Source organism: Gilliamella sp. Pra-s52 (assembly GCF_009795805.1).
Taxonomy (GTDB): Bacteria; Pseudomonadota; Gammaproteobacteria; order Enterobacterales; family Orbaceae; genus Gilliamella.
Map to the genome: position 1 here is coordinate 1 of NZ_WTEY01000004.1, position 115,343 is coordinate 115,343.

General features: G+C 35.0%; 105 protein-coding genes, 2 tRNA genes, 2 pseudogenes and 1 CRISPR repeat array (1 of these 110 running past the window's edge). Of the genes and pseudogenes, 45 read left to right on the forward strand and 64 right to left on the reverse strand.

Annotated elements, in window-relative coordinates; all coding sequences use genetic code 11:
• Positions 1–540: 540 nt before the first annotated feature.
• Both GQ594_RS04585 and GQ594_RS04590 read left to right on the forward strand, forming a co-directional pair.
• Positions 541–1,026: a hypothetical protein gene (locus tag GQ594_RS04585; RefSeq protein WP_160411481.1), complete on the forward strand. Its 486-nt coding sequence runs from the start codon at positions 541–543 to the stop codon at positions 1,024–1,026.
• A gap of 364 nt (positions 1,027–1,390) precedes the next feature.
• On the forward strand, positions 1,391–1,582 hold the full coding sequence (locus GQ594_RS04590) for a thermostable hemolysin delta-VPH (RefSeq protein ID WP_160399752.1): 192 nt from the start codon (positions 1,391–1,393) through the stop codon (positions 1,580–1,582).
• Between the two features lie 38 nt (positions 1,583–1,620).
• On the opposite strand, the pseudogene GQ594_RS04595 reads toward GQ594_RS04590, so the two are convergent.
• The 3 genes and pseudogenes from GQ594_RS04595 to GQ594_RS04605 all read right to left on the reverse strand — a co-directional run bounded on the left by GQ594_RS04595 (position 1,621) and on the right by GQ594_RS04605 (position 5,477).
• Positions 1,621–2,774, reverse strand: a pseudogene (locus tag GQ594_RS04595) (sugar diacid recognition domain-containing protein).
• 236 nt (positions 2,775–3,010) lie between these two features.
• A complete protein-coding gene (locus GQ594_RS04600; RefSeq protein ID WP_160411482.1) occupies positions 3,011–4,156 on the reverse strand; it encodes a glycerate kinase family protein in 1,146 nt (381 codons plus the stop codon).
• A gap of 16 nt (positions 4,157–4,172) precedes the next feature.
• Positions 4,173–5,477 carry a GntP family permease gene (locus tag GQ594_RS04605; RefSeq protein ID WP_160399755.1) on the reverse strand — a complete coding sequence of 435 codons (1,305 nt, stop codon included), beginning with the start codon at positions 5,475–5,477 and terminating at the stop codon, positions 4,173–4,175.
• A 313-nt stretch (positions 5,478–5,790) separates the two neighbouring features.
• Here GQ594_RS04605 and trhP point away from each other — a divergent pair, with 313 nt between their 5' ends.
• Positions 5,791–7,134 carry a prephenate-dependent tRNA uridine(34) hydroxylase TrhP gene (gene trhP, locus GQ594_RS04610; RefSeq protein WP_160411483.1) on the forward strand — a complete coding sequence of 448 codons (1,344 nt, stop codon included), beginning with the start codon at positions 5,791–5,793 and terminating at the stop codon, positions 7,132–7,134.
• Positions 7,135–7,192: 58 nt separating this feature from the next.
• Here the strand turns inward: trhP and proA are convergent, their stop codons facing one another.
• From proA to gpt, 6 genes are all read right to left on the reverse strand, one after another.
• The gene (gene proA, locus GQ594_RS04615) at positions 7,193–8,446 is read right to left on the reverse strand and encodes a glutamate-5-semialdehyde dehydrogenase (protein ID WP_160411484.1); all 1,254 of its coding nucleotides are present in this window, start codon (positions 8,444–8,446) and stop codon (positions 7,193–7,195) included.
• A 304-nt stretch (positions 8,447–8,750) separates the two neighbouring features.
• Complete coding sequence (locus tag GQ594_RS04620; protein WP_160411485.1) at positions 8,751–9,170, reverse strand: hypothetical protein; 420 nt, start codon at positions 9,168–9,170, stop codon at positions 8,751–8,753.
• A gap of 36 nt (positions 9,171–9,206) precedes the next feature.
• Positions 9,207–9,503 carry a hypothetical protein gene (locus GQ594_RS04625; RefSeq protein ID WP_160399759.1) on the reverse strand — a complete coding sequence of 99 codons (297 nt, stop codon included), beginning with the start codon at positions 9,501–9,503 and terminating at the stop codon, positions 9,207–9,209.
• 12 nt (positions 9,504–9,515) lie between these two features.
• Positions 9,516–10,628, reverse strand: coding sequence for a glutamate 5-kinase (gene proB, locus GQ594_RS04630; protein ID WP_160411486.1), 1,113 nt, complete (start codon positions 10,626–10,628; stop codon positions 9,516–9,518).
• A 25-nt stretch (positions 10,629–10,653) separates the two neighbouring features.
• Positions 10,654–11,910, reverse strand: coding sequence for an alpha/beta hydrolase (locus GQ594_RS04635; RefSeq protein WP_160411487.1), 1,257 nt, complete (start codon positions 11,908–11,910; stop codon positions 10,654–10,656).
• A gap of 23 nt (positions 11,911–11,933) precedes the next feature.
• Entirely contained in the window at positions 11,934–12,467 is a 534-nt protein-coding gene (gene gpt / locus GQ594_RS04640; protein ID WP_160399762.1) for a xanthine phosphoribosyltransferase, read from the reverse strand.
• A gap of 148 nt (positions 12,468–12,615) precedes the next feature.
• Here gpt and GQ594_RS04645 point away from each other — a divergent pair, with 148 nt between their 5' ends.
• The 6 genes and pseudogenes from GQ594_RS04645 to serC all read left to right on the forward strand — a co-directional run bounded on the left by GQ594_RS04645 (position 12,616) and on the right by serC (position 20,366).
• Positions 12,616–14,079, forward strand: a complete 1,464-nt coding sequence (locus GQ594_RS04645) for an aminoacyl-histidine dipeptidase (RefSeq protein ID WP_160411488.1) — start codon at positions 12,616–12,618, stop codon at positions 14,077–14,079.
• Positions 14,080–14,316: 237 nt separating this feature from the next.
• Positions 14,317–15,327 carry an N-acetyl-gamma-glutamyl-phosphate reductase gene (gene argC / locus GQ594_RS04650; protein WP_160411489.1) on the forward strand — a complete coding sequence of 337 codons (1,011 nt, stop codon included), beginning with the start codon at positions 14,317–14,319 and terminating at the stop codon, positions 15,325–15,327.
• 76 nt (positions 15,328–15,403) lie between these two features.
• Positions 15,404–16,183: an acetylglutamate kinase gene (argB, locus tag GQ594_RS04655; RefSeq protein ID WP_160399765.1), complete on the forward strand. Its 780-nt coding sequence runs from the start codon at positions 15,404–15,406 to the stop codon at positions 16,181–16,183.
• 104 nt (positions 16,184–16,287) lie between these two features.
• Positions 16,288–17,505: pseudogene (locus GQ594_RS04660) on the forward strand (argininosuccinate synthase); the annotation flags it as partial.
• 243 nt (positions 17,506–17,748) lie between these two features.
• Entirely contained in the window at positions 17,749–19,122 is a 1,374-nt protein-coding gene (gene argH / locus GQ594_RS04665) for an argininosuccinate lyase (protein WP_160411490.1), read from the forward strand.
• Positions 19,123–19,280: 158 nt separating this feature from the next.
• Positions 19,281–20,366: a 3-phosphoserine/phosphohydroxythreonine transaminase gene (serC, locus tag GQ594_RS04670; protein ID WP_160411491.1), complete on the forward strand. Its 1,086-nt coding sequence runs from the start codon at positions 19,281–19,283 to the stop codon at positions 20,364–20,366.
• A 68-nt stretch (positions 20,367–20,434) separates the two neighbouring features.
• On the opposite strand, the gene GQ594_RS04675 is transcribed toward serC, so the two are convergent.
• Positions 20,435–20,797: a DUF4156 domain-containing protein gene (locus GQ594_RS04675; RefSeq protein ID WP_160411492.1), complete on the reverse strand. Its 363-nt coding sequence runs from the start codon at positions 20,795–20,797 to the stop codon at positions 20,435–20,437.
• Between the two features lie 211 nt (positions 20,798–21,008).
• Here GQ594_RS04675 and GQ594_RS04680 point away from each other — a divergent pair.
• Positions 21,009–21,085 (forward strand) — tRNA-Ile (locus tag GQ594_RS04680).
• A gap of 228 nt (positions 21,086–21,313) precedes the next feature.
• Positions 21,314–21,838, forward strand: a complete 525-nt coding sequence (locus GQ594_RS04685) for a hypothetical protein (RefSeq protein WP_160411493.1) — start codon at positions 21,314–21,316, stop codon at positions 21,836–21,838.
• 144 nt (positions 21,839–21,982) lie between these two features.
• On the opposite strand, the gene GQ594_RS04690 is transcribed toward GQ594_RS04685, so the two are convergent.
• Positions 21,983–22,450 carry an STY0301 family protein gene (locus tag GQ594_RS04690; protein WP_160411494.1) on the reverse strand — a complete coding sequence of 156 codons (468 nt, stop codon included), beginning with the start codon at positions 22,448–22,450 and terminating at the stop codon, positions 21,983–21,985.
• Between the two features lie 445 nt (positions 22,451–22,895).
• Between GQ594_RS04690 and GQ594_RS04695 the strand changes: the two genes are divergently transcribed.
• The 3 genes from GQ594_RS04695 to GQ594_RS04705 all read left to right on the forward strand — a co-directional run bounded on the left by GQ594_RS04695 (position 22,896) and on the right by GQ594_RS04705 (position 25,219).
• Positions 22,896–23,102 (forward strand): hypothetical protein, encoded by a 207-nt coding sequence (locus tag GQ594_RS04695; RefSeq protein ID WP_160399842.1) that lies wholly within the window; start codon positions 22,896–22,898, stop codon positions 23,100–23,102.
• A gap of 442 nt (positions 23,103–23,544) precedes the next feature.
• A complete protein-coding gene (locus GQ594_RS04700) occupies positions 23,545–24,849 on the forward strand; it encodes a DEAD/DEAH box helicase (protein ID WP_160411495.1) in 1,305 nt (434 codons plus the stop codon).
• Positions 24,850–24,880: 31 nt separating this feature from the next.
• Positions 24,881–25,219 (forward strand): 50S ribosome-binding protein YggL, encoded by a 339-nt coding sequence (locus GQ594_RS04705; RefSeq protein WP_160399953.1) that lies wholly within the window; start codon positions 24,881–24,883, stop codon positions 25,217–25,219.
• 155 nt (positions 25,220–25,374) lie between these two features.
• Here GQ594_RS04705 and GQ594_RS04710 read toward each other — a convergent pair whose 3' ends face one another.
• Positions 25,375–26,967, reverse strand: coding sequence for an ABC-F family ATPase (locus GQ594_RS04710; RefSeq protein WP_160411496.1), 1,593 nt, complete (start codon positions 26,965–26,967; stop codon positions 25,375–25,377).
• Between the two features lie 272 nt (positions 26,968–27,239).
• Here GQ594_RS04710 and GQ594_RS04715 point away from each other — a divergent pair, with 272 nt between their 5' ends.
• The gene (locus tag GQ594_RS04715) at positions 27,240–28,097 is read left to right on the forward strand and encodes a carboxylate/amino acid/amine transporter (RefSeq protein WP_160399852.1); all 858 of its coding nucleotides are present in this window, start codon (positions 27,240–27,242) and stop codon (positions 28,095–28,097) included.
• A gap of 10 nt (positions 28,098–28,107) precedes the next feature.
• On the opposite strand, the gene GQ594_RS04720 is transcribed toward GQ594_RS04715, so the two are convergent.
• Both GQ594_RS04720 and yaaA read right to left on the reverse strand, forming a co-directional pair.
• Positions 28,108–29,061 (reverse strand): AEC family transporter, encoded by a 954-nt coding sequence (locus GQ594_RS04720; protein ID WP_160411497.1) that lies wholly within the window; start codon positions 29,059–29,061, stop codon positions 28,108–28,110.
• 17 nt (positions 29,062–29,078) lie between these two features.
• Positions 29,079–29,852 carry a peroxide stress protein YaaA gene (gene yaaA, locus GQ594_RS04725; protein ID WP_160399854.1) on the reverse strand — a complete coding sequence of 258 codons (774 nt, stop codon included), beginning with the start codon at positions 29,850–29,852 and terminating at the stop codon, positions 29,079–29,081.
• 73 nt (positions 29,853–29,925) lie between these two features.
• Between yaaA and GQ594_RS04730 the strand changes: the two genes are divergently transcribed.
• Together GQ594_RS04730 and rnz are read left to right on the forward strand one after the other, a co-directional pair.
• On the forward strand, positions 29,926–30,153 hold the full coding sequence (locus GQ594_RS04730) for a YccJ family protein (protein ID WP_160411498.1): 228 nt from the start codon (positions 29,926–29,928) through the stop codon (positions 30,151–30,153).
• A 6-nt stretch (positions 30,154–30,159) separates the two neighbouring features.
• Positions 30,160–31,077: a ribonuclease Z gene (gene rnz, locus GQ594_RS04735; protein ID WP_160411499.1), complete on the forward strand. Its 918-nt coding sequence runs from the start codon at positions 30,160–30,162 to the stop codon at positions 31,075–31,077.
• A 55-nt stretch (positions 31,078–31,132) separates the two neighbouring features.
• Here the strand turns inward: rnz and argE are convergent, their stop codons facing one another.
• On the reverse strand, positions 31,133–32,296 hold the full coding sequence (argE, locus tag GQ594_RS04740; RefSeq protein WP_160411500.1) for an acetylornithine deacetylase: 1,164 nt from the start codon (positions 32,294–32,296) through the stop codon (positions 31,133–31,135).
• 263 nt (positions 32,297–32,559) lie between these two features.
• Between argE and GQ594_RS04745 the strand changes: the two genes are divergently transcribed.
• From GQ594_RS04745 to GQ594_RS04810, 14 genes are all read left to right on the forward strand, one after another.
• Positions 32,560–33,081, forward strand: a complete 522-nt coding sequence (locus GQ594_RS04745; RefSeq protein WP_091124885.1) for a DUF2867 domain-containing protein — start codon at positions 32,560–32,562, stop codon at positions 33,079–33,081.
• Positions 33,082–33,348: 267 nt separating this feature from the next.
• Positions 33,349–34,422 carry an HlyD family secretion protein gene (locus GQ594_RS04750; RefSeq protein ID WP_160411501.1) on the forward strand — a complete coding sequence of 358 codons (1,074 nt, stop codon included), beginning with the start codon at positions 33,349–33,351 and terminating at the stop codon, positions 34,420–34,422.
• 13 nt (positions 34,423–34,435) lie between these two features.
• Positions 34,436–37,234, forward strand: coding sequence for a ribosome-associated ATPase/putative transporter RbbA (gene rbbA / locus GQ594_RS04755; RefSeq protein ID WP_160411502.1), 2,799 nt, complete (start codon positions 34,436–34,438; stop codon positions 37,232–37,234).
• Between the two features lie 5 nt (positions 37,235–37,239).
• Positions 37,240–38,370: an ABC transporter permease gene (locus tag GQ594_RS04760; RefSeq protein WP_160411503.1), complete on the forward strand. Its 1,131-nt coding sequence runs from the start codon at positions 37,240–37,242 to the stop codon at positions 38,368–38,370.
• Between the two features lie 773 nt (positions 38,371–39,143).
• Complete coding sequence (locus GQ594_RS04765; protein WP_160399861.1) at positions 39,144–40,127, forward strand: AEC family transporter; 984 nt, start codon at positions 39,144–39,146, stop codon at positions 40,125–40,127.
• Positions 40,128–40,987: 860 nt separating this feature from the next.
• Positions 40,988–41,647 (forward strand): isoprenoid biosynthesis glyoxalase ElbB, encoded by a 660-nt coding sequence (elbB, locus tag GQ594_RS04770; RefSeq protein WP_160411504.1) that lies wholly within the window; start codon positions 40,988–40,990, stop codon positions 41,645–41,647.
• A gap of 683 nt (positions 41,648–42,330) precedes the next feature.
• Entirely contained in the window at positions 42,331–44,049 is a 1,719-nt protein-coding gene (gene ilvI / locus GQ594_RS04775; RefSeq protein WP_160401443.1) for an acetolactate synthase 3 large subunit, read from the forward strand.
• The gene (ilvN, locus tag GQ594_RS04780) at positions 44,049–44,543 is read left to right on the forward strand and encodes an acetolactate synthase small subunit (RefSeq protein WP_160401444.1); all 495 of its coding nucleotides are present in this window, start codon (positions 44,049–44,051) and stop codon (positions 44,541–44,543) included. The genes ilvI and ilvN overlap by 1 nt, the downstream gene beginning before the upstream one ends.
• 158 nt (positions 44,544–44,701) lie before the next feature.
• Positions 44,702–46,873: an IgaA/UmoB family intracellular growth attenuator gene (locus GQ594_RS04785; protein ID WP_160411505.1), complete on the forward strand. Its 2,172-nt coding sequence runs from the start codon at positions 44,702–44,704 to the stop codon at positions 46,871–46,873.
• 118 nt (positions 46,874–46,991) lie between these two features.
• Positions 46,992–49,571 carry an IgaA/UmoB family intracellular growth attenuator gene (locus GQ594_RS04790; RefSeq protein ID WP_160411506.1) on the forward strand — a complete coding sequence of 860 codons (2,580 nt, stop codon included), beginning with the start codon at positions 46,992–46,994 and terminating at the stop codon, positions 49,569–49,571.
• Positions 49,572–50,326: 755 nt separating this feature from the next.
• Positions 50,327–51,964, forward strand: coding sequence for a glutamine hydrolyzing CTP synthase (pyrG, locus tag GQ594_RS04795; protein WP_160399944.1), 1,638 nt, complete (start codon positions 50,327–50,329; stop codon positions 51,962–51,964).
• A gap of 47 nt (positions 51,965–52,011) precedes the next feature.
• Positions 52,012–53,313: a phosphopyruvate hydratase gene (eno, locus tag GQ594_RS04800; RefSeq protein ID WP_160399943.1), complete on the forward strand. Its 1,302-nt coding sequence runs from the start codon at positions 52,012–52,014 to the stop codon at positions 53,311–53,313.
• Between the two features lie 242 nt (positions 53,314–53,555).
• Positions 53,556–54,482, forward strand: a complete 927-nt coding sequence (locus GQ594_RS04805; protein WP_160399942.1) for a VirK/YbjX family protein — start codon at positions 53,556–53,558, stop codon at positions 54,480–54,482.
• A gap of 79 nt (positions 54,483–54,561) precedes the next feature.
• On the forward strand, positions 54,562–55,470 hold the full coding sequence (locus GQ594_RS04810) for a lysine exporter LysO family protein (protein WP_160399941.1): 909 nt from the start codon (positions 54,562–54,564) through the stop codon (positions 55,468–55,470).
• Positions 55,471–55,620: 150 nt separating this feature from the next.
• Here GQ594_RS04810 and GQ594_RS04815 read toward each other — a convergent pair whose 3' ends face one another.
• The 8 genes from GQ594_RS04815 to GQ594_RS04850 all read right to left on the reverse strand — a co-directional run bounded on the left by GQ594_RS04815 (position 55,621) and on the right by GQ594_RS04850 (position 66,660).
• Positions 55,621–56,157, reverse strand: a complete 537-nt coding sequence (locus tag GQ594_RS04815; protein ID WP_160399940.1) for a methylated-DNA--[protein]-cysteine S-methyltransferase — start codon at positions 56,155–56,157, stop codon at positions 55,621–55,623.
• 140 nt (positions 56,158–56,297) lie between these two features.
• Positions 56,298–57,065: a histidine phosphatase family protein gene (locus tag GQ594_RS04820; protein WP_160411507.1), complete on the reverse strand. Its 768-nt coding sequence runs from the start codon at positions 57,063–57,065 to the stop codon at positions 56,298–56,300.
• Between the two features lie 13 nt (positions 57,066–57,078).
• Complete coding sequence (locus tag GQ594_RS04825; RefSeq protein WP_160411508.1) at positions 57,079–58,410, reverse strand: OprD family outer membrane porin; 1,332 nt, start codon at positions 58,408–58,410, stop codon at positions 57,079–57,081.
• 209 nt (positions 58,411–58,619) lie between these two features.
• A complete protein-coding gene (locus GQ594_RS04830) occupies positions 58,620–60,011 on the reverse strand; it encodes a glycoside hydrolase family 1 protein (protein ID WP_160411509.1) in 1,392 nt (463 codons plus the stop codon).
• A gap of 3 nt (positions 60,012–60,014) precedes the next feature.
• Entirely contained in the window at positions 60,015–61,895 is a 1,881-nt protein-coding gene (locus tag GQ594_RS04835; RefSeq protein ID WP_160411510.1) for a beta-glucoside-specific PTS transporter subunit IIABC, read from the reverse strand.
• A gap of 193 nt (positions 61,896–62,088) precedes the next feature.
• Positions 62,089–62,931 (reverse strand): BglG family transcription antiterminator LicT, encoded by an 843-nt coding sequence (gene licT / locus GQ594_RS04840; protein WP_160411511.1) that lies wholly within the window; start codon positions 62,929–62,931, stop codon positions 62,089–62,091.
• A 186-nt stretch (positions 62,932–63,117) separates the two neighbouring features.
• On the reverse strand, positions 63,118–64,992 hold the full coding sequence (gene htpG / locus GQ594_RS04845) for a molecular chaperone HtpG (RefSeq protein ID WP_160411512.1): 1,875 nt from the start codon (positions 64,990–64,992) through the stop codon (positions 63,118–63,120).
• A 306-nt stretch (positions 64,993–65,298) separates the two neighbouring features.
• Positions 65,299–66,660, reverse strand: coding sequence for a sodium-dependent transporter (locus GQ594_RS04850; RefSeq protein WP_202112459.1), 1,362 nt, complete (start codon positions 66,658–66,660; stop codon positions 65,299–65,301).
• A 222-nt stretch (positions 66,661–66,882) separates the two neighbouring features.
• Here GQ594_RS04850 and ubiG point away from each other — a divergent pair, with 222 nt between their 5' ends.
• The 3 genes from ubiG (at position 66,883) to guaB (ending at position 70,698) form a co-directional block, all read left to right on the forward strand.
• Entirely contained in the window at positions 66,883–67,587 is a 705-nt protein-coding gene (gene ubiG / locus GQ594_RS04855) for a bifunctional 2-polyprenyl-6-hydroxyphenol methylase/3-demethylubiquinol 3-O-methyltransferase UbiG (protein ID WP_160411513.1), read from the forward strand.
• Positions 67,588–67,660: 73 nt separating this feature from the next.
• Complete coding sequence (gntT, locus tag GQ594_RS04860) at positions 67,661–69,025, forward strand: gluconate transporter (protein ID WP_337189478.1); 1,365 nt, start codon at positions 67,661–67,663, stop codon at positions 69,023–69,025.
• Positions 69,026–69,231: 206 nt separating this feature from the next.
• Positions 69,232–70,698, forward strand: a complete 1,467-nt coding sequence (guaB, locus tag GQ594_RS04865; protein ID WP_160399931.1) for an IMP dehydrogenase — start codon at positions 69,232–69,234, stop codon at positions 70,696–70,698.
• 191 nt (positions 70,699–70,889) lie between these two features.
• Here guaB and mmuM read toward each other — a convergent pair whose 3' ends face one another.
• The 6 genes from mmuM to mfd all read right to left on the reverse strand — a co-directional run bounded on the left by mmuM (position 70,890) and on the right by mfd (position 81,535).
• Positions 70,890–71,828, reverse strand: a complete 939-nt coding sequence (gene mmuM, locus GQ594_RS04870) for a homocysteine S-methyltransferase (protein WP_370516473.1) — start codon at positions 71,826–71,828, stop codon at positions 70,890–70,892.
• A complete protein-coding gene (mmuP, locus tag GQ594_RS04875; protein ID WP_160411515.1) occupies positions 71,821–73,224 on the reverse strand; it encodes an S-methylmethionine permease in 1,404 nt (467 codons plus the stop codon). The genes mmuM and mmuP overlap by 8 nt, the downstream gene beginning before the upstream one ends.
• 22 nt (positions 73,225–73,246) lie before the next feature.
• The gene (locus tag GQ594_RS04880; protein WP_160411516.1) at positions 73,247–74,800 is read right to left on the reverse strand and encodes a DUF945 family protein; all 1,554 of its coding nucleotides are present in this window, start codon (positions 74,798–74,800) and stop codon (positions 73,247–73,249) included.
• Between the two features lie 198 nt (positions 74,801–74,998).
• Entirely contained in the window at positions 74,999–76,486 is a 1,488-nt protein-coding gene (locus GQ594_RS04885) for a DUF945 family protein (protein WP_160411517.1), read from the reverse strand.
• Between the two features lie 268 nt (positions 76,487–76,754).
• A complete protein-coding gene (locus GQ594_RS04890; protein ID WP_160411518.1) occupies positions 76,755–78,047 on the reverse strand; it encodes a DUF945 family protein in 1,293 nt (430 codons plus the stop codon).
• Between the two features lie 29 nt (positions 78,048–78,076).
• A complete protein-coding gene (gene mfd, locus GQ594_RS04895) occupies positions 78,077–81,535 on the reverse strand; it encodes a transcription-repair coupling factor (RefSeq protein ID WP_160411519.1) in 3,459 nt (1,152 codons plus the stop codon).
• Positions 81,536–81,693: 158 nt separating this feature from the next.
• On the opposite strand from mfd, the gene lolC reads away from it, so the two are divergent.
• Genes lolC through lolE form a run of 3 tightly spaced genes read left to right on the forward strand, consistent with a single transcriptional unit; the run spans position 81,694 to position 84,842 of the window.
• The gene (gene lolC, locus GQ594_RS04900; protein ID WP_160399959.1) at positions 81,694–82,896 is read left to right on the forward strand and encodes a lipoprotein-releasing ABC transporter permease subunit LolC; all 1,203 of its coding nucleotides are present in this window, start codon (positions 81,694–81,696) and stop codon (positions 82,894–82,896) included.
• Positions 82,889–83,602, forward strand: a complete 714-nt coding sequence (lolD, locus tag GQ594_RS04905; protein ID WP_160411520.1) for a lipoprotein-releasing ABC transporter ATP-binding protein LolD — start codon at positions 82,889–82,891, stop codon at positions 83,600–83,602. Before lolC ends, lolD begins: the two co-directional genes overlap by 8 nt.
• A 1-nt stretch (position 83,603) precedes the next feature.
• Complete coding sequence (gene lolE / locus GQ594_RS04910; protein ID WP_160411521.1) at positions 83,604–84,842, forward strand: lipoprotein-releasing ABC transporter permease subunit LolE; 1,239 nt, start codon at positions 83,604–83,606, stop codon at positions 84,840–84,842.
• A gap of 55 nt (positions 84,843–84,897) precedes the next feature.
• Here lolE and GQ594_RS04915 read toward each other — a convergent pair whose 3' ends face one another.
• The 4 genes from GQ594_RS04915 to GQ594_RS04930 form a co-directional block, all read right to left on the reverse strand.
• On the reverse strand, positions 84,898–85,629 hold the full coding sequence (locus GQ594_RS04915) for a rhomboid family intramembrane serine protease (RefSeq protein ID WP_160399923.1): 732 nt from the start codon (positions 85,627–85,629) through the stop codon (positions 84,898–84,900).
• 44 nt (positions 85,630–85,673) lie between these two features.
• Entirely contained in the window at positions 85,674–86,168 is a 495-nt protein-coding gene (locus GQ594_RS04920) for a GNAT family N-acetyltransferase (RefSeq protein ID WP_160399922.1), read from the reverse strand.
• A 461-nt stretch (positions 86,169–86,629) separates the two neighbouring features.
• Positions 86,630–87,077: a CRISPR direct-repeat array (repeat unit 28 nt; unit sequence CTTTAACGCCGTATAGGCGGTTTAGAAA).
• Positions 87,078–87,599: 522 nt separating this feature from the next.
• Positions 87,600–87,833, reverse strand: a complete 234-nt coding sequence (locus GQ594_RS12435; protein WP_442903523.1) for an EexN family lipoprotein — start codon at positions 87,831–87,833, stop codon at positions 87,600–87,602.
• A gap of 123 nt (positions 87,834–87,956) precedes the next feature.
• Positions 87,957–88,538: an IMPACT family protein gene (locus tag GQ594_RS04930; RefSeq protein ID WP_160399920.1), complete on the reverse strand. Its 582-nt coding sequence runs from the start codon at positions 88,536–88,538 to the stop codon at positions 87,957–87,959.
• A gap of 60 nt (positions 88,539–88,598) precedes the next feature.
• Between GQ594_RS04930 and nfi the strand changes: the two genes are divergently transcribed.
• Both nfi and GQ594_RS04940 read left to right on the forward strand, forming a co-directional pair.
• On the forward strand, positions 88,599–89,264 hold the full coding sequence (nfi, locus tag GQ594_RS04935) for a deoxyribonuclease V (RefSeq protein ID WP_370519418.1): 666 nt from the start codon (positions 88,599–88,601) through the stop codon (positions 89,262–89,264).
• Positions 89,254–90,000, forward strand: coding sequence for a tRNA1(Val) (adenine(37)-N6)-methyltransferase (locus GQ594_RS04940; RefSeq protein ID WP_160411523.1), 747 nt, complete (start codon positions 89,254–89,256; stop codon positions 89,998–90,000). The genes nfi and GQ594_RS04940 overlap by 11 nt, the downstream gene beginning before the upstream one ends.
• 24 nt (positions 90,001–90,024) lie before the next feature.
• Here GQ594_RS04940 and GQ594_RS04945 read toward each other — a convergent pair whose 3' ends face one another.
• From GQ594_RS04945 to lolB, 6 genes are all read right to left on the reverse strand, one after another.
• The gene (locus GQ594_RS04945; protein ID WP_160411524.1) at positions 90,025–91,434 is read right to left on the reverse strand and encodes a basic amino acid/polyamine antiporter; all 1,410 of its coding nucleotides are present in this window, start codon (positions 91,432–91,434) and stop codon (positions 90,025–90,027) included.
• A gap of 50 nt (positions 91,435–91,484) precedes the next feature.
• Positions 91,485–92,255, reverse strand: a complete 771-nt coding sequence (gene ddaH, locus GQ594_RS04950; RefSeq protein WP_160411525.1) for a dimethylargininase — start codon at positions 92,253–92,255, stop codon at positions 91,485–91,487.
• Positions 92,256–92,517: 262 nt separating this feature from the next.
• Positions 92,518–93,069 (reverse strand): adenine phosphoribosyltransferase, encoded by a 552-nt coding sequence (gene apt / locus GQ594_RS04955; RefSeq protein WP_160399915.1) that lies wholly within the window; start codon positions 93,067–93,069, stop codon positions 92,518–92,520.
• Between the two features lie 322 nt (positions 93,070–93,391).
• Positions 93,392–94,453, reverse strand: a complete 1,062-nt coding sequence (locus GQ594_RS04960; protein ID WP_160411526.1) for a bifunctional transcriptional activator/DNA repair enzyme AdaA — start codon at positions 94,451–94,453, stop codon at positions 93,392–93,394.
• Between the two features lie 176 nt (positions 94,454–94,629).
• A complete protein-coding gene (gene ispE / locus GQ594_RS04965; protein ID WP_160399913.1) occupies positions 94,630–95,472 on the reverse strand; it encodes a 4-(cytidine 5'-diphospho)-2-C-methyl-D-erythritol kinase in 843 nt (280 codons plus the stop codon).
• Between the two features lie 12 nt (positions 95,473–95,484).
• Entirely contained in the window at positions 95,485–96,105 is a 621-nt protein-coding gene (lolB, locus tag GQ594_RS04970) for a lipoprotein insertase outer membrane protein LolB (protein WP_160411527.1), read from the reverse strand.
• A gap of 183 nt (positions 96,106–96,288) precedes the next feature.
• Between lolB and hemA the strand changes: the two genes are divergently transcribed.
• The 6 genes from hemA (at position 96,289) to GQ594_RS05000 (ending at position 99,459) form a co-directional block, all read left to right on the forward strand.
• Positions 96,289–97,560, forward strand: coding sequence for a glutamyl-tRNA reductase (gene hemA, locus GQ594_RS04975; protein ID WP_160411528.1), 1,272 nt, complete (start codon positions 96,289–96,291; stop codon positions 97,558–97,560).
• 36 nt (positions 97,561–97,596) lie between these two features.
• A complete protein-coding gene (locus tag GQ594_RS04980) occupies positions 97,597–97,848 on the forward strand; it encodes a DUF1289 domain-containing protein (RefSeq protein WP_160399910.1) in 252 nt (83 codons plus the stop codon).
• Between the two features lie 120 nt (positions 97,849–97,968).
• Positions 97,969–98,211, forward strand: coding sequence for a zinc ribbon domain-containing protein (locus tag GQ594_RS04985; RefSeq protein WP_160411529.1), 243 nt, complete (start codon positions 97,969–97,971; stop codon positions 98,209–98,211).
• Between the two features lie 100 nt (positions 98,212–98,311).
• Positions 98,312–98,398, forward strand: a tRNA-Leu gene (locus tag GQ594_RS04990).
• 407 nt (positions 98,399–98,805) lie between these two features.
• The gene (locus tag GQ594_RS04995) at positions 98,806–99,003 is read left to right on the forward strand and encodes a hypothetical protein (protein WP_160411530.1); all 198 of its coding nucleotides are present in this window, start codon (positions 98,806–98,808) and stop codon (positions 99,001–99,003) included.
• A 285-nt stretch (positions 99,004–99,288) separates the two neighbouring features.
• Positions 99,289–99,459 carry a hypothetical protein gene (locus GQ594_RS05000; RefSeq protein WP_160411531.1) on the forward strand — a complete coding sequence of 57 codons (171 nt, stop codon included), beginning with the start codon at positions 99,289–99,291 and terminating at the stop codon, positions 99,457–99,459.
• Positions 99,460–99,484: 25 nt separating this feature from the next.
• On the opposite strand, the gene GQ594_RS12440 is transcribed toward GQ594_RS05000, so the two are convergent.
• The 25 genes from GQ594_RS12440 to GQ594_RS05120 all read right to left on the reverse strand — a co-directional run.
• Complete coding sequence (locus GQ594_RS12440) at positions 99,485–99,697, reverse strand: ogr/Delta-like zinc finger family protein (protein WP_160411532.1); 213 nt, start codon at positions 99,695–99,697, stop codon at positions 99,485–99,487.
• A gap of 76 nt (positions 99,698–99,773) precedes the next feature.
• Complete coding sequence (locus tag GQ594_RS05010; protein ID WP_160411533.1) at positions 99,774–100,850, reverse strand: phage late control D family protein; 1,077 nt, start codon at positions 100,848–100,850, stop codon at positions 99,774–99,776.
• On the reverse strand, positions 100,847–101,260 hold the full coding sequence (locus GQ594_RS05015; protein WP_202112462.1) for a phage tail protein: 414 nt from the start codon (positions 101,258–101,260) through the stop codon (positions 100,847–100,849). The genes GQ594_RS05010 and GQ594_RS05015 overlap by 4 nt, the downstream gene beginning before the upstream one ends.
• Positions 101,261–101,264: 4 nt before the next feature.
• Positions 101,265–104,186, reverse strand: a complete 2,922-nt coding sequence (locus GQ594_RS05020) for a phage tail tape measure protein (protein WP_160411535.1) — start codon at positions 104,184–104,186, stop codon at positions 101,265–101,267.
• Positions 104,179–104,343: a GpE family phage tail protein gene (locus tag GQ594_RS05025; RefSeq protein WP_442903524.1), complete on the reverse strand. Its 165-nt coding sequence runs from the start codon at positions 104,341–104,343 to the stop codon at positions 104,179–104,181. Before GQ594_RS05025 ends, GQ594_RS05020 begins: the two co-directional genes overlap by 8 nt.
• Positions 104,307–104,606, reverse strand: coding sequence for a phage tail assembly protein (locus GQ594_RS05030; RefSeq protein ID WP_160411536.1), 300 nt, complete (start codon positions 104,604–104,606; stop codon positions 104,307–104,309). Before GQ594_RS05030 ends, GQ594_RS05025 begins: the two co-directional genes overlap by 37 nt.
• A 68-nt stretch (positions 104,607–104,674) precedes the next feature.
• Positions 104,675–105,187: a phage major tail tube protein gene (locus GQ594_RS05035; protein WP_160411537.1), complete on the reverse strand. Its 513-nt coding sequence runs from the start codon at positions 105,185–105,187 to the stop codon at positions 104,675–104,677.
• Between the two features lie 15 nt (positions 105,188–105,202).
• Complete coding sequence (locus GQ594_RS05040; protein WP_160411538.1) at positions 105,203–106,378, reverse strand: phage tail sheath protein; 1,176 nt, start codon at positions 106,376–106,378, stop codon at positions 105,203–105,205.
• A gap of 157 nt (positions 106,379–106,535) precedes the next feature.
• A complete protein-coding gene (locus GQ594_RS05045; RefSeq protein WP_160411539.1) occupies positions 106,536–106,718 on the reverse strand; it encodes a hypothetical protein in 183 nt (60 codons plus the stop codon).
• Position 106,719: 1 nt separating this feature from the next.
• Entirely contained in the window at positions 106,720–107,733 is a 1,014-nt protein-coding gene (locus GQ594_RS05050) for a phage tail protein (RefSeq protein WP_160411540.1), read from the reverse strand.
• Positions 107,730–108,335 (reverse strand): phage tail protein I, encoded by a 606-nt coding sequence (locus GQ594_RS05055; protein WP_160411541.1) that lies wholly within the window; start codon positions 108,333–108,335, stop codon positions 107,730–107,732. Before GQ594_RS05055 ends, GQ594_RS05050 begins: the two co-directional genes overlap by 4 nt.
• Positions 108,325–109,236, reverse strand: a complete 912-nt coding sequence (locus tag GQ594_RS05060) for a baseplate J/gp47 family protein (protein WP_160411542.1) — start codon at positions 109,234–109,236, stop codon at positions 108,325–108,327. The genes GQ594_RS05055 and GQ594_RS05060 overlap by 11 nt, the downstream gene beginning before the upstream one ends.
• Entirely contained in the window at positions 109,224–109,577 is a 354-nt protein-coding gene (locus GQ594_RS05065; protein ID WP_160411543.1) for a GPW/gp25 family protein, read from the reverse strand. The genes GQ594_RS05060 and GQ594_RS05065 overlap by 13 nt, the downstream gene beginning before the upstream one ends.
• Positions 109,574–110,215, reverse strand: coding sequence for a phage baseplate assembly protein V (locus GQ594_RS05070; protein ID WP_160411544.1), 642 nt, complete (start codon positions 110,213–110,215; stop codon positions 109,574–109,576). Before GQ594_RS05070 ends, GQ594_RS05065 begins: the two co-directional genes overlap by 4 nt.
• Before the next feature lie 60 nt (positions 110,216–110,275).
• Positions 110,276–110,737: a phage virion morphogenesis protein gene (locus GQ594_RS05075; protein WP_160411545.1), complete on the reverse strand. Its 462-nt coding sequence runs from the start codon at positions 110,735–110,737 to the stop codon at positions 110,276–110,278.
• Positions 110,722–111,168, reverse strand: a complete 447-nt coding sequence (locus GQ594_RS05080) for a phage tail protein (RefSeq protein ID WP_160411546.1) — start codon at positions 111,166–111,168, stop codon at positions 110,722–110,724. The genes GQ594_RS05075 and GQ594_RS05080 overlap by 16 nt, the downstream gene beginning before the upstream one ends.
• The gene (gene lysC, locus GQ594_RS12180) at positions 111,155–111,376 is read right to left on the reverse strand and encodes an Rz1-like lysis system protein LysC (protein ID WP_237398479.1); all 222 of its coding nucleotides are present in this window, start codon (positions 111,374–111,376) and stop codon (positions 111,155–111,157) included. Before lysC ends, GQ594_RS05080 begins: the two co-directional genes overlap by 14 nt.
• The gene (locus tag GQ594_RS05085) at positions 111,276–111,722 is read right to left on the reverse strand and encodes a hypothetical protein (protein ID WP_160411547.1); all 447 of its coding nucleotides are present in this window, start codon (positions 111,720–111,722) and stop codon (positions 111,276–111,278) included. The genes lysC and GQ594_RS05085 overlap by 101 nt, the downstream gene beginning before the upstream one ends.
• Positions 111,700–112,287, reverse strand: coding sequence for an N-acetylmuramidase family protein (locus tag GQ594_RS05090; protein WP_160411548.1), 588 nt, complete (start codon positions 112,285–112,287; stop codon positions 111,700–111,702). The genes GQ594_RS05085 and GQ594_RS05090 overlap by 23 nt, the downstream gene beginning before the upstream one ends.
• The gene (locus GQ594_RS05095; RefSeq protein ID WP_160411549.1) at positions 112,287–112,577 is read right to left on the reverse strand and encodes a phage holin family protein; all 291 of its coding nucleotides are present in this window, start codon (positions 112,575–112,577) and stop codon (positions 112,287–112,289) included. Before GQ594_RS05095 ends, GQ594_RS05090 begins: the two co-directional genes overlap by 1 nt.
• Positions 112,574–112,951 carry a putative holin gene (locus GQ594_RS05100; protein WP_160411550.1) on the reverse strand — a complete coding sequence of 126 codons (378 nt, stop codon included), beginning with the start codon at positions 112,949–112,951 and terminating at the stop codon, positions 112,574–112,576. The genes GQ594_RS05095 and GQ594_RS05100 overlap by 4 nt, the downstream gene beginning before the upstream one ends.
• A gap of 4 nt (positions 112,952–112,955) precedes the next feature.
• Complete coding sequence (locus GQ594_RS05105) at positions 112,956–113,159, reverse strand: tail protein X (protein ID WP_065608901.1); 204 nt, start codon at positions 113,157–113,159, stop codon at positions 112,956–112,958.
• Complete coding sequence (locus GQ594_RS05110; protein ID WP_160411551.1) at positions 113,159–113,629, reverse strand: head completion/stabilization protein; 471 nt, start codon at positions 113,627–113,629, stop codon at positions 113,159–113,161. The genes GQ594_RS05105 and GQ594_RS05110 overlap by 1 nt, the downstream gene beginning before the upstream one ends.
• Positions 113,630–113,722: 93 nt before the next feature.
• Entirely contained in the window at positions 113,723–114,370 is a 648-nt protein-coding gene (gpM, locus tag GQ594_RS05115; RefSeq protein ID WP_160411552.1) for a phage terminase small subunit, read from the reverse strand.
• An 11-nt stretch (positions 114,371–114,381) separates the two neighbouring features.
• Positions 114,382–115,343, reverse strand: partial view of a phage major capsid protein, P2 family gene (locus GQ594_RS05120; RefSeq protein WP_160411553.1) — the 3' portion only. It continues 49 nt past the right edge of the window; 962 of the gene's 1,011 nt are visible here — the last part of the coding sequence; its start codon lies off the right edge, out of view — the gene reads right to left on this strand; the stop codon is at positions 114,382–114,384.

Consider the following 115,343-nt stretch of genomic DNA (forward strand, 5'->3'; position numbering starts at 1 on the left):
GCTCGTCGTCGCTGTTGATAATGTAGCACTCGCCCGTAATTTCATTTTCGTAATCGGCGGGCGTTTGACGTATGTAAATTGGTAGTGTGTAGTTTATTGTTATCATGATAAGTTATGTGTGAATTTTTGAGATATTTTATGATGATTTATTTTTGATGTGAATTTATGGAGTGAAACTTAAATAAATATTAATGACGGTATTTTTGACGGTAGGTGCAAATGGGCATTGTTATAATTAATTGAATTTAAAAGAATTGATATTAATTTCAATAATTGAGTGGGAAATAAAAACCCCTATGACGAGATAGCTTATTAACTGTAGGAATTGCTTGTATGTTTACAGCAATTTAAAACAAAATTGTAATGAATATATAAAAACAAAAGTAGCACAATATTATAAAGTGTAAACCACTCGGTGCTTTCCTACAGCTTATTTTTTACGTCACATAAAAAATTTTTACAGTCATATCAAAAACAACGGTTAATATTTTTCAATTTCTTTTTGCAATTACTAAAAAATTTAATTGAAAAGGGTAGAAAATGAAAAAAATATTATTTTTATTATTCTTTTTAATGTTGTCGCATTTTTTGCAAATGCAACAATTGAAAAAAATTTATGGAAACTGGGTTTCTGGACTCAATTTAGAGGCTAAAAATGATGAATCCAAGTATTTTATGCTAACAGCAGATCTTAAAGATTTGACATCTCGCGAAAGAGCTATTTTGGCAGTTAATTGTAAAAATAATAATTTAATGCTTAACATTCTTAATGTATCATTTATTTCATCAAAAGAATGGTCGCTCATGTTAGGTGTTGATCAACAAGAACTTATTGAGCAAAAAATAAAGTTAGAAAATATATCCTTATCTAAGAGTTTTAATAAAAATTTTTTTGAAAATCTGGAAGATAAACAATGGTTATCAGTTACTGCTTCGAGTGATTCAAAAACAATTAATATGATATTTGGTTTAGAAGGTTTTAAAGAAGCTTTTGAACCAATATTACAACATTGCACAAGTAATTAGCTAAATTATAGAATTCATCTTAAATTTTGTATGTTTACCTGTTTTTTATTTTTTGGTAATTAGATTACCAAAGCAACTATATACAAAGAATAATATGGACAATTTCTAGTTGCTCATTCAACAGCATAGAATTGCAAAAATAAGAATTTAATTTGGTATTGATTTAATTACTTTATAAATTAAAAATTTTTATCTAACACAAATGGTTATTGAATTAAACTAACTGCCCTAGCATTACAAAGACATATATCTAAATATTTATAAGGGTTTATTATATTAATAACATTTATCTATTTATTTTTATTTAGCGGAAACATTTTTAGTGTATTCATAAGAGCAAAAAGAGCTTTGGAATCATAAATCTATGGGGTATTTTAATTATCATGCGAAAGCAAAGAAGTTAATCAAAGATGGGGAGCTTGTTAAATATGAATTTGTTGATAATTGGAATGGTATTAAACCGGCTTTAGTTTTATATTTTAAAAATACTAACCCTATGCCAATTAGAGAGTATCGATGGGATGAATATTTACCATTGTTGAATAATAGCGATTAATTTTATGCAAAAAAATAGTTTAGGATTTTTTTAAATAATTATTTGTCTAGTTGAAGTGCAATATATAGTAGTACTCGATCATCAAATTTAGATAGATTTAGTCCAGTTAATTTAGAAATACTATTTAGACGATATTCTAATGTATTACGATGAATAAATAATGTGCTAGCTGTTTTGCTATTTTGTAGATTTTGATTAAACCAAGTTGTGAGTGTTTTTTGTAATATTCCACTATGGTCAAAAGATTTTAATTTTTTAATGGCGATAGCAATTCTTCTGCCTGCCAGTCATGGTTTAAACTATCTAAAAGAACAGGTAGAATTAATTCTTGATAGTAAAAATGACGACAATTTGGCATTCTTTTTTTTCCAACCAACATTGCTATTTTAGCAGTTTGATAAGAGCGGGCAATCATATCAATACCGTGATGGAAGTAGTTTCCTAAAGAAATTTTAACTAAAACTTGGCAAGACGTTTTAATATAATTGACCAACTTTTCTAAGTTACTTTTGTGTTCAGCAATGTCCCAGCGATTAAACTTATTTAATGCAGGAATCAGCATAACAATTTCGGTTAAAGACTTTATAGCAACTAGTTTACTTTTTGTGATATTTTGTAGTTCATTTTGAATATGTTGCAATTCACTCATTGCTGTTTGAATACCTAATTGTCCACTATCTATTTCGATTATAACAGCTACATGAGGTAGAGAAATATTGATATTGAGTTTTCTACTCCATTCGGATAGATCCGAAACTTTATTATCCGATTGGATAATGGATAAAATAAACTCTTCTTTTAAACGGTTATCTTGAGATAATTGTTTTAATAAATGCTCCTGTTCCATCATCATTTCTGCTGACATGCAAACTAATTTTGCAAACTGAATGATTTTTTTAGGTTCTCCTGTAACACCAATTACTCCTACGATTTCATCATTTAATTTAAGCGGAAAATTGACTCCTGGTTTTACTCCTTTTAATTTTTTTGCTGTTGGATTATCAATTGTTACAACTCTTTTTTGTGAAATGGCTAGCATGGCTCCTTCATGTAATTCCCCAATTCTTTCTATATCTCCACTACCAATAATTTTGCCACTATTATTCATTACATTAATATTACAATCAATAATCTTCATTGTGCGATCAACAATATATTGGGCAAGTTTAGGGGTGATACTTATAGATTTCATTGATGTAGATTCCTAATTTTATTGTTAATGAAACGATTGTTTTTAATACAATGACTGTGATTTTAACTTGTTATAACTAATTATTTATATCGTTTTTATAATTAAATTTTTATTAATCAAAATTATTAACTGATTATAGTGAACTAAATTTAGTTGATATTATTATTTTAAATAAAAAGAGGAATAGTATTGTCAGTATGCTATTCCTCTTTTGCTATTAATTTATTTTTAGGATGTTAGATTTGAGTTATTTTAATTAAACGAGCTATGTTTTCGCTAGTTCGTTCTATATTTTTAAAACCGTTATTTAGTAATTCTTCTATTGTGGAAGCACTAGGAATGATACCAAAAATAGTATCTATTCCTTCAGGATATAGCTCTTCAATATTTTTTCCAATTGTGCCAGCTAAAGCAATTACAGGAACTTGCTGTGCTTTAGCTGCTTGAGCTACGCCAAAAGGTGTTTTGCCAAATTTAGTTTGGAAATCAATTCCTCCTTCACCGGTAAAACAAAAATCAGCACCTTTTAATTTGCTTTCTAAATCACTATATCGAATAACAATATTAATTCCTTTTTCCATTTTACTGTTAGTAAATGCCATTAATCCGGCGCCCAATCCACCAGCAGCTCCTGCGCCAGGAATGGTTGAAACATCTTTTCCTAATTGTGATTTTATAACAGATGCATAATGCTGTAGATTTTTATCTAATTGCTTAACCATTTCAGGTGTTGCCCCTTTTTGTGGACCAAAAACGCTTGATGCTCCTTTTTCTCCACATAATGGGTTTGTGACATCACTAGCAACAATAAACTCTACATTATCAAGTAGTGAGTTAACTTCCGATACATCGATTTTTGCTAATTTATCTAAGCCCCCACCACCTTTGCCTAATAATTGATCATTTTTATCATAAAATTTGACGCCCAAAGCTTGTGCCATTCCTGCACCACCATCATTGGTGGCGCTACCGCCAATACCTAAAATGATTTTTTTTACCCCATGTTTTATACAAGCTAAAATTAATTCGCCAGTTCCATAAGTGGTAGTTATTAATGGGTTACGGCTTTCTTTGGGTACAAGTTGAATTCCACTTGCTGACGCCATTTCAATCACTGCAGTGGTTTTATCTCCTAAAATACCAAAATGGGCAATCACTTTATTACCTAGAGGTCCAGTTACTTCACAAGTATGTAATGTCCCATTTGTGGCATCAACTAATGATTGTGTAGTGCCTTCGCCGCCATCGGCCATTGGTACATGAACAAATTTAGCATCAGAAAATACTTTTTTTATACCTGATTCCATTGCTTCACAAACTTCTTTGGCTGTTAGACTTTCTTTGAAAGAATCGGGTGCAAGTACAAATGTTTTTTGTTTCATAAAGTTATTCCTGATATTAAATAATGAAGCCATATAATAAAGTTGCAATAATTGTCATTGTTCCACCAACAAGCGCTTCGTATGGGATTAATTTCATACGCTGTTTAATTGACATATTCATGCTGTTACCAGTGACATGGAAGTAATTTCCTTGAGGTAATGAATCAATAACTGTAGCACCTGTATGCATCATGACAGCAGCACTAATTGCCGGTATACCCATATTAGTAATTGTCGAGCCGAAAGTTCCTGTTGCTAAAATGACTCCGGTTGAAGTTGAAGCAGTAGCTGCAGCCATTAGGACGCCTGAAATTGGTGATAAGTAATAACCGGAAATCCCCATTGATTGGATTATATGAATAACTTGGCCAGCAAGATTCGATGCACCAATTAAACCTGCAATTGCCCCTGCGCCGATTAAAATAAGAACAGTAGGTGTCATCTTATCTATTCCTGATTTTGTGTACATTGCTATTTTACGATGTTGACCCATAGCAAACATTCCAATCATTCCTGCTATTGGTAGTACATACAATGCGTCAATTTTTAAATTAGCTAAAAAATCAATATGACAAATATTACCAATTGGGCTAATCATTAGCAGAATTATTGCTGTAACTGGAGCAACAATAGCTTTGATTAAAGATGGCGTATTGCTTTTATTTTCTGGTTCATCTTTTTTTAAAGCAAGCACTTCTTGCTCAACGATTTTGTCTCCTTTATTCTTGATTAATGAGGCAATAACAACAGTTGCAGTTAACCCAAATATAGCTGGAATAAAACCACCTATCATGACATCACTTAAACTTAAGTTAAAACCATTTGCTGCAGCGATGGTATTAGGGTTAGGTGATATAATATTTCCTGCCTTACCACCACCAGATAAAGCTAGCAATAGTGCCAATCGTGATATGCCCATTTTATTCCCAACAGATAAAGCAATTGGTGCAACGATTAGTACCGCTACAGGAATAAATACACCAGACGCAGTAATGATTCCTGTTGCAAGAGCTAAAGCTAATAGCGCTTTCTTTTCCCCTAACTTTTTGACCACTGCTTGAGCTATAGTTTCGGCGGCTCCTGATTCCATCATAACGCCAGCTAAAATACCTGCAGCCAATACTCGAATGACTGTGCCCATAATACTTTGTGTTCCACTAACTAAAATAGATACAGTTTGAATTAAATTAGCACCACCAATAAATGCTCCAATTATTGCGCCAAAAAATAACGAATAAACAGGATTTATTCCTCGCAATATTAAAAATATTGCAAGAAATAATCCTATTAGAGCACCATACCAAGAAATTATTTCATTCATTAGATTTTCTCTTATTTCTATACAGTTAATTTATAAGATTGACTAATTTTATTATTGTACTAAGCATTATGCTATGTAGTTTTGCATAAAAATTTTATTTTAAAATTAGAAAAAATTAGGCATAGTTACAAAATGGTGTGAATTTAGTCACACTATTTGCTAAAAAATGTTCATAATGATTATGAATAGTTAATTATTTAGCTAAGTTATTTAATTAATTTGCCAACTGACAAGCTAAAGCGTAAAATCCCCATCCTATTTTGCTTAACCTATTACTAATAAGTAATACTGACTTGAAATCAGAGGCATTTTAATGACAACTTTATATACAAAACCAGAGTTACTTTCTCCTGCTGGTTCTCTTAAAAATATGCGTTACGCTTTCGCTTATGGAGCGGATGCGGTTTATGCTGGTCAACCTCGTTATAGTTTACGTGTACGGAATAACGAATTTAATCATGAAAATTTAGCTATTGGTATCAATGAAGCTCATGCTCAAGGCAAAAAGTTTTATGTGGTAGTTAATATTGCTCCTCATAACTCTAAACTAAAAACTTTTATTCGGGATTTAGAGCCTATTGTAAATATGAAGCCAGACGCCTTTATCATGTCTGATCCAGGCTTAATTATGTTAGTTCGTGAACATTTTCCTGAAATGGAAATTCATTTATCGGTGCAATCCAATGCGGTTAACTGGGCAACGGTAAAGTTTTGGCATCAAATGGGATTAACTCGTGTTGTGTTATCCCGTGAATTATCACTTGATGAAATTGCTGAAATCCGTGAAAAAGTCCCTGAAATGGAATTAGAAGTGTTTATTCATGGTGCACTTTGTATGGCTTATTCTGGGCGTTGTTTGTTGTCCGGTTATATTAACAAGCGTGATTCAAATCAAGGTACTTGTACTAATGCTTGCCGTTGGGAGTACAAAGTTACTGAAGGTAAAGAAGACGAAGTAGGGCAAATCGTTCATAAATGCGAACCAATCCCCGTACAACAGGTTGAACCAACTTTAGGCATTGGTCAAACCACGAATAAAGTGTTTATGCTTGAAGAATCGGGTAGGCCTGGTGAATACATGCAAGCTTTTGAAGATGAACATGGTACGTATATCATGAATTCAAAAGATTTAAGGGCGGTTGAACTTGTGAATGATTTAACCAAAATTGGAGTACATTCTCTTAAAATTGAAGGACGTACTAAGTCATTTTATTATTGTGCAAGAACTGCACAAGTGTATCGTCAAGCCATTGATGCAGCGAGTGAAGGTAAGCCTTTTGATCCTCGGTTATTAGCAGAACTGGATTCGCTTGCGCATCGTGGTTATACCGAAGGTTTTTTACGTCGCCATAAACATGAAGATATGCAAAATTATGTACATAGCCATTCTGTGTCTGAGCGGCAACAGTTTGTCGGTGAATTTAGTGGTCAACGTTTAAATGGTCTTGCTGAGATTATTGTTAAAAACAAGTTTTCAGTCGGTGATAGCGTTGAAATGATGACACCAAAAGGCAATAAGACCTTTATTATTGAGCGTATGGAAAATAAAAAGGGACAGCCAGTACCTTCAGGGCTTGGCGATGGTCATATTGTTTATATTCCAATTCCTGAAGAAATCGATTTAAATTTTGCATTATTAATGCGTAATTTTGATTAGTTTTATTCGGTTTAAAAACTGTTCAGCTAGTCTGAACAGTATATTCACTTTGATTTTGTTATTGGCGAATTAAATCATCACCATAACCAATCCATTTATAGGTTGTTAGTGCTTCAAGTCCCATCGGTCCGCGGGCATGTAGTTTTTGTGTACTAACTGCAACTTCTGCTCCTAAACCAAATTGTCCACCATCAGTAAAACGTGTTGATGCATTAACATAAACTGCAGCCGCATCAACTTGATTTACAAACTGTTCAGCATTAAGTAAGCTACGCGTTAGAATTGATTCTGAATGGCCTGTACCATATTCACGGATATGCTCTATAGCCAGTTCAAGCGAATTAACAATAATTACATTCAAATCTTTTGATAACCATTCTTGCTGTAATTCTTCATTTTTAACGGGAACGACAGTTGCAGTTTCTGTTTTTAATATGTCATAACAGCTTGGGTCGGCATGTAATATAACGTTATTATCTGCCATAGCTTGGCTGAGTTTAGGTAAAAATTGCTTTGCAATATTTCGATGAATTAGTAGCGTTTCAAGTGTATTACACGTGCTTGGGCGCTGAGTTTTGGCATTAACAATAATTGGTAGTGCTTTATCAAACTCAATCGTTTCATCTACAAAAATATGACAGACACCAATACCACCTGTAATAACGGGAATTGTTGAATGTTCACGGCATAACTTATGTAAAGATGCACCTCCACGGGGGATAATCATATCAATATACTTATCGAGTTTAAGTAATTCATGAATATATTTACGATCAGGATTATTTATACATTGGATAGCTGTTTGAGGTAATCCGACTTGTTTTAATGCTTTTTGGATCACAGAAATTATGGCAACATTGGTATTGATTGTTTCTTTTCCTCCGCGAAGTATTGCTGCGTTGCCTGTTTTTAAACAAAGGGCAGCAATATCAATCGTGACATTTGGGCGAGCTTCATAAATCACACCAATAACGCCTAAGGGTACTCTACAACGTTGTAACTTTAATCCGTTATCTAAAATTGAACCATCAATCATTTGTCCAATGGGATCTGCTAAGGAAACTACTTTGCGGATATCATTGGCTATAAATGATAATCGCTCAGGTGTTAAAAGTAGACGATCTAAAATGGCTTCGTCTAAACATTGTTCTTTCGCTGCTTGGATGTCCTTTTCATTTGCAATGAGTATATTTGCGCTATGCTGTTCTAATAAATCAGCCATAACCATCAACGTGTTATTTTTCATTGCGGTTGGACATTGTGCTAGTTGATATGAAGCAAGTTTAGCAGTTTTTCCCATTTGCTGTAACATTGTTATTGTCTCTAAAGTTTATTTTTAATAATTCTACTTGTTTAAGCATTATTTTTATAAAATAATTTCTTATATAACGTTAATATTTTGTTGAAATTTAACAATAAATTTTTATTTCATTATTTACTCAGTATTCTCTTACGTTCTATTTATCTTTAATGATGATAGATATCAAAAGTATACTTTTGCTGAAAAGAAGTAAAATCTAAGTAGGATATAATAATGTTTTCTATTTAAGTATTGCAGCTGTATAAATAGAAATAAGGGCAAAGAACTGTGCTTCTTTGCTCTTGTAAACATCAATTTATGACTCTTTATCTTTTAAAACTGTATGTAAAGTATTTAAAAGTTCTGCTTTTGTAGCATTATCTAAAACATTTAAATATATTTTTAAGGTAGATTCCTGTTTACTTATTTTATTACAATATTCTATAAATATTTTTTTAGGTTCATATCTAACTGATTTAACTTCATCAAAAAGTACGCTTATATTACTTCTTATTGGTGCAGGTTTAAGTGTAATAAAATCTTCACCAATAGTAATATATACCATAAAATATTGCCAAATGGATATGACTAGTACTAATAGTAATAATATAATGTTATACCATAATTCTGGAGCTATGACCAACATTGCCATGATAACAATAATACAAACGACAATACGAAGCATTGATAAATATCGTGCATAAAATTGTTTAGTAGTTTGTTTTTTTGATTCCACTTTTTTATCCTAATTAATGTAATATTTTTTTATGTTCTAGAAATTGCGTCTTTCATCTAAAGATTTGGCATTTTCTTGACTTACAACTTTTTTTCCACCAAAAACACCAATTAACCCTAGAGGTATAAAAAATATACTTCCTATAATGATTAATATACCTCCAATTTTTTTATTGTTTGTTGCAACAATTAACCCTAATGTAGCAATCAAAGCAAAAATAATTGCAAATGGTAAAACTATTTGTGATGCCTCATCACGGTTTAATGAAGAGTTAAGATAAAATATTAATACTGCAAACCAATTCGCAATTATACCACCAATAGCTAATCCCATGATTTTCTTTCCTTATTGTTTAATTATCATATCGTCACGGTGAACAGCAACATGACCATATTCATAGCCAATAATTTGACTAATTTCTTGAGAATGATGCCCAGCAATTTGCCTTAAAGCATCACTGTTATAACGACTGACACCACGCGCAATGCGTTTGCCAGATTTATCGCAAATATCAATAACTTCACCACGAGAAAAGTTCTGTTCTACGTTGATAATACCTTTAGGTAATAGTGAACTCCCATTATTTAATATTGCATTAACCGCACCATCATCTAATTGTACTATTCCAGCTTTTGGTGCACCAAAAAGCCAGTGTTTTCGATGTTCTAGTGGGGTTTTTTGAGGTATAAATCGTGTACCGACAGATTGATTATTAACAATATCAATAATAACGTTGGCTTTGCCTCCTGCGGCAATTATAACTTCAATACCAGCACTACCAGCGACCTCGGCCGCTTGTATTTTTGTGCTCATACCACCAGTACCAAGTCCAGAAACACTATCACCAGCGATGCTTCGTAAATTATCATCAATATGATCAATTTCATGAATCAATTTGGCACTTTTATCTGATCTTGGATCGGTTGTATAAAGACCTTCAATGTCTGTTAATAAAATTAGTTTATCAGCTTCGGCTAAAATAGCAGCTAGCGCTGATAAGTTATCGTTATCACCAACTTTAATTTCTGCGGTTGCAACAGCATCATTTTCATTAATAATAGGAATAATATGATTATCTAACATTGCTTTTAAAACGTCTTGCGCATTTAAAAATCGTTCACGATCTTCCAAATCGGCACGAGTAAGTAACATTTGACCGATATAGATCTTATAGATAGAAAATAGCTGTTCCCAAAGTTGTATTAATTTACTTTGTCCAACAGAGGCAAGTAATTGTTTGGATGCAACGGTGTTGGGTAGGGGAGGAAAGTTAAGATATTCGCGACCAGCAGCAATTGCGCCAGATGTAACAATAATAATTTTATGTCCATCTTGATGTAAAAATGCACATTGTTGAATAAGTTCAATTATTTTTGCTTTATCTAATTGCTTAGATCCACCAGTAAGCACACTAGTACCTAATTTAACAACAATTGTCTGTTGTTTTTTATTAGTCATAATATTACTCTTTTTTAATCGTGAATTATAGAACTGACTCCATCCATTTTACTGATTGTGCTAATGCCTGATGCAGGCTTTTTTGTAATTGCTTTTTAGATACAGTTATTACTTTGTTTTGTTTAGTTGAATGAATCAATTTTGCCTCGCAAAGGTTACTTAGTTTATCATCTTCAAAAATGATATTCATAACAGGAACTTGGCAAGCATGATTTAAAAGTCCTTGATTTTTTAGCGAAAAGTAGTTCAACTCAGCTGCTAATTGTTGATTGGATATTGACGGTAATCCTAAACGACTAGCAAGCATATCTTTGTAACTATTCGGTAGGTTTTTTTGTAGCGTTTTATCAACAAAGATCTGATGGATTAGTGGAGTAAAATTAAACAATCCTTTTATTTTGTTTGGCATCAAATAAGCTAAACGTGTTGCAATATGCGAACCAAACCGAAACCCTGCAACAATGATACGATTATTATCAATCCAAGGTATAGATGGAAGCTGTTCTATTATGGCTTGATGAATTTGGCTACTATTTTGAGATAAAGCAAAGTTACGGCTATAACCTACAGTTGGCAGATCAACCGTTAGCATAGCAAATCCATAAGGTGCTAAAAATTCACTAAAATAACGGTAATAATCAATTTGTAAATTACCTAATGCATTACAAATTAGTACAACAGGGCAAGTTCCTTCTGTTTTTGGTAAATGTAATATTGCTTTGACATTACGATTATCAACTTTAAATTCAAGTTCTTTAGTCAAAAATGGTGAAAAGTTAAGTGCTTTTGTATAACTTTGGTAAGCACAAGTTTGGGCATACATTGCAAGTTCGTCATTTTTAAAATGTGGATAGCTAGCAATACTTGATAATTCACTGGCAATAAGATAATAATTGAGTAAATTATTTTTATCTTCGTTGGTAAGATTTGTTTTATCAAACGATTCAGCTTTAGTTTGCCATATTGCTGCTTGATTTAAAAATTCATAAACCCAGTTACCTGATTGGTAACCAACGACTGTATCTAACCATTTATCATTGGTGTGATGCTTAGTTGAAGCGGCAATTTTTGATAAAACCGCTTCAGTCTCTAATTTTGGTAACCCCCGCCAATGCCACAAAACAGCATTAATAATTCGATACCATCTTGAGTCAATTTCACCATCTAAGGCACTAATGCTACTACCATCGCCACTATCGATACGCTTAATAAGCGTTGATGTCTCGGGGTAATCAAATTGTGGCTTAAATATTTGTGCTGTTAGATTTTCGGTAGCTACCATAACAAATTTAATGCTCTTCTTGATTATTTATGATCACAAATCGGTTTAACAAACATGACACCAGTATCCCAAGGCTGTTCGATCCAAGTATCTTGTGCAATATCAATCACATAATCATCAACAAGAGGCTTACCAGCAGGTTTTGCAAAAATAGTGACAAAATGAGCTTTTGGGTACATTTCGCGGATGGTATGAGCTGTGTTACCCGTATCGACTAAATCGTCAACTACGATAAAGCCTTCACCATCTCCATTGGCTTGTTTTAATATTAGTTTTTCACGCTGGTGGTCATGGTCATAGCTTGAAATACAAACTGTATCGACATAGCGAATACTTAATTCTCGCGCTAAAATAGCAGCAGGAACAAGTCCACCACGACTAACGGCAATAATGCCTTTCCATTGTGTTGCAGGTAATAAACGCTCTGAAAGCTGACGACCGTAGGATTGTAACATTTCCCAGGTGACGTTGAATTTTTTCTTTTCAGCAATAAGTTCTGCTTTTTGTTGTTTTTTGGCTTTAATTTCTTCTTCTGTTAATGTTTGTTCTATTGACATGAGTAACCTGCAATTTTAATCGGATATACGAATATAATAAATTAATATTAATGGACTAAAAATAGATGTAAAATTGCACCTTATTATAGAGTGATTAGATAAAAAAAACCACTCAAATTTATTACTTACTTAATATTGGGGTTATATTATGCTTTCTACACTAAAACCGAGATCTGTTTGGCAAATTTTTAATGATATTTGTAATATTCCGCATCCGTCTCATCATGAACAAATGATAACTAAATATATTGTCGATTTTGCCAATACACATCATATTGATTGTAAGCTTGATAAAGTGGGTAATATTTTATTAACTAAAGCAGCTACCAAAGGTATGGAAGAATGCCCATCCATTGCTTTACAAGCACACATGGATATGGTGCCACAAAAAAATGAGGGTACAATTCACGATTTTTTAACCGACCCAATTCAAGCTTATATTGATGGCGAATGGGTAAGAGCCAAAGGTACTACATTAGGTGCAGATAACGGTGTTGGACTAGCATCTGCACTTGCTGTTTTAATTGATCCAACAGTTGAACATGGACCAATTGAAGTATTAGTAACAGTATCAGAAGAAACCGGTATGCACGGTGCTTTTGGTTTACAACCTAATTGGTTAAAAAGCCAATATTTAATTAATACCGATTCTGAAGATGAAGGTGAAATATTTACAGGGTGTGCTGGTGGCGTTGACTTTACTACTACCTTTGCTGTTACTTATGCTGTAATGCCAGAAAAGCATGATTGCTATATGAATCTTTCACTTAAAGGGTTAAAAGGTGGGCATTCAGGCTGTGATATTCATCTTGGTCGAGGTAATGCAATTAAATTGATGGCTCGCTTTTTAGCTCAATATGTACCAGATATTTCATTTAGATTGGCTGATATAAAAGGCGGATCATTACGTAATGCGATTCCAAGAGAAGCCTTTGCTGAAATCACACTAAATAAACAAGATTTACCTAAATTAGAAGCAATTGTTCAACAATATCAAACTATTTTGCACAATGAGTTAGGTCATGTAGAGCCGACTATTGAAATCACATTATCAGAAGTTCAGTCCAATAAAGTAAAACGCGTATTAACTACTGAGCATCAAAATAAAATCATCAATTGGTTAAATACAGCACCTAATGGTGTGGTTAGAATGAGCAACCAATTAGACGGTGTGGTTGAAACATCACTTAATTTAGGTATTGTCAATATTGAAGATAATCAACTAATTGTTCATTTTTTAATTCGTTCTCAAGTTGATAGTGCAAAAGATGCTGTTGTATCGACATTGATATCGCTTAGCCAATTGGCAAATGCTAATTATGAAATTAGTGGAGGATATTCTGGTTGGGAGCCTAATTTAGATTCACAATTGTTACAACTTGCAAAAAATAAATATCACGAAATATTTTCTCAGCAAGCGAAAATAATGGTGATTCATGCAGGGCTTGAATGCGGTTTATTTAAGCAGAGTTATCCAAATATGGATATGATTTCAATTGGACCAACAATTGTTTCACCACATTCTCCAGACGAAAAAGTCAATATTCAAAGTGTTTATCGATATTGGGAATTATTAATAGCGATCTTAAAATCGGCCAGCTGCCTAAAATAATTTTCTAGTATCTGCTGATTTTTTCGGCAGAAAATTAACATTTTGAGTTATCTTATTAAAAATCATTCAAGACTATGATGTTTTATCTTTGAACATCATAGTCAGATAACAAAAAAACACCTGCAAGATGAAATTAAATTCAAAAAAAGTGAATAAAAATTCATTTTGTACTTGTAATAGCTTTATAAATAACCTACTATATGAACATTATTGCATAAAAAATAAATAAGGGTTGGTATGTTAAAGGCTATTATTGTTGGTGCGAGTGGTTATGCTGGTGCGAAATTAGCTTATTATTTACACAAACATCCACATATTGAACTTATTGCATTAACTGTATCAGAGAACAGTCAAGATGCTGGTAAACTGATTTCTGATTACGATTTACATCCCCAATTAAAAGGTATTGTTGATTTACCTCTTATTGCTACAGCAGATTATTCCTCTTATATTAATAATGTTGACGTTGTTTTTTTAGCAACTGAACATGCTGTCAGCCACAATATTGCACCTTATTTTTTAGATCATGGCTGCGTTGTTTTTGATTTATCAGGTGCATTTAGGGTCAATTCGGCTACTTTTTATTCTGAGTATTATGGCTTCACACATCAACAGCAAAAATGGTTAGACAAAGCTGTTTATGGTTTAGCTGAATGGAATAGCGAACAGATCAAAGGTGCACAACTCATTGCGGTACCAGGATGTTATCCTACGGCTTCTCAATTACCGCTTAAACCATTAATTGAAGAGGGGCTATTAGATAATTCGCAATGGCCAGTTATTAATGCTGTAAGTGGTGTGAGTGGTGCAGGGCGAAAACCTTCGCATAATAATATATTTTGTGAAGTAAGCTTACACGCTTATGGATTATTTACGCATCGTCACCAACCTGAAATTGCAACACATTTAGGTCAAGAGGTAATTTTTACACCCCATTTAGGCAGTTTTAAACAAGGTATTCATGCCACAATAACTTGCCGAGTAAAAGAGGGGGTAACATCACAAGACATTCTAACTGCTTTAAATAAATACTATCAGAATAAACCGCTAATTAGAGTTTACCAGAAAGATTGGCCTGCACTAAAGTCTGTAATTGGTTTGCCTTATTGTGATATTGGTTTTGTATTAAAAGATCGTCATTTAATATTAATTTCTGTTGAAGATAACTTATTAAAAGGTGCTGCAGCGCAAGCGGTGCAGTGCATGAATATTCGATTTGGTTTTGATGAAACAGCATCATTATTATAAAAAAGGGTTAAATTATTTTAATTTTACCCAAAATTTTGAACGTATTAACAATAAGTTAAATTAATAGGGAACTAAAATGAAACCATTAGTTATAAAACTTGGTGGCGTATTACTTGATAACAAAGATGCCTTAAGTAAATTATTTGTTGTCATTAGTGAATATAAAAAGAATTTTCAACGTTCATTAATCATTGTTCATGGCGGTGGTACGGTCGTTGATTCTTTGATGGATAGACTCTCCTTACCTGTAGTTCGTCGAAATGGGTTACGTGTAACACCCGCTGACCAAATTGATGTTATTGTCGGTAGTCTTGCAGGTAGTGCCAATACCACATTATTGTCAGAATCAAAAAAACAAAAAATAGCTAGTGTTGGGCTCTGTTTAGCTGACGGTAATAGTGTGGAAGTTAAACAAATTTCAGAAGATTTAGGTTATGTTGGTGAAGCTAAAGCTGGCGATCCTACGTTAATAAACTTACTTACTAATGCTGGTTACTTACCTATTATCAGCTCCATTGGTATTACTGAAGAAGGTAAGATGATGAATGTCAATGCCGATCACGCTGCTGTTGCTCTTGCTAAAACTTTAAATGCCGATTTAATATTACTTTCTGATGTGGTTGGCGTACTTGATGAAAATAAACAACGTATTGAAGCACTAACACAATCGCAAGCTGATCAACTAATTGCCAAAGGTGTTATTACTGAGGGGATGATAGTGAAAGTCAATGCTGCTTTTGAGGCAGCTAAAGCCTTAGGACGAGCTATTGATATTGCTAGTTGGAAAGAATCTGACAAATTGATTGAACTATTTAACGGACAATCAGGTATAACAGGCACAAGAATCATTGCTTAAATATTGAGCTGCTAGTATATTAATTTGGCTACCTCTATTTGAATATTAAAAGTAAACATCTTTAACTCATTTATTTACGTAAGTTAATTTAGAAAGGGTATAACATGAAAAAAAGTGGAACAAAAAAAGTTGTGTTGGCTTATTCGGGCGGTTTAGATACATCAGCAATTATTCCTTGGTTAAAAGAGAACTATGGTGGATGTGAAGTTTATGCATTTGTTGCCAATGTAGGTCAAGACCCCAAAGAATTAAAAGATGTCGAAAAGAAAGCTAAAGCATCAGGTGCTGTTGCTTGTAAAGTGGTTGATTTACGAGAAGAATTTGTTAAAGACTATGTATATCCGGTATTAAAAACTGGGGCACTATATGAAGGTACTTACTATCTTGGAACCTCCATGGCTCGTCCAATTATTGCAAAAGCACAAGTTGAATATGCATTAGAAGTCGGTGCAGACACACTTTGCCACGGCGCAACAGGTAAAGGTAATGACCAAGTACGCTTTGAAACCACTTATACTGCACTAGCCCCACAACTTAAAGTTATCGCACCTTGGCGTGAGTGGGATCTACGTTCACGCGAAGCGTTAATTGATTATTTAAAAGCCCGTAAAATTCCAACTACCGCAACCGTTGAAAAAATTTACAGCCGTGATGAAAACGCATGGCACATTTCAACCGAAGGTGGTGTTCTTGAAAGCACATGGAACCAAGCTAATGCTGATTGTTGGGCTTGGACTGTTTCGCCAGAAGATGCGCCAAATAAACCAGAACTTGTTACTATTGGGATTGAAAAAGGCGAAGTTGTTTCAGTCAATGGTAAAAAACTATCACCTTATAACTGCGTTGCAACATTAAATAAAATTGGTGCTAAGCATGGTGTTGGTCGAGTCGATATTATTGAAAACCGCTTAGTTGGTATCAAATCACGAGGGTGTTATGAAACCCCTGGTGGTACCATAATGATGACAGCATTACGAGGCTTAGAACAATTAATATTAGATCGTGACAGTTTTAAATGGCGCGAACAATTAGGTTTAGAAATGGCTTATGTTGTTTATGATGGTCGTTGGTTTGCACCATATCGTCGTTCTATTCAAGCTGCAGCCGAAGTCTTGGCGCAAGATATGACCGGCGAAGTTGTGGTCAAACTTTATAAAGGCAATGCAACGGCAGTACAAAAGAAATCGCCAAATAGCTTATATAACGAAGAATTTGCTACATTTGGTGAAGATGAAGTTTATGATCACAGCCATGCAGGTGGGTTTATTCGTCTATTCTCATTGTCATCACGCATACGTGCCTTAAACGAAGAAAAGAAAAAGCAACCAGCCCAAAAGGCTAAAACAGCTAAAAGTCCAAAAACAGCGACTAAAAAAGCAGTCACAAAAACGAAAAAATAAGCGCTAGTATCAAAAAATCAAACTACTATAATAAATATATACAGGTTAAACCCTGTATATATTATTTTTATTGTTGATAAAATCAAATTTTATTATAAATATAAACATATAAAAACGATAAATTAAAATCGTATAACTAATCATTAAAATAATATTGAGGTAATTATGGCATTATGGGGTGGACGTTTTAGCCAAGCGGCAGATCAAAGGTTTAAACATTTTAATGACTCATTACGCTTTGACTATCGTCTTGCTGAGCAAGATATTATTGGTTCGATTGCTTGGTCAAAAGCATTGGTGACCGTTGACGTTATATCTTATGATGAGCAAAAAAAACTAGAAAAAGCCTTAAATGAATTACTACTTTCAGTTCAACAAGCTCCTAAACAGATTTTACAAAGTGATGCTGAAGACATACACAGCTGGGTTGAACAAAGACTGATCGAAAAAATTGGTGATTTAGGTAAAAAATTACACACAGGACGAAGTCGTAACGACCAATCGACAACTGACCTAAAACTATGGTGTAAAACGCAAGTTTCTCATTTAATTAATGCAATTAATCAGTTGCGACAATCACTAGTTACAACAGCAGAACAACATCAAAATGCGATTATGCCTGGTTATACCCACTTACAACGAGCCCAGCCAATAACGTTTTCCCACTGGTGTTTAGCCTATTTTGAAATGCTTAGTCGTGATGTTAGTCGCTTAGAAGATACATTAAAACGTCTTGATGTTAGTCCTTTAGGTTCAGGTGCATTAGCAGGAACAGCCTATCCAATGGATCGTGACCAACTAGCGCATTGGTTAGGGTTTACCCAAGCAACTAATAACAGTTTAGATTCTGTGTCTGATCGTGATCACATTCTTGAACTATTAAATGATGCTTCAATAGGTATGATACATCTATCTCGTTTTGCTGAAGATCTTATTATTTTCAATAGTGGCGAAGCCAATTTTGTTGAACTATCCGATCGTGTGACTTCGGGATCTTCACTTATGCCACAAAAAAAGAATCCCGATGCATTAGAATTGATCCGTGGCAAAGTAGGGCGAGTTGTCGGTGCGCTAACAGGAGCATTAGTGACTTTCAAAGGATTACCTCTGGCTTACAATAAAGATCTACAAGAAGATAAAGAACACCTATTTGATGCGCTTGATACTTGGCTAGAATGTTTGGATATGGCTACACTAGTGTTAGAAGATATTAAAATTAATTACACAAATTGCGAAGAAGCGGCCAAACAAGGCTATTCTAATGCGACCGAACTGGCTGATTATCTCGTTGCTAAAGGCATACCATTTCGAGAAGCTCACCATATTGTTGGTGAAGCGGTGGTAGAGGCTATTGCAAAACAAAAAGCACTTGAAGAACTCTCACTTGAAGAATTACAGAAATTTAGCTTAGTGATTGAAAGTGACGTTTACCCAGTATTATCATTAGAATCCTGCCTAGCTAAACGTTGTGCTAAAGGTGGTGTATCGCCACAACAAGTAAAATCAGCAATTGAAGTTGCAAAACAACAATTATCATAATCAACTAAACTCCTCAATAACGTTATGCCAGCATCTGCTGGCGTTTTTATACTAACGTATTCACTTCTATGCGATTTTGTTATAAAAAATCTGATTGTATATCTGTGCAGACAGTGCAAGAATAGAACTCTTTTTTGAATGGATTAAAGTGAATTGCAATGAATAAAAGTTATAATTTTAGTGCAGGTCCTGCAAAATTACCTACAGATGTATTAAAACAAGTTCAAGCTGAATTATTAAATTGGCATAATACTGGCGCATCGGTCATGGAATTAAGCCATAGAGGTAAAGATTTTGATGCATGTGCTATTGAAGCAAGCAATGATCTGCGTCAAATCTTAAACATCCCTAATAATTACAAAATCCTTTATTGTCAGGGAGGGGCCAGAGCACAGTTTGCCGCCGTACCACTAAACATTTTAGGGAATAAAACCAGTGCAGACTACATTAACAGCGGTTACTGGAGCCAATGTGCCGCCAAAGAAGCTAGCAAATATTGCAAAATTAATGAACAAAATGTTATTGTTAAACAAGATGGATTAACCGCTATCAAACCCATGTCAGAATGGCAATTAAATAATGACGCTGCTTATGTACACTATTGTCCAAACGAAACAATCGACGGCGTTCAAATCTTCGAAGAACCTAATTTTGACAACAAAACTGTTGTTGCTGACTTATCTTCGTGCATATTATCACAACCTATTGATATAAGCAGATATGGCATCATTTATGCTGGTGCACAAAAAAATATCGGCCCATCAGGTATCACTATAGTTATTGTGCGTGAAGACCTAATTGGCTATGCACAAAAAATCCTACCATCAATATTAGACTACAAAATCTTATTAGACAACGACTCCATGTTTAACACACCGCCTACATTTGCATGGTACATGTCTGGTTTAGTTTTTAAATGGATTAAAAACCTTGGTGGACTAAAAGCAATGCAACAACGAAACCAGGCCAAGGCGCAATTACTTTATCAATTTATCGATCAATCCGGTTTTTATAGAAATACGGTTTCTAAAGCTAATCGATCAATAATGAACGTCACCTTTTTATCACCAAATGAACAATTGGATAAAAAATTTGTAAGCGAAGCAACCCAAGCTAACATTATAGGTATAAAAGGTCACCGAATTGCTGGAGGAATGCGTGCATCTATTTATAATGCCATGGATCAAGATGGTGTAAATTATTTAATTGATTTTATGCGACAATTTGAAAAACAAAATGGTTAATTTAAGATTTTACTAAGAAGTATCAATAACCAAAAGGGAGGAAAAACCTCCTGCTTTTTAGTGACAAATTATTTACAACTATAAACCTCACCAACCATAACTGCATCTGTTGGTGCAATATCTGAAATGTACTGCATAGACGTATCTTGTGCATTGTAAATCACATTTCCTCCCATCTCAGCGGCCTTATTCATCAGTTCTGTCGCGGCATCACGAATAAGCTCGCTATGCGTTTTTACTCCTGAAAAGAAACTACTACGACGCCCCTCAGCCTTACCTAATAATTGACAAGAAGCGGCAGGCTTTGTATCGATGAATTTAACCTGATGACTACCAGCAGAGGTAAGTTGATGATTAGAGTTACTACAAGCACTTAAAAGCAGCGTTGCTGATATTGCAACGCCGATAACTAGTGATTTTTTGATAAACATAATTTCCTCATCCAATATAACAACGAATAATAACTTAAATTATTGTATCAGTTTAGTTAAACAAAAAATATCAGTAATTAAATTAGCATAAAACTTAATAAAATACAGATTAATAAATAACCAAATCAACTTGTTTTATTAATTAATTGTAGCAAATTCGATTTAACTCTATTATAATCGCAACCCTACTAACTCAGTAGCACATCCAAATGGCCCCTTAGCTCAGTTGGTCAGAGCAGTCGACTCATAATCGATTGGTCACTGGTTCAAGTCCAGTAGGGGCCACCATTCTAGAGCAATATAATCAATAAATTAACACCAAAATTTATTTATAAACTAGTAACATAAATCAAAACAACAACGAAATACATATTAAATAATGATTGAAACTAAATAACTTATGATGCATTATTTTCAGCTTAATTAATTGAGTTTAAAATTGATATAATTATTAACAATATTCTGGCTTAGGCAAATACAGATTTATTTAATTAGAAATTGGTGTAGGGAGTGTTTGTGAAAATTAAAGAGTACTTAAAAGATAGAAAATTAGTTAAAGAATTATTAATTAGCTATGGAATATTTTTGTTATTTTACATATTTTACATGCGTGCTGATGATTGTGAACAAGCAGGTAGTGCAGGTTTTGTGATGATAGTTGCAATGATTTGTTACTTGTTTTTTTTGATTACCATGTTTATTAAATCTGTCAAAATGATCTTATTTGGTCCTAAAGATAATAAATCAACTTCATTTAAATCGTTAATTATTAAATTTTTATTATTTGTATTTGCCATTATATCGATTATAGGGCTGTACATGTTTTTAGTTTTCATCAATTATTTGACTATGGAAGATTTAGATAATGCCGCCTATTTATTTATTGATACAGATTATTTTCTAGTTGATTTCTTTGTTTTTTTTATTTTGTGGAGTTATATCTTTGTACTTTTTTTTGTCATTTATTTTTTTATTCTTCTTATTATAAAAATAATAAAGCTTTTGGTTACATTTTTATCAGGAAAAATTAACAATAAATAGTAGTAATTAACTTACGGTTATTTACTTTCATTAAGGTATGTAGTAACCAATAGTGACTTGAAAAGCTTTTGCTGATATATTTAATTTTAACCTTTCATGTAAACATGGCGTTAATTATTGATAACGCCATGTTTATTTAAACACCTACTTAACCTCTTGCAACTCACTAGCGCTACATTTAATTGTGATATGCAATCGATCGAATTGATCCATAGAATCGATTTCCCAGCAGCTTCTCATGATTGGGTTGATTTTTTTGATTAATTCTACTTCTTCATAGTTGTAACTGCAGCTAACCCAGCTACCTCCTTCGTCGTAAATGGTGTTTACGCTCCAAGTTGCTTGATGTTGTTTGCCATCAATAATACCGTCTTCGGGTTTTTGTTGGATCTTTTTTGCTGGGTTGTCGGAATAGACGCCAGCACCATCAAGCAATAGTAATGTATCTTTCTTTTCAGAAACCATCCAATCGTTAGGTAGGTTATCAATATTAAGATGAGACGATTTAATTGTCACTGAGCTTGGGCAAGTTATTTCATCAGCTTGGGCTGAGGATAAAGTACTAACCCAAGCCAAAACAGCAATACTAAGAGTGATTATTTTATATTTCATGGGATAGATCCTGATAAAGTATTGAATGAGTAATTATGCCTATACTATTAATAACGTCAAGCGTGAAAGGGGACGTTCTGGTTTTTAAATGTATTGGAACTTATTAGTGGATATTTAATAGTGATAAAAAACGGTCAGAAAAGGGATTGATTTTATTGAAGTTTTTATTTGACAATTTTTAGCCAAAATAATATCACCTTAAACAAACCAAATGATCCCAATACCCCAAAATGATAGCACTATTAATTGTTTGCTTTTGTTTAAAAAGAAAATATAAAAATTTCAATAAAATCAATCCCTTTTCTGACAATTTTTTATGAGCCTCAAATAGTTAGTTTAATTGGCTACTTGTTTAAAAAATGCACTTGATTTTTTCTTAAATCGGCGTTTATATATACAGTGATAAGCATTGGGCTTGTCGTTATTTAACTTGGAGGGTCTTAGAATGGTACACAAATTTGCTCCATATGGTAGTGATGTTTCGTCTGGCACTTATAAGTGCGCTGACTGTGGTTATATTTATTCAAACCAAAGTAAGAAATCGTTACCTCCTTGCCCTGATTATAATAAAAAACCACATAGCAAAAATGGTTGGTATATTATGACTGGACAGGGTGACTCAGTTAAAGATCCTCATCCAGATAAAAAGTAATTTTACTCATTTAATGCAATTAAAGGCCGCCATTAGGTTGCCTTTTTTGTTTGTAGCGTCTGCCTTGATTTGAGGATACTTGGCATAGTTATGCATTAATATTTTTATGTAACGCCTGTTAAAGTATTGAGATGGTTTGTTTGCTCTAGTTTAGAACAAACAAATAACACGACTTTGAACAAGACCTATAAACCTAATAATATAAAACGATAATAATATCAAAAAAGCTTAATTTTATTTAAAAATATAAGATAAAAATTTCAATAGAATCACTATCTTTTCTGACGTTTTTTCTGTGTGTTATCAATGTTGATGTAATAACGATTTTGTTTATAAAATGGGTTAAGCGCTAATATTATTTAAATAGTCAGACATTTATTATTGAATTGTTTTATAATGAATGAGGATAATTTATTTTTTCGTTTATTTTAGGAAGCATTTCATGTCATTTGACTCTCTTGGTTTAGATACCGAGATTTTAAAAGCAATTCACGAACAGAACTACACAACACCAACTCCCATTCAACAACAAGCTATTCCGGTTATTTTATTAGGCAATGATCTGATGGCCAGTGCGCAAACTGGAACAGGAAAGACGGCAGGCTTTGGTTTGCCGATTTTGCAAAAACTGCTTGACCAACAAGTTCAAAATAACAATAAATCGGGTAACCCAAAAGGCAAACGTCCGTTATATGCCTTGATTTTAGCTCCAACGCGCGAACTGGCTGCTCAAATCGGCGAAAATATACGCGATTATAGCCGTTATTTACCCATTCGTTCGTTAGTGGTATTTGGTGGCGTGAGTATTAATCCACAAATGATGAAGTTACGTGGTGGTGTTGATATTTTGATTGCAACACCAGGTCGGTTGCTTGATTTAGTACAACAAAATGCGGTGGATCTTGCTACTGTTAAAATGTTGGTATTGGATGAAGCCGATCGTATGTTAGACATGGGCTTTATTCATGATATTCGTCGTGTGATCGCTAAGTTGCCTAAAAAACGTCAAAACTTGATGTTTTCAGCGACTTTTTCAAGCGAGATAAAAGCTTTGGCAGAAACAATTTTACATTCACCAAAATTGATTGAGGTTGCTAAAACCAATAGCGCTTCAGAGCAGATCACACAATATGTGCATCGGGTTGATAAACGTCGTAAGCGTGAGTTACTGTCTTATTTAATTGGTAAAAATCAGTGGCAACAAGTACTAATCTTTACTCGCACTAAATACGGCGCTAATCATTTGGCAGATCAATTAACCAAAGATGGTATTAAGGCTGCTGCAATTCATGGTAATAAAAGCCAAGGAGCTCGCACTAAAGCATTAGCGGATTTTAAAACAGGGCAAATCAGGGCGTTAGTGGCAACTGATATTGCTGCTCGTGGGCTTGATATTGAGTTATTGCCTTATGTTGTTAATTATGAATTACCACAAGTAGCTGAAGATTATGTGCATCGCATTGGTCGAACAGGGCGTGCGCAAAATCAAGGGCAAGCTATTTCGTTAGTTTGTGTTGATGAGCTTCCACAATTAAAAGCGATTGAAAAGCTGATTAAAAAAGCCATCCCAGAACTGATAACGCAAGGGTTTGAAGTCGATCCTAGAATAAAACCAGAGCCTGTTAAAAAATCCTCAGCAAGGCGTTCTTCCCCCAAAAGAGGAAGCTCAACGGCACACCGATCGTTGCAACCAAAACAAAATAATGTGAAATCAGCTAACAGACAGCATTACACAAGAAGTAAATAAACGAATATTTAATAGAAAAAAGAAGGAAATTATTATGGTTAATCGTAGCAGACGTTTACGAAAAAAATTACACATCGACGAGTTTAAAGAGTTAGGTTTTACTGTTAGTTGGTCGTTTGACGAAGGTACAACCGAAGAAACTTTAGATAATATTGTTGATCAATTTATTCTTGAAGCTATTCAACCCAATGGTTTGGCTTATGAGGGTAGTGGTTATTTAAATTGGCAAGGCATTATTTGTACTCAAAAACTTGGCAACTGTACTGATGAACATCGTGACATTGTCACAAAATGGCTTGAAAGTCAGGGTTTAAAAAATGTTAAAACCAGTCCACTTATCGATATTTGGTGGGATGAGTTAGATTTTTAATTTGCTAAGTAATCAATTGAAGTAAACTAGCCACTAACTGATGTGGCTATCTTTATTGGCTGAATTGGTTTTACTGACTGTTATTTAAAAAATGGATAAAGTCTGTCTTAAAGTAATGTAAGACAGTAAAAAGCAATAGCCACTAGAGTGGCTAATTATTCAATCCCTTGGCTACGCAAGTAATCTTCATAATTACCTGTGTAATCAATGACTTTTTCAGGTGTGATTTCAACAATGCGTGTTGCCAATGAACTAACAAATTCACGATCGTGTGAAACAAAAAATAGTGTGCCTTGATAAAGCTCTAATGCCATATTAAGTGATTCAATCGATTCCATATCTAAATGATTGGTTGGTTCATCCATAACAATAATATTTGGGCGCTGCATCATTAATTTACCAAATAACATACGGCCCTTTTCACCACCTGATAGCACTTTGACCTGTTTTTTTATGTCATCTTGCGAAAACAGCAATCGACCCAAAATACTACGTACGGCTTGCTCGTCATCGGTTGGCTGCTTCCATTGGCTCATCCAGTCAAATACGGTAAGGTCTCCGTCAAATTCATATTCATGATCTTGTGCGTAATAACCAATATTGGCGTTTTCAGACCATTTTATGTCGCCTTGTTCTGGTGTTAATTCCCCCATTAGGGTTTTTAATAATGTGGATTTACCAATACCGTTAGTCCCTAAAATAGCGACTTTTTCGCCCACTTCGACCATTAGATTTAAATTTTTAAATAGTGGACCATTATCAAAACCTTTGGTCAGGTTTTCAACAACAAGCGCATTACGGAATAGTTTTTTATCTTGCTCAAAACGAATAAATGGATTTTGACGGCTAGAGGCCTTGACTTCTTCTAATTTGATTTTTTCAATTTGCCTTGCTCGCGATGTTGCTTGTTTTGATTTAGAGGCATTGGCACTAAAGCGGCTAACAAAGGATTGTAGTTCACTAATTTGTGCTTTCTTTTTGGCGTTATCTGCTAATAAGCGCTCTCTTGCTTGGGTTGATGCTGTCATATAATCATCATAGTTACCAGGATAGATGCGAAGCTCGCCATAATCCATATCGGCCATATGCGTGCAGACCATATTTAAAAAATGGCGGTCATGCGAAATAATGATCATGGTACTTTCACGTTGATTTAGAGTGTCTTCTAACCAGCGGATTGTATCAATATCTAAGTTATTGGTTGGTTCATCAAGCAATAATATATCAGGATTTGAAAATAGGGCTTGTGCCAATAATACACGCAGTTTCCAACCGGGGGCAACTTCGCTCATTAAACCATAGTGTTGTTCAATTGGAATACCAACGCCTAATAATAATTCACCTGCGCGTGCTTCGGCGCTATAGCCATCCATTTCGGCGTATTGAGTTTCTAAATCAGCCACTTTAAAGCCGTCTTCTTCGCTCATTTCAGGAAGAGAGTAGATGCGATCACGTTCCTGTTTGATTTGCCATAATTCGGTATGTCCCATAATTACCGTATCAAGTACCGTGAACTCTTCAAAAGCAAATTGGTCTTGGCGTAATTTACCTAGTCTTTCATGCGGATCTAAAGCCACATTGCCAGAGGTTGGGACTAAATCACCACCAATAATTTTCATAAAAGTCGATTTACCACTGCCATTGGCGCCAATTAAACCATAACGATTGCCATTACCAAATTTAACCGAGATATTTTCAAATAATGGCTTACTGCCAAATTGCATTGTGATGTTATTTGTACTTAACACTAGAATTTACTCTCTTTAACATGCGTTCCACTCACAAGTAATAATTAGCCTTTGAGCAAAGTCGCGGAAATATGAATTGGCGCATATTATGCCATAATAAAACTTGTTTGAGGATCTTTGATTTGTTGCTGATGTTTATGACTGGGATTTTATTTTTTATATTGATTATTATATAACTTATTTTTGTAATCAATTTTTATAATATAAAGTTTACAACTGTTAAGTGAATTGATACGATGCATTCCATTTGTCATTGTTTATATGAATTAATTATGGTTTACCTTATTTTTGTAACGATTGTTTGGTCATTTTCGTTTAGTTTTATTGCTGTTTATTTAAGTGGACAGGTGGATACTTGGTTTGCTGTAGTAATGCGCGTGTTGTTGGCTTTTGTAACATTTATTCCATTTTTACGTTTTAAAAATATTAATTTTAAACAGATGTTTCTTTTAATGGGCGTTGGGGCTTGTCAATTGGGGATTATGTACTTTTTTTATTATAATTCCTTTCAATATATTTCAGTACCTGAAGTGTTGTTATTTACTATTTTTACACCAATTTATGTCACGGTTATTTATGATTTATTGCAAGGTCATCGACTTAGAATGAGTTATCTGTTTACTGCTATTATTGCGGTAATTGGAGCGGCAATTATTCGTTATGACTATATTAGCCGTGATTTTGTTATCGGCTTTTTATTGATCCAAGGGGCTAATATTGTTTTTGCTTTAGGACAAGTAGGGTATAAAAGGATTATGGAAATTTACCCAATGCCACAGCATCAAGCTTTTGCATGGGTTTATTTTGGTGCGGTGATTGTTGCTGCTTTGGGGTGGGGGTTATTTGGCGATTGGTCAAAATTACCCACAACTAATTTACAATGGGGCATTATTGTTTGGCTTGGTGTTATTGCATCAGGTTTATGTTATTTTTTATGGAATTTTGGCGCAACCAAAGTCGATTCGGGGACTTTGGCAATTATGAATAATGTGGTTATCCCAACGGGGATTTTAGTAAATGTTGTAATTTGGCACCAATCCATTGATTGGTTACGTTTTTTATTGGGTAGTATTGTTATTGTTTTGGCATTGTTGCTGCACTACAAAATCACAAAACGTGTCGCACATTAATTTGCCCGCCTTAAGGTAAATGCGTCATAATTGATAAAATTAACGGCGTTGTGATAGAAGACAGTGCCGTTGATATTAACAAACTCGAAGCAATTGGACCTTGTAACACCTGAAATTGCCGTGCCATCATATAACAATTTATCGCAATTGATACTGAACTGAGTAATACGACTACTTGTAATTCTAATGTTGGTAAGCCGATTAATTTGCCTAAAATATAAGTTGCTATGGGTAATATGACCAATTTTAATGAACAAATCGCCGTTGTTACTAGAAGTTTATCGCGAATTTTGTATTCTGCCAGTCCCATTCCTAGCACAATGAGCGAAAGTGGCGCTGTCATATCGCTAACCATTTTGGTTGATTGATTGATGAATTTTGGCATAGGTAATTGTATATAGTTCACTACAATTCCAACAAATATACCAAGAATTATAGGGTTTTTGGATATGTTCTTTAATGCTTTGATAAAGCTTTGTCCCGAAAATTTCCCCATTTGAACAAATTCAATTGATACCGTAGCGAGTGTCCATAAAATGAGCGCGTTGAATATAACAATAATAGCAACAATGGGAATGGCTTTGTCGCCAAGTAGCATTTTGATAATAGGGATACCAACAAATACAGTATTAGTATAAATTCCTCCCATAGCAAAAAGCGTACTTTCTGAACCATTTAATTTAAATAACTTTGACGCAATTAGACAACCAAATGCAAAGACAACAAACGAAGCCCCAAAAAAGACAAGTAACACGTTTATATCGATCTGTGACTGTTCAGAAAAGTGACTCATGATCTGAAATAGCATAATCGGAAACGCAATATAAAAGGTAAATTTGGTTAAGCTATCGGTTACTGTTTTTTGCCAGTGACCTAATTTAACCGCTGAAAAACCTAATAAAATCAATACAAATAAGGGCAGAGTGGATAAAAACTGTGCCCATAATGTGGTCAAAAATTCCATTGCTATTTTTTATTCTTTTATTTGTGATTACGAATAAAGTACCATTCTAAGTCAGTTGATCGTTTAGAATCAAACTGATAGCCCTCTAGATTAAAACTTTTAATATCATCACTATTTTCAATGCTATTTTTTATAATGTATCGACTCATAAGTCCACGTGCTTTTTTGGCATAAAAACTGATAACTTTATAGGTATTTTTACTTTGATCTAAAAAGATCGGTTGAATGATGTTAGCGTTTAGTTGTTTAGTTTTAATCACTTTGAAATATTCATTTGATGCTAAATTAATTAGGGTTCGATTTTTTGACTTAGTCAGCTCACCGTTTAAATGGTTGGTTAATTGGTCACCCCAAAATTGATAAAGATTGCTGTTATTACCATTTTTTAACCGTATCCCCATTTCTAAACGGTAAGGTTGAATCAAATCTAGTGGTCTTAATATGCCGTAAAGCCCTGACAGTATGCGTAAATGGTTTTGTGCAAATTCGAGCTCTTTATGAGTAAAATCTTCAACATGCAATCCTTCGTAAACATCACCTTTAAAAGCAAGTATAGCTTGCCTTGCGTTTTCAAGATTAAAATCACGATGCCAGGTTTGAAAGCGTTCATAGTTAAGTTCGGCCAATTTGGGGCTAATTGACATTAATGTAGCTAAATCTTTAGAACTTAGCTTTTTGCAGTCTTCAATTAGGTTTTCAGATTGGTGCATAAATTGGGGCAAGGTGTTTTGTTTAGTAGTTAACGGGCTTTGGTAATCAAGTGTTTTAGCGGGTGATATCACGGTAAGCATAAAAAGTAACCTATTGTAATTTTCTTCAATTAGGTTTATTTTACACTTAATCCCATCATAAAGGAGTAAAAAAATGAACTCAACCAAAAAAGATATGCATGATATCCGTGCTTGGGCAACAGTTCGTGACACATCAATAGAAATTGCCGAGGCGATTTTTGAACTAGCTAATCATGATGAAGTGCTTGCTGAACAAATTTGGTCAGAAGGTAGTGATGAAGTCTTAAAACGTGCTTTTGCCAAAACAAAAGCTGATAAACTGTTTTGGGGTGAACAAACCATCGAACGTAAAAATATTTAGGTCGTTATGAATTTAACTTTTTTAGGGACAAGCGCTGGGTCTCCAACTGCGCAACGCAATGTCAGTAGTATGCTGCTAGATCTTAGGCAAGAGCAACATGGACTATGGCTTTTTGATTGTGGTGAGTCAACTCAAATGCAAATGCAAAAAGCCAAATTCAGCCTTGCCAAACTCGAAGTTATTTTTTTAACGCATTTGCATGGCGATCATTTGTTTGGTTTACCTGGTGTATTAACTACGCGTTCTTTGATGCAAAATCAATCGCCATTAACCTTGATTGCACCGAAAGGGGTTAAGCAATTTATCGAAACTGTGATCGAAATTAGCTACTCTTGGTTAACTTATACTCTTAATATTGTTGAGCTTGAACAAGACAGCACAGTTTTTGAAGATGAACGGTTCCGAGTGGAAGCTAAATTATTACAACATCGCGTGCCGTGTTTTGGCTATCGTATTATTGAAAAAGATCTGCCAGCTCAGCTTGATATCGATAAATTAAAGCAAGACAACATTCAGATTGGTTCTTATTATAATGATCTAAAAAATGGTAAAACAGTAACTTTAGATGATGGGCGCATTATTCGTGGTGTTGATTATCAAAGTAAAATGAAAAAAGGTAAAAAATTAGCTATTTTAGGAGATACCATACCTTGTCAAACATCAATTACGCTTGCTAACGGTGTGGATTTGCTTGTTCATGAAGCAACGCAAGAAAATGCACTAGAAGACAAAGCAATCGAACGCGGGCACTCGACAACCATTCATGCTGCAACTATTGCTAAACAAGCCAATGCTAAGCGACTTATTATGACGCATATTAGTCCTAGATATAGTTTAGATGATAATAATAAATTAGTTAATGAAGCAAGAAGTGTTTTTGCTAACACTGAAATTGCTACCGATTTTTCAACATTCACTATTTAAGCTATTTTGTCTTTTCGCCGACATTGTCGGCGTTTGCATAATTTAGTATCTAAAGCTAAAGGCAGAAATCCTTAATCAATTGTTCTATTGCTGTTTTAGTCGGTTTTAGAAAGTCCATTGAAATAAACTCATCGGGTTGGTGTGCTTGCTCAATTGAACCCGGACCCAATACAATTGTTGGGGCAATTTGATTTAGGTATGGTGCTTCAGTGCTGTAATTAACTGTTTGTGCACTATGACCGACTAACGTTTCAATATGCTGTAATACGGGGTGATCTTTTTTACACTCATAACCGGGAATTGGGGCGACTTCATATTCAATAGCAATTCGATTTGGGTATTTATCCATAACGGGTTGTAGTGCTTCGCAAAGTGCATGATACAGTGAATCAACATCGTTATCGGGTAATACACGAATATCAATCACCAGTTCACAACAACCGCAAATACGATTGGCAGCGTCACCACCGTGAATAACACCTAAATTTAGGGTAGGGTAAGGTACACTGAATCCGTCGTTGTGATATTGTTCTTTAAATTTTTGTTTGAGTATCAATAAGCGTTCAATAACTAAATTCATTACTTCAATAGCATTAATGCCTTTATCGGGGTCACTTGAATGTCCTGATTTGCCGATCACTTTAATTGAATTAGAGATAAACCCCTTATGAGCTCGTATAGGAATTAACGAAGTGGGTTCACCAATAATAGTGCAGTCAGGTTGTAATTTGGTATTTTTGGCAAAAAATGCTGCGCCTGCCATGGATGTTTCTTCATCGGCAGTTGCAAGAACATAAATCGGTTTATTGAGTGTTTTAAGGTCAATATCGCGTAGCGCATCTAAAATAAAGGCAAAAAAACCTTTCATATCAGCGGTGCCAAGTCCATATAGTTTGTTATTTTCTTCGGTTAGTTTAAAGGGTTCTTTAGTCCATTGTCCTTCGTCAAACGGAACGGTGTCACTGTGTCCGCTTAACAATAACCCGCCTTGTGTTGTATTTTCGCTATTGGAATAAGTGGCTAGCATATTGAATTTGTGGCGAGTATTAGGAACTGGTTGAATATCAACCGTAAAACCTAAATCTTCAAACCAAGTGGCTAGTTTTTCAATAAATGGTTGGTTTGAATAATCTAATTCTTCGTTCGTGACATTACTGATTGTTGGAGTCGAGATAAGCTCATTGTAAAGCGTTAAAAAAGAGGGAAGCGCCATAAACATCACCTTTAAATGATAAATTGAAGATATGTCTTTTATAAGGCTACAAGCATAGCATTTACATTATTTTTTGCATATAAATAATCATGTTGTTTCAATTAATGTTTTATGTTTTGATAGTATTCAATATGTAGATTAACTAATGCATAGTTAGCTGATTAGGAGTTAAATTGACTGCTAAATTTGTTGAATGTGGTGTTTTTTTATGATTTTTATTCATGTTTTAGATAAGCATTTTATACAATAGGAGGAAGGGGAATAATTATATGAAAAATAAACAAAACAATATTATAAAAGTACGGCAAACATTACCTGATAATGTAAGCTTTATTGCAGAAGAAATCGATTATTTAGATTGTCAAAAAAAAGATATTTCTAAAAAATTGACAGCCTATGAAGCTTATAAAATGATGACATCTTATCAACCTAGATGGCTAAAAATACTCTTTAAAATAAGGGATTGTTTAGTGAAATTAATCGGTGTCAAAGCGATTAATGGATTTGATAGTTCTGCGGAAGATAAGCATCAACCAGACGAAAGCAATATGGCCGATTTTTTTACCATAACAGAGGAAACCAACGATAAATTGACATTAGTTGTAAAAGATTGCCATTTAGATGTTTGTGTTTGTATTCGTGTTGTAGATAAAGGTAATGACATAAGTAAAAATACAGTATATTTAATTGCATCAGTTAAAAATCACAATATCTGGGGGAAATTATATATGTTACCCGTTGCTATTTTACATCCTTATATTGTTAATAAATTATTTGAAAATATAAAATAATAAGTCTTTTATTATAAATAACTTATCAATTTGCAATGAGCATATCAGCTTTATTGCATAATATAATGATGTTATTAATTTCAAATCTATAAATAAAATATAAAACCATCTAGCTTAATTTTTTAGCTTTTATTGCGATTGTTTTATGAACAGATATTATTTGCCATAAACATTTGATATTATTTAATCAATACAATTATAGCCTATAACGATTTGTTATTTCGTTAAGCTTTGTTATAAATCACTTTAAAATATAAGGTGTTATTCATGAAACAAATAAGCAGAAAAGGGATTATTATTACAGTCGTTATTGTCGCTATCATTTTTATTTTATGGCAACAATTTAAAACAGACGGATATGGTGCGGACTTTGTCAGTGGCAATGGACGTATTGAAGCGACCGAAATCAATATTTCGACAAAATTAGCTGGCAGAATAGAAAAAATTAACGTTAATGAGGGCGATTTTGTTAAAGCAGGGCAACAACTTGTTGTTATGCAAACCGATACCTTACAAGCTCAATTAAATGAAGCGCAAGCACAATATGGGCAAGCAATAAGTAATGAAACAAGCGCCCAAGCACAAGTCGCGTTAAAAATGAGCGATAAAGTTGCAGCCCAAGCCGGTGTAAGTCAGCGTGAAAGCGATTTAGATATTGCTTCTAAGCATTTACAACGGACTCGCACACTTTATCAAAAAGGCGCATTATCTATACAACAATTCGATGATGATACCGCCAAATTTAATAACGCTAAAGCGGCGTTAGATTCTGCAAAATCGCAAGTTACAGCAGCAGATGCTGCAATTGCCGTTGCTCAGGCCGGTGTTGATAGTGCTAAAGCAGCTATCAATGTTGCCAGTGCAAATATAAAACAAATTCAAGCTGATATTGATGACAGTACTTTAGTTGCTCCTGTTGATGGACGTATTCAGTATCGTATTGCACAGTTAGGCGAGGTTTTACCATCTGGTGGTAAGGTTTTAAATTTAGTAAATCTTTATGATGTCTATTTGACTTTCTTTTTGCCAGAAACGGTGGCTGGTAAAGTGGCTATTGGTGACGAAGTTAGACTTATTTTAGATGCGTTACCAGATAAAGCCATTTCAGCCAAGATTTCGTTTGTTTCAAGTGTTGCGCAATTTACACCCAAAACAGTTGAAACAAAAGATGAACGTCAAAAGCTGATGTTTAGAGTTAAAGCGCAACTAAGCCCTGAATTATTAAAATGTTATATAGCTCAAGTTAAAACTGGTTTACCCGGTGTGGCTTGGGTTAAACTTGATCCTAAAACGCCATGGCCAGATGGCTTATCTGATATTGCAAAATGTCCGACTGAATAATTGGAGATAGCATATGTCAGATTCAGACAATAAGGATTTAGTTTTATTAAATGAAGCTAAATCCATTGATGATGCTGTGGTAAAAGTAAGCAATGTCACACTGCATTACAAAAAAAACTGTGCACTTAATAATATTAATTTAGCCATCCCTCCACGGTGTATGGTGGGTTTTATTGGGCCTGATGGGGTGGGTAAATCTAGTTTATTATCGCTAATTGCGGGAGCTCATGTTATTCAAGACGGTTTAGTGTATGTCTTAGACGGCGATATGAAAGACAAATCACACCGCAAAAATGTCTGTACACGCATTGCCTATATGCCGCAAGGATTAGGCAAAAATCTTTATCCAACTTTATCTGTTGAAGAAAATTTACAGTTTTTTGCTCGTTTATTTGGCAATGATGCTGCAGAGCGTCGCCGTCGTATTGACGAATTAACGCATAGTACTGGTCTTTACCCTTTTTTATCAAGACCTGCAGGGCGTTTGTCGGGTGGGATGAAGCAAAAAGTAAGCTTATGTTCGGCGTTAATTCATGATCCTGATCTATTGATTTTAGATGAACCAACCACAGGGGTTGATCCTCTTTCCCGAGCGCAATTTTGGCAGTTAATCAACAAGATTCGTAAACAAAGACCACAAATGAGTGTAATTGTGGCAACGGCCTATATGGATGAGGCACAAAACTTTGATTGGTTGGTTGCGATGTATGGTGGTAAAATTCTTGAAACTGGTACACCAAGTTCATTACTAGCTAAAACCAAAAAAGACAATTTAGACGACGCCTTTATCGAGTTAATGCCTGAAAATGCCAAGCAAGGTTATCAAACTGTCGAAATTCCACCGTTAGACCTTAATACAGATTTGCAAATAGCAATAGAAGCAAAAGACTTAACCAAACAGTTTGGTAATTTTATTGCGGTTGATCATGTCAATTTTTCAATTAAGCAGGGCGAAATATTTGGTTTTTTAGGATCAAATGGTTGTGGTAAATCAACTACCATGAAAATGTTAACGGGTTTATTACCGATTTCATCAGGTGAAGCGTGGCTATTTGGTAAACCTGTTGATGCTAGTGATATAAACGTTAGGCGCCATTTAGGCTATATGTCTCAAGCCTTTTCCTTATATAGTGAGTTAACTGTAAAACAGAATTTAGTTTTACATGCACGTTTGTTTGGTATTGAGGAAAGTAAAATACCTGAGCGTATTGACGAATTGCTTAAACGCTTTGGTTTAGAGCAAGATGCACAAAACTTGCCCGATAGTTTACCTTTAGGGGTAAAACAGCGGCTTTCATTGTCAGTTGCAGTGGTGCATAATCCACAAATCCTCATCCTTGATGAACCAACATCTGGGGTTGACCCCATTGCTCGAGATGACTTTTGGCGTTTGATCATTGAATTGTCTAGAAAAGACAAAGTCACCGTATTTATTACAACTCACTTTATGAATGAAGCTGCAAGGTGCGATAGGATTTCGTTAATGCATGCAGGTAAAGTGTTAGCAAGTGATACACCTGATAATATTATCAGCGCTAAAAAGGCAAAAACACTAGAAGACGCGTTTATTCGTTATCTTGTTGATGCTGGGGCTGATGATAGTCACACTGAAGAACAAATAACTGAATCTCCAAAAGTCATAACCAATAACGCTATTGAAACATCACAAAAAAATCACCTTCAAGGATTTAGTTTTACACGCATGATAGGCTGCTTATGGCGTGAAACACTTGAATTATCACGCGATACATTACGAGCATTATTAGCATTATTAGGTTCCGCAATTTTAATGTTGGTAATGGGGTACGGTATTACTATGGATGTTGAAGATCTCAGTTTTGCAGTGCTTGATCGTGATCAAAGTATCATCAGCCAAAATTATACGCTTAATTTATCTGGTTCTAAACGCTATTTTATTGAAAAAAACGCTATCACTGATTATAACGACATGGACGCCCGATTACGGAGTAATGATATTGCCTTAGCGATAGAAATCCCTCCTAATTTTGGACGAGATATACAACGTGGTGATCCTGTTGATATTGCTATTTGGATTGATGGTGCTATGCCACTAAGGGCAGAAACAATCAAAGGTTATGTACAAGGTATGCACCTTGCTTGGCTAAGCGAAAAAGTAAAAGAAGTAACAGGAAAGTCATCCACTAGCTTAGCAAATATAGAAACACGCTATCGTTATAACCCTGATATCAAAAGCTTACCATCTATGGTGCCAGCGGTTATTCCTATTTTATTATTAATGATTCCGTCAATGTTAGCAGCGTTATCAGTCGTGCGTGAAAAAGAGATGGGATCGATTATCAACTTATATGTAACACCAGTCACAAAAGCTGAATTTTTGTTAGGTAAACAAGTACCTTATATTGTTATTTCCATGTTTAGCTTTTTATTATTGCTATTTATGGCAATCACCATTTTTGGCGTGCCAGTAAAAGGTAGCTTATTTACATTGTGCCTTGCTGCATTTGCTTATTGTATTATTTCTACTGGCTTTGGCTTATTGGCGTCAACGATCACGCGTAGCCAAATTGCGGTTATCTTTTTAACTTGCGTGGGAACAATGTTACCAGCTATTCAATTTTCAGGACTGTTAAATCCCGTTGCATCACTAGAAGGTAGTGGTCGTTATATTGGTGAAATCTATCCAACAACGCATATGCTAATTATTGCTCGTGGCGTATTTAACAAAGCACTCGGCTTTATGGATTTGCATAATTCGATATTTATTTTATTGGTAACAATACCAATTGTGCTTGGTGCTAGTATTTTTCTTCTTAAAAAGCAAGAAGGGTAGGTATTATGCAAAGTTTAATTAATATTTATCGCTTAGGCATTAAAGAACTTTGGGGATTACTGCGTGATCCTATCATGTTGTTATTAATAGCCTATTGCTTTACCTTTGATATCTATATTGCCGCAACAGCAACGTCTGATTCGTTACATCATGCATCAATTGCTGTTGTTGATGAAGACAACTCCCCCTTATCAACGCAAATTATTGCAGCTTTTTATCCACCAATGTTCAATACTCCTGTTAAATTATATTCAATGAATGATGTCGATCGTGGAATGGATACTGATAAATACACGTTTGCGTTGAATATTCCTCCTAATTTTCAGCGCGATGTGCTCAATAACCAAAGCCCTGAAATTCAACTCAACATTGACGCAACAAGGATGGGGCAGGCATTTGTTGGTAATGGCTACATAATGCAAATTATTACAGGCGAAGTGACTGAATATGTCAATCGTTACAGTAAAACCACAAATTTGCCTGTTAACATACAAATGCATACCGCGTTTAACCCTAATTTAACGCGTTCTTGGTTTGGTTCGGTAATGGAAATCATCAATATAGTCACAACACTCTCGATCATCTTAACCGGTGCTGCTTTAATGAAAGAGCGGGAACATGGAACGATTGATCACCTGCTTGCTATGCCTGTCACACCATTTGAAATTATGATATCAAAAGTATGGTCAATGGGGCTTGTTGTTTTAATATCAACTTGGATTGCATTGTTACTGGTTGTTCATAGCTGGTTAAATGTGCCTATTGCTGGTTCGGTCAGCTTGTTTTTAATAGGGGCGGCATTGCACTTGTTCGTGACAACGTCACTTGGAATCTTCATGGCAACCGTTGCTAAATCAACCGCCCAATTTGCAATGTTACTTATTTTAGTTTTATTGCCACTCCAAATGCTATCAGGTGGCAGTACACCACGAGAAAGTATGCCCGAAATAGTTCAAAATATTATGATGTTTGCACCAACAACGCACTTTGTTGAATTAGGTCAGGCGATACTCTATCGTGGCGCTGGTTTAAGTGTGGTTTGGACTTCGTTTGCGTGGTTATTGGCAATTGGTACTGTATTCTTTTTAATTGCTTTAAAACGGTTTCGTAGTTCAATTGTCAATATGGGATCATAATATTTTTTAATCAATATAATAAAAGAGGAGGGTTTTGATAAAAATAAATAGAACGTTTTAAGTTAGAATTAGCTTAAATTGCATTGCGCATTTTACAATGTGACATAAATGATTTACATTGTATTGATTATTTATTGATTATTTTTAAACAAATTTTTATATAGTATTTTCTATTTTTACCTTCATTATATAAATATCAGAAAAATATTTTTATAGCGATAATTTAATATAAACAATTTAAATCAAATAATTAACCATAATTATAGTGGCGATTATAACAAATAAAATGTAATAAGAGCTATTATTTAGGTAATTTTAATGACATTTTAATTTTTACCATACTTTAACATTCGTTTTTTACTTTATTTATTTGTTTGTTTTTTAAAGAAATAAACCATTTTTTTTACTGATATTAAGCCAAATTTCTATGTTTTTTTGTTTTTTAAAGGTTGTTTGTAGATCTTGCTTCACACAAGGTCTATAAGAATAAGTATAATGAACCGAAGTGACACTATTTTATATTTGAATATAACAACGACTTTATAATTAAGAATGTCTTTTATTAAACATAGTAATAATCATAGTAAGTGCGAAATAGTATTTAATAATATCAATTTATAACAAAGAAGAATGTCGTTTTACATGTAATAAAATATATTCGATTTTGTACCTACTTATTTTAGCTCGGTCTATAAATATAATCTCTAATCTTAAGTTACCGACCATTACCGAATTTGTCTTTTAAGTAATATTATTTTAGGAGTTTTAAAAAAATGAATCTAATCTGGTCTGCAGTTGGGCAAGTTGTAAGTTCTTGTCTTCCGGTCTTTTTACTAATCTTTCTTGGTTGGTTATGTGTACAAAAAGGCATTTTCACAAAAGATTCTAAAAAATTATTATCAGGGTTAGTATCAAATTTTGTTTTTCCTGCGTTGCTTTTTGTGCATACGTCTCACGCTAAACCATCGCAGATATTTAATGGTATTTGGATGATCGCTTTTTTCTGCACTATGTCATTTTTATGGATAATTTGTTTTCTAACCAATAAATATATTTTGCATAAAGAGTTAAAATCAACAGCGATGAATGCCATGTTGTGTTGCTTTCCTAATATGGGCGGAATGGGAGTCCCTTTTTTGACGTTAATGCTTGGGGCAGCATCTACTATTTCGGTTGCTATTGCTAATTTTGTTGTTGCATTATCACTAATTCCGATGACAATTTTTTTATTAGAATTATGTGATACTAAATTATCTGGTGGTAAAGTTACTGGTGATATGATCTTTAGTGCAGTAAAAAACTCACTCATGAAACCCATGTTTTTGGCCGTTATTTTAGGGTTAATTGTAAGTGTTACCGATGGTACTAAATGGTTACCACATTTTGTATTTAATACTTTTGACATTATGTCTAACGCTTGTAACTTTATTTCGCTTATTGCTGTGGGAGTGGGAATTCACGGAGTTCAGTTAAAATTATCTAAACCATTAATGATCAACGTGGTTTTAAAAAGCTTTATTACACCAGTCGTTGCGCTTATTTCAGTGTACTTATTTGGTATTACAGGTATGGAAGCAGAAGAGTTAGTATTCCTATTAGCCATGCCAACAGCATCAACAGCGGTGATTTTGGCTTATAATTGGAATGTCGAGCAAGAACAAGCTTCGAGCATTTTCTTTGCATCAACGGTTTTATCTATCTTTATTTTGCCAACTTTACTGCTTATTATGGATTTCACCGTTCCTGGTGTTGCCTAATAAATAAAGACTAAGTATCAATGCTCTTGTTTTATTTGACTTAAACAAGGGCATTTTTATTACTTATTACACACTTCTTACTTTTTATAAAAAACTCGTCAGGAAAGGTATTGATTTTATTGAAGTTTTTATTTTTATGATTTTATTTACATAATAGCCTTCAAATACCCCATTTTTAGTACAAATTTCACGTAGAAAATTATACTCTTTATTTTCGTGTTTTATATTCAATGGGTGTTACGTTATTTGATTCATCATGATGGTTTTCAGTATATAAATAATTAAGCATTCTTTGGTATTTTTGTTAATACATCCGATAAACATATTTATTGCAAGGCATTGAAGGTTTGTTTACAAAAAATGTTTATCATTCAAATTTTTACAAAAGTATCTTATTGTTTTGAGTATTTATGAGCATAAAACTATTTGGATTGTTACTATTACAAGTTAAAGTAATAGATGGCACATTTAAAAGTGTTACTTTCACTGATTTAGTAAGAAGAAAATCCGCCTGTTTTTGATGGTTCAATTGTTAGAAATTTATTAAAAGATGACAGCAATACAGTTTTGTCTGTTAATGAAATATCTATGCAAGAAATAAACACTATATCATCAGAACAAAATATACTCTACATAACTAATGAACTCAACGTAGTTGATATAACAAACATTAGAAAAATAAGTGGTTTTGTAAAAAAATGAACCAAATTGCTATTTTTTTAATTTTTTGTTAATTAAAATTATTTCATTAAATATTTAAAAATAGGTTATGTGTTAGAATTAAAAACGTTGCTGGTTTAGTATCAGCAAGTATCAAAGTAAAATACAACGTTATCAATATAATCAAATTTAGGTTTAATATGAAAAAAATTGCTGTAATACTCTCTGGGTGTGGATATTTAGATGGTTCAGAAATTAGAGAATCAGTTCTAACTCTTTTAGCATTAGATACTCTACAGGTTCAATATGATATTTTTTCTTTGAACGAAGATCAATATCATGTAGTCAATCATTTGACTGGTGATATACAAAGTAATGAAAAACGAAATATTCTAGAGGAGTCAGCTAGAATTGCTAGGGGAAAAATTGAAGATCTTACCAAAATTAACGTTGATAACTACTCTTCGTTAATTATCCCAGGAGGATTTGGTGTTGCTAAGAATCTTTGTAGCTTTGCTTTTGATGGCATCACTTCGAAAGTAAACCCCATTGTTTTAAAAGTTATTCGTGAATTTCATACCAATAAAAAACCTATTGGTGCTATATGTATTTCACCCGCTTTAATTGCATTATCTTTAGGCTCTCATAAACCGAATATTACCTTAGGGAATGATAAAAATCTAGCAGATGAAATTGAAAAAACAGGCGTGATACATAAAAATTGCCACACTTCAGATTGTATAATTGATGAAAAAAATAAAATAGTGACAACGCCAGCTTATATGGACGATGGTATCAATTTAGCTGATGCCTACCAAGGAATATCAAAATTAATTAAGGCAATTATTGAGCTATCTTAATTTGTGCTAGCCAAACTAAAAACGTAATCTGACAGTTATGAGTTTTTATAAGTAACTGTTAAACTATGTAGGAAAACGCCGAGTTGTTTACTCTTCATATTTAAAATAATCCTGTAAAAACTCATAAGGTGTTTTCCTCAAAATCGCTTATACGGTTTAATGGTATTATAATACCAGCATAAAAATTTACATGAAAAATCATCAATGCTAACAAATAAATATTCTCTATGTTGCGCTTTCGTTTCATTTTTAAGTAAAGGTAAATGTTTGGTATCGACATACAACATTTCACTTGGGGGAGGTTTTGTTATAGCGTTTAGGTTATCGCCTTAGTTTATCTTCAATGGACTTTTCGACTTTAACTAGACGTTTAATTTCATAACTGATGGTTTTATAACGTTCATTTTTACTGATTAAAGGGACAAATAAATAGCTTTAACTGGGTTTTCTTTAGCTCGTTATAAATGGTCGGTGGCTGACCATAAGGCGTTAATTTTGTTTTTATATATATTCATTACAGTCGTTTCTCAAATTACTGTAAACAACGCGAGGAATTCCTACAAATTATTTGTGTTTAATTTTATTTGAATTTCACTTAGTTGATTGACTTTATTGATTTTACTTACAAGTTGATGCAAAATGATTCACTATATAATAAATCAGTAACATTGGAGGCAACAACCATGGCGAAGCTGTCAGGTGCAGAGATGGTTATTCAATCTTTGATTGACCAAGGCGTAAAACAGATATTTGGTTATCCCGGTGGTAGCGTTCTTGATATTTATGATGCAATTCATACTCTAGGTGGAATTGAACATATTCTAGTTCGTCATGAACAAGCTGCGGTACATATGGCCGATGGTTATGCAAGAGCAACAGGCGATGTAGGTGTTGTGTTAGTTACATCAGGGCCGGGGGCAACAAACACCATTACAGGCATTGCCACTGCCTACATGGACTCCGTACCGCTAGTGATATTGTCGGGGCAGGTTGCTAGCAACTTAATCGGTAATGATGCATTCCAAGAATGTGATATGGTTGGTATTTCCCGCCCAATTGTAAAACACAGCTTTTTAATCAAAGATAGTAAAGATATTCCTGAAACGATCAAAAAAGCGTTTTATATTGCCTCAACCGGTAGGCCAGGCCCCGTTGTTATTGATTTACCTAAAGACATTGTTAACCCTGCCAATAAATATAATTATCATTATCCAAAATCAGTCACTATGCGCTCTTACAATCCAACTATACAGGGGCATAAAGGGCAAATTAAAAAAGCGTTAACTACTTTACTAGCGGCTAAAAAGCCTGTTTTGTGTATTGGTGGCGGGGTAATTGCGGCAAATGCTAGTGATGCAATTAAAGCTTTTGCTGAAAAATTAAATTTGCCAGTTACCTCAACATTAATGGGGATTAGTGCCTTTCCTAGTACTGACAAACATTACCTTGGTATGGTTGGTATGCATGGTGTTTATGAAGCCAATGTGGCTATGCATAATGCCGATGTCATTTTGGCTATAGGTGCTAGATTTGATGATAGAACAACAAATAATGTTGAAAAGTATTGCCCTAAAGCCAAAATTATTCATGTTGATATCGACCCAACCTCAATATCAAAAACCATTATGGCAAGTATCCCCGTTGTGGGTGATGCTAAAATGGTGGTTGAAACAATGTTATCTCAAATTGATGAGCTGAATGTAGAGCGTGATTTAGACGCATTAGTCGATTGGTGGAAGCAGATCGAACATTGGCGAGCTCGTCACTGTTTAGCTTACAGCCATGACGGCGAGAGTATAAAACCTCAAGAAGCCGTTGAAGTATTATATAAACTAACCAAAGGTGATGCATTTGTGACAACCGATGTTGGTCAACATCAAATGTTTACTGCACTTTATTACCCATTTGATAAACCACGTCATTTTATTACTTCGGGTGGGCTTGGCACTATGGGGTTTGGATTGCCTGCGGCGCTTGGGGTTAAATTAGCGTTTCCTAAAAAGACCGTTGTCTGTGTCACTGGTGATGGCAGTATCCAAATGAATATTCAAGAGCTATCAACCGCATTACAATATGGTTTACCTGTACTTGTGTTAAACCTAAATAACCGTTTTTTAGGCATGGTTAAACAGTGGCAAGATATGATTTATGCAGGCAGGCATTCTAGCTCTTATATGGAATCGCTCCCCGATTTTGCCAAGATAGCTGAAGCCTATGGTCATGTTGGAATGGTAATTACTAAACGTGAAGAACTAGAGCCAAAACTCAAACAAGCATTAGCCATTAAAAACCGTTTGGTTTTTGTAGATGTTATGACCGATGCTACTGAACACGTCTACCCAATGCAAGTTCGTGGTGGCGCAATGAACGAAATGTGGCTTAGCAAAACGGAGAGAACCTAATGCGTTATATATTATCAATTTTAACTGAAAACGAACCAGGCGCATTGTCACGAATTATTGGGTTGTTTTCACAACGTGGCTTTAATATTGAAACAATTACAACAGCGCAGACAGAAGATCCCACCATGCACCGCATGACAATACAGACTAGTGGTGATGAACATGTCCTTGAACAGATCCAAAAACAGCTACATAAGCTAGTTAATGTTTACCGTGTGCATGATTTAACCGAAGGACCACATGTTGAGCGCGAAATTATGCTAGTCAAAGTCGCCGCAAAAGGATCAGAGGCACGTGACGAAGTTAAACGCTGTGCTGATATTTTTAGAGGATCAATTGTAGATGTTACTGCAACACATTATATCGTACAATTATCGGGAACTAGCGAAAAACTAGACTCGTTTTTAGCCTCGATCCGTGAAACTTGCAATATTGTCGAAACTGTTCGTTCTGGCATTATTGGTTTATCGCGTAGTGAAAAAACAGTTAAATAGCTATATTTATAATAGCTATATTTATAATTAACATATTTATAGATAACTTATTTAATTAAGGCGCATTATGCGCCTTAATTTTGACAAAAATACAATAATATAAAAGTTATATTGTTAACTTTATTTATTACTAGCAATAATATAAGGAAAATATAGGGATGGAGTTTTATTGGTTAATTAAACTTTTTTTGATAGGTCTTGCTTTATTTTCTTGGATTAACTATAGGTCAGAAAGGAATCAAAATAAACAAAATTTAAATGATATTATTAATGAGCGCACTTCAATAAGAAAATTAACTGAAGATGAATTTCAGCTTCTAAAACCTTATTTGGATAATAAATGGTTGGTGTTTCCTTATAAATATCAATCTTCTCTAATTGATTTAGACGTATCAGCGTTAGCAGGGAATTGTGTCCGACATAGTTTATACACTAATTCTGAAGAAACATCTTTTTATTATGAGATTGGCGGCATTGAACTCTTTTTTCCTTATAATATGTACCATCATATTTCAGACTTTAACGAGGTAGAAGTTGTTTTTACCGAAAGATACGCATTTGTTGTTAAAGTCAATGGTTATGATATAAAAACTGCTGCAGAGTCTCAAAATGGGGGCATATACTCAGAACTCGATGAACCTTGGCTACACGAACAATCTTTTGATCTTGAAACTTTAGAAGATAAGCAACTAAGTAGTGACAAAGCAGCGAAAATAAAATCAGAAACTGATAACAAAATTAGCTATGTTGAATTGTTAGAGCGAGAAGAAACACCATTAGAATCAAAAAATAGAAACCCAAAAACGAATGGCATATTATCAGCGTTTTTTTTGGTATCAATGACAGTATCTTTCCTGATGTATTGGTATTTGAATAATTCTGCCATTCTTTTTTTAGTCATTTTTAGTTTTATTCTTTTTATTCTATTTTATTGGTATCAGCCAAAGTCTAAATACGATTTACACAAAGTAAAATGTATTAAAGGCTTAATTATCTCTAAACAAACTGATACCAAAAAAGTAACTGTTGATAAAAATTATATTTTAAACGTTCCACCTTATTGGTTGCCGTTCCTTCCTGATAAATCATCTATGCCAGCTAGCATGGATGTAACAGTAGATGATAAAAACTTAATTCGTTATGAAAACACGCTTTCAATTAACCACGAAATTGAACAATTTGGACCCCCAAAATTTGTTAAGCGCAATTTAATCCTCTTTATTACAGGCGTTGTTTTATCTGCTATTGTCTATTTTCAAACAAGTATTGTTGATAATGCGTTATTGGCTTATCGGGCTTTTAATGGAAGTATAACATCTTGGAATCTAGAAGATGAATCAAGCTTAAAAAACAGCCTAATTAAAAAAGGTGATTTGGTTAACATAAAAATGAGTGGTGTATCATGTGATGTCAATGAAAAGAGTAATAAAGAAGGATGTCATACATTATTTATTAACAATCAACCTATTGAAAATAATCGTGTAGCATCAATGGCGGATCTAATGAAAAGCTTATTTGATAATAATTTTATTAATACTTATATCGATCGTGATGTTATGAGAGTTCAGCAATATCAAGAAAGAATAAATGAACTATATAAACAATATGATAGGCGAGCATCAATTTATAACATCAAAAATATTTATACAAAACTAAAAAGTATAGGAAAAATTGTGACTACTTTAGATAAAGCTTGCAACGTTTTTGAATTGGATTGTCAGAACGTTAAAAAAGAATTATCTATATTTTATGATAGTTCTAATTGGCAAGAAATGGTTAAAAGTGCTGAAGAGCGTCCAAATTATGATGAGGTGGTTGATAACAAATTTGTATCTAGGCTTGATAGCTCAATTTCAACATTAAAGAAAGATATATTAGTAAAAGTAAAAGATACAGTTTCAAATTATCAGCATCAAAAACCAAGCTTAAAAATTGATTTATCTAATTATAGCTACAAAGACATAAGCACTCTAGAAAATGTAAATAATGACAACCTTACACAAGATTCATTATTAGAATTAAAGTTAAATCATTATTATGATGTTCTATTGGCCAAAGCAGGAACAATTAATATCGTTGGATTAGTTAACGATATTTATTATCAAGATGATAATACAATATCAGGATTAAATGTGGATGCAAACTATTGCTACCGTATGAATTTAAATGATCTATTTTCGTTAACATCGCCAGTTTTAATAAGCCTTGTTATTTTTATTGTTACCTGCTTAACATCATTTTTTAATGGCATAAAACTTTGTTATAAATTAATTACCAATCGTCGACGACAAACAGAAATCATTAAATTTTATAAAAATAGAATGATCTAATATATGATATAACCTATTGTTATGTAGAAATTAAATGTAATTGTATTTAATTTTTGCATTTTTAAACATAAAAAACAAAAATAATAACTGCACTAGAATAAAAAGGAAAACGCAAAAAATGGATACAATTTCTACTTTAAAAATCATTTTACTCCTAATTACGTTACTTAGTTGCTTAATTGGACTAGGTAAATGGTCTGATTTTAAATCAGAACGTAAGCAAAACAAAAGAAATCTAGAAGAGTTTATTAATAACCGCCAAACAACAAGACGATTAACAGCAGAAGAGCTTGAGCTTATAACGCCTTATCTTAACAATAAAAAGTTAGTTAAACCTTATAAATTACGATCGTCATTAGTGGACTCTGAGGTATCCATTATTGAGGGGGCTTGTATTCGTCACAGTTTTTATACCAATTCAGAAGAAACCGATTTTTATTATGAGATAGATGGTATTGAAGCGCTATTTCCTTATAATTTACAGCTATTTTCTTTAAGCCACAATGTTGCGGAAGTGGTTTTTACCTCGAATTATGCAATTGTGATTAGTTTTAATGGCTATAGTTTAGACACGTTAGCGGATTTTGGTGCTACACCTAATAAAAAAAATAGCCTATATAGTTTATCGCCTTCATCTTCCGAGTTAACTCGGCCAATAAAAGAAGAAGAACTGCAACTACTTGAACCTTATCTTAATAACCCAACCATGGTCGGACATTATGAGCATAGTTCCACGTTAGTTAGTTCTGATGTGTCAATTATTGTTGGTTCATGTATTGCTATTAATCATTCTAATAATAGTAATGATCCTATCTATACTTATCAAATTGGTGATATTGTTGTCTTTTTCCCTTATGACATGGAACGATATGTTGAAGATATTAACATCGTGCAAGTTGTCGTTACTGAACACTATGCATTAGTAGTCAAAATCAATCAATATGACTTAAAAACAGCAAAACAAAAACAACTGCAGCAACAACGGCAAAAGCAACAAAATAAAAAAACTTATTTTGAACCCGCTTGGAAAAGCAAAAAAGAAGAAATTTTACCAGAACAAAACCTAACCGATACCAATGACAGCATAATTAGAATTGATAAAAAAGATATTGAATTAAAACCTAAAGTTAGTTATGAAATAGTTGAACAACGTCAAGAAACACCGATAGAATCTTCAAACAGAAGCAAAAAAAACAATGGCATATTTGCCGCTGTTTTTTTAGCTTTAACGGTTATAATCTATATTAAATATTGGTACACTTTTGACTCATGGTTACCGCTATTTATTGCGCTGAGCTTGATTGTATCTATTTTCTTTTACCTGCGTAAGGCACAACCTTATACCTTAGACGTTAGCCGTATAAAAACAAAAATTCGCTATAAAGACGATATAAAAAACAGAATAATTGTTAGCGATGATCTAACTTTAACATATCCCGCTTATTGGGCTCCTTTTTTACCTTGTAAACTCAATGAAGATGTCGATATCGATGCCATTGTAAACAAAGAAAAACTCCTTCGTTATGGTAATTTATTATCCATCAGCCGTGAAATTGAAGAATTTGGCCCACCCAAATTTATAATGCGCAATTTAATTCTATTTGTTACGGCATTTCTTTTGTCTATTATGATTTTCAAAATGGTGGATATCACCGATAATTTGCAATTGGCTAATTATCCTTTTGATAGCAATGTTTCCATTTGGAACATTAAAGATGCTGAATCTTTAAAAAACAGTCCAATCAAAAAAGGCGATTTTATTAATCTCAAACTCAACGGCGCATCATGTAATGCAGAAAGCAACCTGTATTTAGAACATTGCGATAAAGTGTTTATCAACCAACAAGTTACAAATAACGGTGAAGAAACCATATTTGATAATGATTTAATAAATGCATTATACAACGATGACTTAATTGAAACTGTACGAGATGATTCAGTCAAACAACTTGAAAAAAAAATAAACGCCGAACGAAATAAAAAACATCAATATTATTCACAAATTGAACCATTAACCAAACTATTACATATTGACCGCTTAATTTTAACCATTGATGAAAGTTGTCAATTATTTGAAGAGGATAAATGTAGTCGAATTAAACAGACTTTAATCAATACCATAAAACCTATCGACAGTCCAATTGAACAGTGGTCTGAGCTAGTTGAATACAGCAAAAAAAATACAAATCACGAAGAAATTATCTTTAATAGCACGCTAGAACCACTAGAACAACAAATCAAAAATTTGAAAAAAAGCGTGACATTTTATTACCTAAACAAATCAAACATATCCCTAACTAATTACCAACAATCACCACAAAGTGTTGGTTTAAAACTTACAAATGCACAAGAGATAAAAATTACTCAGCTAGATGGCGAAGATACAGGCTTATTACAAATATATAAAAATGCGTTATTAGGAAAGGGCGGGAGGGTCAAAACTTCAGGCTTAGTGACACAGGTTGATTATCAAAATGACAACACCGTTTCAAATCTAACAATTAACGATGACCTGTTATATCGCATCTATCAACAGCGGCTATTATCTTTCACTTCGCCTATATTTATTGGTGTCGCTATTTTTATTATTACTGTTTTAACGGCATTGTCTAATGGCATAATAATTTGCTACAAACTTATTGCAAATAATAAACGAAAAGACAATATCATCAAAGCATATGAAAATAGAATAAAATAATTACTCCATTTAATGGATTTACAGCCAAATCAATGGCTTTATCAAAAATAATAAATCAATATAAATAAAATTGATTTAGACTATATAACGTGATAAAGCCATTATTTTACCCAAAAAGTGGTCAGGAAAGGTGTTGATTTTATTTAAGTTTTTGTTTGGCTGTTTTCAAGCAAAATCAACTGTCTGCATAACTAACGTTGAACGCCGACAACTAACAAATTCACAAAAACAATAAAAACATGCTCCAGATAACAGTATTTAATCGCAAAAAAAGGTCAGAAAAAGTACTGATTTTATTAAATTTATTTTCTATCCGTTTTTTGAATATAAAACTCTACCAACCCCTTTTTTTACGATAAATTAAAATTTAATAAAATCAAAACATTAAAAATAGCTTAAAAAAAGGTTTTCAAAGCAAAAATTGTGGTTTATTTTTATATAGCAAGATTTATCAAATCTTAAGTTCTACTTTAACGCCGTGTAGGCGGTTTAGAAAGGTTTCACACCATCACCTCCACCGACGCCCTCCCTTAACAACGTGAACGTGGTTACTGTCGCCCATTTTATCCACCAAAGCAAAAAATACCCTATAATCAGCCCAATTAAAACATCCGTTAAAATTAATTATTCAATTGTTAGGCAAGACAGATTCTGTTATACTATTTTCCCGTCTGATTCATCATATATTGCATTGGTTTTTATCATTTAGCCATAGTGCAATATTGTTCTATTAAATAAATAATGGTCTGGTATTAATGGTCACGAATTATATTTTTGTTACAGGCGGTGTCGTTTCTTCTTTGGGTAAAGGCATTGCCGCAGCATCACTCGCTGCAATTTTAGAAGCCCGCAATTTAAAAGTCACCATGCTTAAACTCGATCCCTATATTAATGTCGATCCGGGTACGATGAGCCCGACTCAACATGGTGAGGTTTTCGTGACTGAAGATGGCGCCGAAACCGATCTTGATTTAGGTCATTATGAGCGTTTTATTCGTACTAAAATGACGCGAAAAAATAACTTTACTACGGGTCGAATCTATTCTGATGTGTTGCGTAAGGAGCGCCGTGGCGATTATTTAGGGGCAACAGTTCAAGTTATTCCTCATATCACAAACGCAATTAAGTCGCGTGTCATTGATGGGGCGAAAGGTTTTGATGTTGCGATTGTTGAAATCGGTGGTACGGTGGGCGATATTGAGTCACTGCCATTTTTAGAGGCAATTCGCCAATTAGCCGTTGATGTGGGACGTGAACATACGTTGTTTATGCATTTAACATTGGTTCCTTATTTAGGATCCGCTGGCGAAGTTAAAACCAAGCCGACACAGCATTCAGTAAAAGAATTATTATCAATTGGTATTCAACCCGATGTGTTAATTTGCCGTTCTGATCGTGTTATTCCTGCTAATGAGCGCGCCAAAATTGCTCTATTTTGTAATGTGCCTGAGCGTGCGGTTATTTCGCTTAAGGATGTTGATTCGATTTATAAGATTCCTGCATTATTAAAATCACAAAATTTAGATACGTTTGTTTGTAAGCGTTTCAATCTTGATTGTAAAGAAGCCGACCTTTCTGAGTGGGAGCAAGTTATTTATGAAGAGGCGAACCCTGTTGGCGAAGTGACGATTGGTATGGTGGGTAAATATATTGCGTTACCTGATGCCTATAAATCAGTTAATGAAGCGTTAAAACATGGCGGATTAAAAAATCGTTTAACGGTGCATATTCGTTATATTGATTCTGAAGATCTTGAGTCGCGTGGTACTGAGTTGCTTGAGGGCTTAGATGCGATTTTAATTCCTGGTGGATTTGGTTATCGTGGTGTTGAAGGTAAAATCATGGCTGCTCGCTATGCGCGTGAAAACAAAATTCCATATTTAGGTATTTGCCTTGGTTTACAAGTTGCTATGATCGAATATGCTCGCAATGTTGCAGGTATTAAAGATGCAAATTCAACCGAATTTGTGAAAGATTGCGCAAGCCCAATTATTGCGTTAATTACCGAGTGGAGTGATCAATCAGGCAATGTTGTGCAACGTAATGAAAACAGCGATTTAGGTGGCACAATGCGTTTAGGTGCTCAGATTTGCCATTTAGAACCAAATTCATTAGTATACGGTATGTATAAAAATGAATCGATCACTGAGCGTCATCGCCATCGTTACGAAGTGAATAATAATTTATTACCAGAAGTGGTTAAAGCTGGGTTAAAGGTGACAGGGCTTTCAACGGATAGAAAGCTAGTTGAAATCATCGAAGTCCCAGAGCATCCATGGTTTGTTGCATGTCAATTCCATCCAGAGTTTACGTCAACACCGCGTGATGGGCATCCACTATTTAGTAGTTTTATTAAGGCTGCCAAAACTTATCAAGAGCAGCAACAAAAATAGTTTTAAATTAACATTTGTAATATATCTGTCATATAGAGGAAAATAACATGGCAAAAATCGTTAAAGTACATGGTCGTGAAGTCATCGACTCTCGTGGTAATCCAACTGTTGAAGCGGAAGTTCATTTAGAAGGTGGATTCGTTGGTCTTGCTATTGTTCCATCAGGTGCATCAACAGGTTCGCGTGAGGCGTTAGAACTTCGTGATGGTGACAAATCTCGCTTTTTAGGTAAAGGCGTATTAAAAGCGGTTGAAAACGTTAATGGACCAATTGCTAAAGCTGTAGTGGGTAAAGATGCGTTAGACCAAGCAGCTATCGACCAAGTTATGCTTGACTTAGATGGAACTGATTTTAAATCTAACTTAGGTGCTAACTCAATTCTTGCTGTATCTTTAGCAACTGCTAAAGCAGCCGCTGCTGCTAAAGGTGTTCCACTTTATCAACACATTGCTGATCTTAACGGTACTCCGGGTCAATATTCAATGCCATTACCTATGATGAACATCATCAATGGTGGTGAACATGCTGATAATAACATCGATTTACAAGAATTTATGATTCAACCAGTTGGTGCTAAAACAGTACGTGAAGCAATCCGTATGGGGTCAGAAGTATTCCACAACTTAGCAAAAGTTTTACATGCTAAAGGCATGAATACAGCTGTTGGTGATGAAGGTGGTTTTGCGCCTAACTTAGGTTCAAATGCTGAAGCATTAGCTTGTATTAAAGAAGCAGTAGAAAAAGCAGGTTATGTTTTAGGTAAAGATATCACTTTAGCAATGGACTGTGCTGCGTCTGAATTCTATAACAAAGAAACTGGTAAATATGTATTGAAAGGTGAAGGTAATAAAGAATTCACTGCTCAAGAATTTACTCACTATTTAGAAGGTTTAACTAACGAATATCCAATCGTATCAATCGAAGATGGTTTAGATGAAAGCGATTGGGAAGGTTGGGCATATCAAACTAAAGCATTAGGTCACAAAATCCAATTAGTGGGTGACGATCTATTTGTAACTAATACTAAAATCTTTAAACAAGGTATTGAAAAAGGCATCGCTAACTCTATCTTAGTTAAAGTAAACCAAATCGGTACATTAACTGAGTCTATCGCTGCGGTTAAAATGGCGAAAGATGCGGGTTATACAGCGGTTATTTCTCACCGTAGTGGTGAAACCGAAGATTCTACAATTGCTGATTTAGCTGTTGGTTTAGCTGCTGGTCAAATCAAAACTGGTTCAATGAGCCGTTCTGACCGTGTTGCTAAATATAACCAATTAATCCGTATTGAAGAAGCATTAGGTTCAAAAGCACCATTCAACGGTTTAAAAGAAGTTAAAGGTCAATAATTTGTTTTTATAAACAACGTTATTGCTTAAAAACGGTGACTAGTTCACCGTTTTTTATTTTCATTTAATTTAATCTTACATAATCGCAGGAACAGTTGCGCCAACTGAGGTTGTGTTGTACTCTTATTGTTTGATTTTTTTATGGCTGATTATAAATTTCAATGCGTATTGATTTAATCACCTTGTAATTGACAGAATAACTAACTCGATTTTAATTTCTACTTATGAATAATATTACGAATATGTCTCGGCCAAAAAGTAAATGGCAACTCTTTAACTGGCTTTATACCGGTAAATTACCGCTAAACGAATTATGGCTTAATCCGACTTATCGTTATAAGTTTTTTTTCAGAACCTTATTTTTAAGCCCAATCACCCTAAAATGGCTTGATAAATTAAGACAGTACCCACTACTTGGCGATTATTTTTCGTGTCAAACAAATTTGCCATGTAAATTACAGCGTCCTTATTTAGCTTCTTGCCTAAGCCAAAAAGCGCGTTATGCTGCTTTGGCGTATCACTATGATTTTTTAGCCAAACAACCTGAAAGTGTAACTAAAGCATTTTATAATCCACAATTGCCTTTTGTATTGGCGGATGTAGCGGTTAAAAATGAACAAAATATCCAAATCGCAGTGCAAGCACGCAATAAGTTTGCAAGAGAGGGCGAAGTCAGCCTTTATTTTTATGATAATGATGGCATTGATTTAGCCACTTTGACGTTTTCAATCGTTGAATATCAAGGCAAGCCAACACTGTTTATTGCTGGTTTACAAGGCACAGGGCATGATGATGCGCGTACACGTGTGCAAAAAGCGACTAAAGCGTGCTATGGGTTGTTTCCTAAACGCATTGCGGTCGAAGCCGCACTAACAATTGCTCGTTATTACCAATTAACGCAAATTGTTGCTGTAGGCAATAAAACCCACATCTATAACAACTGGCGTTATAACAGTCGTCAGGAGCGTATTTTGTCTGATTATGATGATTTTTGGTTAACACTTGATAGCAAACAAGATGCTAATGGTTTATTTATATTACCCAGTCAAATTAATCGAAAATCTATTGAAGAAATCGCCAGTAAAAAACGTTCAGAATACCGAAACCGTTACGCTTTATTGGATCAACTTCAAGTTAATATTGAGCAAAAATTGGCATCATTAACGTAATGATTAGCAATAACATTTTAAAACATAAACTCGATCCAATAGTTTAAAAATAATAGTCAGGAATAGTAAGGAATAAAATATGTATTTTGGTATTCTTATTGCGTTAGTACCATTGTTTATTGGGTACTTAATTAAGATTAAAAATGATAATTGGATGACCAAAATTAACCAAACGTTAAGCTGGTTGGTTTACTTTATTTTATTTATTATGGGATCTGAACTTGCTCATTTAGATAATTTAACCACTAATTTGCGAACTATTTTATGCTACTCCAGTGTTTTGTTTGTTTGTACATTTGGTGGCAATTTTGTCGTTTTACTTATTTTTGATTACTGTTCTCCGGCTAAAACCGTTAAAGTAAATCAAACCTATGAATCACGTTTTAAAATGATTTTTGAGTCATTGCGTGTTTGTATTGCATTAATTCTTGGGTTTGTTTGTGGATTATTTCCTTTGTTTATCTGGCAATACGCCGAAATTACCACCCAAGTTGTGTTGGTTTTTTTATTGTTTTTAGTCGGAATACAATTACGCGGTAATAATATTTCAATCAAACATATTCTACTTAACAAAATAGGCATAACAACAACACTATTAGTTATGATAAGTGCCTTTTTAGGTGGAGTTATTGCCTCATTTATTCTAAATTTACCTGCGCGTGTTGGTCTTGCAATGTCATCGGGGTTCGGTTGGTATTCATTATCGGGTATTTTAATGACCGAAGCCCATGGCCCCATTATTGGTAGTGCGACGTTTTTAAATGATATTTTGCGTGAGTTATGTGCAATTATCTTAATTCCAACACTAATTAAACGCTACCAATTAACCACATTAGGACTGTGCGGTGCAACATCAATGGATTTTACATTACCCATGCTACAAAAAGGTGGCGGAATAGCCATTGTACCTGCCGCTATTGCTCAAGGTTTTTTATTGACGTTGATTATGCCGGTATTGATTACGTTATTTAATTATGGTGGGTTTTAGTAACCATTCAGATAACCGCTAACTAAATCGCATTATATACATTATTATGATTATTTTTAGTATATTGTGCGTTTTGTGATTTAAAAAACTTTAATAAAATCAATACCTTTCCTGACCGATTTTTTGGCCGTTTTTGTGCTGATTGATGGTTTATATACGCTCATTTTTAGGCACAAAAAATGGTGTGGTGTCGATCCCTTCATGTTGTAGCAGTTTGATTTTTTTATCTATTCCACCAGCATAACCTGTTAAATTACCGTTAGTGCCAATAACACGGTGGCAAGGGATGATAATGGATATCGGGTTATGCCCAACCGCTCCGCCCACTGCTTGGCTAGACATACTTATTTTGTTTGTTTTTGATGCTATTTGTTTGGCAATATCCCCATAAGTAATGACTTTGCCATAGGGGATTTTACATAAAATTTCCCATACTAAAAGCCTAAAAGGTGTACCGATAGGGGCCAGTTCTAATTGGTATAGATTCGGCTTTTTTCCTGAAAAATAATCATCAAGCCATTTTTTTGTTGAGTTAAAAATTGGTAAATTTGGGTTTTGTTCCGTTTGTTTATTGATTGTATGACCAAAATATTTTTCGCCTTCAATCCAAGCGCCAACAAGCTTATTTTGTTGGCTAGCTAGAGTAATTAATCCCATTGGGGATGAATAGTTGCATAAATAAAACATATTTACCTTATATTTGTATGATTACGATGCAAAATTATGCTTGTTTATGATGATAATTGCCATCAATTTATTGATTAATATTTCGTATAAATGCGGGAAAGTGAGGAATATGGCTCGTTGTTGAGCCATATATTGTTAGATTATTTAGATTGATTTTTTCCTTTTTCGACATAACTCATATCACCTAAACTTTCGACAATGAATTTTCCATCATCTGTATAACGAATTTTGGTGACACTTGCATTACCAAGTCCTTCTGTCACTGGTTTATCTAACCACTCTTCAACCATCGCCATGATAGCCATGCCATGTGATACCACTAAAACATTACCACCACCTTGTGCTTTTGCTGATTCAGCAATCGCTTTTAACGAGGCTTGCATACGTGTTTTTACTTTATTGTAATCTTCAGCTTCGCCTGATTTTTCTACAGCCACAATGGCATCCATCATTTTTTTTAGGTTAACTTTTCCTTTTGCTAAATCAGCCATTAAGTCTTTATCGGAAGCATAACCTAAATGTTGCGCAGCAGGCGTCCACATGTTTGGATCAAGATCGCCTTCATATTCACCAAAACAAGTTTCGCGCAAGCCATCCATTTCGTTGATATTAATGGTTGTATCGCCTTTTGCTTCTAAAACAACACGAGCGGTTTGCCGTGCTCGCCCTAAGTCGCTTGAATAAGCGGCAATAAATTTGACATCTTTTAGACCACGACCAAGTTGCTTGGCAACTTCAACTCCTTGTTTAGTGAGTGGTGTATCCGACCAACCTTGAGCTCGATGTACATTATTAAACATCGTTTTACCATGCCGAGTGACGTAAAGGTAAACATCATCAGCAAAGGCTTGCGATACGGTTGAGATAGTGATAATTAATGAGCTGATTAATATAATAAATTTTTTCATATTGTGTCCTTATTTATAACAAGTTAAATCGGTAATCAATAACCGTTTCTGCTGAAAGCGAAGGTGAACGTTGAGATTTTCCGTGATTATCAAGTCTTGGAGTAAGATCCGAAGCGCTGACTGTTTTGTAAGACCAGCCATAACCTACTTTAGATAAAATCGATAGGTTTTTAAATACGCCACTGGTTGGTTTCCAGATGTTGAAAACATTTATTTCACCATTTTTTAATGTTTCGTGTTTGTAATTAAACTTACCATAGCTCATATATAGTCCAGTACTATTGTCTTTGATAAAGTCGTAAGTCAATACGCTAGTAAAAACAAGTTCACCATCGCGTAAATAATCTGCACCAGCAGCTGCAAGACCGTTAAAACGAGCACGAGTATTTTTACCTAAATGTCGATTATAATATCCGATAGCGTTATGTTTGTTGGCATCAGTGTAGGCAAGACCAAATTTCATACTCCAGTCTTGTTCTTTCCATTCTATATCGGTTGCATAGTGCCATGCGTGATCTTCAAACTCTTTTTTGTTTTGTTTCATAGCATCATAGTTATCAAGAGCATAACTTCCATAGAATTGCCCACCTAAAATTAGTTTTTGTGTTGGTTTATAAGATAACTCAATTACGTGGCGTTTTAGGTAATCTTTGGCAACACCATAGGCGTAATCTAAAGTGAGATTTTTATCCTTATAAGCGATTTCTGCTGTGGATATGTTATCGATAACTTTTTTACGGTCGGCTGTTAAAAAATGTACTTTTTTAGCTGATTCGCGGGGTAGGGTGCTATCGATATAAGCTAATGAGAAATAAATATCATCATATTTTAGCGTACCACTATAACCAAGATAACTATTGCGAGTAAGGTGTCTTGATGAGCTTATTACCCCAAAATCTTTCAAACTATGCCAACCCGCTTTACCTTTGAAATTAATTGCTTCGTTACCAACTTTAATTTTGGCATAACGTTGAGTAAATTTATTAAAACCGTGAGCGTTGTGCTTATCATAACCTTTGCCATCATTATAAAGTAGGTTTCGAGTTGCGAAGTAATCACTGGCGCCTAGTTTTATTATGTTGTCATAGGTGACATCAAAACCAATGGTATCAAATAAGTAACCTGATTTGTAATCAAAGCTAAATGCTTGCCCCCAAGCGCTGTGTACTTCTTTAGGTTGGGATGCATTTTCTTTTAAATATTTCCAATGATTACGAGTAGAAAAATCAAGTTTAGAATCTTTAAAAAAAGTATTATGTAAAAATGAGTTATGAGTAATTTCATTTGCTAGTGTTGAATAGCTTGATAAGCCCAGCAATACTAGTGTAAGACATTTTATTTTCATTGTTATGTTTCCTAACTTATTTTTATTCATTAAAAATGAATTTTTTATTTAGTTAATTCCATTATGTATAAATAATATTTTTACTTTTCTAATGAGGCTTTACCCTTATTCACATACTTCATATTGCCAATTTCGTTTACGCTGTATTGACCATTTTTTAGAATAATAGGGGATCAGTTGTGGTAATCCCCTTTATTAAGATCAGATTACTATTTTAAATTTTCACCCCTAGATGAAATTACCGATTGGTACCAATAGAAGCTTTTCTTTTTATAACGATTTAATGTGCCAGAACCATCTTGGTTTAGGTCAACATATATAAAGCCATAACGTTTGGTTACTTCGGCTTTTGAGGCACTAATAAGGTCGATTGGTCCCCAGCTTGTATAACCCATAACTTCAACACCATCATTAATGGCTTCTCGGATTTGTACTAGGTGATCATTCATATAGTTAATACGGTAATCGTCATTAATCGTGCCATCTGCTTCTAATTTATCTTTAGCACCAAGTCCATTTTCAACAATAAATAATGGTTTTTGATAACGTTCATAAAGTAAATTAAGTAGGTAACGGATCCCAATTGGATCGATCTGCCATCCCCATTCAGATGCTTTAAGGTAAGGGTTAGGTACCATATCCAAAATGTTACCTTTAGTTTTTTTAGATTCATCAGAAGTTGCACAGCAACTCATGTAATAACTGAATGAAACAAAGTCGACTGTTTCTTTTAGATCGTGTTTATCTTGTTCAGTAATTTCCAGTTTGATGTTATGCTCTTTAAAGAATCGGTTCATATAGGTTGGATAATAACCACGAACTTGTACATCACCGAAGAATAACCAACCATGATTTTCATTGTGTGCGGCCCAAACATCTTCAGGTTTTGGTGTTAATGGGTAGGCTACCGCACCTAATAACATATTACCAATCTTGGCATCAGGAATCATGTCATGACATAATTTTACAGCACGGCTACTGGCAACTAGTTGATGATGAATTGCTTGATAAATTTGTTGCTTTGTACTGTTTCTATCTAACCCTACACCAGTGAAAGGTTCGTGTAATGACATGTTGATTTCGTTAAATGTTAACCAGTATTTGACTTTATTTTTGTAACGTTCAAATACAGTTTTAGCGTAATGGGTAAAGAATTCAATGACTTTACGATTACCCCAACCACCATATTGTGTGACTAATGAATAGGGCATTTCATAATGCGATAATGTTACTAATGGTGTGATGTTGTGTTTTGCCATTTCATCAAATAACTTATCATAAAAAGCTAAACCATCTTCGTTTGGTTGTTGTTCATCACCATTAGGGAAAATTCGTGTCCAAGCAATTGATGTTCGAAGGCATGTAAAGCCCATTTCGGCAAATAGAGCAATGTCTTCTGGATAGCGATGGTAAAAATCAATCGCATTATCTTTTATGCTGGCAATATCATGTTTATTTCGATCAATAATATCGCCAAATAAGCCGTTTGGCGTGCAGTCTGATGTGGATAATCCTTTACCACCTTCTTGATAAGCGCCTTCAACCTGATTGGCGGCAATAGCTCCGCCCCAAAGAAAATCATTAGGAAATTGTGTTGACATGTTTTACTCCTTATTTTGAGATAACGCTAATAAAGCATCACCATTTTCAATCGTGTCTTGTTTAAAAATACATTCTATATCTTGATAATTATCAGTATTTGTTATGATTATCGGTGTGATTATTTCAAATCCAGCTTGCTTGATTGCATCGATGTCAAAACTCACTAATAAATCGCCTTTTTTAACTTTGCTACCCGTTTCTACATGAGCTTCGAAATGTTGACCATCCAATTTAACGGTATCAATACCGATATGAATAAGTATTTCTGCACCTGAATCAGTTTGGAAACCAATAGCGTGTTTTGTTCTAAACAGTGAAACAACTTCACCATCATCAGGCGCTAAAGCTTGGCCAATAGTTGGAATAATAGCAATACCTTTACCCATTAATTCGCTGGCAAATGTGGGGTCAGTGACTTCGTTTAGCGGGATGACTTTGCCTGTCATTGGACTGTAGATCGTGGTTTTATTTACAGTATCCTTATTTTTAGAAGGTAAGTTATCAATTTCATTCGTTTTGGATTTATCTTTAGGCATACCAAAGAAGTAAGTGATGATTGTTGCAATAGTAAAGGAAATAATTGTTGCAGCGACAACAGCATAAAATCTTGCATCAATTCCCTCAGTTGGAATTAATTGTAAAAATGAGAATATACTAATGAGGCCAAAAGAATAGGTAACAGTGTGATAATACCCAACAATCCCTCCACCAATAGCGGCGGACAAACAACCAATAACAAATGGTTTTTTTAATGGTAAATTCACGCCGTAAATTGCGGGTTCTGTCACACCAAAAATACCTGATAATACAGAAGAGCTTGCTAATGCTTTAAATTGTTTATCTTTAGAACGTAACATTACTGCTAATACTGCGCCTGTTTGAGCAAAGACAGCTGGTAATAAAATAGGTAACATAAAGTCTTCATGATAAAGGGCTAAGTTATTCATTGAAAATGGGACTAATCCCCAATGAACACCAAAAATTACCATAATTTGCCAAACTGCTGCTAAAATCATAGACGCGATAATTGGATTTAATTGATAGACATAGATAATGCCTGAAGCGACGATATCACTTAATAGTGAGACTATTGGTCCAATAACAGCAAATGTTAATGGCACAGTAATTAATATACTGAGTAATGGTGAAATAAATTTTTTAAATGAATCATGAAGTATTTTATTAAAATTACGTTCTAATATTGAATAGATCCAACTAGCTAAAATAATAGGGAAGACAGATGATGCATAAGGGATAAGGCTAATTGGAATAGAAAAGAATTCGGTTTGCAATTCTAATGCGCCTTTCATCATGCCAACTACATTGGGGTGAACTAATGCGCCACCAATTGCCATACCCACATAGGGATTACCACCAAATTTTTTGACAGCGGAAAAACCTAAAATGATAGGTAGGTAATAAAAAGGAGCATCGGCAATAGCAAATAAAAAATTATAAGTTGGTGTTTTTGGGTCAATGATATTGATAACTTGTAATAACGAGATCAGACCTTTTAAAATCCCACCAGCAACAAGTATCGCAAGTGCAGGAATAAAGATACTCGAAACCAGATCAATCAATTTGGAAAAAATCCCTGATTTTTTTTCTGATTGGGTGGATGATTGATTACTTTCATTAAGATTTGTCAATTGCATAATGTCGTTATATACATCGGCAACGTTATTACCAATAACAACCTGAAATTGTCCACCACTTTGTACAACAGTGATTACACCGACCCGTTTTTTTAATGTGTCTGCATCAGCTTTATTATCATCTTTTAAAACAAACCTTAGTCGAGTAGCACAATGTACTAAGCTGATAATATTGTCCTTTCCGCCAACGAGCTGAATAATTGATTCGGCAAGTTCTTTGTTTTTCATACCTTATCCTTATTTTTTAACAAAAAAAAACCTAGATCCCCAAGTGCTTGAGGATCTAGGTTTTGCTTGCAAAGTAAAAGATTTTAACTTTACAATAACAATCCACTTATTAGTTTACCTAGATTAGCATAAATTTAAAAAAACAGATAAGTCATTATACAAGGATAATCATCAAATTGTGATTTACTTCACATTATGAGTTTTTAAGTTCAGTTCGTAGTCGTTCAATATGAATGGTTAAATAAAGACTTTCATCATCAGAAAGCGGATGTTGATATTGCTGTATTAAATGTAAATCGATTTGTTTAGTACATAAGTGGGATTTTTTATATTTTTGACGAATGATTTCATATAACGAAACATCTTGTTGTGTTTGCGATTGTTGATTTAATATGCGGTGTGCAAAAAATTTTAAATGAGTAACAAAGCGTTGATAAGATAAGCAATTTTCATCATATTCAAAGTTAAAATGATATTTTACAATATTGAGTATTTCACGCATGATTTTGGTCATATTAACAATATTAGGCATAGTGCCATCAAGTTGTGCATTAATAATATGGAATGTAATAAAGCCTGCTTCGTCTTCAGGTAGTTCAATGCCTAAACGTTCTTTAATGACTGATAGAGCGTATAAACCAATTTTAAACTCTTTAGGATAGAATTTTTTGATTTCCCACAAAAAACCATTAGGTACATCAAAACCGTGTTTGTGGCGTTCAATAGCCGAATGAATATGATCCGTTAAAGAAATATAGATACTATCTTGTAGATTGCCTTCAATAAATTTTTTTGCATGGTTAATAATAATTTCAGCCGTAGTTAACACCTCAAGCGGGATCTGAGACAGTAACTCGGCAAATTTTGATACAGTGTCTTTATCATCCAGTGAAAATTTTTTTTCAATAAGGTTGAGATCAATTAAATCGCCTTCGCGTTTTTTAAAGCCAATACCTCGACCAGTAAGAATTAGCTCTTTACCTTTTTTATCTAGAGTAACAACAACATTGTTATTTAGTATTTTATGAACTTTCATTCTGCTTAATCTAATTTTTTAGATTTAGCTATTATCAATCTCATTGAGAAAATAGAAAGCAGAAATATAAAAAAGTGTGATAGATATCAAACTTTTACCTAATAACTTATTTGAAAAATAATCAGTATAATAAAAAGCCTCGATAGGCTAAAGCGTATCGAGGCGATATTTTATTGTTTAACGTTATTATTGCGCTAATAATTTATTCATGGTTTGAATAAATTTGCTTGGATCGCTTAATGAGCCTTTTTCAGCAAGTAAAGCCTGATCAAGTAATAATTCAACCCAATCGTTAAATGCGCTTTCGTCTTGCGTATCGGCAATACGTTTAACCAATTTATGATCTGGATTGATTTCAAACGTGTATTTGATTTCAGGCGCTTTTTGACCTGCGGCAGCAAATAGTTTAGCCATTTGTGTACTCATTTCATCGGCTGCTGTGGTAACAATTGCTGGTGTATCAGTTAAGCGGTGCGTTAATTTGACCTCTTTTACTTTGTCACCTAATGCTGTTTTAACTCGTTCGATAAAAGGTTCAAGCTCTTTTTCAACTTGTTTTTGATCTTCACTGCTTTGATCGGCAAGTTTTTCAATAGATTCATCTGATTTGCTGATTGATTGGAATTGTTTACTATCAAATTCCGTTAAATTACTCATCATCCATTCATCAATGCGATCAGATAATAATAATACTTCAATGCCTTTTTTACGGAATAGTTCTAGATGAGGACTATTTTTAGCAGCACCATAGCTATCGGCCGTAATGTAATAGATCTTTTCTTGACCATCTTGCATACGGCTAATGTAGTCGTCTAATGAGACGGTTTGTACATCGCTATCAGTATGCGTTGAGGCAAAACGAAGTAATTTAGCAATCGCTTCACGGTTTGTAAAATCTTCACCGGTTCCTTCTTTTAGCACTAAACCAAACTCACTCCAGAACTGTTGATATTGTTCTTTGTCATCCTTGGCCAGTTTCTCTAGCATTTGTAATACACGTTTAGTGCACGCATTTCGTAAGTTTTGGGTGATTTTATTATCTTGCAAAATTTCGCGTGATACATTTAATGGTAGATCGTTTGAATCAATCAATCCTTTTACAAAACGTAAATAGTTAGGCATAAATTGTTCAGCATCATCCATAATAAATACACGTTGTACATACAGTTTTAAACCGTGTTTATTATCACGATTCCACATATCCCAAGGTGCTTTTGATGGAATATAAAGTAAACTCGTATATTCTTGTTTACCTTCAACACGATTATGACTCCAACTTAATGGATCGGCAAAATCATGTGATAGGTGTTTATAAAATTCTTTGTATTCTTCGTCAGTCACTTCTGATTTACTGCGTGTCCAAAGTGCTTGGGCTTTGTTGACTTTTTCCCATTTGACTTCTTTGCTTTCTTCGTCAGTGGTTTGAACTTCAACTGGGAGCGAAATGTGATCAGAATATTTACTAATAATAGAGCGTAAACGCCAATCATCTAGGAACTCTTTTTCATCTTCTTTTAAGTGTAAAGTGATTTCAGTACCACGAGTTTCTTTATTATCATCGGATATGGTGTATTCACCTTCACCGGCTGATTCCCACATAACCGCTTCGTCAGCTTCTGCGGTCGCTGCACGGGTTCTTACTGTGACTTTATCTGCAACAATAAAAGCGGAATAAAAACCAACACCAAATTGACCAATTAATTGACTATCCTTAGCTTGATCACTACCAATAGACTCTAAGAATGCCTTAGTGCCCGATTTAGCAATTGTACCTAGGTTTTCAATGACTTCATCACGTGTCATACCAATACCATTATCAGTAATGGTTAGGGTGCCGGCTTCTTTATTGGTTGAAATGCGCACACCAAGTTCGCCATCGCCAGCATATAAGTCTGGGTTTTCTAATGCCTTGAAGCGGAGTTTGTCAGCAGCGTCAGATGCATTCGAAATGAGTTCTCTTAAAAAAATCTCTTTATTTGAATATAAAGAATGAATCATTAAATGTAGAATTTGTTTAACTTCGGATTGAAATCCACGAGTTTCAGTGCCTTGTTTACTCATTAACTAGTACCTCTATTATATTTAGTCATTCCAATCAATGCTAACAATAAAAATGAACTTGTTATAACAACGTTTATCGTTTTGCACCGTTTCTTAGTGCACGATCAGTTAGCATTAATTGAATAAAATAACATAATGGTTTGATTTATTGATGTACTGCTATATGGGAATAAAAAATGGAATTTCAATACAAATAAGTAAATTTATTCATTGTTTGGTCGTTTTTTGTTAAAAAGTAAAGTGGAGAACAAAAAAAGCCTTGATAACTCAAGGCTTTTATCTGAACTAAAATTAACTTTAGGTTTTTTATAAAAACCCATAAACCAAAATGATGATTACCGCAACAGGAACAATATAACGAGTTAATACCGTCCAAACAGTAAACCAAAAATCATTTAAATTTAATTCTTCACGGATACGTTTTTGATTCATCATCCAAGCACCAAATACCACAGTACCTAATCCTGTAAGTGGTAACATGATTTTACTGGTCAGGTAATCAAGTAAATCAAAAAGATTTTTACCAAATAGTTTTACTTCAGCCCATTCATTAAATGCTAATAAACAAGCTATGCCTAAAGCCCAAATAACAAGGCTACTTGCTATTGTAGCTGATTTTCTTCCTAGTGGTGTTTTTTCTTCTAATAATTCAACGGTTGGTTCAAGTAATGAGATAGAAGAGGTTAATGCCGCAAAAGTTAAGAAAATAAAGAATAATACACCTAAAATAGTACCACCAGCCATATTACCAAATGCAATAGGTAAAGTAACAAAAATAAGACCGGGACCTTCACCAGGTTGTAAACCATTAGCAAAGACGAGTGGGAATATAGCCATGCCTGATAACATTGCTACAATGACGTCTAAAATTACGACTGTACAAGCTGTAGATAGCAAATTGACATCTTTTCCAAGGTATGACCCATATGCCATCATAATCCCCATACCTAAAGATAGACTAAAGAATGCATGTCCTAAGGCTGCTAACATAGCAGTACCATTAATGGCCGAAAAGTCTGGTGTAAATAAAAATTTAAAGGCTGCAGTAAAAGAGGGGCCACTCACATAGGCAGCATAACCAACTAATACTAATAATAAAATTCCCAGTCCAGGCATCATAATCTTACAGGCACGTTCTAAACCAGCACCAACCCCCATTGCAACAATAAATGCAGTAACGGCCATAAATACAGTATGCCAAGTTAATAAGTGGTTTACATTACCGAGAAAGCTTTCGAAAATTTTCCCTGTAATGTCACCATTTGCACCTTCAAAAGAACCTTGTGCAGCTAAAACAATGTAATCAGTCGCCCATCCACCAATAACACTATAAAACGATAAAATTAAAAATGAACCAACAACACCAATGATACCGACCCAACGCCATGACTTGGAATGACCTTCTGAAGCGGCAACGTCTTCCATCGTGTGAATTGGATTTTTTTGTCCACGACGACCAATTAACCATTCTAAAACTAAAATTGGTAACCCAATAACAAACATAAATAGCAAATAGGTTAGTACAAATGCAGAACCACCCATTTGTCCTGCCATATAAGGGAATTTCCAAATGTTACCCAATCCCACAGCAGAACCCGCCGCAGCTAGCATAAACCCCATGCGTGAGCTCCATTGAGAGTGGCTTTTTTTCATAGTACCCGTACTCATTAATATTTTCCTTTAATTAGTTTAATTCAGCATTGTGAAAAAAGTGCGTCTTTTATAAGTGAACTTTTAATCATGCCACGAAATAAATTGATAAACAAGAATTCATTAACTTAATGAGTCATCTATACTCAAAAAAATAGACAATATTTGACTATTGATTGATAAAAGTAATCACATAGCATATAGTTAAACTTAGATTTTTAATGATATAAAAGAATAACCATGTCGCAAAACATTGACCAAAACGAAATTGATAAATTTTCACAACTTGCCGCCGATTGGTGGAATCCAAATGGCAAATGCAAACCACTACATATAATCAATCCATTGCGAGTGGATTATATACAACAAAAATGCGGTTCATTAACTAACCAAATCGTTTTAGACGTGGGGTGTGGTGGTGGGATATTGTCTGAGAGCCTAGCCAAATTGGGGGCAAATGTTACCGCTATTGATCTTGCTGAAGAGTCGCTTGCGGTTGCTAAAATGCATGCTGAGCAAAATGGTCTTACGATTAATTATCAGAAACAAACAGTTGAAGAACATGCACAGGAATACCCAGCGCATTATGATGTGATTACCTGTATGGAATTATTAGAACATGTACCAGATCCGTTTTCAATCATACAAGCCTGCGCAACATTACTTAAACCTGATGGAAGACTATTTTTATCGACCATTAATCGCAATCATAAAGCCAAATTATTATTAATTTATGGGGCTGAATATATTGCTCGCTTAGTGCCTAAAGGTACGCACGACTTTAACCGTTTTATTCGTCCATCAGAATTAATGACACTCATTGAACAAGCAAAATTAGATGTGGAAGGTATTGTTGGTATGGAATATCATTTATTTAAAAATCAATTCAAGCTAAGTTCAAATGTCGATATAAATTATATAGTAATGGCAAAAAATAGAGTTTAGTTTAAAAATGTGATCTAATTCTCAATTTCGATATTTTATTCAGTATTTTTTTAAAATTCCTCTATAATTTTACATGTTACCGATAACACGGATTTTTATTTTAGAGGAACTATTTATGCCGTTAATCATAATTGCTATAGGTGTAGCTCTGCTACTTATTTTGATGTTACCACTCCGAATTAATGGATTTATTGCACTAATTCTAGTTGCACTTAGTGTTGGTGTAATGGAAGGGATGCCAATTATGGATGTCGTAAAATCAATTAAAAATGGAGTAGGAGGTACGCTTGGTAGTTTAGCCTTAATTATGGGCTTTGGTGCAATGCTAGGAAAATTACTAGCCGATTGTGGTGGTGCTCAACGTATCGCAACAACGCTTATTGAAACATTTGGTGACAAAAAGATCCAGTGGGCAGTGACGCTTACTGGATTTATTGTTGGTTTTGCACTTTTTTATGAAGTTGGTTTTGTTTTATTATTACCATTAGTGCTAACCATTGCTGCAACATTACGAATATCTCCTTTATATGTTGGTATCCCAATGGCTGCTGCATTGTCTGTTACGCATGGCTTTTTACCTCCGCATCCTGGACCGACTGCGATTGCTGAAATTTTTAAAGCCGATATGGGAAGAACTTTACTTTATGGTACTATCATCGCCATCCCAACAGTCATTTTAGCCGGACCGGTATTAGCTGGATTACCATTTATTCGTGCAATTAATCATCCAATTGAAGAAGGTTTATATAATTCTAAAAAATTCACTGATGATCAAATGCCAAGTTTTGCTGTAAGTGTTTTTACTGCTTTAATTCCAGTTATTTTAATGTCTATTCGTGCAGTTTGCGATATGACTTTAGATAAAGGACATGCAGTGTTACCTTATGTCGAATTTCTGGGTGATCCTGTTATAGCTACTTTAATTTCAGTATTAGTTGCGGTATTTACCTTTGGTATTTTACGCGGGCGCTCTATGGCTGAAGTTAATGGGACTTTGGTTGATTCAATTAAAATTATTGCCATGATGTTATTGATTATTGGCGGTGGTGGTGCATTTAAACAGGTACTTGTTGATAGTGGTGTAAAAATTTACATTGAACAAATGATGCATGCATCGAATGTTTCCCCGATTGTCATGGCTTGGTTAATTGCCGCATTACTTCGACTTGCGCTTGGTTCTGCAACGGTTGCGGCATTGACTGCAGGTGGCATTGTTTTCCCTTTAATAGCATCAACAGGTGTAAGTCCAGAATTGATGGTTATTGCTACAGGCGCTGGTAGTGTTGTGTTTTCACACGTTAATGATCCAGGATTCTGGTTGTTTAAAGAGTATTTCAATTTAAGTATTACTGAAACAATGAAATCATGGTCATTATTAGAAACAATAATTTCTGTTTGTGGATTAGTTGGGTGTTTACTGATTAATATGTTCATTTAATTAAGCATTAATTGTTTGTTTTTTTACCTCATCGGTTTTATGGAACTGGTGAGGTTTTTTATATGTATTTATATTTTTAATTTATTTTAGTCTATTTGCTTTCTATTTGAATAAAAAATAAAATTTTGCTAGTCTTTTTTATTAAAAGCAGATAGAATGCTCCAGCAATATTTTATCAACAATTCAACTCAATGGTGAATATTGTCATGTCTCGCATAATTAAAGAAGCGCTCACGTTTGATGACGTGCTATTAGTCCCAGCTCACTCAACGGTCTTACCTAATACAGCTGATATCTCTACTCAATTAACTCAAACTATAAAGCTCAATATTCCAATGTTGTCAGCAGCAATGGATACTGTCACCGAATCAGATCTTGCTATTGCATTAGCGCAAGAAGGTGGAATAGGTTTTATACACAAAAATATGTCAATTGAAAGTCAAGCCAATCACGTAAGACGTGTTAAAAAACACGAAAGTGGCATTGTACAAGATCCCGTATCTGTTTTACCAACTGCTACTATAGAGCAGGTTATTGAATTGGCTAAAGAGTATGGTTTTGCTGGATTTCCTGTTGTGACCGAAAGCCAAGAACTTGTTGGTATTATTACCGCTCGTGATGTACGTTTTGCCACTGACTTATCTTTACCTGTTACTGCTGTTATGACACCCAAAGAGCGTTTGGTTACCGTTAATGAAGGTGAACAACGCGAAATTGTACTACAAAAAATGCACGAATACCGTGTTGAGAAGGTTCTTGTTGTTGATTCACTATTCCATCTAAAAGGAATGATCACTGTCAAAGACTATAACAAAGCGGAACAAAAACCGAATGCCTGCAAAGATGAAAAAGGTCGTTTGCGTGTAGGCGCTGCTGTTGGTGCTGCAGCAGGTAATGAAGAACGCATTGCCGCATTAGTTGAAGCTGGTGTTGACGTATTATTAATTGACTCGTCACACGGACATTCAGAAGGTGTGCTTGAACGTATTCGACAAGCAAGAAACACCTATCCAGATCTCCAGATTATTGGTGGTAATGTAGCTACAGCTGAAGGGGCTAAAGCCCTAATTGATGCTGGTGTTAGCGCTGTTAAAGTTGGAATTGGACCTGGCTCTATTTGTACAACTCGTATTGTTACTGGTGTTGGTGTACCACAAATTAGTGCTATTATGGACGCAGTTGAAGTGGCGCAAAAACACAACATTCCTGTTATTGCTGATGGCGGAATTCGTTTTTCTGGCGATATTGCTAAAGCGATTGCTGCAGGTGCATCTTGTGTCATGGTTGGTTCTATGTTTGCTGGTACTGAAGAAGCTCCTGGCGAAATTGAATTATTCCAAGGCCGAGCCTATAAATCATACCGAGGAATGGGATCGCTTGGTGCTATGGCTAAAGGATCTTCTGATCGCTATTTCCAAACCGATAACGCTGCAGATAAACTCGTGCCAGAAGGTATAGAAGGGCGTATTGCCTATAAAGGACAATTAAAAGAGATTATCCACCAACAAATGGGAGGATTAAGATCTTGTATGGGATTAACAGGTTGTGCAACGATTGATGAATTAAGAACCAATTCTAAATTCTATCGTATTACGGGGGCAGGTATGAAAGAAAGCCACGTTCACGATGTTCTTATTACCAAAGAACCACCTAATTATAGAGCAGGAGTATAAAAAAGAGGGGAAACCCTCTTTTTATCTCTTTGATTATCTTCAATTTAACATAAAAACCACAGAATAAAAACTTCAATAAAATCAATACCTTTCCTGACTGTTTTTTTGTTATCTTTTATTGTAAGGTTTTGGGCGATTTTAATTAATATGATTTGATTATCATAGGTTGCTACGCCCAAATGTTAAGTGATTCAGCTATCTTTTAATAATCTTGCAATTTCGTTAATGTCGTTTGGTGTTGTTTGACAGCACCCACCAATCAACGTAGCCCCTAGTTTTGTCCAGATAGGTAATTGATTGGCAAAGGTACAATCGTGATGATGATTTTTATGCCATTGTTTGGTGCTTGGATCGTATTGTTCTCCAGAATTGGGGTAGACAATCAGTGGTTTTTGCGTGAGTTTTTGTAACGATTCTAACGCAGCGGTAACACTTTCTAAGGCAATGCAGTTAATACCAACACTGACCACTTGTTGGCAGTGATTAAGATATTCGATAACCAAAGATAGTGGGGTGCCGTCGCTAAGATGATTGGCATCTTTTAATGTTAACGAAAACCAGCTCGTTATAGTTGAAAATTTTTCAAGAAGCTTTGTGAGAGCTTTGATTTCAGCAAAAGAGGGGAGTGTTTCGCAAGCGAGTAGATCGACTTTTGCTTCAACCAATGCTTTGATGCGGTCATAGTGAAAATCAATAAATTCTGATTCAGAAAGTTGATAATCCCCCGTATATTCTGAACCATTTGCAAGATAAGCACCATAAGGACCAACTGAACCAGCAATTAGTAGTGTTTTATTTTGTTTTGTTTCATCAAGGTATTGCCATTTCGCTTGCTTGGCAAGCTCGACACTGGTTTTTATGAGTTTGATGGATTGATCTAGTGTGATCCCCTTTTTAGCAAATCCTAATGGTGTGGCCTGATAACTGGCGGTAATGGCGCAATCTGCGCCAGCACTAAAATAGTCATAATGAACTTGGCGAATCAGTTCGGGTTGTTCTATTAATACTTTTGCCGACCACAAACTGTCGTTAAGATCGCACCCACGGCGTTGTAACTCGCTCGCAAGTGCACCGTCAATTATGATATGCTTTTTCTGCTTTAGTAATTCATTAATAGGATTGTTATTGATCATTTGGTGCCGCCTGCTTTGGATTAGATTGGGTAAAATGGTGTGCAATAAAACACAATACTACAAATGGAATACCACAATAGAGTGCAATGCGTTGTTCAGGATCAAATGCTAAACCAATGCAGGCAATTAAGCACAAAATAAATCCTAAAATAGGCACAAGCGGGTAAAACGGTGCTTTATATTTTAAGGCATTGAGTTCTGTTTCCGATAGCTGTTTTCTAAAAAAGTAGTGTGAGGCGCAAATACTCAACCAAACGGCCACCACGGCAAAACCTGAAATTGCGGTTAAGGCAACAAAGACGGTATCAGGTGCAATAATACTTGTTAACAATGCTAATAAGCCTCCTAACATACTAACCAGAATAGCAAATGCGGGGATACCTTTTTTAGTGAGTTTGCTAAAGCTTTTAGGTAATGTTCCTTGATTAGAAAGCGACCACAACATGCGTCCAGAAGCATAAAGTCCCGAATTTGCAGCCGATAAAATGGCGGTTAAAATCACAAAATTAAGAAAATCAGCCGCATAAGGTAGACCGATATTTTCAAAAACGGTCACAAAAGGACTTTCGATAACGCCAGCTTGATCCATTGGCAATAATGCTGCTAAGACAAAAACGGTGCCAATAAAAAAGATGATAAGCCGTAAAATTGTGGTTTTAATGGCTAATGGGATTGTTTTTTCTGGCTCTTTTGTTTCACCTGCGGCAATACCTATAAGTTCAGTCCCTGAAAAGGCAAAATTGACCGATACCATCGTCATAATAATCGGGGTGATGCCATTAGGGAACCAACCATTATCGGTGATATTATGTAAAAATGGGGCAGGGATGTCGTTCTCCATTGGAACAAAACCAAAAATAGCCGCGGCACCAGCAATAATAAAGATGATAATGGTGATCACTTTAATGATCGAAAACCAAAACTCACTTTCAGCAAAAAACTGTGCTGTAATGATGTTTAGCGCAAAAATGACTGCGCAAAAAATAGAACACCATAGCCAAATAGGTGTATTTGGAAACCAATGTTTCATACAAAAGCCTGCTGCAGTAATGCTTGAGCCGAGAGCGACAGTCCAAGTTAACCAATACAACCACGCAACCGTGTAGCCTGTTGCTGGACCGATAAATCGAGAGGCATAAGTGTGAAATGCTCCCGTTTCAGGCATGGCGACAGCCAGTTCACCAAGGCATAACATGACTAAGTAGACCACTAAGGCGCCAATTAAATAGGCGATAATTGTGCCAATGGCTCCTGCGGTTGCAATAATATAGCCAGTGTTAAAAAAGAGACCTGTACCAATAACACCACCAAGTGATAGCATAATAAGATGCCGCGTTTTCATGGTGCGTTTGAATTGGTTTTCGTTTGATAAGTTTGGTTGTTGTGTATTCATAGTCTGTTTTATTTAATTTGTATTAATTATTTTTAAGGATTTTTTGTAAAAAATCGGACTTTTGCAACGTTTGGCCATTTAATTTGACCTCTTGTTTATCTTTAGCATAATCCACCTCAGAATAGATTCCTTCAGTGTTATTTTTTTCAAAAGTAAATAGAGGCATTTTGCTAAATTCATCTTTTGTTATTGATTTTATTGATAAACTCTCTTTTTCGATTTGGTCAGGTGTTAGTGCTTCTTTCTTTGGTTTTTTTAGTTGAGCTACGGTATAAGCCAATACGTTAAAAGGTGCATCAACGTTTAGTTTAAGACTATCAATATTGTCAATATCAACCATAAAACGTTCTAGTCTTGATCGTATTCCTGATAGGGTGACAAAAGCGTTGGCATTCACTTCGCCTACAGGTGTTTTTAAATTTAATTTATTTAGTGAAATTTGGGAATTTAATGATGTTTGTTTATCATCAAAGTCGGTGTGATCAAAATGATTAGATAGTATCGAGACAGGAATATTTTTGTAACTAATATCTAAACTAGCGCTTCCCAAATTTGGCAAACCGAGTAATAATGATTCTGCATTGGCTTTTAATAAACCATCAACGGTATTGTTTGTTGGAGTGAAAGTATTTTCTTGATCGACCGTTAAATTGTTAATGATGAGCTTTTGATCATCTGAAAGGGATTCCGAAGAGGCATTAATTACAAATGTGATTTTGCCTATTTCAGTGTGTTCATTCGGAATTATAGCACCAGTTTTATGAAAAATATCGCCTTGGTATTTCAGATTATCAAAAGTAATATGCGGTTCGGTATAGTGATTGTGAGTGCCGAATGCCATTTTATCGGCGTTGAGATTGTAATGTATTCCTGTTTTGTCTGAATTTGGGTAGGCTGATAAATTAAATTTCTGTAGGGTGACTTGCGGTTTTGAGAAGTCTTTATCGTTTTTATAAATAAATTTATCGATATTCACGTGGGCATATAATTGAGAAAGATCCTTATTGAATTCAATATTAATATCACCATCAGACACCTCTAACGAACCACCAATAAACCGCCAAATTTCAGTATTTTCATCGGAATCTGAATCAACAAGATTGAGCGCTTTATTAGTTAATTTTATGGTGAGATCTTCTCGATAGTTTATGCCGATATTGGCGGTAATAAATGGCTGATTACCCGCTAGTTGCCAAAGTTCTGGCGATAGTGTTTCGCTCATTGCATATTCCACCCATGCCATTTGTGGGGCGAATTTTCCCTCTGCAAGAGCAGTAATTGGAAATGGACCATGATGAATGGTGATGTTATCATTAAAAACCGTTTTTGTATCGTCAATCAACAAGTTTTTTGATGCTAGTTTTACGGTAAGGTGTAATTTTGTTGAAAAAATCGATTGTTGATAATCGCTATATTCAATTATTACATTGAATAGATCTTGGTCATTGTCAATTTTTTGTGTAATTTGTTCTATTTTTTTGTCAATGTTGTGTTTGATTATATTCCCTGTATACCAAGATGAACCAACGTATCCTAATATTGCAATAAGACCTATAGCAATTATACCTTTTTTCATTGTTTTCTCTCTTTTATTGGGGCATTTTTAACAATTTTAATTGATTTGCTTCTTATAGGCGATAATTTTTTGATTATTCTAAGTTATTTTATTGAAGGAAAATATGTGAATTTTTATCAATTTGTTTTTTAGTTGCGTTGACGAATATCCGCCAGTAAGGGCCGGCGGACTAATTAGTTAGGTTAATTGATTGCTGAGCTATAAATTATCAAAAAATTCCTCTTTTGACATTGTTTTACCATTGACTTCAACGTCATTACTATCTTTAGTTAGGCTAATATCTGAATAAAAGCCGTCGGTTTCTCCATTACTTAAAACTATAAATGGCATTTGAGATGTCAGCATTGCAGCTGCGAATTGTATCGATTGATTATTTTTTGTTATTTGTTGTTGTGTTACATCGTTATCGTTAGGGTTTTCTATTTGTGCTGATATACGTGATAAGACGTCAAATGGTGCTTCAAGCTTGAATTTTAACGCGTTAATTTTTTCGGAATTGTCTTGAATAAGAGACAAATTATTTATATCAAATAGATCTAACAGTAGGCTAATATTAATATCGCCTGCAGCTGTGTGCCAATTTAATTTATTAAGTGAAAATTTGACATTCTGTTTTGGATTAGTATCGGTTAAATCTGTATGTTTCATATCAAATGTGTTACTGAACCAATATTTATTTAAACTTTGAAAGTTGAAATCGATCGCAATATTACCTAAATTTTGTTTACCGTAAATTACTGAATCAATATTAGCAAAACATGAACTATCGATGATATTTGTTGCCTCATTTAAGATATTTTTTTGATTCATAGTAATGTTATTAAAAACGAGTGGTTTGATATTTGGAGAATATGATGATGGAGATGCGAATGTCATTTTATCGACACTGCCTTGCAAATCGCCATTTTGAGTTTTGTAGTTAAAGTGACCTGTTGATTTAATGTTATCAATATCAAAACCTGTTGATGAGTGTTTGCTAATACTGTATTTCATATTACCAATATTTAATTCATAATCTACTTCTTCTGAAGTGTTAAGCGGTTTTAATGACAGAGTTAAATCACTAAATGTAGCATTAATGTCGTCTGATAGAAGAGGTAATTTGTCTAATTGTAATTTAGCCTTCATATCAGTACCATCAATATAGCTACTAAAAGTAAAATAACCTTTACCAATATCAATATCCTTATCCACTACTTCGATTGCTTTGCTTGCCAGTTTGGCAGTGATATATTGACCATAACTTATTCCCATATGTCCAGTAATAAATGGTCGATTCTCTGCTAATTTCCAAAGTTTTGGGCTGGTTTGTTCGGTCATTTCATACTCTAACCAAGCCATTTGTGGCGCAAATGTTCCTTTGGCAAGAGCTGCAACAGGAAAAGGACCGTGATGGATAGTGATATCATCATCAAATAGGGTTTTTGGTGTATTTATTTGTTCAGAAATATCTTTTTGTGACGCTGTAACTTTTAAATGAACTTTGGTTGACAATATACCTTTGTCGTAATTACTTTTTTCAACTGTAAAGATAAAATCGTTTTGAATTTGGTTAACCTTGTTTGTGATTTGAGCTAATTGGTTGTCAATATTGCTTTCAATTATATTACCAGTGTGCCATGCTGTTCCAACATATGCAATTCCTAATATGGCTACGATTCCTATAGCTAAAGTTGTTTTTTTCATTCTTGTTCTCTTACTTGTATTTTAAATTATCATTCTTGATTTTCTGCAAAATTGGACAACAAATTTTTAATGTATTCAATACGTTTATTTCGTTGTAATTTTGATTTTTGTCATTTTAATCGATTTAAGGTTGTTAGGCGATTAGTTTTTTTAATTAATTTTGGTAGGATTAGTTTAATTATTTACAAGTTTTTCTTTTTAGGGGGGAAAGCAATATTCCACCAATAGTATTGGTGGAATAGATTAGTTTAAAAAATAAACTGGTAAATTATAGGTTATCAAAAAAATCTTCTTTTGACACTTTTTCCCCATTTACGTTAACTTCGTCGCTGTCTTTAGTTAAGCTAATATCTGAATAGAAACCGTCGGTTTTGCCGTTGCTTAAGGTTAGATATGGGGAATTATGCACAAGGAAGCCAGACATCAGTTGTATGTTTTGCTTTTCTTCAGTAATTTGTTGTGAGGTTATATCATTAGCAGTAGGATATTTCATTTGCGCTGATAAGCGAGCTAAGACGTCAAATGGTGCTTCAAGCTTGAATTTAAGTTCGTTAATTTTTTCATAATCTTCTTTATCAATTGCTTCACTATCAATATCAGAGATATCAAACATTAGATTAGCATTAATATTGCCAGTAGGTGTTTGCCAATTAAATTTATTTAATGAAAACCTGATATTATATTTTTTGTCTATATCATCGTCAAAAGTTGGGTAATCCATTCCCAATTGTTTGGTAAATAGTTGTTTATTAAGTCCTTGAGTGTCAAAGTTAAAGTCTAATGTGACAGACCCCAAATTTTGTTGGCCATAAATAAATGAATCAACATGACTAAAAAATGATCCATTAGCTGTGTTTGTAGTATTATTTAACTCAACTTTTTGGTTAATAACAAATTGATTAATCACTACAGAAGTAGGCTCGGAATTAAATGATAAAGGAGTGGTAAATGAAAGCTTATTAAGCTTAAATTTTGTGGTAATGTCTGAATCACTAGCATAGCCGCTGATAGTATAATCACCTTTGCCAAGTTCTAATGTACCATCAATGATTGGAAACTCATTCTGAGTCACTTTTATTGCTTTGTTTGTGAGTTTGAAAGTAATATATTCACCATAACTCATTCCTACATGCCCAGTAATAAATGGTTGATTACCGGCTAATTTCCAAAGTTGTGGGCTGATTTGTTCGCTCATTTCATACTCTAACCAAGCCATTTGTGGCGCAAATGTACCTTCGGCAAGAGCCGCAATAGGGAAAGGGCCATGATGGATAGTGATATCATCATCAAATAGCGTTTCCGGGGTTGTAGTTTCATCAAAAGATTGTTTTTGTGACGCCGTAACTTTTAAATGAACTTTAGTTGACAATATACCTTTGTTGTAATTACTTTTTTCAACAGTAAAGATAAAATCGTTTTGAATTTGGTTAACCTTGTTTGTGATTTGAGCTAATTGGTTGTCAATATTGCTTTCAATTATGTTACCAGTGTGCCATGCTGTTCCAACATATGCAATTCCTAATATGGCTACGATTCCTATAGCTAATGTTGTTTTTTTCATTCTTGTTCTCTTACTTGTATTTTAAATTATCATTCTTGATTTTCTGCAAAATTGGACAACAAATTTTTAATATATTCAATACGTTCATTTCGTTGTAATTCTGATTTTTGTAATTTTAATCGATTTGAGTTTTCTAAGCGATAATTTTTTGGCTCTTTTTGGATTATTTCAATCAAATAATCAACGGACACTTTATTATTACTGCCAAATTCAATATAACCACCTTTTTCGCCAAATTCGATTTTAGTAATACCCAGTTGGCATGCATGATAACGGATTTTGGTCATTTCTAATAAAAATAGCACAGCATCGGGTAATTGCCCAAAGCGATCACGCATTTCAACTTGAATGTCGGTGAGCTCATCAAGGTTATCAACGCTAGCAATCCGTTTATAAAGCGATAGTCGTGTGTTAACATCAGGAATAAAGTCATCGGGAATTAATGTTGGTAATCGTAATTCTACTTCGGTGTGTTGACTATTAAGTAATGATTCGAGTGTCGGTTCTTTTCCCTCTTTTAGCGATTTAACAGCGTCATCAAGCAGTTCTATATAAAGGTTAAAGCCAATGGTTTCGATTTGACCACTTTGATCACTGCCAAGCAGTTCACCTGCACCACGAATTTCAAGATCATGTGTTGCTAAGGCAAATCCAGCGCCTAAATCCTCGAGCGAGGCTATTGCATCAAGGCGTCTTTTGGCATCTTTGCTGAGTAATTTGGGATGTGGCGTTAATAGATAAGCATAAGCTTGATGGTATGAGCGACCAACTCGTCCTCGTAATTGGTGTAGCTGCGCTAAACCAAATTTATCGGCACGATCAATAATGATGGTATTCGCATTAGGGATATCTATACCTGTTTCGACAATGGTTGTACAAACCAGTAAGTTAAAACGTTGATGGTGGAAGTCATTCATAACTCGTTCTAAATCACGTTCGTGCATCTGTCCATGTGCGATGGTAATACGTGCTTCAGGGACTAATTCAGCCAAAGTTTCACTGACTTTTTCGATATCTGATACATCATTATGTAAATAATAAATTTGCCCTCCGCGTAAGATTTCGCGCAAAATGGCTTCACGAATAACTAAATCGTCGTACTCTCTAACAAATGTTTTCACCGCTAAACGGCGAGCTGGTGGTGTAGCTATAATTGAAAGATCACGCATACCACTCATCGCCATGTTTAGGGTTCGAGGAATTGGTGTTGCAGTAAGTGTTAGAATATCAATATTGGCTCGCATTGCTTTGATGCGTTCTTTTTGACGAACGCCAAATCGGTGTTCTTCGTCCACAATTAACAGACCAAGATCTTTCCATTTAATCTCTTCTTGTAATAATTTGTGCGTACCTATCACGATATCTACTTTCCCTTCGCTAAGGGCTTCAATAATAGCTTTTTGTTGTTTGGCCGTTTTAAATCGCGATAAGCTTTCAATGCGTATTGGCCAGTTAGCAAAGCGATCGCAGAAACTTTCATAGTGTTGCTCGGCAAGTAGGGTAGTTGGTACTAAAACGGCGGTTTGTTTATGATTAATAACGGCTAAAAAAGCAGCACGAATCGCTACTTCCGTTTTACCAAAGCCAACATCGCCACATACTAATCTGTCCATGGCATAAGGCGAACACATATCGCCAATGACAGCACCAATGGCATTTTGTTGGTCGTCAGTTTCTTGGTAAGGAAATCCTTGGCAAAATAGTTCATACTGTTCACGGTCTTGTTTAAATTCAAAGCCGGATTTGCTTTCACGTTCTGCGTAAATATCAAGTAATTCTGCTGCGACATCACGCACTTTTTCGGCGGCTTTTTGTCGTGCTTTACTCCAAGCATCAGTGCCTAATTTGTTGAGTGGTGCGTTTTCTTCATCACCGCCAGAATAACGACTGATTAAATTTAGTGACGAAACAGGCACATAAAGCTTAGTATCATTAGCGTAAAGTAAAATTAGGTATTCCGCTGTAATGCCACCTGTTTCTAACGTTGTGAGTCCTGCATAGCGACCCACACCGTGTTCTAAATGCACAACGGGTTTACCCGGTGTTAGCTCAGCCAAACTACGAATGAGTGAGTCAGTATTAATTGCTTGTTTATTTTCTTTTTTACGACGAATAATACGCCGACCTAATAGTTCGTTTTCAGTAATAAAAGCGTAATTTTGTTGCTGATCAATAAAGCCTTGCTCACTGGTACCAATCATTAAACAAAAACGGTTATCCACCTTTGTTTGTTCATCAAGCTGGTGAATAGATGTTGGGTGAATACGAATTCGCCCAAGAATTTCTTGTAAAGCCTCTTTGCGTCCTTCTGATTCAACTGAAAAAATAATTTTCCCCGAAAAATCAGCAATAAATTTTTGAAATTGCAAATAAGGATCTTTTTGTTGGATTTGAATGGCGATTTCAGGCAATGCACAATAAGGTAAATTAATATTTCTATTTGATTCAGCTATTGTCGTATTTGATACAACTATTCTTGGGTAGTGTTTGAAATTGGCAAAAATCTCATCAATTTTAGACCAAATAATTGCTGGCTCAAGTAATGGGCGCATTGGGTCGACTTTGCGGTTTTCATAACGTTGTGTAATATCTTGCCAATATTTGTTAGCATTTTGTTCAATATTAATGGTGTTAATGATTAAGGTATTGGCTAAAAAATAAGAAAATAGTGACGTTAGTGGCTCGTTAAAAAAGAGGGCTTGCCAATATTCAATGCCAGTTGGCAAAATATTTTTACTTACTTGTTGATAGATGCTTTCGGGATCTAATCTTACTTCAAACTTTTCTCGCCACTGACTACGAAACAGTTCGATTGATGTTTTATCAAATGGAAATTCGTGTGCGGGTAATAGTTGGATTTCTGCTATTTCGTTAAGGGTTCGTTGGCTTTCAACATCAAAGGTACGTATGCTGTCTATTTCATTGTCAAAAAAATCGATACGATAAGGTCTATCACTGCCCATTGGATAGATATCAAACAGCTCGCCACGAGTGGCATATTCGCCATGCTCCATAACTTGGCTAACTGAACGATAGCCGGCATTTTCAAGCTGTAAACGCAAGTGTTCACGACTAATTTGTAGCCCTTTTTTCATCATAAATACATGTCCGCCTAGGTAGCTTTGTGGGCAAACTTTTTGCATTAGCGTATTTATTGGTAAAATCAATGCACCTTTCGTTAAATGTCCAAGGTGATAAAGGCAGGATAAGCGTTCTGATACAATATCTTGATGTGGTGAAAAACTATCATAAGGTAATGTTTCCCAATCAGGAAAAAAGATAGCAGGAAATGGTGAAAATTGTTTGAGTTCCCCATGTATACGGGCAGTTTGTTGCATATCATCAGTAATAATCACCACTAAACCATCGTGTGCGTCTATTGCTTGGGCACAAAATTGTGATAACGAAGAACCAATAAGTTGCCCAATTTGCTTAATTTCACCTGGTTTTTTAGGCATTAATGTTGAGATATGTTGTGTTTTAGGCATGTGAATTCGTCGATTTTGCTGAAAAATTATCTCCAGATTATAACGTAACTACATGGTTGTTTTCTATAACTGTTTAATCCTGTATGATAAGCATCTTGTATTTAACTAGCAAAACTTTGTCAAAAAAGTTTCAGGTAATCTATACGTTTATGTCAAAAATATTTCGTCCATTAGTCTTTTTTATTGGTTTGCGCTATGTGTATGGGCAAAAAACGGATGGCTTTGGTCGCTTTGTGTCATGGTTGTCGATGATTGGTATTATGCTTGGTTCTATTGGTCTGATTGTAGTTTTATCAGTCATGAATGGGCTTGAAGACCAGATGCAAGGCAGTATCTTGAAGTTTTTACCTCAGGCACAGATCACAAGTTCACAGGGTCGTATTGATCCTAACGTTGTTACTGGTGAGCAATTTAGCCATATTCAAGGCGTTAATCATATTAGTCCTTTAGTTACTGGTGATGTGGTTTTGCAAAGTGAACAAAGTATCACGGTAAGTACCTTAATGGGTATTAATCCAGAAGATAATGATCCAATCAATGATTACATCTATAGCGGTTCTGTTTTAGATTTGCAAGCAGGGCAGTACAATGTCATTATTGGGCAAACATTAGCTAATCAATTAGGCGTAACAGTTGGTGACAAAATCCGCTTAATGGTGACTGATGCTAGTCAAATTACACCAGTTGGTCGTATTCCTTCACAACGTTTGTTTAATATTGTTGGACTATTTTCAGTTAATCATGATATTAATCAAGCGCTCATTTATGTTAATCAGTCCGATGCTAGAAATCTATTACGTTATCCTGCCAATATGATAACCAGTTGGCGTTTGTTTTTAGATAAACCACTTGATATCGCTACGGTAACGAATACTCAATTATCAGACGGATTAGTTTTTAATGATTGGCGAGCTAAACGTGGTGAACTGTTCCAAGCTATTAAAATGGAAAAAAATGTTATGGGCTTATTGATTAGTCTGATTGTTATTGTTGCCGCTTTTAACATTATCACCTCGCTAAGTTTACTTGTTATGGAAAAGCAAGGCGAAGTTGCGATTTTGAAGACGCAAGGCTTGTCTCGCTTTAAAATTATGCTGATTTTTATTATTCAAGGAGCAAGCTCAGGGGTAATTGGCACGTTATTAGGTAGTACAATTGGTCTATTAATCGCTTGTTATCTAAACGAAATTATGCAAGTGCTTGGTTTATCGTTTGCAGGCATTCAATTACCATCATTGGTTGAACCAACACAAATTATTTTTATTATTATTGGATTGCTTATGTTATCGCTAATTTCAACTATTTATCCTGCATATCGTGCAGCCAATATCCAACCAGCCGAGGCTTTACGTTATGAATAAACAAATATTGCTTAGTGCCAAGAACCTTTATAAAACTTATAACGAAGGAAAAATGGTCACCGAAGTACTAAAAAATGTCACATTTGATATTTACTCTAAGTCATTACTTGCCATTATTGGTAGTTCAGGCTCAGGTAAAAGCACGTTATTACATCTATTAGGAGGACTTGATAAACCCACTTCGGGCGAAATTATGTTTAAGTCTAAACAACTTAACCAACTATCCGAAGTCGAAAAGGCACAGCTACGTAATCAAGAAATCGGCTTTGTTTATCAGTTCCATCATTTATTACCTGATTTCACCGCCTTAGAAAACGTTGCAATGCCATTATTAATTGGTGGTGTATCGCCTAATGAAGCAAAAAAACGTGCTATGGTAATGCTTGAAGCGGTTAATTTGGCCAAACGAGCCAACCACCGTCCATCTGAACTATCAGGTGGTGAGCGTCAGCGTGTGGCAATTGGGCGAGCATTAATTAACAACCCAGCACTGGTCATGGCTGATGAGCCAACTGGCAATTTGGATAAATCAACCGCTGATGCAATTTTTGATTTGCTTATTAAACTAAATCGGGAACATGGCACCGCATTTTTGGTGGTGACGCATGATCTTGAACTTGCCAATAAACTTGATAAACAAATGGTGATGAGAGATGGGCAACTATCTGTGAATACATCATCAGATAATCAATCAATGGATAATTAGCATGAATTTATCTTTAATTACCGCTATTAAATTCCGTAAAGGTCGCCGTAAAAGTGGTATGGTATCGTTAATTTCGATCATCTCAACACTCAGTATTGCCATTGGTATTGCAGCCTTAATTATTGGATTAAGTGCGATGAACGGCTTTGAGCGTGAGCTACATAATCGTGTTTTATCTGTAGTTCCACATGGGCAACTATATCCTGAATATGGCAATTTAGATAATTGGCAACACATTCAACAAGAACTCAAGAGTAACAGCAATATTGTATCAGCCTTACCGTTTGTTAATTTTACTGGATTAATTGAAAACGGTAGCAAACTTGGGGCAGTACAAGTGCAAGGGCTTGATCCCAAGCAAGAAGCGCAAGTTAGTGCACTGCCTAATTATGTTCTGAATAATAAATGGCAAGACTTTAAGCCCGATAGACAGCAAGTTATTATTGGGGCAGGGCTTGCTAAAAACTTGTCAGTAAACGAAGGTGGGTGGGTTTCTTTATTAATTCCTGTATCGGGTGGACCAAACCAACTTAAACCGCCTAAGCGTGTTCGTTTACAAGTGGTGGGCATTTTAGAGCTAAGCGGTAGCTTAAGTAACAATATTGCATTGATCCCCTTAACGGATGCACAAAAGCTACTCAATATGGGCGATAGCGTTACAGGTATTATGGTTAATGTGAACGATGTCTATCAAGCTAATAACCTTATTGGGCAAGCTGTATTAGCACTTGATGAAACTCTGGCATTTAATAGTTGGGAACAGACCTTTGGCTTTATGTATCGTGATATTCAAATGATCAGGCAAATTATGTATTTGGCTATGATTGTGGTAATTGGTGTGGCATGTTTTAACATTGTGTCAACATTAGTGATTGCCGTTAAAGACAAACAACGTGATATCGCCATATTAAAGACCCTAGGTGCAACCAATCGATTAATTCGACATATCTTTATTTGGTATGGTGTGATATCAGGGTTAATTGGTAGCGTAATGGGCGTTGCTTTAGGCGTGATATTGTCTTGGCAATTATCAAATATTATGAGCGGAGTTGAATCGTTACTAGGGCATAAAATTCTAAATAGTAATATCTATTTTATTGACTTTTTACCTTCTGAAATTCATCTATTTGATGTGGTCATTGTGTTTATTACTGCCATGTTATTGAGCTTAATTGCTAGTTACTATCCAGCTAAACGGGCTTGCAAAATTGAACCTGCACGGATTTTAAATAGCTTTTAATCGTGTTTTTGCATAAAAAAGGCGCTGTTTGATGATAATCAGCGCCTTTTTATTGCTAATAATAGATGTAATAACTACTCGGCAAAGCGTAGTGCATATATTGCGTATAGATCCCTAATATTGTTACAGCAAATATAAGGCTAATCACAAGTAAACTTAGTTTACTGGGATATTTGAACATTTTAAGACATAAGCAAACCGCTCCACCAAGCACAAACCCAGCGCAAGCGCCACCGATATGAGCCATATTATCGATTGAAGGTAATAACCCTATCCCAGCAGTTAACACTAAACTAATTAGCATTGCTTTAACAGGCATTTCTTGTATATTGGTTTTAAACACCAAACAATAAGCTAGCAAAGCGGTAATAATACCTAAAATTGCCCCGGATGCTCCACAGCTGATTACATTTTGATTGATGGTAGCAATATCGCTTGATAAGCTCCCCACTAGTCCTGAAAGGAAATAAATACCAATAAAAGCAACACGAGGAACACGCTGTTCTAAAATCGGTCCTGTACTCCATAAAGCGAGCATATTCATTGCTAAATGTGTCACACTGACATGCATAAATAAATTAGTAAACATCCGCCAATACTGACCGGAAAAAGTCAACTCTGCGATATCAGCACCCCAATCAATCAAAAATCGGTTTTCATTTAGTGGCGAAAATCCACGACTATCAACTAGCCGAAATGCAAAAAAACATAAAATATTGATGACCACCAACGTCGTGGTCATTTTAGATTGACTAGCGTAATACTTGATATCATTTAACGTACTCATCAAAAAGGTCCTTTTTAGTGTTAAATTGTATTGATAATGTGGAGTTAATCTAATCGTTTGCCTAGTATCACCAAATCGCGCTGAATATTGTCAAGCTCCGCAACATTTGGAAACAATCCCCATTGTTCATACTGCATCTTTTTAAATAGATTGATACTAGGTGTGTTATGGCCAAATATATAACTTAGTATAGTTTGTATACCAGCTTGTTTAGCAAATTGCTCAATACTGTTAATCATAAACTGCCCAATTTGCTTACCCCGATAGTCTTGATGAAGATATAAGCTAATTTCAACGGTTTTGTTATAGGCAGGGCGACCATAAAATGAAGATAAACTTATCCAACCACAAGGCTTATCTTGATATTTTATTAGCCAAAGAGGACGGTTTTGTGGGTTATGTTGATTAAACCAATCTAATTTGCTTTCAACAGAAACGGGCTGTGTATCAGCAGTGACTTGGCGGCTAGCAATGGTTGAGTTATAAACATCGACAATAAATGGTAAATCGTCTAACAAAGCATCGTGATAAGTGATCATCTTCTTTGTGGTAAGTGATAAAAGGAGATTATTGTAGTTTTATTATGTGTTATAGGCAATAAGGGATATTTTGATTAAAAAACAAATAAAGGTTGATGATGATTTTTTCATTTAAAAAACCAAATAAAATCAATGCCTTTCCTGACTGTTTTTTTATGTAAAAAACACATAAATTACAATCACACATTACAACCAAACAAAGGTATATTTAATTATAGATTTTATTTTTTGATTTCCTAAATTTAAAAAAATCGTATAAAAATCGGTCAGGAAAGGTATTGATTTTATTAAAGTTTTTTCTGTGCGTTTTTTTGAACACAAACCTCTCCAAACCCTTTTTTTTACGATAATTTAAAACTCAATAAAATCAAAATATTAGAAAACAGCTTAAAAAAAGGGTTTTCAAAGGCAAAATTGTTGTTTATCTTTATATAACAAGATTTATTAAATCTTGAGTTCTACTTTAACGCCGTATAGGCGGTTTAGAAAAATTATAGCAGAATTATGCAAGCATTATGATACTTTAACGCCGTATAGGCGGTTTAGAAAGTTAACAGCGGGTTAAATCCTATTGTTCAGCTCTTTAACGCCGTATAGGCGGTTTAGAAATGGTACGATAAATATTCGGAAAGTATAGTTACCTTTAACGCCGTATAGGCGGTTTAGAAATCGGGTAGTATTTGTAAATCATCATTACTAGCCTTTAACGCCGTATAGGCGGTTTAGAAAAATTTGGGATGGTACACAGTATACTGCGGTGACTTTAACGCCGTATAGGCGGTTTAGAAAATGACGCCGGAACGACCGTTTGGTGTGTATTGCTTTAACGCCGTATAGGCGGTTTAGAAAATAGTCGAGAACCAATTTTTTTATCGCTGAATCCTTAACGCCGTATAGACGGTTTAGAAACGGGCACATTTGGCAACAGCTGAGCACAGTGAAGATGGCATCGTAGAGGGAGTATCAGGATGATACGAGTAGCGTAGCCGAAGGCTACATTCTGCAGCCTTGCGAGGGTTTTTAGGGGATTTCGCAAAAAATCCCCTAAATCGGATGTGATCACAACAGCTATTTTATCCACCCAAAGCCTAAACGTCCGAAACCACGGCACACAACCCATTTTATGCACTAACAAAAAAGAACTATTTTGATAAAAAAGCGGTCAGGAAAGTTACTGATTTTATTAAAGTTTTTTTGAAAATTATTTTAAGTAAAATCAGCTGTTTATATAAACTCGTATTAATCAATGGTTCAAATAAGAGATAATTTTGCCTCAAATTTTTCAAAATAGTACATCTATTTATTTCATATTTGAAGTTTTTAAAAGCGACATAAGTCGCTTTTAATCTTTGAATGAGTCAGTCCATTTTCCTGTATTAGTTGGTTCACTAGTTGTTAGTTGTTAGTTGTTAGTTAATATTTAAATTTATATTAATTCCAGCTTGCATTACTAACTCTATTTTTTGAAACAATTGCTTTGTGAGAATTTTGGCAATTTAAACTATCACCGTGGATTTCACCGTTCTCACATTTTTTACGGTATTCATCTAGTAGTTCTTTGTTATTTTTGAAATCTTCTACTGTGTAAGTTTTTTCATTACATCCAAATAAAAACAAGCCAGTAATGAATATTAATATTTTTTTATGGAAATTCCTTACAATTATTAGTTAATTATAATTTATCCCTATGTATATAGGGTATGTTTTAATTATAGCTTTTTATTTTGTTATTAAAATAACAATTTGTTTTTATTTAACAATTTTTGTTTTTTAAGCTTAAAATTGATTTTATAGCTCAATAACCACTCGTCCACGCGTAATGTCACTAATGGATTTTTGTAGGGGTGGTGATTTGTCTTTTGTTATAGCGATATCTACTTTTACGCCTTCGGCATCAAATTCTTGATTTTCAATTAATGCATCAAGTTCTTTTAGACGGTTTTCGATAATAGGCCATTCACTATAATAACAGTGAAATTGCAGTGGAATACGAGCAATAAGTTCGATCAGTTCTGCTTGTTGTAAGCAGTGGCTGGCCGATCCGCCATAGGCACGAATTAAGCCACCAGTACCAAGCTTTATGCCGCCAAAATAACGTATTACTACTACGACAACTTGATCGCAATCTTGCCCTTCAATAGCAGAAAGGATAGGGCGACCTGCTGTGCTGGTGGGTTCGCCATCGTCATTAAATCGATATTGTTGACCAATCTTCCATGCCCAGCAGTTGTGAGTTGCATTGGGATCGCTAACGTGATCGATAAATTGCATTGCTTGTTCGGCTGAGGTGATCGGCGCCGCCTTGACAATAAAGCGGCTTTTTTTAACTTCTTCTGTTAATTCAGTTGGATTTGCTAATGTATATGGCATATTAATTCTGGTAAAATCGTTTTATTGCGATTAATCATACTCAGCAGATTTAAAATGTCTATCAATTTACAACAATTAAAGCAAACGCAACAGACTTTGGCCAAGCAGATTAAATGCGATGATGACTTTAATTCCACAGTAAATTATGTTGGTGGTACCGATGTTGGCTTTGAAGATAATGGCAAGGTAACTCGAGCGGCAATCGTCATTTTGCGTTATCCAACCTTCGAGGTTGTTGAGTATCATATAGCTCGAATTGAGACTACATTTCCTTATATTCCAGGTTATTTGTCTTTTCGGGAATATCCTGCGCTACTTGCCGCTTGGCAGCAGGTAAAACAAAAACCCGATTTACTGTTAGTTGATGGGCAAGGTATTGCGCATCCTAGGCGGTTAGGTATTGCGAGTCATTTAGGCTTGTTGTTAGATATGCCGACTATTGGTGTGGCTAAAAAAAGGTTGTGTGGTGAGTCTGAATTATTAGCAAAAAAAGCTGGCAATGTTACGCCTTTGTTTGATAATAAAGAACAGGTTGGTTGGGTACTGTGTAGTAAAGATAATTGTAATCCGCTGTTTGTTTCGATTGGACATCGAGTAAGTCAAGATAGTGCTTTAAAATGGGTTAATGCTTGTTTACGTGGTTATCGTTTACCAGAACCGACCCGTTGGGCTGATGCAATTGCTTCTAATAAACCATTATTTAAAAAGTTCCTCCATGCAAAATAATCTATTACCCTTAAAAAAAGGGGGGTTTACCTTTAAACGTTTTTTTGTTGCTCATGACAAAAGTCCAATGAAAGTTACAACCGATAGTTGTTTGTTAGGGGCGTGGGCTCCCATTGTATTTGAGCCTAAAAAAGTGTTAGATATTGGCTGTGGTTGTGGTGTGATTGGGCTGATGTTAGCTCAGCGTTTAGAATATTATTCTTGTCAAATAGATGCAATTGATATTGACGCACAGGCAGTAATGCAATGTCAACAAAATAGCGTACAGTCAGGCTTGACTTTGATTAATGCAATTCATACTGATATTAAGCAATTTTCACCGATCGATGAGGTTGGTTATGATTTGATTGTGACTAATCCTCCTTATTTTGAACCAGCCGTCGATTGTCGAAATAGTCAAAGGCAATTAGCTCGTTATACTGAGAGCCTTAATTATCAACAGCTTATTGATTCAGTCAGGCGTTTATTAAATCCTGAGGGTTTATTTTGTTTGGTGTTACCATATCATTTATCACATCAGTTTGTGCAATTATGTTTGTCGAATGGATTATTTTTATTTAGAGTGATGAATGTTAAGTATAGTGTAGGTAAAGATTTTTCGTTGTCGTTATTAGTTTTTTCATACAATAAACCAAATAAAATCGATCAGCAACAATTGTGTATGCGTGATGATGATGGGCGTTATTCTCAGGCTTTTAGAGAATTATTAGCCGATTTTTATCTATTCCGTAAATAACTGTCTAATATCATTAAATCGGCTTTAATTGGGTAAGATGTAAAAATAGATGATAGCTATTAGTGCCAAGGTGATGATGACAATAGCATACACTTTATCGTGTAAGTAACTAAAGGCCGATAAAGATCGTTCCTTTCTGGCATAAAGGTAAAAAAGCAGTCCTACACTATAAAGTATCATTGATAGTAATAGGTAAGATACCCCCCCTGCATAAATGAGCCATATGCCATAAAGCGATCCGCATGCACCAATCATGATTAAGTAGGCATTGCTTTGTTTAATGGCTAATTTAAAAACAAAAAGTGCAGAAAGTAAGTAGGGGATAAGCACCATTGAGGTTGATAATTGAATTAAGGTGTTGTATCCAGATTGATAAAAATGGGCAAGAATAATTAATACGGTTATTAGGCTTGTTGTTAGCCATAATGCGTTGGCAGGTGTCCCTGCTTTGTTGAGTTTCCCAAAAAAGCTTGGTACGGTATGTTGTTTGCCTTGACCACTTAAAAATAACATTTCAGCAGCAAGCATTAGCCACGATAATAAACCACCACTTACTGATACAATTAAGCCAATATTAATTAAGGTTGCTCCCCAACTACCAATTACGTGTTCAATCACTAAGGCCATTGATGGATTTTTCATTTGTGCAAGTTCTTGTTGTGGTACAATACCAAGCGATAACACAGAGACACAAACAAGTAATAAGCTAGTAATGGCAAAACCAAAGAAGGTGGCACGACTGATGCTGATCATGTTTTTTGCTCTGGCAGCATAAACGGTGGCACTTTCAATTCCTAAATAGACCCAAACGGTATAAAGCATGGTGTTTTCGACCTGCTGTATTATTGATCCTAACTGCGGTGATCCCCAAAAATCCACTTTAAACGTCGATATTTTAAATGCAAGGCTAACACAGACAATAAATAAACCAATCGGTACAATTTTTGCTAATGTCACTAGACAATTTAATAAAAAAGCACGATATATTCCTTTTAAGACAAAATAATGTACTATCCATAAAAATACGATAGCTGTAATAATGGCAGGTAAAGTGGTGCCATGACCAAAAAAATTAAAACAATCAAAAGATCCCAGTGCACTAAATAAGATCACTAAGTAGCTGGTACACGACATCCACGCCGATATCCAGTATCCCCATGCGGCATTAAAGCCGATATAATCACCAAAACCTTCACGGACATAGCCATATAGTCCATCATTGATTTTGTAAAATCGAATCGATAAATACTGAAATATTCGCGTTAGCATGAACATGCCGAATAGGGTTATCCCCCATGCAATGAGAATGGCTCCAGTACCTGAACCTTCGGCCATGTTTTGTGGCAGACTAAAAATTCCACTTCCTACAATACTGCCAACAACTAATAGAGTAAGGGGAAGTATGCCTAGCTTTTTTCGTATTGGTGTATTCATCGATTCACTTATTTTTTAGTTAAATATTAGTTAGCTTTCATTGGGTTATTTTAAAATCTTAATGACATGCAACTTACGCCACCATCAATTTTTTGATATTCAGAGGTATCCACTTCAATCACTTGGTAACCTAGTTTTTCGATTTTTGCTTTTGTTATTGGGTAACCTGCTGGCATAATTACTCTATCATTTACCCAAATGCAATTGGCTGCATAACTTTCTTGTTCAGGGATTTCAATAATATTAAGGTGCTTAAATTCGGGTTTAGTTATAAATTCCCCTGTGGCTAATAAATTGTTATTTTCCAAATAAGCAAGCCCAGTTTTTAGGTGAAGAACTTTTTCTAGTGTTACGATAGATCCCGTTAATCCATACTTTTCTAAAATAGCAATCATTTGTTTAGCACCAGCTTGGTTGGTTCGAGCTGATAAACCTATGTAGTAGTGGTTTTCAACCATCATTATATCCCCCGCTTCAACAGTTCCAGGTGCGGTAATTCTTTCTATTTTATTTGGATAAAATCTTTCAATGGTATCAGCGATGATTTCAGTTTCTTCCCTGCGGCTTTCAGCTCCTGGTCTTGTTATAATGGCACAATGTGGTGTACAAAGAACGGCATCTTCAACAAATACGGAATCAGGAAAGCGTTCGTCAGCAGGTAATATGGTGATATCGACATCGCACTGTTGTAATGCTCGAATATAATTATTGTGCTGATCTAAGGCTTTTTGATAATTTGGTTTGCCTAAATTAGCCGATGTTAAACCATTAATTAGTGATTTAGCTGGTGTTCTTGCAATAATATGACTAAATTTTTTCATTTTTAACCCACCTTTGTTTTATAATTATGCTATATTTTTGAATAATAATTCACTAAAAAAACTAAATCAAGCTTAAATTTGATTTTTTATGCAATTTTGTTGTTGTGGTGTTTAGCTCTGAATTATTGTCGATTTTGAATTGTTGCGGATATCGCGAGTAGGTTACCAATTGATAATTGTGTGTTGGTATAGAAGTAATAGGGAATACACAAAAAAGGGTAATATTAAATTACCCTTAAAAAGATATTTTTAAATAGGTGGGTTATTCACCTTCAAAATCGACTAATGTAAAACAATTAATGCCCATATTAGTGAGTTTAGTTTTTCCCTCTAAAGTGGGTAAATTAATTACAAAGGCGGCATCTTGGGCAATGCCGCCTGCTTTTTGGATCAATTTTGCTGTTGCCGCAACTGTACCGCCAGTTGCCAATAAGTCATCGATGATTAATACGCGTTCACCAGCTTTGATAGCATCTGAGTGAATTTCGAGCGTGTCTGTGCCATATTCTAGTTGATATTCTTCTTTAAATACGTGACGCGGTAACTTATTGGGTTTTCTTACTGGTACAAAACCAATATTTAATGCTAATGCAATTGGAGCGGCGAAGATAAACCCACGCGCTTCGGTGCCAACCACTTTATCTATTTTTTTATCTTTATAGTGATCGATTAATAGCTCAACCGAAGTACGAAATGCAACAGGATCTTCAAGCAGGCTAGTAATATCACGAAATAGAATCCCTTTTTTAGGGTAATCTGGTATGGTGATAATACTATTTTTAATAAGTGCAAGTTTTTCTTGTAATTGAGTCATATTAAATGTTCTCTATATCATTTCTATAAGAATGGACAATTTTTTATTATATACTCTCGCCATTTGGCATGGCAATAAACAAAAAGCAATATCGGCATAAATTAAAATCCTTGACTTGGTTTTTTACATTTTTTTACAAATAAATACAATATTCAGACAGTTTATTTTGTAAAAAGCAGATAATTGAATAAATTTCATATAAAAAAGGAAATAACATGAAATTTATTAAATCACTTATCTTTATTGGACTTTCTGTATTGAGTTTTTTGGGGAATGCCAAAACAAATAATCAAATACAGGTTCGTTCTGAGAGTGAATGCTTTTAGTTTTTATCTGAATATTTTTTTTCGTGTTCAATTAGCCAACGTTTTCGTTCTAATCCTCCTCCATATCCCATTAACTCGCCATTTGAGCCAATGACTCGGTGACAAGGTACAATAATCGCAACTCGATTAAACCCATTTGCATTTGCAACGGCACGTATAGCTTGTGGGGTATTGATTTTTTCTGCTTGTTGTTTATAGGTGGTTAGTTTTCCATAAGGAATTTGTTTTAAACAATCCCAAACGGTTTTTTGGAAGTCTGTTCCTGGTGTATGCAATTTGACATTAAAATGTTGTCTTTTCCCTTGGAAATATTCATCAATTTCTTTTTTTGTTTGTTTTATATGGTTATTATCACCAAAAATAATTTTCATTTTTAGCTGTTTTTGTAGTTGTTCGAATTCAGTTTCTAGCATCCTTCTATCTACAAATTCTAATAAGCAAATACCTTGATTGGTAGAGCATACAAACATGGGACCTAATGGCGTTGTTAAGCGATTAATTAAAATAATGTCTTGATCAATACTTTCTAATGGTGTGTTTTTGATGATTTTTTTATAAGTATATCCAAAACCACTTAAAGATTCATATCCCGTATTATAAGCGGTATTAATAACCTTTTTTTCGACTTTAAGCTCTTGAAAGGCTTGATTAATTCGGTACATCCTTTGATAAGTTTGGAAGGTGATTCCGTAATGTTTTTTGAACCAGCGTCTGACTATTTCAGGGCTTATTTGATGTTTTTTTAATATGGTATCAGATACTTTTGTTTTAGGATTTTCTGTAATTAATGTTATTGCTTTAGCAACGTCAATGGGGGGTTCATTAGCATTTTCAGTTGGTTTACAAATTTTGCAAGGTCGATATCCTGCATCAAGTGCAGCTTTAAATGTAGTAAAAAAGTCAACATTTTCAAATTTTGGTTTTCGTGCTCTGCAAGTTGCAATACAAAATACAGATGTCGTTTTAACCCCTGCATAGAAGATTCCCACATAGTTTTGATCTTTTGTGAGTAAAGCTTGATAATATTCTCTTATTTTGTCCGCATTACTAATAACCATAATTTTTTTAAGCCTTAATTTTATTACATCTAATAATTAGTATGCATATTAAATAATATAGTAGCGGCTGCAACCGAAAAAACGACAACTATTTTTTATATTGAAAATTTGTCATAAAGAAAGACTTTAGAATAAAAAACTTAACCATTTAATGATGTGTTGGTTAAGTTTTTTGTTTAATTTGTGTATAAAGGCGAATTGTTTAACGATTTTGCGACAAAACTATTAACTGATAGTGCTGCATTAAGTTTGCCTTGAATAGCTAATGCTTGTTGCTTTGATTCACATTGGGTAAAAACACATGCACCAGTTCCTGTTAATCGAGTAGTGCCATATTGTGAAAGATAAGTAATTATATTGTTTACTTTAGGGTAGCGTTTTCGAACAACATTCTCACAATCATTTTTAAATTTGTTAAACGGCAGAGAAAGTAAATCAGCGATGTTTTGGGCTGGTGTATTACGGGTGAGTTCAGGATCATTAAATATCTTAACTGTGGATATTTCAATATTGGGGTAGGCGACTAAATACCAGTGTTCAGGAATGTCGACGCTTTGGAATTGATCACCAATGCCTTCAGCAAAAGCTGTATGCCCATGAATAAAAATAGGTACATCAGCACCAATTGTACGTCCAATTTTGATTAATTCGTCAGTTGATAAGTTAAGTTGCCATAACTGGTTTAGTGCGACTAATACTGTTGCAGCATTGGAAGAAGCTCCACCAAGTCCGCCACCCATTGGAATTGTTTTATTAATTGTAATATCTACACCAATATTTTTTTTGTTAGCATAAGACTTTAGTCGTTCCGCAGCGATCATAATTAAATTCTTATCGTCAGGAATGCTGGCAAATGGTGTTAATAACTTTATTTTATCATCTTGACGGACTGTAAACGTCAAGATGTCATAATAATCTACAAATTGAAATAGCGTTTGTAGATTATGATAATTATCAGCACGACGACCTGTAATATATAAAAATAGATTTAATTTAGCAGGTGATAACCATTGTTTCATAAATATAATCCGTTATCGTAGAACCCAGTCACTAATTTTTAAGCGGACAATTTCATCATCATGGGTAAGTTCAATAATTGCAGGTAAATCAATTTTTTTATTTTTATAGGTATAAGTTTTATAACTTGGAATTTTTAATGTCCATTTATTATTACCTTGCATAAAGGTGGTTGATATTAATCGCCCTGAATTATCTAATTTGTCAGCATTAATATTGTCTGAAAATCCTTTTAACCAATTATGTAAAGAATTTAATGGTATATTTACGTTAGAGATTTTTCTCATTAGATTTTCAACGTTGACATCTTGATAACTTCCGCCGTTTTTATCAATAAGTTGTGCATAATTAGGCTCAGCTTTTAAGGTTAAAATATTGGTACCAACAGGTGTAGTTAATTTGACTTCGTAATTATCTGTTGACTGTTGGATAATTAAAAATCGGCCATAATTACGGGACTTATCGCTCATATGAGCAATACTGCCGTTTACTTGGAATGCATTTATTTGTTGTAGATTTTGTTGGTGAGCTTGCCATTGTTGCTCAACTGAAGTGGAATTTTGCGATTTAGTTGCTTGGCAAGCTACAATAAATAAAGATAAAATGATAACAAAAGTATATTTGATATTAGACATGAAATAACTCTTTAGTTGTTAATGTTTGTTGTCAGTGATAAGTGCATTATAACCGATAATTATTTGAATAAGAAAAAGTAACTATGCAAATTAATCTTTATTCTTTTTTATGTATAATATAAGTTAGAGCACGTTTAATAAAATAATTATATCTAATATAACCTTCAAAAAAGAAGTAATGCAATGTCAATTACAATATTTGGTGTTAATCATAAAACAGCACCAATCGCTTTAAGGGAAAAGCTAGCTTTTCATACTGAGATTGTCGATAAGGCACTATATAGCTTATACCAACATCCTTTAGTTGAAGGGTGTGTTATTTTGTCTACCTGTAACCGAACAGAAATTTATCTTAGTTATGAACATCAAACTGATTATCTGAAATTAAAACAATCGGTTGAGCGTTGGTTAGCGCAATTTCATCATATTGATCTTGAGCATTATCAAAATTCACTTTATTGGTATGATGGTCGACAAGCTGTTGAGCATTTGATGTCGGTTGCTAGTGGTTTAGACTCCATGGTCATTGGTGAACCGCAGATCTTAGGGCAGGTTAAGCAAGCATATTGTTTTGCACAAAAGCAAAATTGCTTATCAGTTAAATTAGAAAAATTATTTCAGACCATATTTCATGTTGCTAAAATTGTTCGCAGTGAAACTAATATTGGGGCCAATACAGCATCGGTTGCTTATGCGGCTTGTTTAGTTGCTCGTCGTCTTTTTGTTGATGTGTCATGTTTAAATATTATGCTTGTTGGGGCAGGGGAAACGATAGAGCTTATTTCTCGTTACTTAAAGCCCCATGGATTTAATAAAGTTTTTATAGCTAATCGCACCCGTGAAAAGGCATTAAAACTTGCCTCTAATATTGATGCAGAAATCATCTCATTACCAGATATTGCTAACCGGTTAAAAGATGTTGATATTGTGATTAGTTCAACCGCAAGCCCTTTACCTATCATTGGTAAAGGAATGGTTGAACGTACCTTATGGGCTAGAAATAATCGTAAAATGTTGTTTATTGATTTAGCAGTTCCCCGTGATGTAGAGGGGGAAATTAGTAACCTTGATAATGTGCATCTTTATACTATCGATGATTTACAAAAAACGGTTGAAAATAATCTAGAACAACGGGCTATTGCTGCCAAAGAGGCACAATATATCATTCAAGAACATGCAGAAAATTTTATTGATTGGCTTAAAGCTAGACATGCTGTTGCTTATGTTAAGCAGTATCGTAGTAATGCAGAAAGTGTTAAACGTGAGTTGCAAATAAAGGCTTTAAATGCGATCAAGCAAGGTGCTAATATTGATGAAGTGCTTTCTGAATTTTCGCATCGTTTAACCAATAAATTAATTCATGCACCTACCCAAACATTACTCAACGCAGCTACACATGATTGTGATGACTGCTTTAAAGTGCTGAGTAAAGGCTTAGGGTTAAAAGAACATTAATAAATTGACAGTCTTCTTAGCTGGATAAGTAATAAATTGGATCAGATTGAATTTTTTGACATTCCAAGCCCTTGTAAACGCATTTGTGAAACAGATAAGCAAGGCTATTGCGTTGCGTGTTATCGTTCCAGACAAGAAAGATTCAATTGGTTGACCTTTAATGATAGCCAAAAGAAAGAAGTTTTACGCTTATGCAAACAACGAGCATTAAAGCGTCATTATCTATTATTACAGCAGCAACGCCAAAAATTAAATTCTATCCCATTACAAATTGAGCTTAATTTTTAAAATCTAATTATCTATTTTTAAACTGTGTATTGTAATATTATCTAACTCAGAGTAGGATTTCACTTAAATAAGTATGGCATAAGTTTGCTAACTTTTTAATTTAACTGGAATTGATAAAATATGAAAATGTGCATTGCTTGTGGCATGCCAATGACCAGTATTGGTGATTATCCATTGCTGGATATGTCAAAAAACTACTGTAAGCATTGTTCCAATAAAGATGGAACAATGAAAACATTTGAGGAAAAATGGCATGAGGTTGCATTACACTATGCTAAAGACCACAATATTGATAGCGCTGTGGCGAAACAGACTGCTTATGTTATTTTAAAAAAATTACCTGCTTGGAAAAGGAAGGTTTAGATGTTTTTTTAAGCAGATAAGTTGCTTTGTAGATAATATCTGTTGCAGATATTACAAAGCTTAGTATAATGCCAACGTTTACTTATTAACACTTCAAAATGCCAGTGTGGCGAAATTGGTAGACGCAGCGGATTCAAAATCCGCCGCCCTTAAAAGCGTGTCGGTTCGAGTCCGACCACTGGCACCAATAAAATCAATAACTTAACTGAATTTTTCTTTTTTCGCAAATTACCAAAAGGTAGCAAGTGGCGGTAAAATGGCGGTGCAATTTTTTTATAATCGTTTATAATCCGTTTCCTACCATTTCAAAACAAAAATCATTGACATTGATATGCTCTTTCGATAGATTAGTTTTGCACTAGCAAAATCTAGTGCCAAGTTTAGCAGCTTGTAACTCTATAAGGAGCATAACCGCTCAAAGCGGTATTTTTATGCTTAAAGCCTAGCTACGCCTTTTCAATGGTGGGCTAAGTGAGGGAGCCGAAAGGCTCGCCGTGTTCCTTGTAGAGCGGTCTGCTAACCTTGCTTAGTTCACCTCCAAATTTTAGCGGGTTTGGACGTGATTAATTATAATTAATCAACAAGGAAATAAGCATGAAAAAGAATGTTCCCCAATCAAAAAACACTTTAGTTGATATCATCGAATTAGATTTAAATAGCTTTAGTAAGCTTGAACAAGCCGAACTTGTTACTCGCCTATCCATTAACGCAGATTTAGATAAAAATGAAACCAGGCTCGCAATGTGTTGTGTTTCGGATCTTTTATACGATGCCATTAATCAAGTACAATAATTAGCTTGGTTTTGTAGAAAGTTAAATTATGTAATCTACTTAAAATTTCAGTTTATGCTATAAATATCTATATGATTTTTATATAGATATTTATTTTTGTTTTTATAAATCTACCTAGCTAGCTCTTACGTTAACGTTTTTATTTGTTTCTAATCTTTATACAGTTCTACATAAAACATTCAAAGAATCAGAATGTTAATTAATTGGTTGTAAAATTTTTGCTTGATAATCATTCCTGCAATAAATATACTGTATGTAATTACAGTATAAAAGGAGGGGTGAACGATGGATGAAATAACAAAAAATGATATTAAACTGGAACAAGCTGAATTTGTTAATCGATTAATGATTGATACTGAGCTGTCAGAATATGATATAAAAATTGGTTTATGTTTATTGCATGAATTATTATTGAAGATTAAGAATAGAAATGATTCGGAAATTAAAGAAAACTAATAAAAGCGGGCGCCCCCGCTTTTATTTATGCTGCTTGATGATTTTTGGTTGTAAGCGGTATTTTCACATTGGGATCAGGCATTGCACTTGGGACTATTGTTGCCGATATAGACTGCAAAACAACAAATGAATGACAACAATAAATATTTGTGCACTGTCTGTATTGTTTGCGAGTTATAGGGCTTATTTCCTCGCTAGTGCGGATTATTGTTTTTGAACGGCAATGGGGACATCTCATTACTTTTACCTCTTTAGGTATTGACTAAATTATAACTAATTTTATCATAATTCTATTTTAATTCAAAATGTTATAATTATTTTTCTTGTTCTTCTTTAGGTTTTTCGTCATCTTCTAATTTAATTTCGAGTTCAACATAAGTAGTATAACCGCTGTTTGTGTCTAAGCTATGCGTGCAACGGGTTATTGTCCATAGTGTTGAGTCAATTTCCTTTTTAAATCCTTCGACTGATGCGGGCATTTCTGGGTAAATGTCAGGGCGTCCTTCGGCAAGGTTGATGCTAAATTGTGATGCGCCGCGTTGTAATTTGTACCATTCATTACGAGCCGCTCGGTAAGCGTTTTGTTTTGATGCGTATGTGTGCCGTAATATTTTTACGTTTCCATCGGCACCGACTAGCACGCCATTTTCATCTTTGTTTGTCTGGTTATTTTTGTTTTTTGTCTTTCGAGTTGCTTTGGTCTGTTGTTTTTGTTGTTGACGGTAGTCAATCCAATAAGCCTTTACACCCGTGTAAGCATTTCTATCGGCAATAGCAAAGCGGTGCTGGTCGCCAAGCTTACGGGTGATTGTTGTTGTCGGTATGTATTTGCCATTTACTGTTTTTGCCAACCCTTTTTTGAAAATAATCAGCATGCCGTTTTTTAATGTTACAGCAGCATTAAAATCATTATATAGGCGTGTTAAAAATGAAGCATCAGATTCGTTGGTCTGGTCTATATGGGCAATGTGTTCATGCTCTATACTTTTATCTATTTTGTATAGCAAATTGTGCCGCTTTGCAATTTCTTTGGTTATTGATCCAAGTGTTGTATCGGAGTAGCTTTTTTCGCGTTTTTCGTTTAGTGAGTCACGCAAATTGGCACTTTTGCCACGAATTGATAGTACGTCGGGCGTTCCTGAATGCTCGCATTCGTCAATGGTGAAGATGTTTTGTAAAATGACGTTATCATTGACCCAACCTAGTGATACACTAATTTGAACTCCTCGCTTGGGTAGTTCAAGTTTGCCGTCGCTATCATCTAATTCGATAGATATGGTGTCAGCATCTAACCCTCGATTATCAGTAATTTGCATCGAGATAAGACGTTTATCAAAGTTAGATGTAATATCTTTATTATCAATAGTAATTGTGTAGGTTGGTTGTTTCATATCATTCCTATAATATCCGCGAAAGGTAACCAGTCTGGTGGGTCAACTTTTGTTAGTGATATAGTGAATTCAATCTTGCGGGGTGCACCATCTTTAAAAAATTCCGTTTTTGTTTTTTTTAAGTTGGTCATAACGAAGAAGCCAAGAGGTATGCCGGTACCTTCTATTAATGGCAATGAGTAGCCAAGATCGGCCATTCTTTCTAAAACGGCTAAACTTAATCTACCCCCTGTTAATTCTGGATATAATACGCCAGACAAAGTTATCGTTTCGTTATCACGACCAATAAATTGTAATGCTGAACGTTGATTTACACGTGAATTTGCTGGAAACCGCCAATCTTTATTTTCTTCCGCAGTCTGATACGGTATTGTTTTTAAGCTGAAAACAAATAAGCCATAACACATCATCATATTAATCGATATCCCTTAAACTTGATCGGTAGTGTGCTGATTGATTGCGTTCACGTCGTTCTATCTCTTTAGCTACACAACGTGCCAATTCTTTTTCATTCATGCCAGGTGCGGCATTTATTGTTATGTAATATTGTGATATACCTGAGGTACCCCTAATAGGACGGCGATTATCTACGACAACACCGCTTGAAAGTTGTGATCCTGTGGTTATTATGTTGTTTGCAAGTTGGCCAACACTTTGTATTGCGTCATTTTGATTTCTTTCAATACCGTTAACATACCCATCAACCGTGTGCCCGCCAAATTTTGCAAATAAACGAGAAGGGGAGTGAATATCTAATGTATTTTTAAATCGGTTGCCAATGTTTTTTCCAAGTTGGCTCATTGAGCGGAATGCATCACTTTGGTTATGTTCAATGCCATGTATATAACCATCAATTGTATAACCGCCGAATTTAGCAAAAACTCTGGATGGTGAGTGAATATCTAAAGTGCTTTTAAACCAGTTGCTAATATTTGTACCAAGATTTGATACCGTTTTTTTTGTTTCGTCCCACTTATTATTTATACCAGTTATTAAACCGTCAGAAATATTTGAGCCTATTTGGGTAAATTTATTAAATAGTCCATTTTCACCAGTAAAGATTTCTTCGATTTTTTTAGGTAAATCACGGATACGGTCGGGGATAGATATTATAAAGTCAATAATTTCTTTAATTTTGGAGTGTAATTTTTTTAATATATTTAAAGGAAATTTAATTACATCGCCGACAGTTCTCCCAAAAGATTTTCCTGATTCTTTTGCATTTTTAAACTCTTCTTTTGTTAATTTTACCGGTTCAAACAGCTCACAAAACCAATTTATTAAGCTGCTTATTTTTTCTCCAAGCCATTTAAATCCATTTCCGATTGTTGTAACAAATGGTTCAAGATATGAAAATTCTTCAACTACGGGTGATAATGATTCTTTCAATCCCTCCCAAAACCCAATAAAGAAAGCTTTGATTGGTTCCCAGTACTTACGAATCACTAAGGCCGCAATAACAATAACAGCAATTATTGCTGTTATTGCTAATCCTATTGGGTTTAATAAAAAAGCGCGACCAACAGAAGTGAATATGAATCCTAAACCTTTAAAAGCGGCTCCCAAGGATTTTATCGGTGAGCCAGCAATTGCAAGTAAAGTACGTCCAAAGGCTTTAAACCCACCATCGGCTATATTTGTTTTAGTGAATAAACCACCCAGAGACAATCCTAATCGTGATAATATAAATCGGGTCATCAACATTGGACCAAATACACTCATTAGCTTTATTGCAAATGCACCAAATGCAGTGGTGATTGCCGCAACTCCTGCGCCAATAACAACTAGTGCTTTACTTAATGCTGGGTGTTTTTTTAGAAATTCACCAACACCGTGCAAAAATTTAGTTAAGCCTTGGATGGCAGATCGTAGCCAGTCATTGTTTTTTTCGAATAGTTCAACGCTGATGTTTTCGAATGCAGCATGTAGCATTGTCATATCACCAGCTAAATTGTCGAGTTTGGTTTTTGCAACTCTGGCTGCTTCTCCATCATATTCCCCTTGCTCTCCACGCATTTTTTTCAAAAAGCCTGTCGATGCTTGAGTTAGCAAAACTTCAAATCCAGTTAAACCAATTTGCCCTGCAATTTGTTTATTTATTTGGGCTCGTTGTACATTCCCCATGTGTTTGGTGGCTTCAGATATTTCTGACATGATATCAATAACATCACGCATATTGCCGTTTTTATCTGCAACTTTAACGCCCAGTTTTGCTACTGCATTCGATGTGCCAAGTTGTACTAAAATTTGACGTAATGTTGTACCTGCTTGACTTCCTTGAATACCTGCATTACCCATTACAGCTGTTAGTGTTGAAATAGTCTCTAAGCTTTGTCCAAAGCTAGCTCCAACTCCTGCGCTATATTTTAGGGATTCGCCTAGCATAGGAATATCAACATTATTGCGAGTGAACATGGCCGTTAGAACATCAGCAACATGATCCATTTTTTCTGCAGGTAATCCCATTGCCATTTGAATGTTTGATGCAATATCTGCAGTGGTACCAAGATCAACATCGCCTGCGGCAGATAGATTCAGCATGCCAGGCATTGCTTTTAATATTTGATCTGGGTTATATCCCGTTCGACCTAAGAAATATTGTCCTTGTGCCACTTCGCTATCGGTGAATTTAGAAACTAATGGTAATTCTCGTGCTTGTTTTCGTAGTGCTAACATACGAGGATCGTTTTTGTCATCAATTCTTGTTACTGCTTGGGTTGCACTCATGCTGGCATCAAATTCGTAGCCAACATGTAGCAGATTTTTCATACCCCTCGCTACGGTTCGCCCAGTTGATAGAGCACCATAACCAACACCACCTAGTACCGCAACTCGTTGCATTCCTGTATCGTATTTTGAACGAACTTGGTTTATTTTTTGTTGATGTTGGTTTAGTTGTTTTAGTCGTTCGGCCTGCTGACTAATACTTTGATTAGCACTGATTATTTGGTTCTTTAATGTAATTTGATGTTGTGCTAAATTTTTAGTATTAATGCCTGATTGTTGTAATTCTGCGCGTAATGGCGTTAATTTATCTTTTAATTTTTTTGTTTCTGCGGTTACTTTACTAAATTCGTGTTGCAGTTTCTTTGTTGGTGTAGATGTGTTTTTTAGTTCGAATGCCAATGACTTAGCTTTATTTTTTGCATCTTCAAACTGTTTTTTTAACTGAATAAAACCATCAACATTTTTTTGAATGTTGTTAAGTTGGTTTAATTGATTGCGTGTGTCTTTTAATTGCTGAGCTAATCCTTTAGCACCGCTTATAACGTTACGAAGCGGTCGGCTGACATTGTCAACACCTTTCAAATTAACGTTTAATTGTAAATTATTCATCAGTTGAACCGCTTCTTAGACGGGCTTGTTCCCGCCATTCCATTAGTTCGGATAATGTAAACTTATACATAGCTGATGGTTGCCAATGAAATATTGTGGCAATATCTGCTATAGCATCTTCTACTCGGTTGGGGATCCCGTTGTTGCATTGTTCGATGTCTCTGACAAAAAACCGGCAATTACTTTTGTTATTTCAGAAAGGTCAATTAAATCTAAATTGAAAACTTCATGTTCAGCAATTGCTGGCGTTGCAATGCGTGGTAGTACCTTTGCTAGTGAATCAATATCTAGCTCGATAAAATCGACCAATTTTACTCCTCGAAGGTCACCCGTTAAAGGTTTGCGTATTGTTAATTCAGTAATAGTTGTTTTACCTGATTGTAAGCCTGATTTTAATTTAACTTGTTGTGTGTTTTGCATAACTTTTACCCTCATAATAATTTTATTGATAATTGTGATAGCCCTTACGGGCTATGTTTGTTGATTTATTAAATTCCAATTGCGTGGCGTGCTTGTTTTAAACGATCTTTTCCGCCAATTTTGTCAATCATATTGATATAATCGATTTCTACAGTTTCTTCGTTGTCAATAACTTCCTTATAGTAGGTGCAGTGTGTTGTAATCTTAGTCGAGTTACTTTCGCCTTGTTTGAGTTCGCCACGATCTTGTTCTTTATGCCGCCCAGTCATAATAATTTCGACTTTAGTGAAATCCTCACTATCATCTTTTTGGTAAGCACCCGCAAAGCGTAATTTAACACCATTTAATAACCCACCATGTTGTTTTAGCACTTCGTATGCTAAGCCGCCGATTGACCACTCCACAACTAATGCATCATCATCGTAACCTAGATCGATTGGTGCAGAACCTGGCATACCGCCTCCGCGGAAGTTTTCTAACTTGCGAGTTAATTTCGGCGGCGTAAATGATTCGACCTGACCGATATAAGAAGTACCGTTAACATAAACGTTAAAGTATTTGAGTTTTTTAGGTAAAGCCATTTAGTTGATCTCCGCTTAATTAGTTGCTACTGAATTAGCCAGATCGACCAAATACTTGTCAGTAATGCGCTGGCGTAACATAAGGTTTTCTAATGGTGGTACTGGGGTGTAGTCGTAATCAATATAGAGCTTACCCGCTTTTAGAATGTCTGGCGTGTTTGCTTCTGGATCAAACCATGCTTTGCCATCAACAATGTAACCGTTCGATTTTAATTCACGGAATTTATTGTTAATGGATTCGACTAAGTCTTTAATTAATGATGCATGCATTGGCGCATCCACTAATGCAAATTGTGCTTCGGCGATGGTGTCGGCCAATACTTGTGCTGTTCGTGTGTAGTTTTCAAATGCGAATAGGTTATCAGCGGAACATGTGCGAGATCCCCAAAAGCGGTAACCTTGGTTACAAATTAATGTGGTTACTTCATGTTCGTTTAGGTAATTTGAATCAGAGCTTTCTTCTTGCAAATCCCAAAAGACATCATGAGAAATCCCCGTTACACCATTAACGGCGACATTTGATAATGTTTTATGCCAACCGACCTGTTGGTCGATTTTGGCACGCAAACCAATAGCCCTAGCCGTTGCGGCCAATGTGACATTTTGCCTTTGTGTTGTATCAAAACCAACAAAATCAGGCCAAATTACCATGGCTTCACGTGCACCAAGTTGATCACGATAAAGTATTGCATCTTCTTTGGTTTTTGCTCCGTAAGCAGATAAGTAACAAAATGCACGCAATTTTTGTGCTAGCGATATTAGTGCGGTTGCAACTGGTAATGAGTCGTAACCCGGTACAGCCAAAATACGTGGCTTAACTTTAAGTTGGGTTTGTGCTGAAAGCAGGGCTTTCATGCCAGTATATTTGCCGTCGTTTGTTGTTGTGCCAATGATGTTTGCCGTTGTATCGGCATCTGTTGCACCTGTTTCAACACGCACAGCAACAATAACGGGTGAACACTGATCTGCAATGGCTTCAAGCGTTGGTTTTAGTGTGCCTTGTGAACCCGCTTTACCGATTACAGAGTTAACGTTGGTAATTAAAATCGGTGTATTAAGTGGAAAATGGTTAGCGTCCGCATCATCGCCGGTACACACAATACCAATGACAGCCGTTGAAACGGTTCTGATTGTTCGTGCACCTTCATTAATTTCAATAACTCGGACGCCGTGATGGTAATCGTTGGGCATAAGATCTCCGTAGTAGTTTACATATGTAAGTTTGTAAAATAAATGTACGGAGATAGTTGCACATTAGAAAAAATGGTGTTAGTTGTTCGGGTTGTAAAATGCTTATTTACAAGTAGACGCCAGAGAATAAAATAACTAATTTAATAATAAAGTAGAGCTAGCGCTCTACTTTTATTGTTGGCTTTCCATCTTTATCTGTAACAATTTCATGCCCAGTTGATTGTTTTTCCAATAAATCTTGATATTCAGATTGTGTTATTTCAATAGCATCATCTGGGATATTAGTATGTATAACGTCAAAATAAAATCCCGTGGTTGATTTACTAAAATATATTTTCATATTAATGTCCTATGATCTCAAAATGTACAACTGGGTTAAAACCTAAATGAGGCGATGTGACAGCGATGGTTAATTTAGATGGACTACCGTGCAGATTAGCCGATACTGAGTTGCCACACATCGAACTTTGATTATTATATGTTGTGCATGCTAATGTTACATTTACAGCATCAGAGTTGTGAGGAAATGCTATTGGCAATAATATTTCATAATAGTTAGTGTAAAATTTTGTATCACCTATTTGTTCAGAATTAAATTCGCGTATAGGATACAACTGCACAGCCCCCCACTGGCGAATTAATCCACTTGGCATAATTTCAAAGCCCGGATTCCATGCAATAACGTTAAAATCACTTTTAGATATCAATTCAGAGCCATTATAATTCGGCCGTTTTTTAAAATTGGTCCGATCATTTACCTCATAAGTAGGTATATCTCCGCTCATTTTTTTACTAGCTGGTAATGCATTGATATCATCCGCACTAAGGATTATATCATTCTCTAATTTTTTATTATTAATTTTTCGGGACGCGGGGACCAGAAGCTCTATACTATCATCAACATATTCACGCGTAGCTAAAACAACAGATGGATCGATTTTTAGTTCAACCGAATCAATATTATCAATAATAATTATCATTCTGATGATTTGGGTACGACCACTACCTTCGGTTAGTTGTGGCTTATAAGTTGGAGGGCAATTACCTACTGCAATTAAATTTCCTTTATCATCAAATAGCCCGATCTCGTGAATAAACCACCCACCCTCGTTTTCGGGGATCACTTGTTCGGCAATAATTTGATTGTGGTTGTTATTATCAACTGATAACGAATTGATTGCAGCCCGACGCACTTCGTGAATTAGTGAGGTTTGATTAGCTATGGGTTTGGGCACAGCTCCGTTGCCATCACCAACTGCCATTTGGGTTAATTTTAGCGGAATACCTAATGCCGTTGCGTTAGCCAGTAGTTCCGCCCCTAGTTTTGTTAATATTGTGTAGTAAGTTTGACTCATGGTTGTATGCTCATTGTATCGATTAAGTGAATGGTTGCGCCAATCTGACCTTTTGATGATGTTGTAACTGCTTGAGTAATATATGGGTAGATATTCAATGTATTACCATCATAACAACTGGCTCCAATTTTTGTGCTACCACTTGTTACGAGTTGCAGTGATAAACCTGATAAATGCCGTGAAACAGGTTTAACATCATCAATGATTCGGCTTAATTCTTGGTAAGATTCATCGGTAATACCCTTATCTGATATACCAATTTCAATTGCAAATGTGCCAGGTGTTTTGTTGCTTTGCCACCATTCGATAATATTTATCAAATAACCAAATGGTTCAACTGCACGGCGAATGGCTTCCTTGGTACCTTTTAGTTTGTGAATTTCAAATGCCTCAGCAATAACTTTACGTTTTGTTTGTTCTGGCCAGTTTTCGTCCCAACGATCAACGCTATATTGCCAAGCCAAATAAGGTAATAGTTCAAATGGGCAAGTTTTTGGATCCCAAAGTGAACGTAAATGAATAGGTGGATCACAAATCATAGCTTGTGATAGATTTTTTTCAAGTTGAGTGGCAGATGGTGGTAATAGCGTTCTATTCGTCATAACCGGCAACCTCAACTTGATAATTTGTGCAATAACTGGCTTGTTCTCGATTGATTAATATATCTTGCGTGGGTTGTAGTAATTCGACACGTTGAACACCAGCAACATGTAATGCTGAAATAATTGCACTGCGATTAATTCTACGTCCAATGCGGTGTTTTTCGGTTATATACTCTTGCAAATTATTGGCTGCTGCTTTTTTGATTGGTTCTGATTCTGGACCTGGATATAAATAAAGCTTAGCTTTTATTTCATACTCAATCAGTGTGACTGATTTAACCGTGACTCGATCAGCGATAGGGCGACGATTGTCTTGATTGACAGCATCGGCAACAATACGAATAAGATCGCTGCTAGCTATACCATTATTCTCACGAGATAGAATTGCGAGAGTTACGCAAGCCGGTGCGGGGCTTTCGGCGGCGGCATCTAATACTCGACCATCAGCACTGCGAGCATAAAACTCATAAGCGGCACGAGGACCCGCAACGGATAAACCTTCAAATGCGGCTTGAATTCGCATTCTAAAATCGCTATCTGATTCTTTTATTTCTGGGATTGATGGCGCGACTGTATTATCTTCGTGCTGAATGATTAAACGATAAACATGAAAGTTAGCCCCTAGATTATCTAAGTCATTGCCTTTAGCGTGGGCAATCATTAATGCGTGCGATGCTTCGTTTATACGCTGGCGTATAATTAACTCATAATACGTGCTTTCTTGTAGTAGTTTAACGATTGGCTCACTTTCATATTGCAATGTTTTTGCCACTTCATTTTGTTGTTCTTTGGGATATAGCGATATAAACCTTTCTTTACGTTGAGCAAATAAAGCTTCAAAGTCTAGTGATTCGATAATATCAGGTGCTGGGAGTTTTGATAAATCAGTTAACGTGGCCATGTTGCGATCTCTATGTCACTGGTAAAAGTTTGATTAGGTTTGTCTGTCCGTGAGCCTGTTAATTGCATTATCAGTTTTTCTTTATCGGCAAAAACGTCTACAGCATCTAGTTTTATACGTGGTTCCCACTGATTTAATGCCATGACTGTCGCTGAAATGACACGCAATCTGGTTGCTTCGGTGTTTGGGTTGTCTAAAAGCAAAAATAAAAACGAACCATAATCACGACGTTCAACTCGTGAGCCTATCGGTGTTGTTAAAATATCTTTAACGGATTGATTAATGTGATCCATATCAGTAATGGTTCGACCATTCTGGTTGTTCATTCCGATATAACTCATTTTTGAGGACCTCCAGTTAGATCGCCACCAGCTTTGACTCCATTATGTTTATGCGTATCAAGTACAACCCCGTTTGATGACAATTTGCCTTGCTGATGAATTACGTTTCCAGTTAATACACCCGTATTACCGCTAGCACCGCCACCTGTTGCGCTAAATGATTTAAATGTCACATGATCACTACATTCAACAAGTGGTGTATCAAGGTGGATTTTGGTACCCGCTTTAGCAGTGATTTGTTCACTTGCTTCAATAACTGCAGTTTTAATGCCTTTTATGGTTAAACTGCTGTTTTTCGGTTCGTATTCAAACGTTGCACCGTCTGGAAATGTTACTAAATAAGCATCTTCTGAAGTTGATGGCGCAGGGTTATCATTACAATAAAGGCTTGGTAATACGCAACCAAGTTCAAGATTACCATTTGGACTTAATATAAAAACCTGTTCACCAATAGAAGGGCGCCACCACGATCGGCTTTTACCTGCACGGTGAGTAAACCATGGTAACCAGGCAGTAACCAATTTGCCAGAACGGACTTTTACCCGATCGCCTTTGGTTTGACAAACGACGCCTTGGCGGATCAGGTTCTCAATTTTTCGTAATATATCGACTAGGTCGGCAGGGTGATAATTTTGCATAGCGTTATCATTATTATTTATAGGTAAACAATAAAGCTTATCGACTTGTAAAATTGATTTTTACAACTTGCTAGCCAAGTGGGCGATAGTAATTTGCTCAATCGTGTTATAGTCGTGTTGATTGAATCCAAGCAGCTTTCTGGATGGATATTTAATTGTCCAATCATCTTTTTTATTTACTCGTGCACGTAATCCGTAATGATGAATGTGGGTTATACGAGATACCGAATTAATAAATTTTACGGTAGCGCAATTACTGTTTGCTGATATGCGTAGATATTTAGTTGTTCGTAGCTTGGTAAACATTTTACGGCGAATCTTTCCCGTTTTTTTTCGGAATGCTTGTGGTCTCCTTGGTTCAAAAGATGTGCCATCTGGTTGCCTTTGTGCTGTAATGCGTTTACGGTTGCTTTCTCGTAATTTTTGGGCAATTTCACGAGCTAACTTGGTGCGATTACTGTTATTTAGCTGAGTGAGTATGCCGTTTGCATACTCATGTAATTTATTTAACTCGTCGGCCATATTTCGTTAACCCAATCTGGTCGCATATCAATGGGTGGTTCGTCGGTAACGTGTTTGTATTCAAGCCCATTTGAACCTTTTTTCACAATGACACGCTCAGTTAATTTAAGTTCAATACTGACATCGGTAGTATTATTATTTAATTGTTCAATCTCAAATTTAATGGCACCTTTTCTTAATTCAGGGTTTGCCATAAATTCTTGTTGGTTGATATACACCCAGCTAATTATCGGCACAACCAGATAGTCAATTGGTTGTTCATAATCAGTAATGATCAGGTTTACTTTATACTCATATTCAAAACTAAGACTTTTTGCGGCCGTTGCTGTTATGTCACCATCATCGACAAATATATGTAATTTATCGGGATTGTTTTTGATAAACAAATTGTTGTCTTCAAGTACTTTTCGGAGTTGGTTAATTTTTTTCATGCTGATCCTGTTGGCATTGATAAATCATTTCGACTTGAACCGCACATTGATGCCATGCTGTTAAGATGGCTTGGTTATCGTCAATTAATGAACGATTCTGCCTTAAATTATTCATGGGGAGATAACAAGGCGTTACGGTTGGACATCCAGTTTTGATAATCTTCACTTCCTTTAATTTCTGGCCGTGTGTACAACCGTTTAATAACATCAGGCAAATCAGTATCAGACCACATGCGTAATTGTTTATTTTCATTGATAAGTTGCTCCAACTGTTGTTGATATTGACGATTTAACGCATCAACTGCTTGCAGTTGATTTTTTTGTTCTATCAGTTTTTGTTCATTTGCTTGGTACTGATCGCTAAGTTCAAGTAATTCATTATTTTTATAATCAATGATTTCGATTAACGCTTGCTTATCATTTTTTAGTTGTAGATTACTAGCTTGTAATTGCTTGTTTTTAGTGCTTAATAATTGATCTCGTAAATAGCCAAACGACAAACAAAGTAGCAATAGTAACCACGGTAACAATTTACTTTTTAGTAGATTTTGCATAGTTTTCGTATGCCTCTTTAAGTTTTGAGTCATAGCTATTTTTTTTATAAGCTGGACCGTTGTAGAGTTTGGCAAATGTTGAAAAATCTTTGTCTTTCATTGCTTGTAATAGCTTGCAGTTTGATTTATGTGCAACAAAACGGTAAAACGCATCTAATTGCATTTCTTCGCTTTCTGTCATCTGTTGTTCAAATTGCTGCGCTGATTCATAGCCAAGTAGTTGCCAGTGGAACCCCATAATCTGAAATAAGCCCCAGCTAGTACTTTCAATTGCCGAATCCATATCAATTTGCTTGGCCAGAGTTAGCCGATAGTTTTCACGAGCACCACCTAAATAACCACCTGCAGTGGGATTGATTAAATCAGGATAAGTATTTGATAGTTTTTCTATATCAAAGCCATGCTTTTTAAGCTGACGGTAAAAGATATGCCTTTCAAATAGAATCACAGGCAAACCGTTTTTAATGCCTGATGAGCGAGCCTCAATTTTGGTTACCGCCTGCACCATAGCCAGTTCAACTCCTAGCTTATTAGCCACATTTTGCAATTGTTCCGTTGTTATCATTATTTATTTAACCTCTTATGATGCTGATGTTGATTAGGAGAACGGCAAAGCGTGCTAATGTTGCCTTTGCTTTTTAAAAAGCAGATAAGTAGTGCTATATTCATAACTACTTGGGCGCAGTAAGCACGGTTTAATAAACCGAAAGATGAGAATAAAAATACTGATGCACTTGATGTAATCATTAACCATGCTAGCCAGCTATATTTGGCTTTGTATTGGCAATTTTCACGATCGAATGTAAATAATCGAATAGCAATTAATAAACAAAGAAAAGCGTTAAGGGTTATCATGGTTTTCCCCCTTTAAATTTGTCGAATAAATCAGATGGATCATCAAACTTTTTAATTAACCACAGTAGTAGCTTGACACTTACCGCCGAGGCGACTAATGCACCAAGTCCAAGCGGTACTTTTGTTTGAATATTTGACGGGAAAAAAGGGATCAATAGATATAATGTTATTTCGGCCAGTAACATTCCTATCGCAAAAGATATAAAAAATAGAATAATACGCCGAAGTACTGAGATGTGTTCTTCACTAATCACCAGTAAAATTGATCCACAAAGCGCACCTAAAATAATGCCGTTTTCGATATTTGGATAAATCATTGATATTGAAAACGCACTAATAACCGCCGTAAATGTTGTTGTAGTTGGTTCTGTCATTCCATTAATCCCATAAGTTTAATCGTTTTTTTTCTGGCTCTGGCACGGTTTCAGGCACATTTAATGCGGTGCCCATTGGGAGCATTGCTGGCAGTTCGCATAACATTGGGTTGTTTTGATAAATAATTTCAACAATCCCTTTTGTTTTGCCAAAAATTCGATACGCTAATGCGTCAACGGTTTCATTTTGCATTGCATAGACAATCATTAAATCAATTCCATGGTTGATCGTGATTTGCCCAAGATGTCACGAATTGCATAACGTGCATTGCGGTATAAGTTGCCCACGCTTTCGATGTTAGGTTCAATGTCACCTTTGGCTTTTGCGGTTGCATCAAAATTAATATACTGTTCATTCAATAATGCATTTGCCCACGAATAAACCGCATGTTTGTATAAAATTAAATATTTTGATTCACCATTAATTTGCTCGTCATTTAAATTGTTAATTGATGTAATGCCTGCCGCTTGCTTTGTTAGCCGCCAGTTATATAAGTCGTCATTTACTGCAATAATTGCACTGGCAATTGCTGTTTTTAATCGCTCAGTTGTGACGGTGCCGTCGAGCCGCTGAGTTTTTCGAACATCATTAACATTAATTGCTGGAAAAAACGAAATATTACTGATTTCGAGATTGTCAGCTTCGTTAGCACTTGCGATAGCCGTAAAGTCGTTCATAATTTACCTTTGTTGAGCGGCGGTGGACAAAAGCGCTAACGTGTAAAATACATTTATTGCTTTTGTGCCGCCGAGGTGTGAGGGTTCACCCAGTTAAGAATCCGCCTTATTTAAGGCTTTTTCTAATTCTTTAATAGCTGTTTTTACGCCTGAACTTTCGTCAAGTTCAAGTGCTCGTTTTAAATAGCCTAAAGCTTGCTCTGGCTGTGTTTCTTTTAACACATAGCCAATAGCTTTATTTAATTTTGCTCTGACCTGATCAAACATATCTTTATCAGCCACTAATTCGGCAAATTTAAGCAAAACATCAGCGTTAACTGTTTGCTTATTGCTAATTTGTGTTAGCGTTGTATTAGCTAATTCTTCGGTAATTAGTGTAGCGGTTTGGCGTTGGTACTCATCGGGTGTAACCCAATTGTGTTTTAATGCGTGTTCGGCAAGCGGGTAGGCAAGCTCAAATTGTTTAGTGTCAATCATCCATACCATTAGACGCATAAATACATCATCTTGCTGAGCATTATCAGACTCAAGCACACCGTTAATCCAATCCATATATTCGGGAATAAGTTGCTTTTTAAGCTCAATTTTTGCTTCCGTTGATTGAAATTTTTTTAAACGAATACGATCGTTATTTAGTTTGGCTAGCATCATTTCGTAAGCGTTGATTGCTCGCAGGTTGTCTGTATTACGCTCCTTTTGAGCGTAATGTTTTTGTAAAAACTTTTGTGCTGGTGATATCATCTATCTTTCCCTTATCTGACTTCAATATTTTCAATTAAACAGCCGGCATCATAACGTTCTACAACAAAGGCTTCGTTGGCGGATTGGAAGTCTTCAATGCGATCACGTTTAGGGTTGTCAATAATTTGACGGCGGGCTGTTTCATTTTGAATATAGATAGCTAAATTGCTAAAAGATGTAATTAGCATTGCTCCTTTAGGGAAGTAGGGCACTCGGTATGCTGGTAATTCACCAATTGATTTTTTAGCAAGTAAGATTTGACCTGCTACTTTTTCGGTGTTTTTATCTGCTTCGTTAGCAATAGGGAAGTACTTATCATGAAGTAATCCACGACCACATATAACAACTAGATCGGTGTCTTCTGAATAAACTGGATCGATTAAGTTTTCAACGGCATCATAGACTAATGCGTCAAGGTTTTTATAGTCACCACCGTTACTGGCAATAATAATTTTACCTGGTGTTACTGTACCTTCGTTCATTACTCTTTCAGGTGCATCTTCTCGGTAATGTTGTAACCAGCCTTTATTTACATCTTGTAGTAAAGGGTATGTGGTTTTATTGGAAGTTGGTGCACGATGGGTACCATTAAATCCAATCATAATACGATCTAATGCTTTTTGTTTAATTAGCGCATCACGCAAAAGGGTTTGAAAGTTCTTTTTGTGGCGCCATGCATCCAATTTTGCATAACGGATTGATGTATCGTAGTTGGTTTGTTCACAACGGTAACTAAATTGGTTTAGATCTGAGATATCTACAGCTTCACGTTCTTGTGCTGTGGTATCGGTTGTGCTGGCTGTTGTGCCTGTTACACCAACGCCAACTTTTTCACCTTCTTGAGCATCAACAAATTCAAAGTTAATTTTACTTAAGAATTCAGATGATTGTTGGGTGCGTTTTTCTAATGTTTGGTTTACCTCTGGATTGACAGCAAAACTTTCACTGGCATCATCAATGCCATTAAGCTGTG

Coding starts and splice junctions, on each gene's coding strand:
- GQ594_RS04690 (WP_160411494.1), bottom strand. CDS start 22,450: ATGAAATATAAAATAATCACTCTTAGTATTGCTGTTTTGGCTTGGGTT.
- GQ594_RS05015 (WP_202112462.1), bottom strand. CDS start 101,260: ATGATGTGTTATGGCTTATTTGTTTTCAGCTTAAAAACAATACCGTAT.
- GQ594_RS05070 (WP_160411544.1), bottom strand. CDS start 110,215: ATGCAAAATTATCACCCTGCCGACCTAGTCGATATATTACGAAAAATT.
- argH (WP_160411490.1), top strand. CDS start 17,749: ATGGCATTATGGGGTGGACGTTTTAGCCAAGCGGCAGATCAAAGGTTT.
- GQ594_RS04920 (WP_160399922.1), bottom strand. CDS start 86,168: ATGATCACTTATCACGATGCTTTGTTAGACGATTTACCATTTATTGTC.
- GQ594_RS05000 (WP_160411531.1), top strand. CDS start 99,289: ATGGATGAAATAACAAAAAATGATATTAAACTGGAACAAGCTGAATTT.
- GQ594_RS05075 (WP_160411545.1), bottom strand. CDS start 110,737: ATGGCCGACGAGTTAAATAAATTACATGAGTATGCAAACGGCATACTC.
- argB (WP_160399765.1), top strand. CDS start 15,404: ATGAAACCATTAGTTATAAAACTTGGTGGCGTATTACTTGATAACAAA.
- GQ594_RS05055 (WP_160411541.1), bottom strand. CDS start 108,335: ATGACGAATAGAACGCTATTACCACCATCTGCCACTCAACTTGAAAAA.
- GQ594_RS05105 (WP_065608901.1), bottom strand. CDS start 113,159: ATGATTGTCTATGCAATGCAAAATGAAACCGTTGACGCATTAGCGTAT.
- ilvN (WP_160401444.1), top strand. CDS start 44,049: ATGCGTTATATATTATCAATTTTAACTGAAAACGAACCAGGCGCATTG.
- GQ594_RS04765 (WP_160399861.1), top strand. CDS start 39,144: ATGAATCTAATCTGGTCTGCAGTTGGGCAAGTTGTAAGTTCTTGTCTT.
- lolD (WP_160411520.1), top strand. CDS start 82,889: ATGAATAAACAAATATTGCTTAGTGCCAAGAACCTTTATAAAACTTAT.
- GQ594_RS05080 (WP_160411546.1), bottom strand. CDS start 111,168: ATGAAAAAAATTAACCAACTCCGAAAAGTACTTGAAGACAACAATTTG.
- GQ594_RS04930 (WP_160399920.1), bottom strand. CDS start 88,538: ATGCCATATACATTAGCAAATCCAACTGAATTAACAGAAGAAGTTAAA.
- GQ594_RS05010 (WP_160411533.1), bottom strand. CDS start 100,850: ATGAAACAACCAACCTACACAATTACTATTGATAATAAAGATATTACA.
- GQ594_RS04585 (WP_160411481.1), top strand. CDS start 541: ATGAAAAAAATATTATTTTTATTATTCTTTTTAATGTTGTCGCATTTT.
- GQ594_RS05060 (WP_160411542.1), bottom strand. CDS start 109,236: ATGGCCACGTTAACTGATTTATCAAAACTCCCAGCACCTGATATTATC.
- gpM (WP_160411552.1), bottom strand. CDS start 114,370: ATGATATCACCAGCACAAAAGTTTTTACAAAAACATTACGCTCAAAAG.
- GQ594_RS05065 (WP_160411543.1), bottom strand. CDS start 109,577: ATGAGTTATATCGGAATGAACAACCAGAATGGTCGAACCATTACTGAT.
- GQ594_RS05035 (WP_160411537.1), bottom strand. CDS start 105,187: ATGGCTTTACCTAAAAAACTCAAATACTTTAACGTTTATGTTAACGGT.
- GQ594_RS04810 (WP_160399941.1), top strand. CDS start 54,562: ATGTATTTTGGTATTCTTATTGCGTTAGTACCATTGTTTATTGGGTAC.
- GQ594_RS04815 (WP_160399940.1), bottom strand. CDS start 56,157: ATGTTTTATTTATGCAACTATTCATCCCCAATGGGATTAATTACTCTA.
- GQ594_RS05050 (WP_160411540.1), bottom strand. CDS start 107,733: ATGAGTCAAACTTACTACACAATATTAACAAAACTAGGGGCGGAACTA.
- GQ594_RS04825 (WP_160411508.1), bottom strand. CDS start 58,410: ATGAAAATAAAATGTCTTACACTAGTATTGCTGGGCTTATCAAGCTAT.
- GQ594_RS05045 (WP_160411539.1), bottom strand. CDS start 106,718: ATGAAAATATATTTTAGTAAATCAACCACGGGATTTTATTTTGACGTT.
- GQ594_RS04600 (WP_160411482.1), bottom strand. CDS start 4,156: ATGAAACAAAAAACATTTGTACTTGCACCCGATTCTTTCAAAGAAAGT.
- GQ594_RS04730 (WP_160411498.1), top strand. CDS start 29,926: ATGAACTCAACCAAAAAAGATATGCATGATATCCGTGCTTGGGCAACA.
- rbbA (WP_160411502.1), top strand. CDS start 34,436: ATGTCAGATTCAGACAATAAGGATTTAGTTTTATTAAATGAAGCTAAA.
- GQ594_RS04750 (WP_160411501.1), top strand. CDS start 33,349: ATGAAACAAATAAGCAGAAAAGGGATTATTATTACAGTCGTTATTGTC.
- mfd (WP_160411519.1), bottom strand. CDS start 81,535: ATGCCTAAAACACAACATATCTCAACATTAATGCCTAAAAAACCAGGT.
- argC (WP_160411489.1), top strand. CDS start 14,317: ATGTTAAAGGCTATTATTGTTGGTGCGAGTGGTTATGCTGGTGCGAAA.
- mmuP (WP_160411515.1), bottom strand. CDS start 73,224: ATGAATACACAACAACCAAACTTATCAAACGAAAACCAATTCAAACGC.
- elbB (WP_160411504.1), top strand. CDS start 40,988: ATGAAAAAAATTGCTGTAATACTCTCTGGGTGTGGATATTTAGATGGT.
- GQ594_RS04760 (WP_160411503.1), top strand. CDS start 37,240: ATGCAAAGTTTAATTAATATTTATCGCTTAGGCATTAAAGAACTTTGG.
- GQ594_RS04880 (WP_160411516.1), bottom strand. CDS start 74,800: ATGAAAAAAGGTATAATTGCTATAGGTCTTATTGCAATATTAGGATAC.
- GQ594_RS05095 (WP_160411549.1), bottom strand. CDS start 112,577: ATGATAACCCTTAACGCTTTTCTTTGTTTATTAATTGCTATTCGATTA.
- GQ594_RS04745 (WP_091124885.1), top strand. CDS start 32,560: ATGAAAAATAAACAAAACAATATTATAAAAGTACGGCAAACATTACCT.
- GQ594_RS04820 (WP_160411507.1), bottom strand. CDS start 57,065: ATGAAAAAATTTATTATATTAATCAGCTCATTAATTATCACTATCTCA.
- htpG (WP_160411512.1), bottom strand. CDS start 64,992: ATGAGTAAACAAGGCACTGAAACTCGTGGATTTCAATCCGAAGTTAAA.
- licT (WP_160411511.1), bottom strand. CDS start 62,931: ATGAAAGTTCATAAAATACTAAATAACAATGTTGTTGTTACTCTAGAT.
- GQ594_RS12440 (WP_160411532.1), bottom strand. CDS start 99,697: ATGAGATGTCCCCATTGCCGTTCAAAAACAATAATCCGCACTAGCGAG.
- proB (WP_160411486.1), bottom strand. CDS start 10,628: ATGACTAATAAAAAACAACAGACAATTGTTGTTAAATTAGGTACTAGT.
- lolE (WP_160411521.1), top strand. CDS start 83,604: ATGAATTTATCTTTAATTACCGCTATTAAATTCCGTAAAGGTCGCCGT.
- GQ594_RS04885 (WP_160411517.1), bottom strand. CDS start 76,486: ATGAAAAAAACAACTTTAGCTATAGGAATCGTAGCCATATTAGGAATT.
- GQ594_RS05100 (WP_160411550.1), bottom strand. CDS start 112,951: ATGACAGAACCAACTACAACAACATTTACGGCGGTTATTAGTGCGTTT.
- lysC (WP_237398479.1), bottom strand. CDS start 111,376: ATGTTATTAAACGGTTGTACACACGGCCAGAAATTAAAGGAAGTGAAG.
- GQ594_RS04785 (WP_160411505.1), top strand. CDS start 44,702: ATGGAGTTTTATTGGTTAATTAAACTTTTTTTGATAGGTCTTGCTTTA.
- ispE (WP_160399913.1), bottom strand. CDS start 95,472: ATGAAACAATGGTTATCACCTGCTAAATTAAATCTATTTTTATATATT.
- GQ594_RS04915 (WP_160399923.1), bottom strand. CDS start 85,629: ATGAGTACGTTAAATGATATCAAGTATTACGCTAGTCAATCTAAAATG.
- GQ594_RS04960 (WP_160411526.1), bottom strand. CDS start 94,453: ATGGTTATTAGTAATGCGGACAAAATAAGAGAATATTATCAAGCTTTA.
- GQ594_RS04940 (WP_160411523.1), top strand. CDS start 89,254: ATGCAAAATAATCTATTACCCTTAAAAAAAGGGGGGTTTACCTTTAAA.
- hemA (WP_160411528.1), top strand. CDS start 96,289: ATGTCAATTACAATATTTGGTGTTAATCATAAAACAGCACCAATCGCT.
- GQ594_RS04720 (WP_160411497.1), bottom strand. CDS start 29,061: ATGGAATTTTTGACCACATTATGGGCACAGTTTTTATCCACTCTGCCC.
- GQ594_RS05040 (WP_160411538.1), bottom strand. CDS start 106,378: ATGCCCAACGATTACCATCACGGCGTCCGAGTTATTGAAATTAATGAA.
- yaaA (WP_160399854.1), bottom strand. CDS start 29,852: ATGCTTACCGTGATATCACCCGCTAAAACACTTGATTACCAAAGCCCG.
- GQ594_RS04790 (WP_160411506.1), top strand. CDS start 46,992: ATGGATACAATTTCTACTTTAAAAATCATTTTACTCCTAATTACGTTA.
- GQ594_RS05090 (WP_160411548.1), bottom strand. CDS start 112,287: ATGATAACAACGGAACAATTGCAAAATGTGGCTAATAAGCTAGGAGTT.
- ubiG (WP_160411513.1), top strand. CDS start 66,883: ATGTCGCAAAACATTGACCAAAACGAAATTGATAAATTTTCACAACTT.
- GQ594_RS04605 (WP_160399755.1), bottom strand. CDS start 5,477: ATGAATGAAATAATTTCTTGGTATGGTGCTCTAATAGGATTATTTCTT.
- GQ594_RS04625 (WP_160399759.1), bottom strand. CDS start 9,503: ATGGGATTAGCTATTGGTGGTATAATTGCGAATTGGTTTGCAGTATTA.
- GQ594_RS04675 (WP_160411492.1), bottom strand. CDS start 20,797: ATGTTTATCAAAAAATCACTAGTTATCGGCGTTGCAATATCAGCAACG.
- GQ594_RS04715 (WP_160399852.1), top strand. CDS start 27,240: ATGGTTTACCTTATTTTTGTAACGATTGTTTGGTCATTTTCGTTTAGT.
- ddaH (WP_160411525.1), bottom strand. CDS start 92,255: ATGAAAAAATTTAGTCATATTATTGCAAGAACACCAGCTAAATCACTA.
- GQ594_RS05020 (WP_160411535.1), bottom strand. CDS start 104,186: ATGAATAATTTACAATTAAACGTTAATTTGAAAGGTGTTGACAATGTC.
- apt (WP_160399915.1), bottom strand. CDS start 93,069: ATGACTCAATTACAAGAAAAACTTGCACTTATTAAAAATAGTATTATC.
- GQ594_RS04985 (WP_160411529.1), top strand. CDS start 97,969: ATGAAAATGTGCATTGCTTGTGGCATGCCAATGACCAGTATTGGTGAT.
- gpt (WP_160399762.1), bottom strand. CDS start 12,467: ATGTCAATAGAACAAACATTAACAGAAGAAGAAATTAAAGCCAAAAAA.
- GQ594_RS05110 (WP_160411551.1), bottom strand. CDS start 113,629: ATGAACGACTTTACGGCTATCGCAAGTGCTAACGAAGCTGACAATCTC.
- GQ594_RS04805 (WP_160399942.1), top strand. CDS start 53,556: ATGTCTCGGCCAAAAAGTAAATGGCAACTCTTTAACTGGCTTTATACC.
- eno (WP_160399943.1), top strand. CDS start 52,012: ATGGCAAAAATCGTTAAAGTACATGGTCGTGAAGTCATCGACTCTCGT.
- GQ594_RS04850 (WP_202112459.1), bottom strand. CDS start 66,660: ATGAGTACGGGTACTATGAAAAAAAGCCACTCTCAATGGAGCTCACGC.
- GQ594_RS04635 (WP_160411487.1), bottom strand. CDS start 11,910: ATGGTAGCTACCGAAAATCTAACAGCACAAATATTTAAGCCACAATTT.
- proA (WP_160411484.1), bottom strand. CDS start 8,446: ATGTTACAGCAAATGGGAAAAACTGCTAAACTTGCTTCATATCAACTA.
- GQ594_RS04995 (WP_160411530.1), top strand. CDS start 98,806: ATGAAAAAGAATGTTCCCCAATCAAAAAACACTTTAGTTGATATCATC.
- GQ594_RS04945 (WP_160411524.1), bottom strand. CDS start 91,434: ATGAATACACCAATACGAAAAAAGCTAGGCATACTTCCCCTTACTCTA.
- GQ594_RS04830 (WP_160411509.1), bottom strand. CDS start 60,011: ATGTCAACACAATTTCCTAATGATTTTCTTTGGGGCGGAGCTATTGCC.
- GQ594_RS04700 (WP_160411495.1), top strand. CDS start 23,545: ATGTCATTTGACTCTCTTGGTTTAGATACCGAGATTTTAAAAGCAATT.
- gntT (WP_337189478.1), top strand. CDS start 67,661: ATGTTACCGATAACACGGATTTTTATTTTAGAGGAACTATTTATGCCG.
- GQ594_RS04590 (WP_160399752.1), top strand. CDS start 1,391: ATGGGGTATTTTAATTATCATGCGAAAGCAAAGAAGTTAATCAAAGAT.
- pyrG (WP_160399944.1), top strand. CDS start 50,327: ATGGTCACGAATTATATTTTTGTTACAGGCGGTGTCGTTTCTTCTTTG.
- guaB (WP_160399931.1), top strand. CDS start 69,232: ATGTCTCGCATAATTAAAGAAGCGCTCACGTTTGATGACGTGCTATTA.
- GQ594_RS04835 (WP_160411510.1), bottom strand. CDS start 61,895: ATGAAAAACAAAGAACTTGCCGAATCAATTATTCAGCTCGTTGGCGGA.
- GQ594_RS05030 (WP_160411536.1), bottom strand. CDS start 104,606: ATGCAAAACACACAACAAGTTAAATTAAAATCAGGCTTACAATCAGGT.
- serC (WP_160411491.1), top strand. CDS start 19,281: ATGAATAAAAGTTATAATTTTAGTGCAGGTCCTGCAAAATTACCTACA.
- GQ594_RS04645 (WP_160411488.1), top strand. CDS start 12,616: ATGCTTTCTACACTAAAACCGAGATCTGTTTGGCAAATTTTTAATGAT.
- ilvI (WP_160401443.1), top strand. CDS start 42,331: ATGGCGAAGCTGTCAGGTGCAGAGATGGTTATTCAATCTTTGATTGAC.
- GQ594_RS04890 (WP_160411518.1), bottom strand. CDS start 78,047: ATGAAAAAAACAACATTAGCTATAGGAATCGTAGCCATATTAGGAATT.
- trhP (WP_160411483.1), top strand. CDS start 5,791: ATGACAACTTTATATACAAAACCAGAGTTACTTTCTCCTGCTGGTTCT.
- rnz (WP_160411499.1), top strand. CDS start 30,160: ATGAATTTAACTTTTTTAGGGACAAGCGCTGGGTCTCCAACTGCGCAA.
- argE (WP_160411500.1), bottom strand. CDS start 32,296: ATGTTTATGGCGCTTCCCTCTTTTTTAACGCTTTACAATGAGCTTATC.
- GQ594_RS05085 (WP_160411547.1), bottom strand. CDS start 111,722: ATGCAAAATCTACTAAAAAGTAAATTGTTACCGTGGTTACTATTGCTA.
- GQ594_RS04695 (WP_160399842.1), top strand. CDS start 22,896: ATGGTACACAAATTTGCTCCATATGGTAGTGATGTTTCGTCTGGCACT.
- lolB (WP_160411527.1), bottom strand. CDS start 96,105: ATGTCTAATATCAAATATACTTTTGTTATCATTTTATCTTTATTTATT.